Here is a 112,269-nt window from a genome sequence, read left to right as displayed (position 1 = left end):
CCTCGTACTTTTCGGCGTTGGTGGTGCGACATCGGCGACCGGCGTCGGCGTACCACTCGGCGCTGCGGAGATTGCCGCAGGTGCCACAGGTTTCGCGGCAAGCGGTGCATCTTTCAACCTGCTCGTGGCGGATGGGCGCCACCTCTGGTTCGAAGTTTTCTCCGACGACAAAGCCGTCAAACGCTGGGAGGGCACGGAATATTATAAAAACACCGAACGCATCGCTCCGCTGGTGGCGATCATTGATCCTCTGCGCGAAGGCACCAAGGCTCTAGGGGCGATGCGCGAACTACGCCCTTTGAGTACGGAGACCGCAGCCGCGACCAAACTGGCTGCCAACACGACAGCCGCCGCCACCGAAGCCACGGATGCTGCGGCCCGGATTGATAACCTCGCCGGCAATGCGCAAAAAATTCTCGACCCCAACTCGAACGCCCTGGCACAGATCAAGCAGCAACAGGTCCTCCGCCAGGCGAATGCGGCCGCCGCGGCGGCACGTGCCAAGGAAGCGGCGGCAGACTTGGCACGGCTACAGAAGAAGGCCGATGAGCTGCAGAAAGAAGTGAGCGACTATTTCACTCTGAAAGTCCATTTTAAAGAAGCCACGTTGACACGCGATGCCGCGCTCAATGGCTGGTCAATGGGCAATTATGCATTCAACAACCCGTTTTCTGAACATTTCGGCGAACATATCGGGAATCAGACTAAAGCAGGCCCTTTACAGGCGCTGGTCCCCGCTGGCTTGTCCGGGGCAGAAATGCTCGGTTTCATGCACCACATCTATGCCGCCGTGATTGCCGTGGGTGGAGGAAAGGCCAAGCCTCACTGACGGGTCCGCTACACAGATATGCAGCCGCGAAGAGAGCTGGTATCGATTCCACCATTATGCTGTCTCCTGACTCCAGGACATAAAGAACGGCGACAAAAGCAATGAGCGCGACAAGCCAAGACGATGGAATGCGGCCTTATCTCCCGCCCCCACGGGCGATAAATTTCTGCAGTGCCGGGCTGGGGGGCGGTTTGTTTATCGCCCCAACCATACTGATTACTGATATATTACATCATTGGTTTGGCGACGATTGGCTGAACGTTTTCATGCCAAATGGTTTGCCCATCGGTCCGGTTATTATCGCGGTCATCCTGGCGGCGTTCGGCGTAACATTTGTCCGAAAAATCTATGTCTATAAAACCATAAAATGGGTCCGCCGCTTCCGCCGGCTGGCTTTTATATCCTCGCTTTTCACGCTTTTACTGCTGCTATGGAATGTCTTCGAGCTTGTATGCGCCCCCAACCAGGATATTTTTTCATGGTATTTGACGGCCGTCATTCCATTATGCGTTGCGCTGGGATTGTGCGGGCTACTGTTATGGACCATCCACAAATATCGCTGGTACCATCCCGACTCAAAGCCTGAGGAATGGGAACTGCCTGAGGCGCTCTTGAACCAGGACATATAAGGCGGCGCGCCCTTTCGCAGGGCACACCGCAAGCGGCCAGAACCGTGGCATTTCAGGCCTGAGTGACCCCCTGTCTTTCGTCCGGCTTTCCAGAACGCGCCAGATCCTGCAGGAAGTCGAGCACATCCTTGGTGTTCCAGTCCGCGCCGCCATCCAGCCTTGCCACTGCCTTGCCCGCCGGATTGATCACCAAAGTCACGGGAATCCCGTCCGTATTCATCAAATCCAGATCATCCCCATCGGGATTGACCAGCATCGGCAAATTGCGGATGCCGTGCAGGGCAAAATAAGCCTGCACCGCCGGCAGGCCATCCACATCGATCGAGATCGGCAGAATCAAGCCGCCAAATTTCGCCAGCTTCGGCGCCAGCGCCGCGAAGGTCGGCAGTTCCGCCTTGCAGGGGCCGCACCAGGTCGCCCAGAGATTGACCAGCAGCACATGCCCCTTGAAATCCGCCAGGCTCAGGCTCTTGCCCTTGTCGTCCTGGAATTTCAGCGCCGGCGGGGCCACCGGCGCGAAGCGCGTCCAGCCCAGCGCCGCATCCGGCATATCCGCGCCGGCGGTTTGCGCCATTGCGCGATTGCCCCAGGCCGCGCCCAGGGCTAAGGCAGGGCCAGCGGCGATGAGTGATCGGCGCAACAGTAAAGGGCGTTTGGGTTTGACCGACAAAGACAGCACTCCGAACAAAGGTCAGCTTCAGTGGGGCGGGCGTTTCGCCGCCGGTCCCGCCGAGGTGATGCAGGCCATTAATGCCTCGATCAGCTTCGATGCCAAGCTCTGGCGCCAGGATATTGCCGGCAGCCAGGCCCATGCCGCGATGCTGGCCAAGCAGGGCATTATCACGGCGCAGGACCAGAGCGCCATCGCCGCCGGGCTGGAGGCGATCGGCGCCGAGATCGAAGCCGGGACGTTCGAATTCTCCGAAAAGCTGGAAGATATCCATACCAATATCGAAGTCCGGCTAACCGCGCGCATCGGCGAGGCCGCACGCCGCCTGCACACCGCCCGCAGCCGCAATGACCAGGTGGCGACCGATTTCCGCCTCTGGGTGCGCGATGCGATGGATGGCGTGCTGGGCCAGATCCATGGGCTGATGCAGGCTTTGGCCACCCGCGCCGCCGAGTATGCGGATACCGTGATGCCCGGCTTCACCCATCTGCAGACCGCCCAGCCGGTTACCTTTGGTCACCATTTGCTCGCTTATGTCGAGATGCTGGCGCGCGACGCGGCGCGGCTGCGCGATGCCCGCGCCCGGCTGAATGAATGTCCGCTGGGCGCCGCCGCCCTGGCCGGCACCTCCTTCTCGATCGACCGCCACGCCACCGCCGCTGCTCTGGGCTTCGACCGGCCGACGGCGAATTCGCTGGATTCCGTCTCGGACCGCGATTTCGCGCTGGAATTCCTCTCCGCTTTGTCGATCTGCGCGATGCATCTCTCCCGCTTCTCGGAAGAGATCATCATCTGGTGCTCCTCGCCCTATAGACTGATCGAACTCTCGGATGCCTTCACCACCGGCTCCTCGATCATGCCGCAGAAGCGCAACCCGGACGCCGCCGAGCTGGCCAAGGCCAAGACCGGCCGCATCTTCGGCGCCCTGACCGGGCTGCTGACGGTGATGAAGGGCCTGCCGATGGCCTATGCCAAGGATATGCAGGAGGACAAGGAGCCGGTGTTCGACGCGGTGGCGGCGATCTCGCTTTGCCTGGCGGCGATGGATGGCATGGTGCGCGATATGCAAGCCAACAAGCCCCGCATGGAAGCCCTCGCCGGCTCCGGCTTCTCCACCGCGACCGACCTGGCCGACTGGCTGGTGCGGGTGCTGAAAATGCCCTTCCGGGATGCGCATCACGTCACCGGGCAGCTGGTCCGGCTGGCGGAATCGAAGCGCTGCGATTTGCCTGAGTTGAGTCTGGCGGACATGCAATCCATCGAGCCCCGCATCACCGCGGAGATTTTCGAGGTGCTGACGGTGCAGGCCTCCGTCGCCTCGCGCACCTCCTATGGCGGCACCGCGCCCGCCAATGTCGCCAAACAGGCCGCGCTCTGGCTGGAGAAACTGGCATGAAATATGTGTTCATCCTGCTCGCCATGTCGGCCCTGGCCGGCTGCGGCCGTCGCGGCGCGCCCGTGCCTCCCGGCCCGGCGCAGGACATCACCTACCCCCACAGCTACCCGCCGCCGCAATAAAGAGGTCCGCCATGGCCGACATGAATTTCACCGGGCCGGAACCGCGGCTTGAGGATCTGCTCGCCGCCCGCAAGCAGCTGACCATGCACGCCCAGGACGGGCTGTGCCTGGAAGGCGTGCCGCTGAACGCCATCGCCGACGCTTTCGGCACCCCCAGCTGGGTCTATGGCGCCGCCACCATGCGGGCGCGTTTCGCAGCGCTACGAGACGCGTTCGCGGCCGAGGGCGTGCCGATGCACATCCATTACGCGGTGAAGGCGAATGACCATCTCGCCGTGCTCAGCCTGTTCCGGGAGCAAGGGGCGGGGGCGGATGTGGTCTCCATCGGCGAGTTCATGCGCGCCACCAAGGCCGGGATCGCGGCCCGGAATGTGGTCTATTCCGGGGTCGGCAAGTCGGCGGCGGAGCTGGAGACGGCGCTGGGCGCCGGCGTGGGTCAAATCAATGTCGAAAGCGGCGAGGAGATCGAGATGATCTCCGCCATCGCCAGCCGGCTCGGGGTTGTGGCCAGCATCGCGCTGCGGATGAACCCGGATGTGGATGCCGGCACCCATGCCAAGATCACCACCGGCCTCGCGGAAAACAAATTCGGCATCGCGGCGGCGGATATTCCGGCCCTCTATGCCCGCGCGGCGGCGTTGCCGGGGGTGCGGCCGGTTGGCATCGCCATGCATATCGGCAGCCAGATCCTCTCCACCGAGCCCTACCGGCTGGCTTACGAGAAAGGCGCGGCGATGATCCGCGCCTTGCGCGAGGCCGGGCAAAGTGTGGATGTGTTCGATATCGGCGGTGGCCTGGGCATTGGCTATCAGGACGAGCCGGGGCTCTCCCCCCACGCCTTCGCCGCCACGGTGAAGCAGGTGACACAGGGGCTAGGGGTGCGGCTGATGATGGAGCCGGGGCGCTATCTGGTCGGCCCGGCCGGGGTGCTGCTGGGTAGCGTGATCCTGGAAAAACAGGCCGGCAAGCGCTTCCTGGTGCTGGACGCGGCGATGAACGACCTTGCCCGCCCCGCCATGTATGATGCCTGGCACGGCATCCTGCCGCTGGACGCGGCCGCTTATCGTAGCGCTACGATGCCGGCCGACGTGGTCGGGCCGATCTGCGAGAGTGCGGATCAATTCGCCACTGACCGCCTGCTGCCGGAGATCAAGCCAGGCGGGCGCGTGGCGTTGCTGGATGCCGGGGCTTATGGCGCGGTGATGAGCAGCGCCTATAATTCCCGCCCCCGCGCCGCCGCCGTGCTGGTGGATGGCGGGCGTTTCCATCTGATCACCCCGCGCCAGGAGATCGAAGCGCTCTGGGCCGAGGAAATCATCCCCGGCTGAGGCGCATCCTCACGATTTCGACCGGCGCGCTACCGCCCGGATGGGTGTAAAGGGCGTGCTCCAGTGCCTCAAACCCGTGTTTTTCATAGAACGGAGCAGCGTTGAGGGTGGCGTTGAGGCGGATTTCGCCGTGGCCGGCCAAAGCCAGCCCCGCTTGCAGCAGGCGCGCGCCCAGCCCCTGCCCTGCGGCTTCGGGGCGCACGAACAGGCGCAAGATTTCGCCGGGTGCGGCTTCGACGAAGCCTTGGGCGTGGTCTTCGATGATCACGAAGCCGCGTGCGATCACCGCCTCGTATTGCGCGGCGTCCCGCCCGGCCATCCAGCCTGCAATCTGGGCTTCGCTATAATGCCCGGCCGCCAACCCGCTGATCGCGGCGGCGGTGATGTCATAGAGCGCCTGGCCTTCACCGAGGCGGGCGGGGCGGAGTTCAGCCAAGGCCGAGTTCGGCACGCTGGGCGCGGGTCAGGCTGGCGGCGACGAGGCGGTGGGACTGGGCAATGTGATTGAACAGCTCGGCATCGCTCATCACCCCGCCTTCGACCCGCAGCCAGGTGCCACGGCGCAGATAGGGCGCGCGGGTGGCCAGGCCCTGTTCGCGCAAAAGCTGGAAGGCCAAGGGCGTGGCCTTGAACACATAGCCATCCTCACCCGGAAAGCCGCCGCCGATGGCGAACACCTTCGGCCCCAGCTTGTGCACATGGCTCTCGCCCCACTGCACCACCATGCGGCTGCCGGGAAGCTTGGCGCAAAACCGGTCGAAGCCAGCGAGGCGGCTCACAATTCGACGATCTTGATCCGCTTGCCCTGGGTGGAGAGGGCGATCTGGCCGCGGATCAGGCGCAGCGCCGTCTCCCCGAACATCTCGCGGCGCCAGCCTTCCAGCACCGGGTTGGGGGCGGTTTCATCCAGGGCCAGCGCCTCGATATCGTCACTGCCGGCGACCAGCCGGGCGGCGACATTATTCTTCTCCGCCGCCGCCGCCAGCAGCACTTTCAGCAGCGCCACCAGCGCCGGGGAGGCTTTCGCGCTCTCGCGCTGGCGCTCGGCCTTCGGCAGCTCGGACTCCGGCCAGCCTTTGGCCTCCTTGATCGCGGCCAGCAGCGAGGCACCGGATTTGCCATTGGCGAAGCCCGCCGAAATGCCGCGCGCCTTGGAGAGCGCCTCGGCATCGTCCGGCGCCAGCGAGGCGATTTCGGGCACCTGCTCATCCTTCAACAGCCGGCCGCGCGGGATGTTGATGCGCTGCGCCTCGCGCTCGCGCCACGCCGCAATGGCCTTGGCCAGGCCGAGCTGGCGGCGGTTATTGGAGCGGATTTTCAGCCGCTCCCAAGCACGCTCTGGATCCACCCGATAGGTCTCGGGCTGCGTCAGCACCGCCATCTCCTCGGCCACCCACTCCAGCCGCCCCTCGGCCGCCAGCTTGGCGCTGAGCTTTTCATAGACATCGCGCAGATGGGTGACATCGGCGGCGGCATAATTGATCTGGGATTTCGAGAGCGGGCGGGCCGACCAGTCCGAGAAGCGGTGGGCCTTGTCGATATGCGCGCCGGTCAGGGCATTGACCAGGCTGTCATAGCCGACCTGATCGCCGAAGCCGGCGACCATCGCGGCCACCTGGGTATCGAAGAGCGGCACTGGCACGGCGCCGAAGAGCTGCAGGAAAATCTCCACATCCTGGCGGCAGGCATGGAAGACCTTGACCACACTCTCTTTCGCCAGCAGCCGGCCCAGGGGGCTGAGGTCCATCCCCGGGGCCTGCGCGTCCACCACCGCGGTATCCCCGGCGCCGCCCAGCTGCACCAGGCAAAGCTCCGGGTAGTAGGTCTTCTCGCGCATGAATTCGGTGTCGACCGTCACGAAGGCTTCGGTCTCAAGACGGGCGCACAAAGCCTCCAAAGCCTCTGACGTGGCGATGAATTCGATCTTGTTTTCGTTCATGCCCCTCCCATAGCGCCGCGCCCGCTTGACAGGAAGCAGGGCAAGGGCTCTTTCGCGCCCCATGGAACAGATTCACGCCTATCGCACCCACAATTGCGCCGCCCTGCGGGCCGCGAATATCGGCCAAACCGCCCGGCTTTCCGGCTGGGTCCACGCCAAGCGCGACCATGGCGGGCTGCTGTTCATCGATCTGCGCGACCATTACGGGCTGACGCAATGCGTGTTCCCCGCCGGCTCGGCCGGGTTCGCGGCGGCGGAGGCGGCGCGCGTCGAGTCGGTGATCACCGTCACCGGCGAGGTTGTGGCGCGTGCCGAGGGCACCACCAATGCGAAGCTGCCGACCGGCGATATCGAGCTGCGGGTGGCGCGCCTGGAGGTTCAGGGCCCGGCCGATGTGCTGCCGATGCAGGTGGCGGGCGGTGAGAATTACCCGGACGAGCTGCGGCTGAAATATCGCTTCCTGGATCTGCGCCGCGAGCAGGTGCACAAGAACATCGTGCTGCGCGCGGGGGTGATTTCGAGCTTCCGCCGGCGCATGATCGAGGCCGGCTTCACCGAGTTCCAGACCCCGATCCTCACCGCCTCCTCGCCGGAGGGTGCGCGCGACTTCCTGGTGCCGGCGCGCAACCATCCCGGCAAGTTCTACGCGCTGCCGCAGGCCCCGCAGCAATTCAAGCAGCTGCTGATGGTGGCCGGGTTCGACCGCTATTTCCAGATCGCGCCGTGCTTCCGTGACGAGGCGAGCCGGGCGGACCGTTCGCCGGGCGAGTTCTACCAGCTCGATTTCGAGATGAGCTTCGTCACCCAGGAAGACGTGTTCAACACCATCGAGCCCATTCTGCATGGGGTGTTCGACGAGTTCGCGGCCGGGCGCGATGTCGGCAAGCCGCCCTTCGAGCGCATCCCCTATGATGTGTCGATGCTGAAATATGGCTCGGACAAGCCGGATCTGCGCAACCCGATCATCATTTCCGATGTGACCGAGGCGTTCCGTGGCTCCTCCTTCGGGCTGTTCGCGAAGATCGTCGAAGGCGGGGGCATCGTGCGCGCGATTCCGGCGCCGGGTGCGGGCGGCAATCCGCGCTCCTTCTTCGATAAGCTGAATGAATGGGCGCGCGCCGAGGGCGCTGGGGGCTTGGGTTACATCACCTGGAACGAGGCCGGGGCGCAGGGGCCGATTGCCAAGAACCTGGCACCGGAGCGGGCCGAGGCGATCCGCGAGGCGTGCGGGCTGAAGGCGGGCGATGCGGTGTTCTTTGCCGCTGGCAAGGCAGAGGCCGCGGCGAAGTTTGCCGGTTCCGTGCGCACCAAGCTCGGCAATGATCTCGGGCTGATCAAGGCGGGTGAGTTCAAGTTCTGCTGGATCGTCGATTTCCCGATGTTCGAGTATGATGAAGAGCTGAAGCAGGTGGTATTCTCGCACAACCCGTTCTCGATGCCGCAGGGCGGCATGGAGGCGCTGGAGACCCAGGACCCGCTGACGATCAAGGCGTTCCAGTATGATATCGTGTGCAATGGCATCGAGCTGTCCTCGGGCGCGATCCGGAATCATCGTCCGGATATCATGCTGAAGGCGTTTGAGATTGCCGGGTACGGGCCGGAAGAGGTGGAGGCGCGGTTTGGCGGCATGCTGAATGCGTTCCGCTATGGCGCGCCGCCGCATGGCGGTTCGGCGCCGGGGATTGACCGGATTGTGATGCTGCTGGCGGATGAGCCGAATATCCGCGAGGTGATCGCCTTCCCGCTGAATCAGCAGGGCGAGGATCTGATGATGGGCGCCCCCGCGCCGATCCCAGCGAACCGGCTCAAGGAGCTGTCCATCGCGCTGGCGCTGCCGCCGAAGGTCGTGAAAAACTAAAAGTTTTTGGGGGTGTGGGGACTTTTTCCAAAAAGTCCCCACCTCTTAAAGCCGCCTTCCCTGCCGGGGAGGCGGCTTTTTTCATTGCATCTCCACGTCACTTTTCCGTCGCCAGCCTAACCATTGCGTGATATAAGACGCGCAAAGGTAAGACAAAACGGGAGACACGACCATGAGGAAAACAAGGCTTCTGGCCGGTGTGGCAGCGCTTAGCGTGATGGCGGCGCCGGCGGCGAAGGCGGGCAATCTCTATGTGTTTGGCGACAGCCTTTCGGATGACGGCAATCTTTACAAACTCACCGGGCTGCCGCCGGCCCCTTATTATCAGGGCCGGTTTTCCAACGGGCCGGTCTGGGTGGAGTATCTGCCGGGGCTGACTGGGCTGGGGTTTTCCGCGGCCAATGACTATGCCTATGGCGGGGCGTTTACCGGGGCGCTGACCATCGGCACCACCAATGCCGGGACCAATCTGGAAGCGGCGGCGCTGCCGGGGATCAGCACCGAGATCGCTTCGTTCACGGCGGCGGGGGGCAGTTTCGGGGCGAATGATGTGGTCACACTCTGGGGCGGGGCGAATAATTACTTCGCCTATGCGGCGGCGGTGCAGGCCAACCCGGCGGCCGCCACCGCGCTGGTGACGCAGGGTGTGACCACGACGATCACGCAGCTGACCCAGGACACCACAGCGCTGATCAATCTCGGCGCCAGGATGCTGATTGTGCCCAACCTGCCGGATCTGGGGCTGACGCCGAATTTCAACACCACCGCGCAAGGCGTGGCGCTGGGGGATGCGTTCTCGCAGGCGCATGATGCGGCGCTGCCGACCGAGATGCAGCTGCTGCATCAGGGCACGGGGGCGAATATCATCGTGCTGAATACCGAGGCGCTGCTGAATAGGGTGGTGGCGCAGCCATCGCTGTATGGCTTCAGCAATGTCACCAATGCCTGCCTTTACACGGTAAGCTGTGTCACCGGCAGCATTGCGACGCAGAATAGCTATCTGTTCTGGGATAATGTGCACCCGACCACCCATGCGCAGCAGATCATCGCCGAATATGCGGCCGCCTCGCTGCAAGGCTTTGAGAGCCTGACGGTGCCGGCACGGGTGAATGCGAATGCCGCGGAGAGTTTCGCGGGGCTGCTGAATGCGCGGCTGGATGCGTTGCAGAACGGCGCCAGCGGCGCCTCCTATGACATTAACGGGGTGAATGGCGGCACCGCCGATCCGGCGCATAAGGTGGCGATGTTCCTCTCCGTCACCGGCCAGTTCGGCACCCGCAAAACCGAAGGGTTTGATAGCGGCTATAATTATCGCAGCGCGGTGACGGCGCTGGGGGTGGATATGCGGGTGAATGAGCATCTCACCGCCGGCGTCTCGCTCGCCTATAACAACACCCATGCGAATGTGAGCGGCGGCGGCACGGTGCAGGATAACGGCGTGGATGTCGGGCTGTATGCGCTGGCGACCTCCGGCGACGCCTATGCCAAGCTCTATGCCGCCTGGGACCATGACAATGACAAAACCCAGCGCAACGGGGTGATTGGCGGCATCACCGGCAAACCTTCGGGCACCAGCTGGAGTGCGGGCGGCGCGGTGGGGCTGAAATTCCATCCGACGACGACGATCGCGGTGGGGCCGGAATTCGGTCTGGGCTACACCCAGAGCGGGTTGGGCAATTATACCGAGACCGGCGATGCGCTGCTGACCCAGAGCGTGAATTCGCAAAGCTATAAGCAGCTGGTCGCCAGTGCCGGCGGCACGATTGCGACCAGCGTCAGCCTGGGCGGCGTGGCGCTTGCCCCGCATGCCGGGGCGGCGGCTGAGTTTCTGCTGGCCGGGCCGAACCAGCGCTTCAGCTCCGCCTTCACCGATGTGCCCGGCGTGACGCTGACCAACAGCTACCCGCACCAGACGGGCAGCTGGGGCTTGTTCAACCTGGGTGTGAGTGCGACATTCACCCAGCGTTTCAGCGCCAGCCTGGAGGCGGCCACCACCGCCTTCAAGAGCGACGGCAATGACACGCAGGTCACCGGCAACGTCCTCTGGCGGTTCTGAACAGCGCGCCGGGCAAAGCCGCAAGGGCTTGGCCCGGCGAAAAATTTAAGACTCGTTTTGCGGAGGCGGCTGTCATAGAAGCTTCACGTGACTGTCATCGTACTGTCACGTATCGCGCCTATGGAATGGCCTTATGGAAATAGCGAGTCACAACATGTCCTCCGATGCCCAGCTCCCCCATACCCTGCAGCAGGTCCCGGGGGCTGAGCCGCGTGTCTCCATCCGCAATTTGAATTTCTATTACGGCGCGACGCACGCGTTGAAGAATGTCTCGATCGATTTCCCGGATCGCCAGGCGACGGCGATGATCGGCCCCTCGGGCTGCGGCAAATCGACGCTGCTGCGCGTTCTCAACCGCATGTACGACCTTTATCCCGGCCAGCGCGCCGAGGGTGAGGTGCTGATGGGCGGGGATAATCTGATCGCCCCGGGCGTGGATATGAACAAGCTGCGCCGGCGCGTCGGCATGGTGTTCCAGAAACCGACCCCGTTTCCGAAATCCATTTACGAGAACGTGCTGTTTGGCGTGCGGCTGCATGAGCGCCTGTCCAAGGCCGAGGCGGATGAGCGGGTGGAATGGGCGCTGACCCGCGCGGCCCTCTGGGGCGAGGTGAAGGATCGGCTGCAAAGCTCCGCCATCGGCCTCTCCGGCGGCCAGCAGCAGCGTTTGTGCATTGCCCGCTCCATCGCGGTGCGCCCGGAGGTGCTGCTGCTCGATGAGCCGACCTCCGCGCTCGATCCGATCAGCACGCTGAAGATCGAGGAGCTGGTGGATGAGCTGAAGCGCGATTTCTGCATCGTCATCGTCACCCATAATATGCAGCAGGCCGGGCGCTGCGCGGATCAGGTGGCGTTCTTCTATCTGGGTGAGCTGGTGGAAGTTGGCTCCTCCAGCCAGATCTTCACCGCGCCGCGCGAGCGCAAGACCCAGGAATATATCACCGGCCGGTTCGGCTAAGGAGACAGACGATGGCCGACCAACCGAAACACATGATTTCCAGCTTCGAGGCGGATTTGAAAAAGCTGCGCGATGCCATCGCCACCATGGGCGGGCTGGTGGAGCGCGCGGTGGCGGATGCTTCCAGCGCGCTGATCGGCCATGATGCCGAGCTGGCGGCGCGGGTGATCGAGGGCGATGCCAAGATCGACGCCGAGCAGCACCGGATCGAGCAGTTCGCCGTGCAGCTGCTGGCGCTGCGCCAGCCGGTGGCGGATGATCTGCGCCAGGTGATCCAGGCGCTGAAGGTCGTGAATGATCTTGAGCGGGTCGGCGATTATGCCGCCAACATCGCCAAGCGCTCGATCGTCATCAACCAGGTTGCCAGCGGTTTCTCGCTCGCGGGGCTGGGGCAGATGTCCAGCCTGGTGCAGCAGAATCTGAAAGCCAGCATCGACACGGTGGGCGAGAGCGACCCGCAGAAGGCGATTGCGGTGTGGCGGGCGGACCAGTCCGTGGATGATCTCTACAACACCATCTTCCGCGAGCTGATCACCTACATGATGGAGGATGCGCGCAATATTTCCGCCTGCACGCATCTGATGTTCATCGCGAAAAACCTGGAGCGCATCGGCGACCATACCACCAACATGGCCGAACTGACCTATTACGCCATCACCGGCACCAACCTGCCGGATTTCCGCCCGAAGGGCGATGTCACCTCCACCTACATGCCGGCCGCCAACTGACCACATGTCCGAGAGCAATAAGCCGTATGTGCTGATCGTCGAGGATGAGGCGCCGCTGGTCACGCTGCTGCGCTATAATCTGGAAAAACAGGGCTTCCGGGTTGAGGATGCCGGCGATGGCGGTGAGGCGCTGACGCGCATCACCGAGGCGCCGCCTGATCTTTTGCTGCTGGACTGGATGCTGCCGACGATGTCGGGCATCGAGCTGTGCCGCCAGCTGCGCCGCCGCCCGGCAACGCGCACGCTGCCGATCATCATGCTCACCGCCCGGGCGGAGGAGCAGGATGCGGTGCGCGGGCTGGATACCGGCGCGGATGATTACATCACCAAGCCGTTCTCGACCGAGGCGCTGATTGCCCGCATTCGCGCGCTGCTGCGCCGGGCGGGCGCGGTGCCGCAGAAGAACAAGCTGGCCTTCCACGATATTTCGCTGGACCCGGCCTCGCATCGCGTGCTGCGCAATGGCCGCACGTTGCATCTGGGGCCGACGGAGTTCCGGCTGCTGGAGTTTTTCCTGCGCCACCCGAAGCGTGTGTTTTCGCGCGAGGATGTGCTGAATGCGGTGTGGGGGCGTGACATTCATGTCGAGCCGCGCACGGTGGATGTGCATATTCGCCGGCTGCGCAAGGCGATCAACGGGCCGGGCGAGATCGATATCGTGCGCACGGTACGCGCGGCGGGGTATGCGCTGGATTTAGAGGACGTGGCGTAAAAGTTTTTTGGGCGCAGGCGGCGAAGGTTCCGCCGCTGCGCAGCAGCGGTGGAATGCCGCCGGACGAAGGGGACTTTTTGAAAAAAGTCCACTTCAACCCCCAAAAACTTTTGAAACATAAGGGACGCTAGGCGGTGCGGGTGATCCCGCCACGCCGCGCCAGCCCCTCGACCCGCGCCAGCAGCTCCGAAAACGCGAAGGGCTTCGCCAGATAATCATCCCCGCCGGCGCGCAAGCCCGCCACCTTGTTGGTCGGCTCGCCCAGTCCTGAGAGAATCAGCACCGGGGTTTCGATCTTCTGCGCCCGCAAATGCGACAGCAGCACCAGACCGTCCTCTTTCTCCGGCAACATACGGTCCAGAATGATCACGTCGAAGCTCTCCCGCGCCGCACGCTCGCGGCCGGCCTGGGCGGATTCGGCGTGAATGACATTATGCCCAGCCTCACGCATGCCTTTGAGCACGAAGGAGACGACGTTCTTGTCGTCCTCGATCAGTAAAATCCGCAACTCATGCCCCTTTACGCCAGTGCCCCAAAGAATTGATCTTTGCCACCGAATATCGGGAGCATGACGCACAATTCAAGTTTTTCCGGCTTCAGGCTAAGCCACCCGTCCCGGCACGGCAATGCCAAAGGCCGTTTGAAAAGCCCTCGCGGCTTTGAAACCCGGGTTCAGCGAAAGCGCATCGGGTCGATCTCCGGGATCACCACCCCGGCCGCGCCAGGATCCTCATGCCGGACCATGGCGGCGATCAGCGCCGAGGCGGCCGGCGCGGTCTGGATGCCATAGCCGCCCTGCCCCACCGCCCAGAAAAACCCCTCCACTGCCTTGTCATAGCCAAAGGCCAGCGAGCGGTCAGGGGTGAAGGTGCGCAACCCCGCCCAGCTATGCTCGATGCGCTTCACCGGAATATCCAGCGCCTGCTGCATGCGGTCGATGCCGATGGCGATGTCCAGCTCGTCCGGCTGCACGTCATGCGGCACATCCGGAGTTTCATCGCAAGGTGTGACCATCAGCTTGGATCGCGCCTCCGGCCTGGCATACCAATCATGGGCGGCGGACTGCACCAGCGGCCAGTGCGCGACCTGGTGCGGGCCTGGGTCGATGATGGCGGCGGTGCGCCGGCAGGGGACGAGGCCGAGCGGGGCGAGGCCGGCGATCTTGCCCACCTCATCGCCCCAGGCGCCGGCGGCATTCACCACGATGGGGGCGGTGATGGTCAGCCCGCCGGAGGTCTCCACCGCCCAGAGGCCGCTCTTGCGCGCGATCCGCCCGGCGCGGTTGCGAAGCAGCAGCTGCCCCCCACCCTGGCGCATCCGGCGCAGATAATATTGGTGCAGCCCGGCCACATCCATGTCGAACCCGTCCGACTCCAGCCCGGCGCGGCTGGCATAGCCCTCGATCAGGGCCGGGCAGAGTTCCTTGGCCTTTGACAGCGGGATTTCCTCGATGCCGAGATCCTGGGCGATCAGATCATCCAGCTGCTGGCCCTGTGCGGGCGGGGCGAGATAGAGGATGGCGCGGTCCACCGCCAGATGGTCGGTGCCGATATCCGCCGGCGGGGCTTTGTAGAAATCCCGCGACAGGCCGGTGAGCACGCGCACCGCGGGGGGGCCGTAATTGCGGATCCAGATGGCGGCAGAACGGCCGGTGGTATGGAAGCCCGCCTGTTCCTCCGCCTCCACCAGCGCCACCTTATGGGTGCCGATGAGATTGGCGGCGATGGAGGCGCCGACCATGCCGGCACCGATGACGATGACACCGAAATCCTGGCTCATGCCGCGAAGAATTCCTGCAGCGCGGCGATCACCTGCTCGGGCTTGTCCGCATGCAGCCAGTGCGCGGCGCCGGGGACGCGGGTAATCTCGGCGCGGGGGAAACGCTGGCGGATGGCCGGGTCGTATTCCGGGCGGACATAGTCCGACTCCGCCCCGCACAGGAACAGAGCCGGGCCGTCATAGGGGGCGGCACCCGGCGGATCGTCCCAGCGGAACAGGTTGCTCATATTGGCGCCGATCTCCTCCAGCCCAACGCGCCAGCGCGGGGCGCTGCCGAGGACGAGGTTATTGAGCAGGAAGGCGCGCATCGGCGGGGCTTTGACGCTGGCGGCCAGCGCCTGGTCGGCCTCGCCGCGAGAGAGGCCAGGGGTGAGCGGAATCGCCTGCATCGCCTCGACGAAGCCTGAATAATCATGCTCGTAGCTGACCGGGGCGATATCCATCACCGCCAGGCGCTCGACCAGATCGGGCGATTGCAGGGCGAGCATCATCGCCGTCTTGCCGCCCATGGAATGGCCGCAGAGGCGCACCCGGGAGAGGCCGAGGCTGGAGAGCGTCTCCGCCACGTCCCGCGCCATGACGGCGTAATTCATCTCAGGCCCGCGCGGGCTGTCGCCATGGTTGCGCAGATCCAGCGCAAAGACGCGGTAATGCGCGGAAAAGGCCCGGGTGAGCACGCCGAGATTGCGGGCGGCGCCGAACAGGCCATGCAGCAGCACCAGCGGCGGGCCGTCACCGGCCTCGGACACGTTTAATTTCATGGGCATCATCTTTGGCGCATCAGGAAGAAATCACAAGCGCGGCTGACGGAGGCCGTTTGAAAAGCCACTCTGGCGGCCGCCAAGCGGTGATTTGCTGCGCTCCGGTGCTCACGTACCTTAAGTACGCTCCGCTCCGGTGCTCACAAATCACCGCCTGGCGACTCGCCATAGAGACTTTTGAAACGACCTCAGAAATGGGTTATGACGAGCCATGCTGCAATTCCTGGTTGTGGTTTATACGTTGCCGCTCGTGCTGCTGGCCCTGATGCGGCCGCGGGTGGGGCTGGTGCTGTGGGTGCTGGCGCTGGCCACCGCGCCGGATGGCTGGCTGAGTGGCGCCACCGGCAGCCTGGAAGCGACGGCGGGGCTGCTCAAGCTCTACGGGCTGCTGGTGCTGGCCGGGGCACTCTGGCGCTACGGGCCGCGGCGGGATGTGGGCAATCCGTCCCTGGCGTTTCTGGTGATGTTCTGCGTCGGGCTGATCCACGGGCTGCATCCGGGACTGAGCCTGGAAGCCTCGGCGCGGTCGCTGGTCGGCTCCGCCGCGCCGTTTCTGTTCGGCTTTGTCCGCCAGGATGAGGGCTTCAGCCGCGCCGCCTGCCGGGCGGTGATGATCGCCCCGCTCTGCGCCGTGGGGGTGGCGGCGATGCTGGCGCTGGCGGGGCTGGACCGGTTCTACACGCTCGAGCTGGGGGCGCTGCGGCTGGGTGGGGATGGGCAACCGCCCTTTCTGGCCGGGGCGGCGCTGGTGGGGCTGTATGCCGGGGTGCTGGAGCTGGCGGCGCGGCCGCGCCGGGCCGTGGCGCTGCTGGCCGGGATCAATTTCACCATCATCCTGCTCACCGGGGCGCGCTCGCCGCTGGCTTTGGGGGGCCTCACGCTGGCGGCGCTGCTGGCCCAGCGCGGCTGCCTGCGGGCCCTTGCCTTGGCGGGGGCGCTGCTGGCGCTGCTGGCGCTCTGTTTCAGCCAGCTGGAGTTTCTGCGGGTGGTGGACATGACCCGGCTTGGGCTGGCGGACAACCTGTCCAACCGCACGTTGGTCTGGCCGTATTTCTGGAATGCGATCACGCAATCCCCCTGGGTGGGCTGGGGGGTGGGGGCGGGCAAGATCATCATTCCGCTCAGCGCGCCGCTGGCCCGGCTGATCGGCACCAATGCCGCGCATGATGAATATCTGCGCATCGGCACCGAGGGCGGGGTGCTGGGGTTGGGGCTGCTGCTGGGGCTGATGCTGCTCTGGGTCGCGCGCGGCACGGCGCTTCTGCCGGCCCGGCAGGCCTGGCTGATGCGGTTGATTTTCATTGCATTCGCCGTGCAATCCCTGACCGACAATACCCTGATCGCCGGCACCGCCTCGGCGTTCTTCTTGTGTGTAAGCGCCATCTTCGCAAACGCACAAAACGGGTCTACAGGGGCAGCATGCTCACTCGCCGCACCGCCATCGCCCTGCCCGCCGCCCTGCCCCTCGCCCTCGCCGGGGCTGCTCCGGCCCTGGCGGCAACGCCCCCCCTCGCCTTCGTCCTGAACTCCGCCGCCGGCTCGATCAGCCTGATCGACATGGCGAGCCGGCAGGTGGTGGGGACCGAGCCGGCTTATCGCGAGCCCAGCCATTGGTGCCTGACCCCCGACCGCCGCCAGCTTTTCATCTGCGATGCCTCGGGCAATGCGATTTTCATCTTCGACCCGATCACCGGCGCGCCGCTGGGCCGCAAGCGCATCGCCGACCCGTATCAGCTCGGCTACACGCCGGATAACAAATATCTGATGGTCAACGCGCTGCGGCTGGATTTCGTGGATGTTTATGACGGCGCCACGCTGCGGCTGGTGAAGCGCTTCAAGCCCGGGCGCTGGCCCAGCCATCTGGATTTCTCGCCGGACAGCCGCTGGTCCTTCAACTCGATGCAGAATTCCAACACGCTGGTCTCCTTCGACCTCGCCAGCATGACCCAGCGCTGGGCGGTGACGGTGGGCGAGACCCCGGCGGGCGTGCTCTGGCATCGCGGCAAAGTGCTGTGCTGCATCATGGGCGGGCGCGGCTTTGTCGAGGTCGATCCGGTGAGCGGACAGATCACCCGGCGCGTCGTCACCGGCGATGGCGCGCATAACATCTTCCTGGATACCAAAAAGCAGATCCTCTACGTCTCCAATCGCGGCCCGGGGAAGACCGGCCTGACCGCGCTGGACCCGGTCAGCTTCCAGATCCTGCGCCAGTATGAAATCCCCGGCGGGCCGGACGATATCGGTATCGACCCGGAGGGGAATATCTGGATCTGCCTGCGTTACGCGGAATCGGTGGCGATCCTCGACCCGGTGAGCGGCCATTATAGCTCCATCCCGGTCGGACGCTCGCCGCATGGCATCTTCCTCAACACCATGCTGCGCCAGCCAGGGCGGATCACCGCCGAGCGGATCTGAGGGCCGTCATTTAAGCCTTTGTAACAACGGCTTTTGCCCTCTCGCTTTTTGCGGCGGGCGGGCGCTATAAAGGCGGGTTGCCGCCAGTCCTGCATGGGGTTTGGGTATGGGTCTCGATCGTCTCTTCTCCAACATCGCCGGGTATATGGACCAGTATCTGGTGCTGCCGGTGCTGTTCCGGCTGCACTGGATGGCCTGGGACGATCTCGCCTTCGATTGGTGCCTGATCTGCGTCTATGGGATATTCGCGGTGCTGGTGACCTACGCGGTCTGCCTGCCGCTGGAGGCCTGGCGGCCGGTGGAACGCTGGCCGGACAACAAGGCGGTGCTGGTGGATGTGTTTTACACCTTCCTCAACCGCGTCGGCGTCACCCCCATCGTCACCTTCGTGCTGTTCTACCAGGTGCAGACCTGGTCCACCGGGCTGCTGGTCGAGCATGGCTTCATCCCGCCGACCCTGGACAGCCTGGTGCCGGGCCTGTTCGGGCATCCGCTGGTGACGTTCCTGGTTTATGCGCTGATCCTGGATTGCGCCGATTACTGGCGCCACCGGCTCTCGCATTCCTTCCGCTGGTGGTACGCGCTGCACGCGCTGCACCATGCGCAGACGCAGATGAGCTTCTGGTCCGATGACCGCAACCATCTGCTGGATGATGTGATCAGCTTTTTCTGGTTCTTCACCATCGGGCTGCTCATCGGCATCCCGCCGCTGCAATTCCCGCTGCTGCTGATGGCGATGAAATTCATCGAAAGCCTCAGCCACGCCAATATCCGCGCCTCCTTTGGGCCGCTGGAATGGCTGTTCGTCTCGCCGCGCTTTCACCGCTTCCATCACGGGCTGCGCGCCGCCGGGCGGCATAGCTGCAATTACGCCTCGGTATTCCCGGTCTGGGACATCATCTTCCGCACCGCCGATTTCCGCGATGAATATCTGCCCACCGGCGATGCCCGCGCGCCGGCGGCCTTGGTGAGCGGCTCCTACCTCGCCCAGCAGGCGACCGGGCTGAAATTATTCTGGCAGGCCCTGGGAAAGAGCTGGGCAAGCCTTGGCATTGGCCGCGCCGCGTCATAAGCAGCCAGCATGGAACAGAAAGTCAAAAAGGTCGTCCTGGCTTATTCCGGCGGGCTGGACACCTCGGTCATTCTTCGCTGGCTGCAGAACACCTATCAGTGCGAGGTGGTGACCTTCACCGCCGATCTCGGCCAGGGCGAGGAGCTGGAGCCGGCCCGCAAGAAGGCGGAGATGTTCGGCATCAAGGAGATCTTCATCGAGGATCTGCGCGAGACCTTTGTGAAGGATTTCGTGTTCCCGATGTTCCGCGCCAATGCGCTGTATGAGGGCCAGTATCTGCTGGGCACCTCCATCGCCCGGCCGCTGATCGCGCAGCGCCAGATCGAGATCGCCGAGATGGTTGGCGCCGATGCCGTCGCCCATGGCGCCACCGGCAAGGGCAATGACCAGGTCCGCTTCGAGCTGGGCTATTACGCGCTGAACCCGAATATCCGCGTCATCGCCCCCTGGCGCGAATGGGAACTGACCAGCCGCACCAAGCTGCTGGAATATGCCGAGACCAACCAGATCCCCATTGCCAAGGATAAGCGCGGCGAGGCGCCGTTCTCGGTGGATGCCAACCTGCTGCACTCCTCTTCCGAAGGCAAGGTGCTGGAAGACCCGGCGGTGGGGCCGGATGAGATCGTGTATCAGCGCACCATCTCCCCGGAGGCCGCACCGGATCAGGCCACCGAAATCACCATCGAATTCAAGCACGGCGACGCGGTGGGGATCAATGGCGAGGCGCTCTCGCCGGCCACCATCCTCACCCGCCTGAACGAATACGGCAAAGCCAACGGCATTGGCCGGCTGGATCTGGTGGAAAACCGCTTCGTCGGCATGAAGTCCCGCGGCGTGTACGAGACTCCGGGCGGCACCATCCTGCTCGCGGCGCATCGCGGCATCGAGAGCATCACGCTGGACCGCGAGGCCGGGCACCTGAAGGACAGCATCATGCCGCGCTATGCGGAGCTGATCTATAACGGCTTCTGGTTCTCGCCGGAGCGGCGGATGCTGCAGGCGCTGATCGACACCAGCCAGGCTTCCGTGACCGGCACGGTGCGGCTGAAGCTCTATAAGGGCAATGTGATCGTCACCGGGCGTGAGAGCCCGAACTCGCTCTACAATACCCGCATGGTGACGTTCGAGGACGATGCCGGGGCGTATAACCAGCAGGATGCGGCGGGCTTCATCAAGCTCAATGCGCTGCGGCTGCGGCTGGGGGCGTCGATCGGGCGCCGCGGCGGCGGATTGTAAGAAAGAGCTGGGGGGATTTTTGTAAAAATCCCCCCAGACCCCTTAAAAACTTTTGCTCTTTTATTCCGGTGCCATTTCGCCGCTGCCGCCCAGCTCGGCGGGGAAGTCTTTCAGCTTGGGCAGGCCGTCTTTCATCGGCAGCACCGTCTCGGCGTAGTTCACATGCACGCCGGGCTTGAAATCCAACGTCGGCAACGTCGCCGCGAACACATCCACCAGCCCGAAGCCCGGATGCGCCGTCATCAGATGGCCACCGCATTTGCGGCAATATTGCCGATGGCTGGCCTCGGTTTTGGCGTAGGTGGCCACCTCGCTCCCGCCCTTGGTCACTTTCACCGCCTCGGGCTTCCAGAGCGTGAACGCATTCACCGGCCCGCCCGACCAGGAGCGGCAGGAGCGGCAATGGCAATAGCCCATCGCCTCCGGATCACCGCTCACGGTCAGCTCCACCGCCCCGCAAAAACACGCACCTTGATAGATCTGGCTCATTTTTCCTCGCCTTGTTGCTTTTGGATGGCTCAGCATGGCGCGCCGCGCTGGGCCGTCAAACCCTGTCCCGGAATGGATCAAAGCGCGGCCTGAAGCGAAGTTCAGCAAATGTTCTATACACATTACCGAATCACAATATTTCCTCCATAAATCACGAACAAACGGCGAACAATTTATTAACGATCATGTTGCTAATTTGTTCTCGCCGTGTCAGGATGCGATTTAACGATTCCCTCTGGCAAGGTCAGGAAAACACGCTATGGTTGCATCCACCGCAAGCAAAAAAGCTCGTTTGACAGAAATCGAGTCGATGTTGGACGCTCCGGAGGCACCTTTCATGGCGACAGTGACGACGATGGCAAAACCCGATCTCGAAAAGAACAAGGCGCTCGACGCCGCGATGGCGCAGATTGAGCGCGCCTTCGGCAAAGGCTCGATCATGCGCATGGGCGCCAAGGGCGGCAATGAGGCGATCGAGGTGATCTCCTCGGGCTCGCTCGGGCTGGACCTGGCGCTGGGCATCGGCGGCTTGCCGCGCGGCCGCGTGATCGAGATCTATGGCCCGGAAAGCTCCGGCAAGACCACCCTGGCGCTGCATGCGGTGGCCGAGGCGCAGAAGCGCGGCGGTGTCTGCGCCTTCGTGGATGCCGAGCACGCGCTGGACCCGATCTATGCCCGCAAGCTCGGCGTGGATGTGGATAATCTGCTGATCTCGCAGCCCGATACCGGCGAGCAGGGGCTGGAAATCGCCGATACGCTGGTGCGCTCCGGCTCGATCGATGTGCTGGTGATCGACTCCGTCGCCGCGCTGGTGCCGCGCGCGGAGCTGGAAGGCGAGATGGGCGACAGCCATGTCGGCCTGCATGCCCGCCTGATGAGCCAGGCGCTGCGCAAGATCACCGGCTCGGTGGCGCGCTCCAACACCACCTTGATCTTCCTGAACCAGATCCGCCTGAAAATCGGCGTGATGTTCGGCAATCCGGAGACGACCACGGGTGGCAATGCGCTGAAATTCTACTCCTCCATCCGCATGGAAATTCGCCGCACCGGCTCGATCAAGGAGCGCGACGAGGTGACGGGCAACCATGTCCGGGTGAAGGTGGTGAAGAACAAGCTGGCCCCGCCCTTCCGGCAGGTGGAGTTCGACATCATGTTCGGCGAGGGGATTTCCAAATCCGGTGAGCTGGTGGATCTCGGCGTGAAGGCCGGGGTGGTGGAGAAATCCGGCGCCTGGTTCTCGTATGACAGCCAGCGCATCGGCCAGGGGCGGGAGAATGCCAAGCAGTTCCTGCGCGATAACCCGAAAGTGGCGGAGAGCATCGAGAAGAAGATCCGCGATCAGTCTTCGACGCTGGGCGAGGCTTTGATGGCCGCCGATGGCGGGGAAGAAGCCGGGGAAGACTGACAAAAGTTTTTGGGGGTTTAAGGGGACTTTTTTCAAAAAGTCCCCTTTCTGACGAAGGCCGGACGCCCCCTTAAGGGGCGATCCGGCCTTCGTCTTTTCGCCGCTTTTTTGAAAAAAAGCGGCACCAAAAAACTTTTGCTCCTTTTGGCCCGCGCGCCGAAGGCGGGCGGGCTTGGCGAAAACCCGTCCGCCTTGTAATCCAGCCCACATGGTCACCAGCAACGATATCCGCGCCACCTTCCTGAATTATTTCGGCCGCAATGGCCACCAGATCGTGCCCTCGGCCCCTCTGGTGCCGCGCAACGATCCCACCCTGCTCTTCACCAATGCGGGCATGGTGCCGTTCAAGAACGTCTTCACCGGCCAGGAAAAGCGCCCTTATAACCGCGCCACCTCCTCGCAGAAATGCGTGCGCGCCGGCGGCAAGCATAATGATCTGGACAATGTGGGCTACACTGCCCGCCACCACACCTTCTTTGAAATGCTGGGGAATTTCTCCTTCGGCGATTATTTCAAGGAACAGGCGATCTTCCATGCCTGGACGCTGCTGACCAAGGATTTCGGGCTTAACAAGGACAAGCTGCTGGTCACCGTCTATCACGACGATGACGAGGCCGCCGGCCTGTGGGCGAAGATCGCCGGGCTGCCGGATCAGCGCATCATCCGCATCCCCACCGATGATAATTTCTGGCGCATGGGCGATACCGGCCCCTGCGGCCCCTGCTCCGAGATCTTCTATGATCACGGCCCCTCGATCCAAGGCGGCCCGCCCGGCTCCCCGGATGAGGATGGCGACCGGTTCATCGAGATCTGGAACCTCGTCTTCATGCAATATGAGGAAGGCCCGCCGGGTACGCGCACGCCCCTGCCCCGCCCCTCCATCGATACCGGCATGGGCCTTGAGCGCTTCGCCGCCATCCTGCAGGGCAAGCACGATAATTACGACACGGACACGCTGCGCGCGCTGATCCTCGCCTCCGCCGAGGAAACCGGCCAGGACCCGGACGGCGCCTTCCGCATCAGCCATCGCGTGGTGGCGGATCATCTGCGCTCCTCCTCCTTCCTGATCGCCGATGGCGTGCTGCCCTCCAATGAAGGGCGCGGCTATGTGCTGCGCCGGATCATGCGTCGCGCCATGCGCCATGCGCACATGATGGGCGCCAAGGAGCCGTTGATGTACCGGCTGGTGCCGGCGCTGACCCGCCAGATGGGCCAGGCCTTCCCCGAGCTGAACCAGGCCGAGGCGCTGATCACCGAGACGCTGCAGCTGGAGGAAAACCGTTTCCGCGCGCTGCTGGACCGCGGCATCTCGCTGCTGAAGAGCGAGAGCGAGGGGCTGGCCCAAGGCGCCGCCCTGCCCGGCGCCGTCGCCTTCAAGCTCTATGACACTTACGGCTTCCCGCTGGATCTGACCCAGGACGCTTTGCGCGAAGAGGGCAAGAGCGTGGATGTGGACGGCTTCAACGAGGCCATGGCCGAGCAGAAGGCCCGCGCCCGCGCCGCCTGGGCCGGCTCCGGCGATGCCGCCACCGAGACAATCTGGTTCGAGCTGAACGAGACGCTCGGCGGCACAGAATTCCTCGGCTATTCCACCGAGACCGCCGAGGGCAGCATCACCGCTCTGGTGGTGGACGGCCAGCCGACCGACGAAGCCCTGCCCGAGCAGACCGCCTATATCCTGCTCAACCAGACCCCGTTCTACGCCGAGAGCGGCGGCCAGGTGGGCGATACCGGCTATATCACCGGCCCGGATAATCTGCGCATCCGCATCACCGACACCCAGAAGAAGCTGGGCGCGCTTTATGTGCATATCGGTGTGGTGGAGGCGGGCACCGCCCGTGTCGGCCAGGCGGTGGTGGCCAGCGTGGACCATGAGCGCCGCGGCGCCATCCGCGCGCATCATTCCGCCACCCATCTGCTGCATGAGGCGCTGCGCCGGGCGCTTGGGCCGCACGTGACCCAGAAAGGCTCGCTGAACGCGCCGGACCGGCTGCGCTTCGACATCTCCCAGCCCCGCCCGGTCACGGCCGAGGAGCTGGCGCAGGTGGAGCGCGAGGTGAATGCGCATATCCGCGAGAATGCCGAAGTCACCACCCGGCTGATGACGCCCGATGAGGCGGTAAAGCTGGGGGCGATGGCTTTGTTCGGCGAGAAATATGGCGACGAGGTTCGCGTCGTGTCCATGGGCGGGCCGGCTGAGGGCAAATCCGCCTGGTCGATCGAGCTGTGCGGCGGCACCCATGTCAGCCGCACCGGCGATATCGGGCTGTTTCGCATCGTCTCCGAGGGCGCGGTCTCGGCGGGCATTCGCCGCATCGAGGCGCTGGCCGGGGAAGCGGCGATTGCCGCGATCGAGGCGGAGTCCAAGCTGCTGGCCGAGGCTGCGGCCTCGATCAAGGCGCCGCCCGCCGAGCTGCCGGGGCGCATCGCCCAGCTCCAGGACGACAAGAAGCGGCTGGAGCGCCAGGTGGCGGAGCTGCAGAAGAAGCTGGTGCTGGCCACCGCCTCGGAAGCTGAAGAGATTAACGGGGTGAAGGCGATCCTGCGCAATGTCGGCGATGTCGCGGCCAAGGAGCTGCGGCCGATTGCCACCGAGCTGCTGAAGGGGCTGGGCTCGGGCGTGGTGGCGCTGGTCTCCACCGCCGAGCAGAAGACCGCCATCGTGGTCGCGGTGTCCGACGATCTGCCGCAGAGTGCGGTGGAGCTGGTGCGCGCGGCGGCGACGGCGGCGGGCGGCCAGGGCGGCGGCGGCAACAAGGCCGTGGCCCAGGCGGGCGCGCCCAGTGCCGGCCAGGCTGGCGCGGCGCTGGCGGCGATCAAGTCGGCGCTGGCGGGCTGATCCCCCCGATAAAGGCGGCCTTCGGGCCGCCTTTAATTTTCCCGGATATGCAGCCGCAGCGTGGACAGCAGGAAGCTGGAGAGCAGCACCTCCATGCCCAGCGACAGGGCCAGCGACGAGCCCATGATAATGCGCGCGATCCGCCCGACATCGAGATTGCCGAACCCGGCCTGCGACCAGATCGCGATCGCCCAGCCCAGCAGCCCCAGCCCGAGCAGCAGCAGCCCCAGCCCGAGCAGCAGCCCGTTTTCAAGCGTCACCAGCGGCTCCAGACGGCGCATGCGCAGCGAGGCCGGCAGCAACCCTTCCTGGATGGTGTAAGCGCGCGCCAGCCAGGCAAAGATCACCGCCTGCGCCCCCAGCTCCACCATCGTCACGCAATAAAGCAGCGCCCCGAGATCCAGCCTCACCCCGGCGATCCGCAGCGGCCCGGTCATCAGCGCCCCGCCCAGACCCAGCCCCAGCAATGCCAGCCCGAGCCCGGGATAAAGAAACAGCCAGGCCGGCGAGAATAGCAGCATGAAGCGCAGATGCCGCCAGCCATCCCGCCAGGGGCGCAGATGCGGCGGGCGGGCGCGGCCATCCTTGTCCAGCGTGGTCGGCACCTCCTCGATGCGCATGCCCAGCAGCGCCGCCTTGATCACCATTTCGGAGGCGAACTCCATGCCGGTGGTGCGCAGATCCATGCGCAAGAAGGCGTCGCGGCTGAACCCGCGCAGGCCGCAATGGAAATCCTTGATCGGGGTGCGAAACAGGAAGCGCCCCAGCCCGGAGAGGACGGGGTTGCCGAGATAGCGGTTTTTCCAGGGCATCGCCCCCGGGCTGATGCCGCCGGCGAAGCGGTTGCCCATGACCAGATCTACACCGCGCCGCAGCGCCTGCAGGAACGGCGCCAGCTTAGAAAAATCATAGCTGTCGTCGGAATCGCCCATGATGCAATAGCGCCCGCGCGCCGCACTCACCGCGCCATGCAGCGCCGCGCCATAGCCGCGCCGCGGCACATCCACCACCCTGGCGCCCAAAGCCCGCGCCAGCTCCTGCGAGCCGTCGCTGGAGCCGTTATCACCGATGACGATTTCGCCCTCGATGCCATGCGAGGCCAGGAACGCTCTGGCTTTGGCGATGCAGAGCGGCAGGGTCTGCGCCTCATTGAGGCAGGGCATGACAATGCTGAGCTCGGGCATCGGGATCACCGATGCCCGAGCGCGACGATCCAGCCGGTGGTGCCGGGCCAGATTTTGAACATGTTCCAGTGCCGGACCTGCCAGGCCTTGGCCTGCGGGCCCCAGGCCGGGCCGTTGGCGAAATTGGCGGTGCCGGTGCGGTCATTGCTCACGCCGACCACCAGCACCAGCAGCAAGGCGAAAAACGCCACGGCGCGGCGGGCCCAGCTGGTGGCGCAGACCGCGCCGGTCAGGATCAGCCCGGTGAGCACCAGCGGGATGAAGGCGTAGCGCCCGCCCCAGCCCGCTCCCATGCTGTCGGTAAAGTCCGGCGAGAGCGCTTTATCGAACGAGACGAACAGGATGACGATCTGCGCCGCCAGCAGCAGCGCCAGCGTGGCGCGGCCAAAGCGCGCCCCCGCCACCAGCCAGCCCAGCAGCGCGTAGAACAGGACGAGGATCAGCACCGGTGGCCATAGCAGCGCCTGGGCCTGGTGCAGGGCAAGGAAGCAGCGGCCGATGACAGCGGCGCCATGCATGCCGGTGAAGGCCATGACCGGCCCGTGCAGCGCGATCACCGCCAGCAGCGTCGCCAGCGAAGCCTGCCCGCTGCGCGCCGGCACCGGATGGGTGAGATAAATGCCGAGCTGCAGGCCGAACCCGGCCAGCAGGATCAGGCTGAACAGCAGCATCACCCGGCTGCGGGTGAGCACGCCGCGCAGCAGGAACAAAGGCAGCAGGAAGCTGGTGGCGGGGCCGGAGAGCACGCCGACGGCAAGCAGCAGCGCATCGAGCACGAACAGGCGTTTGGTTTTCGGCGGGGCGGCGAGGATCAGCGCCGCCGCCAGGCCGAGATGGAACTGGCTGGTGATGGTATTCAGCCAGACCTCGGCGGTGCCGGGCGGCACCGCGCACAGCAGCACCGCCGAAGCGCAAGCCAGCCGGCTGCGCCGCCAGGGAAAGTCGTGCGTGAGGATGATGAACGGGGCCAGCGCCTGCACCAGCAGCGCCAGCAGCACCGTCACCAGCGGCGCATGGTCGAGCCCGCCCAGCTGCAGCCCCAGCCAAGTGCCGAAACCCGCGATGAAATTGATATAGCCGGTATGGATGGCGAACCAGGCCTGATACCAGGGCCAGTTCCAGCTATTGGCGAAATAGACCACGCCTTCTTCCGCCCAGAAGCGCCCGCCCTGCGCCAGGATCTGCGGCATCCGCACCAGCACGACGAGGGCGAAGCCCAGCAGCATCAGGGTGATGAAGCCGGCGCGGGGGCGCCATGGGGGTTGCGTGCTGGTCTGCTCCATCCGGCCATCTTGCATGGCCTGTCTCTGCCGTGTCGGGAGTCGGCTTGTCAAACCGCGTCGCCCCAAAAAAAACGGCGCCCAAAGGCGCCGTTTTCTGGTCTGGGCGAGAGGCTTACGCGCTCTCGGTCAAAAACTCCGCGCTTACGCGCTCTCTGTAAAGACTTCCGCGCTTACGCGCTCTTGGCCATGATCTCGTCGGCGACGTTGCGCGGCACCGGATCATAGTGATGGAACTGCATGGTGAAGGAGGCGCGGCCCTTGGTCATCGAACGCAGGTTCGAGATGTAGCCGAACATTTCCTTCAGCGGCACATGCGCGCGCACGATCACGGTGGAACCGGAGGCTTCCTGGTTCTGGATCATGCCGCGACGACGGTTGAGATCGCCCACCACGTCGCCGACATGGTCGTTCGGGGTGGTGACTTCGACGTCCATGATCGGCTCCAGGATCACCGGGCCGGCCTTCTTCATGCCTTCGCGGAAACAGGCCTTGGCGGCGATTTCGAACGCCAGGGCGCTCGAGTCGACGTCATGGTACTTGCCGTCCACCAGCGAGAAGGAGAAATCCACGGTCGGGAAGCCGGCCAGAACGCCGGTATCGGCCTGGTTCTTGATGCCCTTTTCCACGGCCGGGATGTATTCCTTCGGAATCGCACCGCCGACGACCTTGTTCTCGAACTCGATGCCTTCGTTACGCTCACGCGGGGCGAACACGATCTTGACCTCGGCGTACTGGCCCGACCCACCGGACTGCTTCTTGTGGGTGTAGGTCTCGGTGTGCTCCTTCGTGATCGTCTCGCGGAAGGCCACCTGCGGCGCGCCGATATTCGCGTCCACGCCATATTCGCGCTTCAGACGGTCGACGATGATCTCCAGATGCAGCTCACCCATGCCGGAGAGGATGGTCTGGCCGGTTTCCTGGTCGGTCTTCAGGCGCAGCGAGGGATCCTCGGAGGCCAGCTTCTGCAGGCCGATGGTCATCTTCTCGATGCCTTCCTTGGTCTTCGGCTCGACGGAGATGTCGATCACCGGGACCGGGAACGCCATACGCTCCAGCACCACCGGGTCCTCGGACGCGGCCAGCGTGTCGCCGGTGCCGGTGTCCTTCAGCCCCACGAAGGCGGCGATGTCGCCGGCGGAAACCTCGGTGATTTCCTGGCGCTTATCGGCGTGCATCTTGTACATGCGCCCGATACGCTCTTTGTGGCCTTTGGTGGTGTTCTGCACCGAATCGCCGCTCTTCAGCGTGCCGGCATAGACGCGCACGAAGGTGAGCGAGCCGTATTTGTCGTTGATGATCTTGAAGGCGAGGCCGGCGAACGGGGCGTTCGGGTCGGCCTTGATGCGGCGGGCGTTCGGATCCTCTTCCTGGCCCTCTTCCGGGGCGACCTTGATGCCCGGAACGTCCACGGGAGACGGCAGGTAATCCAGCACGCCGTCCAGCAGCGGCTGCACGCCCTTGTTCTTGAAGGCGGTGCCGCACATGACCGGGCGGAAGGCGCCGGTGATGGTGCCGGTCTTGATCGCGCGCTTCAGGGTCTCGACGGAAACGTCGCCCTTCTCGAAATATTCTTCCATGCCGGCATCGTCCACCGCCAGCGCGGTGTCGAGCAGGACCTGGCGGGCCTCCTTGGCCTTCTCCAGCATGTCGGCCGGAATTTCCTCATCATGGAACTTCGCGCCGAGCTCGCCGCCTTCCCAGATGATCGCCTTCATCTCGACCAGATCGACCACGCCGAGGAAGTTTTCCTCGATGCCGATGGGCAGCTGCAGCGGCAGCGCCACGATGTCCAGCTTCTCCTTCAACGTGTCGAAGGCGCGATAGAAATCGGCGCCGGTCCGGTCCAGCTTATTGATGAAGATCAGGCGCGGCACGTTGTAACGGTCGGCCAGGCGCCAGTTGGTCTCGGATTGCGGCTGCACGCCGGCCACGCCCTCGATGATGAAGATGGCGCCGTCGAGCACGCGCAGGGAGCGGTTCACCTCGATGTTGAAATCGATGTGGCCGGGCGTGTCGATGATGTTGATGGCGTGCTCTTTCCACTCGCAGGTCACCGCGGCGGAGGTGATGGTGATGCCGCGCTCACGCTCCTGGGCCATATAGTCGGTGGTGGTGTTGCCGTCATGGACTTCACCGATCTTGTGCGACACGCCGGTGTAGTAAAGGATGCGCTCCGTGGTGGTGGTCTTGCCCGCGTCGATATGCGCGGTGATCCCGATATTCCGGATCTTACTCAGGTCTGTCTCAGCCATCGATGCCTCCACGGGCGAATAAAATGTCAAACAAGTACGGCGCCGCCTGGATCAGGCCGCGCTGTTCGCCCGGCTTTTGAGCCAGAGCGGGGCATTTGGCAACCCCGATTGCAGGGGGATTATGACGCTTTTCGCCGCATCCACGCCTTTTCAATCGCTTGGAGCGTGTTACAGCTTGCGGACCGATAATCCGAGAGGTTCCCATGGCCTTCGCCTGCACCCTTCCCGCCACCTCAACCGTGCAGCAGGACGATGCGCAGCTGCGCATCACACGCTGGGATTTCGAGCCGGGGGCGGTGACGGGCTGGCACAGCCATGGCTGGCCCTATTACGTGGTCATGCTGACCGACGCGCTGATGGAGGTGCATGACGGCGCCACGGTTCACAGCATCCCGCGCAAGGCGGGCGACGCGTATGTCCGGGATGCCGGGGTGCAGCACGATGTGCGCAATGGCGGGCCGGGCCCGATGGCCTTCGTGGAGATCGAGATAAAGAAACTCTCCCCGGCCTTGGCCGCCCTGGAAAACTAGGGCCGGCGCGCCCTTATGCTGTTCATGAAATCCTTCCGCCTCTACCAGATCCTGCGCGCCCGGCCCTATTTCACCGCCTGCTACGCCATCGGCCTGCTGAGCTGGGTGCTGATGTTCGCGGTGACCAACCCGGCGATCCGTGCGGTGGCGGCCTGGGATATCGGCAGCCTGCTCTATCTCGTCACCACCCTGCTGGTCTTCACCCTCACGCAAGAGCGCGACATCAGCGAGGACGCGAAAGCCCATCAGGAAGGCGAATGGACCGTGTTCAGCCTCACCGTGCTGGGCGCGGTGATGAGCTTCGTCTCCCTCTTCCTGTTCTCCCACGCCGCCAACCAGAAGGCACATTTCACCGGCGCGTATCTCGGCTTCGTCGTGGTCACGCTGACACTTTCATGGGCGGTCACGCAGCTCACCTTCGCCTATCGCTACGCGCATGAATATTATTCCTACGATCTGGGCGGCGAGACCGTGGATGGCGGCATCGAATTCCCCAAGGACGAGACGCCGGATTATCTGGATTTCGTGTATTTCTCCTTCGTGCTGGGGATGACGTTTCAGGTCTCGGACTGCAACATCACCTCGAAGAAGCTGCGCCGGCTGGCGACCTTGCAGGGGCTGATCGGGTTTCTGTTCAATACGGTGATTCTGGCGCTGTCGGTGAATATCGCGGCGTCGCTGCTTTGAAGGGTGGTTTTATTTAGGGGCTGCCCCAGATCGTCATTCATCTGGCCATTATGTCGATCCTTCAAGGCGTTGAAGGCATAAGCCTGAAAGATATCTGGGACAGCCCCTTTATTTATCGAAGCAGCGCGTTCGCCAGCTCATCCCAACTTGCCTCGTCCGGGGTCAGCAGCAGGCCGCCATCGGTTTGCGACGGGCGGTAGGGTGAACCGTCGAAATGCCGCGCATGGCCGCCGGCCTCACGGTGCAGCAGCACCCCGGCCGCATGGTCCCAGGGCATCAGCTTGCGGAACATCTGCACATGGCAATGCCCGCCCGAGAGCATGCGATATTGATGCGCGGCGCAGCGATAATCCGTCACCGCCGCCAGCCGGTCCAGCCGGTGCAGCACGTGGCTGCGCAAAGGCTCGGACATGAAGCGCCAGGACATCGAGCCGACCATCTGCTCCACCGGCACCGGGGCGGCCACCTGCAATTTGCGGCGCGTGCCGTCGGCCGCGATCAGGTACGAACCCTGGCCCTTCACCGCCACAGCGCAGTCATCGCCGAACGGGTCGAAAATGAAGCCGGCGAGGATCTCATCCGCCTCCACCAACGCCGCCATCACCCCGAATAAAGGCAGTTCGGCGGCGAAATTCGCGGTGCCGTCGATCGGGTCGAGAATCCAGACCCGCCCCGGCTGGGCCAGCCGCTCCAGCGAGGCGGCACCGGAGGAGACCGCCTCCTCGCCGATCACGTCATCGCCAGGGAATAGTTTATTCAGCCCGGCCTTCAGCGCCCGCTCCGCCGCTTCGTCGGCGACCGTCACCGGGTCCAGCGGACCAGTCTTGGTGCGCACATCCTCAGAGGAGAGCTTCTTGAAGCGGGGGAGGATTTCCGTTCGCGCCACATGCCGGAGCAGATCGATGACGGATTGAACCTCGGCTGGCTTCATAATGCTTCGAACCTCGCTTTATCGACGGCGGAGAGCCGCACCTGCAATGTCACATGGTGCTCGTCATCCTCGCGCGCCACCACCTCGCCATGGCGATAGAGCCAGGCCAGACGCGCGCCGTCGGCGACCGGCACCTGCAGCTCGACCAGCTGTTCGGCGGCGGCGAGCCTGGCATCGATGGTCTGCAGCAGCCGGTCCAGCCCCTCGCCGGTCAAGGCCGAGACGGCGATGCCCTCGCCCTGCACGACATTGGCAATGCCGCCCAGCGCGTCGGCCTTGTTCAGCACCTCCAGCGTATGGGAAGGCCAGCCCTCGTCCAGCGTGCCTTCCTTGGCCATGCGGGTGAGCACGGCGCGCACGTCGCGGGCCTGGGCCTCGGTGTCGGGGTGGGAAATGTCGCGCACATGCAGCAGCAGATCCGCCTCCGCCACCTCTTCCAGCGTGGCGCGGAAGGCGGCGACCAGCTCGGTCGGCAGCTCGGAGATGAAGCCCACAGTGTCGGAGAGGATGATGTTGCGCCCGGAAGGCAGCACCAGCCCGCGCATGGTCGGGTCCAGCGTCGCGAAGAGCTGGTCCTCGGCCATCACCGTGGCGCCGGTCAGCGCATTGAACAAGGTGGATTTGCCGGCATTGGTGTAGCCCACCAGCGCCACCACCGGATACGGCACCTTCTTGCGCGCGCCGCGATGCAGGCCGCGGGTGCGGCGCACCTCCTCCAGCTCCGCCTTCAGCTTGACGATGCGATCGCCGATCAGGCGTCGATCCGCCTCGATCTGGGTTTCACCAGGACCGCCGAGAAAGCCGAAGCCGCCGCGCTGGCGCTCCAGATGGGTCCAGGAGCGCACCAGGCGGGAGCGCTGATACTCCAGATGCGCCAGCTCCACCTGCAGCGACCCTTCACGGGTGCGCGCACGGGCACCGAAAATATCCAGGATCAGCCCGGTCCGGTCGATGACCTTGGTGCCGAAGGCCTTTTCCAGATTGCGCTGCTGCACGGGGGTAAGGGCGGCATCCACCACCGCCACATCCACCTGCGCCCCGCGCAGGGCGGTGGCGGCCTGCTCCACCTGGCCCTTGCCGAGCAAGGTGGCCGGGGTGAGGGAGCGGAGCTGGAAGATCTGCTCATGCACGATCACCAGCCCGATGGAGGCGGCAAGCCCCACCGCTTCCGCGAGGCGGGCCTCGGCGGAGCGGATCTGACCGGCGGCGAAGGCCGCCTGCCGGTCCCAGGGCAGCAAAATCGCCGCCCGGCTTGGCGGGGGCGCGGTCTCTTGCATCACGATATCCGGAGGATCAGCCTTCGGACTCGGGGTCGTATTGCGGCTCGGGGGTGCGGCTCAGGCGCAACGTGCTGGCGCTGGCGGAGCCAGCCTCGCCAGGGGCCGGGGCGCCACCTTCGGCGCGGCCGGCATCAAACAGCATGATCGGCGCGCCCGGCATCACCGTGCTGATCGCGTGCTTATAGACCAGCTGGGTATGGCCATCACGGCGCAGCAGCACCGAGAAATTATCGAACCAGGTGATCACGCCCTGCAGCTTCACGCCATTGACCAGGAACACCGTGACCGGCGTCTTGCTCTTGCGGACATGGTTCAGGAACACGTCCTGCACATTCTGAGATTTTTCGTTCGCCACGATGGCATCCCTTTATTTTTGTCGCCCACTTTATCGGACGAGTGATTGAATCCACAACAAAAAGTTTAAACCTGCGAAGGCGTGGCGCGTCCGCATGGTGTCTGAATATAGCGGATTTGTGCAACGCGGCAACCGCCCCGAGCCCCAACTTGCCAGCATGGGGGTTTTCCCGCAAAGCATGCGTCAGACTGGAGCACCGCCATAAAATGGAAGCTGACGGCAAAACCCCGAACCTTCCCGCCGAGCCGACCCAGGCCAGACGCTTCGGCAAAACCAGGGCCGCGCAGTTGAGCGCGACGCTGGAGGATTATGCCGAGCTGATCGATGATCTGCAGAGCGGCGGCGCCCCGGCGCGGCCGACGGACATCGCCAGGCGGCTGGGCATTTCGCATGCGAGCGTGATCAAGACCATCGGCCGGCTGAAGCGCGAGGGGCTGGCGACCTCCCTGCCCTATCGCGGCGTGTTGTTGACGCCGGAGGGCCAAAATCTGGCGGCGCGCAGCCGGGAGCGGCATCAGCTGGTGGTGGCGCTGCTGCTGGCGCTGGGGGTGCCGCGCGAGGCGGCGGAGGAGGATGCCGAGGGGATCGAGCACCATATCTCCCCGGCAACGCTGGCGGCGTTCCGAAAATTTCTAAGTAAATAAAAGTTTTTGGTGCCGCTTTTTTCAAAAAGCGGCGAAAACGCCCGGGTTTTGGCAACGGCGTCGTCAACGCCCCCAACGTTTTGCGGCCCTTTTTGAAAAAAGGGCCGCCCCCAAAAACGTTTAGAACCTGGTCGAAATCGCGATCGACCCGTACTGGAAGGCCGGCGCCGAGCCGTGGAATTCCGGCGTCTCGAAGGTCTCAACCGCCGAAAGCCGCACGCCGCGATAGATCACCGCCAGCCCCACTTCGAGATCACCCTGCAGATGGGTCAGCCCCACCCCGCGGCTGGAGCGGAAATCATTGCCCTGGACCAGCATGTCATGCGCCACGAAGCGCCCCAGCGCGCCGCCGAACACGTACCAGACGAAGGGGCGCGTGGGGGTATAGGCATCGGTGCCGGAAAGCTGCGGGCCGATCAGCGCCGGGCCGAAATCCGAATCCAGCCCCTGGCCGAAACGCACGATGCCGCCGGTCTGGGCATAGATCTCGGTATTGCCGACCTGCGCGGTAAGCTGGGGCAGCACCTGCACGCCGATGCCACCATAATTCGCCAGATCCATCCGCCAGATCCGCCCGGCGGAAAAATCCAGCGTTGGCTCGTCATGCAGCTGGTAATGCCAGCCTTTGTTGGTGGTATCGCCGATGATGCTGTGGAAGCCGTTCTGCACGGTCTGCGCCAGCGAGGCCGGGCCGACGATGCCGATCGCCGCCCCCAGCATCGAGCGGGTGGTCGTGGTGTCCTGGATCAGCGTCAGCTTCGCCGAAAGCTGCCCGGCATAAGGGCGGTCATGCGGGTTGGGGTTGTAGAGCTGGGTGTCGGTCGGGGTGAAGATGACCTGCTGCAGATTGATCTCCAGCCGCTGGCTGCCCTGGCCGAACACGCCCTGGCCAAGATTGGAGAGAAAGCGCGGCACCGCGCCGGTGGGGCCGACATAGCCCAGCCGCTCGCCGGAGGTGTAAAGCTCATCCGTGCCGGGGATGGAGGCGGCGTCGTTTTCGAGCTGGATGGTGACGATGCTGTGCGGATCAGCCGGCGGAACATCCGCGCGCGCCTGGGGCGCGTAACTCAACCACGCCGCCGCGCCCAACGCGATGGCAGAAGACGCAATCACAGATCTTTTCACGTTTCGTCGACCCTTTTTCTGAGGCGGCAGGTACAGCCTGTTACAAGCTGTAGCGCAGCCGTGAAAAAAGGAAACCCTTTCAACGCTCCCGGGCGGTGCAGAGGGCGAGGTCGATCAGCCGTTCCAGCACCTCGCTCTCCTGCGCCCCGGCGATGGCGTGTTCGCCATCCAGCATGAAGCAGGGTACGCCGTTGATGCCGAGCCGGTGCGCGTGCAGATTTTCCGCATGCACATATTCCGTGCCCTCGCCGGACTCCAGGAATAGCCGCACCTGGCGCGCGCCCATGCCGGACTGCACCGCCAGCGCGCTCAGCACCTCATGCTGGCCGATATCCAGCCCCTCGACGAAATGCGCCGCGAAAATACCGGCCACCAGCGCATCCGCGGCCCCAACCCGCGCCGCCTCGCGCACCAGCCGATGCGCATCCACGCTGTTGGGGGTGCGGCGAATAGCGGGGAAATTGAACGCAATCCCCTCCGCCCCGCCCAGCTCGGCGATCGAGGCATAGAGCCGGCGCGCCCGGTCCTCCGCGCCGAATTTGCGGATCATGTAATCGGCGCGGGACATGCCGCCGCGCGGCATGTCGGGGTTGAGCAGGAAGGGCCGCCAGTTGAGGGTGACATCGAGCTCCGGCCGGCGGGCCAGCAGATAGGTCAGACGCTTCACGCCAAGATAACACCAGGGACAGACGAAATCGAAGACGATTTCGATCACCAGCCGTGCGGGCAATGGCGTCAGACTATTCATTTCTCGTCTCATACGCCGATTTCGCGGCCAAGACGAGAGGGAATGGCCGCCCCGCCCGAGAGGATGCCCGCGGATCAGGACCGGCGCGGACGGTTGTAAAAATGACATTGCGGATTGGCGCTGAGCGCTTCACCCCCATATCGGCGGACATGGCTTTATCACATAAAGCGCCGCGGGACCGGCGCGCCGCACTCAGCGCCTTGACCGCGCCGGCGCATGCCAGGCTGGACGAGGCGATGCGCGGGGCCGGCTTTTTCGCCACGCCTGTTCTGTATGCGCGTTATCTGCAGATCACTCATCAGGCCCGCCGCGCGTTGGAAGCAGCGCTGGCGCCGCTGCGCCTGCTTCCGGCCGATGCGTATGAGTTGACAGCGTCGCTGGAGGCGGACCTCGCGGATCTCGGCACCGCGCCGCTTGGCGCCGCGCCGCCCGTGAGCTTTGCGCGCGGCGGCGGCTGGGGCTGTCTTTATGTACTGCAGGGCTCCAATCTCGGCGCTTTGCAGCTGCGCGGCTGGGCCCAGCCGCTGGGGTTCGATGGCGCGCACGGTGCCCGGCATCTGGCCTTGCAGGCGCAGCGCGCCCGGCATTGGCGCGGCTTTGTCGCGCGGCTGAACGCCCAGAGTTTCAGCCCGGCCGAGGAGCAGGAGTGCGCGGCCGGGGCCTTAGCGGCGTTTGCGCATTTCACCGCCGCGATGCCAGGGCTTGCGCGGCCCCAGCATCGAACCCTCGATCCGGCATGAGCGCCGCGTTGCGCCCTCCTTGTTTGGCGGCCGAGAATCCCCTAATTCCGGGCCATGAGCGAAGAAGACAAGATCATGCATGAGGATGCCGCCCCGCAGGACGAGGCGCTGCTGGAAGCCCCTGATCAGCGCATCGCGCAGCTGGAGCAGGAGCTTTCCGAGATGCGCGACAAATGGCTGCGCGCCGAGGCGGAAATGGCCAATCTGCGCGCCCGCACCAAGCGCGAGGTCGAGGATGCGCGGCTCTATGCCGTGCAGAAATTCGCCCGCGACGTGGTCGAGGCGGCGGAGAATCTGAAGCGCGGCATCGACAGCCTGCCGAAGAAGACCGAGGACGAGCCGGAGCTGATCACCAAGATGCGTGATGGCTTCGAGGGCATCGAGCGCGCTTTCGCCGGCATTCTGGAGCGCAACGGCATCACCCGCACCGACCCGACCGGCGCGGTGTTCGACGCCAATCTGCACCAGGCGATGGCCGAGCAGGAAAGTGCGGACCATCCGGCTGGCACCGTGCTGCAGGCCTGGAGCCAGACCTGGCTGCTGAATGGCCGCCTGCTGCGCCCGGCGATGGTCGTGGTCTCCAAGGCCCCGGCGCAGGGCTGAATCTACGGCGCCGCCGGCTTCGTGGCCGGCGGCGCACCACCCCCCAGCCCGAACACACCCCGCAGGAATCCAGGCGTGAGCGCGGAGAGCGGATTCACATGGATCTGCGGGTTGCTCATCTTCCCCTGCACATGGGCGCGAATGGCGAACAAGCCGCCGCCCTTCTCCGCCGAGAACAGATGCCCCAGAACCGGGATTTTCCCCGGCAGCGCGTTGAGCGCGTAGGCGGGCACGATCGTGGTCTGCAGATCGCAAATGCCGGTATTGCCGTCCAAGCTGCCGCTGGCGGTGAAGCCCAGCGATTCCGAATAGGCATCCGCCCCGTTCAGCCGCAGCACGCCGTCCTCCAGGGTGAAGGGGATGGTCGCGTGGTCGATCAGCAGCCCCGGGCCAGACATCGCCTCCGCCACCCCATATAAGGTCGCCGCCTGCATCAGCTTGATGAAGCCGGGCGCATTCACCAGCCGGGCCTTCGCCAGCTTCAGCGTGCCCTGCGCCGGGCCGCCGCCGAATTGCGCCTGCAGATCCAGCGCGCCGCCCTGCATGCCGTCATACACCCCCAGCACCCGCAGCAGCGCGCCGGCATCCTGGCCCTGTAAGGCCAGCGCGCGGCGCGGGCCGGCGAGCGGGGTGATCCGCGCGCTCACCCCGTCGGCACTGGCGCTGGCCTGCGAGAGATCCTGCCCCTGGCCGCTGGCGGTGAGGCTGACATTCCGCAGACCCGGTGCCGGCGGCTTGGTGATATAAAGATGCTGGAAGGCGAGCCTGGCCTGCCAGAGCGGGCCGGAGGGCGCGGGTTGCGGCGGTGGCGGGGCGGGCTGGTCGGGCTGCGTCTGCGCGTCGGCGCCGTGGCGCAGATCCAGCGTCTCGCCGCTGGCCTCGATTTGCCAGGGCTGGCCGGGGCGGGCGGGCGCAATCACGCTGCCTTGCGCCTGCGACCGGCCGATATCCGCCTGGGTCAGGGTGAACACCCGCCCCTGGCTGTGGCCGCGCACGAACAGCCCCGGCGCTTCCATCATAAAATCCTGAATCGCGCCGAGATCACCATTCTCCAGGCTGAAACGCGCCGCCAGCCGCCCCGCGCCGCCGGGCTGCTTGGCCCAGCCCAGCAAGGGCAAAGCCAGGCCGATGCGGGTAAGGTCGGCCTCCAGCGCCGCCTCCTGGGTGCCATCCGCCGGGCCGGTGAGGCTGAAGCGGAAGGGCGCGCGCCCCTGCGTGGCGGAGGTGAAGCCGCTCGGCGTATCCAGCCCGAAGGCGTGCCAGAGGGCGGGGCCGGCCTCGCCCTGCAGATCCAGCGTCTCCGCCCCGTCCGGCTTGGAGACATCCTGGGTCAATGTCAGGCTGGCTGGGGCGCCGGCGAGCTGCGCGGTGGCGTCCGCCCGCAGCGTCTCGCCATCGGTGGCGATCCTCACCGCGCCGTCGGTAAAGAAAATGCCGGGAATGGGGGTGGCCATTTTCACGTCGCTGAGCTGGGTGGCGACGTTGATCTGCACATCCCGCGCGGTGACATTCTTGGCCAGCGGGATCATCGCCGCCAGCGTGCCGGCGAGCGTGCCGGTGGCGCCCTTGATGTCAGGCGGGGTGTGGGCGAGCAGGTTGAGCGGCGGCGCCCCCAGAATGCCAAGCACATTCTGCACCGGCCCGGCCAGATTCAGATTGAGGAAGCCGAACTGATCCTTGGCCGTGAGATCGGTGATCACCATGCTGCCGCTCTGCAGCCCGACCCCGCCCGCCGCGCCGCCGCCGGCATCGATGACGATGGTATCCATCCCCGGCATGGTGAACACACCGTCCAGATGCTCCAGCGGCACCGCGCCGGGCAGGAAATGCAGGGTCAGATCGCTGGCCTGAAACCCGCCCTGCACGTTCTCGATTTTGAAATGCGAGAGATCGCCATGGGCGGCCATGTCGATGCTGAATTGCGCGTCATGGGCGCTGCCGGCGGTGATGTTGCGCATCACCCAGACCCGCGCATCCGGGGCGGCGATCGGCGGCCAGTAGGCCGCCAGATCCTGGGCCTGCACGCTGTCCAGCGCCAGGTTGAGCCGGCCGAGCCAGAGCCCGTCGCGATGCGCGCGGAAGCTGAAGCGCAGGCGCGGCGCGCTCTGGCCTTGCGGGGCGAGCTGGGCCACGCCGTCGCTCACCTGCACCGCGCCATCGGGCAAGACCGCGAGGGTAAAGCTGGCATCGCTGAGCGCCACCCTGTTCACCCCGGTGCCGATCCGCCCGGCGCCGATGCGCACATGCACCGCCCCGTGGGAGAGGGTGAAGCCGCGCCCCGGCCAGAGATCCGCATGCCAGGAGACCGGGACATTGCCGCCGGGGAAGGTGGCACCGGCGCCGTTCAGCGCGATCGGGTCGCGCCCGCCGAACAGATCCGCCACCGGCAGGGTCAGATCGGCCGCGGGAATATCCGCCAGCGCCCCGCCTGAATCGCTGCCCACCTTGATATCGGCCAGACGCAGCACCAGCGGCACCGCCCCGCCTTTGTGATAGCCCGCCCAGGCCAGCTCGGCGGTGCCGATGCGCACCTCAACCCCTTCGCCGGAGAGCCGCGTGGCGATGCGCGAGGCGATTTGCGGGATCTCCAGCGGCCCCTGCGCCAGCCGGAACCCCAGCAGCCCGAACAAGGCCAGCGCCAGCAGCACAAACAGCGCGACGATGCGGCCGAGCTGGTGGATCGCCTCTATGATAATCCAGGCCGCTTGACCTCTGCGGAACTTCATCCTGTTCTGCTTGCCAGATGCCCGGCGATCTTCACAAGCCATCCTTCCCCAAACCGGCCGATCAAGCGGCGGCGGCGCGGCTGCGCGCGGATTTCGCGGCCCTTGGCCCGCGCGAGGCCAAGCTGGCGCGGAGCGACTCGGGGACGGCGCTGCTGGCGGCGCTGGGCGGCAACGCGCCCTTCCTGGCCGAGCTCGCCTGCCGTGAATCCGCGACGCTCTGCGCCTGCCTGGAAGCAGGCCCCACCCCGCAGGCGAAAGCGGTGCTGGCCGGGCTGGCTTCATTGCCGCCGGATCTGCCCCGCCCCCAGCTCAGCGACGCGCTGCGCCGGGCCAAGCGGCAGATGGCGCTGAGCATCGCCATCGCGGATCTGGGCGGGCTCTGGACGCTGGAGCAGGTCACCGCGGCGCTCTCGGACCTCGCCGAGACCGCCTTGCGCGCCGCCATCCGGCATCTTTTGTACGAGCTGCACGCGGCGGAAGAGATCGCCCTGCCCGACCCGGCGGCGCCGGACCAGGGAAGCGGCTTCGTCGCGCTGGCGCTGGGCAAGCTCGGCGCGCGGGAGCTGAATTACTCCTCCGACATCGATCTGGTGCTGCTCTACGATCCGGAAAGCCCGGTCTATGGCGAGGACTCGCAGCCGATGATGGCGCGGCTGGCGCGCGACCTCACCGCTTTGCTCGCGGCGCGCGATGCCGAGGGCTATGTCTTCCGGGTCGATCTGCGGCTGCGGCCCGACCCAGGGGCGACGCCGCCGGTCGTCGCCCTGGCCACCGCCCTCTCTTATTACGAGAGCCATGGCCGCACCTGGGAGCGCGCCGCCTTCTCCAAAGCGCGGCCCGTCGCCGGGGATCTGGCGCTGGGGCAGCAATTCCTGGCCGCCATCCGCCCCTTCATCTGGCGCAAATATCTGGATTTCGCGGCGATCTCGGATATTCACGAGATGAAGCGCCAGATCGACGCGCAGCACCCGGCCGAGGGCTTGCGCGGCTTCGATGTGAAACTGGGCCAGGGCGGCATCCGCGAGATCGAGTTCATCGTGCAGACGCTGGGGCTGGTCTGGGGCGGGCAGGACCCGGCGCTGCGCATCCCGGCGACCTTGGAGGCGCTGCCCGCCATGGCCCGGGCCGGGCATCTGCCGGAGCGCGCGGCCAGGCAGCTGGCGGCGGATTACCGGGAGCTGCGGCGGGTCGAACACCGGCTGCAGATGGTGGCGGACCGCCAGACCCATGCGCTGCCCGCCAGCGAGGCCGGGCTGGAGGCGTTCTGCATCTTCCTCGCGTCCCCGCGCTTCCGGCAGAGTTTCCCCAAGCTGCTCGCCCGCGTGCATGCGCATTTCCTGGATTTCTTCGATGCCGGCACCCAGGCCCTGCAGGACGGGCTGAATCCCGGCCCCGAGGGGGCGCCGGCGCCCGCCTTCACCGCCCGGCTGGAGGCGCTGGGTTTCAAGGATATCAAGCATATCGCCGCCCGGCTGCGCGACTGGGGCTCGGGCGATATGCCGGCCCTGCGCTCGCCACGGGCGCGCGAGCTGCTGGACGGGCTGGTCGCCCCGCTGCTGGCAGCCCTGGGCGCGCAGCCGGAGCCGGACAAGGCCTTCGCCCAGTTCGACACGCTGCTCAGCCGCCAGCGCGCCGGGGTGCAGCTGCTCTCTTTGTTCACCCGCAATCCTGGCCTGCTCAAGCGCCTGGCCGCCGTGCTCGGCGCCGCCCCGGCGCTCTCGGACTATCTCACCGAGGACCCGCAGGCGCTGGACGGGCTGCTCGCCCCGGAAGCCCGCTTTGCCGCGCCGCGCCCGGTGCTGCGCCGGCTGCTGGCCGAGGCGGAGGATCTGGAACAGGCCGCCGCCGCCACGCGGCGCTTCGTCCGGCAGGAGGAATTCCACCTCTCGGTGGCGACATTGGAAGGCCGGCTGGACGCGAATGAGGCCGGGCGCACCCGCAGCGCTTTGGCGGAGGCCGCGCTCTCGCAGCTGCTGCCCTTGGTCATCGCCGCGCAGAAGCAGCGCCAGCCCGCCCCGCGCGGCGCCAAGGTGGCGGTGCTGGCGCTGGGCAAGGCCGGTGCCGGGGAGATGCTGGCGGGCTCCGATCTCGATCTGATGCTGATCTATGATCACGCCCCGATGGCGATCCCGCCGACGCAATGGTTCTCGCGCCTCTCCCAGGCTTTTGTGGCGGCGTTGACCGCGCAGGGGCCGGGCGGGCCGGTCTATCATGTGGATATGCGGCTGCGCCCCTCGGGCAATGCCGGGCCGGTCGCGGTCTCGCTGGCGTCCTTCCGCAGCTATCACGCCAAGGAGAGCTGGACCTGGGAGCGCCTGGCCCTCACCCGGGCGCGGGTGATGGCGGCCACGCCGGGCTTCGCCGCCACGGTGCGCGAGGCGGTGCTGGGGGCACTCTGCCGGCCGGAGCCGCGGGCGCGCATTCTGGCCGATACCGCCGCGATGCAGGCGCGGCTGGCCGCCGAGATGAAGCCGCGCGGGCCCTTTGATGTGCGCGCCATTCCCGGCGGGATGATGGAGGTCGGCTTCATCGCCCAGGCGCTGCAGCTGATTCATGGCGGCAGCGAGCCGGCTTTGTTCCAGCCCAATACCGAAGCGGCGCTGAAAGGGCTGGCCGCCGCCGGGCTGCTGCGGCAGAGCGACGCCGAGGCGCTGATCGCGGCGGACCGGCTGTGGCGAACGATCCAGGGTATCAACCGCATCACCGGCCTGCCGCTGAGCGCCGCCGCCCCGCCCGGCGCCATGCTGGAGCCGCTGCTGCGCGCCACATTCTTTGCGGATCTCGCGGCGTTGCAGGCGGGCATGCGCGAAGCCGCCACCCAGGCACACCAGATTTTCACCCAGACATTCACCGAAGGAGCCTGATGATGAGCCTGATGACAAGCTTGGCCGAAGGCCAAGACGCGCCGGATTTCACCCTGCCCGCCACCAATGGCCGAACTGTTTCGCGCGATGGGCTGAAGGGCCAGCCCTTCCTGCTCTATTTCTACCCCCGCGCCGACACGCCCGGCTGCACCAAGGAGGCCTGCGCCTTCCAGAGCGGGCTGCCGGATTTCTCCAGGCTCGGCGTGACCATCATCGGAATCTCCAAGGACAGCATGAAGGCGCTGGAGAAATTCGCCGCCAAATATAAGCTGGAATTCCCCCTCGCCTCGGACCCGGAGGGCAGCGTGATCGAGGCCTATGGCGCCTGGCAGGAGAAATCCATGTACGGAAAAAAATATATGGGCATCGAACGCTCCACCGTGCTGGTCGATTCGGCGGGCAAAATCGCCAGAATCTGGCCGAAAGTGAAGGTCGATGGGCATGCAGAGGATGTTTTGGCGGCGGTGCAGGCGCTGAAATAACCAAAAATGGTAAATTTCCGCGTATCGAACGCGGAAATTTACCATTCATTCACCACCGCCGTCCATCCTGAGACCGCAACAAACAAGGTTGTGGAATGATGGTAGCGACAACGCAGATCCGCCAGCCGCAAGAGCGGCGGGACGGCGCCCCGGTGCCGACAAATCATGACGGCACCCCAATGCCGATTGATCCCCGCGCCACGCTTCTGGCGCAATATGGCTTGAGCGACGACACGCCCGACCCGGCGTTTGACGAGCTGGCCTGCCTGGCCGGCCATATCGGTGAGTGCGCCGCGGCGTTGATCTGTTTCTTCACCGCCGAGGATCAATGGATCAAAGGGCGCTGGGCCCGGCGCAGCGCCGGCTGCCGGCTGCATCCCGCCCCCGCCCGGCTCTATGATATTTCCCTGCACCGGCCCGGCGAGCCGCTGACCGCCCTCGCGACGGAACAGGCCGAGCGGCTCTTCGCGCCGATGAAGCTGAAATTGCAGGCGGCGCTGCCGCTTTGCGCCCCGGATGGCGAGGTGCTGGGCGCCATCCTGCTGGCGGACCGGCAGCCGCTGAAACTGCATCCCCGGCAAAGCCGGGCGCTGAAGCTGCTGGCCGCGCAAATCGTCGAGCAGCTGGAGCTGCGCCGCACCTTGCTGGGGCTGTCGCAGGCCAATGGCTGGCTGGCGCAGCAGGCGGTCACGGATTTTCTCACCGCCACCCCCAACCGCCGCGCGCTGGATAAGCGCCTGGACATGGAAATCGCCCGCGCCGGGCGCACCGGGGATCCGCTTTGCCTGCTGCTGTTGGATATCGACCATTTCAAGGCGGTGAATGATGAGTTTGGCCACCAGGCCGGGGATACCACCTTGCAGGAGGTGGCGCGCATCTTGCAGGCCGGGCTGCGGCCTTATGATTTCCTGGCCCGCTATGGCGGGGAGGAATTCGCGGTGCTGCTGCCCGCCACCAATCTGGCGGATGCGCTGGTGGTGGCCGAGCGGCTGCGCGCCACCATCGCCGGTACCGGCTTCACCTATGGCCGGCTGACCATCTCCCTCGGCGTCTCCCGGCTGGACCCCGCCTCCGGCGCCCAGGCCTTGATGATGGCCGCGGATAACGGGCTCTACCGCGCCAAGGCGGCGGGGCGAAACCGGGTGCTGGTCGGCAAGCTCAACCCGGACGACCCGTCAGGCTCGGCCCGGTTGTAGAGCAACATCCGATCAAACGGACTCGTTTGATCGGATAAAGTTGATCGCTCGCACAAAAAGCTAGAGCGTATTCCCTGCACCAACGGGAATGGAATACGCTCTAGCCGCCTCAGCGCTGGGTTTTGGCGCAGTAGAAGGTAGAGCGGCCGGATTGGGTGATCTGGCTGATGCCGCCGCAGGCCGGCAGGCCGGGGCAGTGTTCGCAGGGCTCGCCGGCACGGCCATAGACCTTCCAGCCATGCTGGAAATAGCCAAGCTCGCCGCTCGGCTGCACATAATCGCGCAAAGATGAGCCGCCAGCGGCAATCGCCTCAATCAGCGTCGCCCGCACCTGCTCGGCCAGCTTGTCCATACGCGGCCGGGAAATCTTGCCCGCCGCGCGGGTGGGGGAGATACCGGCACGGAACAGAGCCTCGCTGGCGTAGATATTGCCGATGCCCGCCACCACTTTCTGGTCCAGCAGAAACGCCTTGATCGGCGCGCTGCGGCCCTTGGCCAGCCCGGCCATGTAGGCCCCGGAGAATTCATTGCCCAGCGGCTCCGGGCCCATTCCGGCCAGCAGCCTGTGGCTGTCCTCATCCATTGTGCGCACAAGATCCAGCGCCCCGAAGCGCCGCGGATCGACAAAGCCGACGCGCCCGCCCGCTTCCGTCTCGATGGTCAGATGCTCATGCAGCGCCTCCTGCCTGTCCAGCAGCATCCGGCCGGACATGCCGAGATGGATCAGCACCGACCAGCCATTATCGAGGCGCATCAGCATGAACTTGCCCCGCCGCCGGAAGCCCAGCACCAGTGCCCCGGTGAGCAGGCGCGGCAGCTCTGGCGGCACCGGCCAGCGTATATCGGCGCGGCGCAGAATGGCGTGGGAAATGCGCCGTCCGGTCAGATGACCGTCCAGACCGCGCATCACGGTTTCGACCTCGGGGAGTTCCGGCATGGCAAAACGAGGCTATATAGGCGCTCATGACCCAGAACAATGCCGACGACATCGCCGATTTCGGTTTCCGCTCCGTCCCGCGTGAGGAGAAGAGCACGCTGGTGCGTGAAGTGTTCGATTCCGTGGCGGGCAAATACGACATCATGAACGATCTGATGTCGCTTGGCATCCACCGGCTCTGGAAGCGCGAATTCCTCACCGCCCTGGACCCGCGCCCCTATCACAAGCTGCTGGACCTGGCGGCGGGCACCGGGGACATCACCTTTGGCTGGCTCAAGCGCGGCGGCGGCCCGGTGGTGATGTCGGACATCAACGAATCGATGCTCAATGTCGGGCGTGACCGCGCCACCGCCAACGGCCATCTGGCCGATATCGAATTCCTGGTGACCGATGCCGAGGCGATCAAGCTGCCGGATTCGAGCTTTGACCGCATCTCCATGGCCTTTGGCCTGCGCAACTGCACCAACAAGGACAAGGTGATCGCCGAGGCGCAGCGCCTGCTGCGGCCGGGCGGGCGCTTCATGGTGCTGGAATTCTCCCAGCTGCAGATCGCCGGGCTGGAGAAGCTCTATGATGCCTGGTCCTTCCAGGCGCTGCCGAAAATCGGCGGCATCATCGCCAAGGATAGTGCCAGCTACCAATATCTGGCCGAGAGCATCCGCATGTTCCCCAAGCAGGAGGAGCTGAAGCGCATGTTCGAGGCGGCCGGGTTTGAGCGCGTCACCTACCGCAATCTCTCCGGCGGCATCGCGGCGATCCATGCCGGCTGGAAGCTGTGAAACGCATCCTGCTCATCGTCTCGGGCGGGATCGCCGCCTATAAGGCGCTGGAGCTGGTGCGGCTGGCCAGCAAGGCCGGGCTGGGGGTGACGGCGGTGCTGACCAAGGCGGGGGCTGAGTTCGTCACCCCGCTTTCCTTGCAGGCGCTAACCGGCGAGAAGATTTATCAGGATCTGTTTTCGCTGACCGATGACAGCGAGATGGGTCATATCGAGCTCTCCCGCGCCGCCGATCTGGTGGTGGTGGCCCCGGCCAGCGCGGATATCCTCGCCAAAATGACCGCCGGGCTGGCGGATGATCTGGCCAGCACCTTGCTGCTCGCCACGGATAAGCGCGTGCTCGTCGCCCCGGCGATGAATGTGCGCATGTGGCAGCACCCGGCCACCGAAACCAACATCGCGACGCTGAAAGCGCGCGGCGTGCTGGTGGTGGAACCCGATGAAGGCCCGATGGCCTGCGGCGAATACGGTCCCGGCCGGCTGGCGGAACCGCCGGTGATCCTCGCCGCCATCCTGGCCGCGCTGCAGGACGGCCCTTTGAAGGGCAAGCACGCCATCGTCACCTCCGGCCCGACCCATGAACCGATCGACCCGGTGCGCTATATCGCCAACCGCTCCTCCGGCAAGCAGGGCCATGCCATCGCGCAGGCGCTGGCGGCGTTGGGGGCGCGGGTGACGCTGATCTCCGGCCCGGTGGCGCTGCCGGACCCGTTCGGGGTGGAGCTGGTGAAGGTGGAAACCGCCCGGCAGATGCAGGCGGCGGTGCAGGCTGCTTTGCCGGCGGATATCGCCGTGTGCGCGGCCGCCGTCGGCGATTGGCGGCCGCAGACCGAGGCGGAGCAAAAACTGAAAAAGGACGGCTCGGGTGCCACCGCGCTGAGCCTGACCGAAAACCCGGATATTCTCGCCGGGCTGTCCGCCCCCTCGCCCACCCGCCCGAAGCTCGTCATCGGCTTCGCGGCGGAGACCGAGAGGCTGGCCGAACATGCCGCCGCCAAGCGCGCCCGCAAAGGCTGTGACTGGCTGGTGGCGAATAATGTCGGCGGCACCGGCATCATGGGCGGGGATGAGAACGAGGTGCTGCTGCTGACCGCGGATGGCGCAGAGCCCTGGGTCAGGATGAACAAGCAAGCGGTCGCCGAAAAACTCGCCGCGAAGATTGGAGCCCATTTCGAATGAATGAAGTGACCGTGAGCATCAAGCGCCTCGCCCATGGCGAGGGGCTGGAACTGCCCGCCTATGCCACCAAGGGGGCGGCGGGCATGGATCTGCTGGCGGCGGTGAGCGCGCCGTTGAGCATTCCGCCGGGCGGGCGCGCTTTGATCCCCACCGGCTTCAGCATCGCTTTGCCGCCCGGCTATGAGCTGCAGATCCGCCCGCGCTCCGGCCTGGCTTTGAAGAACGGCATCACCTTGCCGAACAGCCCCGGCACCATCGATGAGGATTATCGCGGTGAGGTCGGTGTCATCGTGCTGAACATGGGCGATGCGGCCTTTGAGGTGACACGCGGCATGCGCATCGCCCAGACGGTGCTGGCGCCGGTGGTGCGCGTGGCGTGGGCCGAAGTGGCGGAGCTGGACGAAACCGCCCGCGGCGCTGGCGGCTTCGGCTCCACAGGAACCAAATAACCCCAAGATAAAGTTGCAAAAATTTTTTGGGGCTCGACCCTTTTTTGCAAAAAAGGGTCGAAAACACGTGGGAATGTTTTTGAAAAAACACCCCCACACCCCCCAAAAACTTTTGCTCTTGTGGGGCCTGCGGCTTGTCACCAAAGCGCAATGCTTTCCATAGGTGACAAAGTGCTGTCACATGGCTAAGGGGGCTTAACTCCTCAACCCGAAGCCAGGCGGCCTGATGAAGAATTACACCCCTCCTGCCCTGGCTGGGCATCGCATGCCGAACCGCTTCGACGGCGCGGCCATGCTGATGGTCATGGGGCTGCTGATCGCGCTGGTCGAGGTCGGGCGCAGCACCATCGCCACCCCGATCGCGCAGATCCAGAACACGCCGATCCATCTGGACCCGGCCTGGCTGCCCTATTACGCGCTGCGCTCCACCGCGCGCATGTTCGCGGCCTTGTTCTTCTCGCTGGTCTTCACCTTCACCTACGCCACGCTGGCGGCGAAATCCCGCCGCGCCGGCCAGGTGCTGATCCCGATCCTGGATATTCTGCAGTCCGTGCCGATCCTGGGCTTCCTCACCTTCACCACCGTGTTCTTCCTGCATCTCTTCCCCGGCCAGGTGATGGGGGCGGAGCTGGCCTCGGTGTTCGTGATCTTCACCAGCCAGGCCTGGAACATGGCCTTCAGCTTCTACCAGTCCCTGACCACCCTGCCGGCGGATCTGCAGGAAGCCTCGCGCTCCTTCCGCCTCTCCCCCTGGCAGCGTTTCTGGAAGCTGGACGTGCCGTTCGCCATGCCCGGGCTGGTCTGGAACACCATGCTCTCAATGTCCGGCGGCTGGTTCTTCGTCGTCGCCTCCGAGGCGGTGACGGTCGGCAATACCCAGTTCACCCTGCCCGGCATCGGCTCCTATGTGGCGGTGGCGCTGGCGAAGGAGGATCTGCACGCGATCATCTACGCCATCATCGCCATGCTGGTGGTGATTTTGCTGTATGACCAGCTGATCTTCCGCCCGCTGGTGGCCTGGTCCGGCAAGTTCCGCTTCGAGACCACGGCCGCCGTCTCCGGCCCTGAACCCTGGATGCTGAAGCTGCTGCGCCGCACCGCTTTGTTCCGGGCCATCGGCGAGGTCATCGGCGGGGCCTTCGGGCGGGTGTTCCGGCTGCGCCTCTCTCTGCGCCAGCCCGGCCAGGTGGATGAAACCAGCGAGCCCTCGCGCATCGTCGACGGCATCTGGTATCTGCTGATCGCCGCCATCGCGGTCTATGCCGCCTGGCAGATCGTCGCCTATGTCTCCGGCACGCTGCATTGGCGCGATCTCGGCACGGCGCTGCTGATGGGCATCTATACCGCCATCCGCGTCGCGGTGCTGATGGCGATCGCCTCGCTGGTCTGGGTGCCGATCGGCGTGTGGCTCGGGTTGCGGCCGAAGGCGACGCGCATCGCCCAGCCGGTGGCGCAGTTCCTCGCCGCCTTCCCGGCCAATCTGCTGTTCCCGCCTTTCGTGCTGTTCATCGTGATGTTCCATCTGAACGCTGATATCTGGCTCACACCTTTGATGCTGATCGGCACGCAATGGTATCTGCTGTTCAACGTCATCGCCGGTGCCGCCGCCTTTCCGGGAGACATGAAGGAGGCGGTGGCCAATTTCAACATTCACGGCCTGCTCTGGTGGCGCAAGGTGATGATCCCTGGCATCCTGCCTTATTACATCACCGGGGCGATCACCGCTTCCGGCGGCGCCTGGAATGCCTCCATCGTCGCCGAGGTGGCGAGCTGGGGCACCCACACCCTCACCGCCCACGGGCTGGGCGCCTATATCGCCCAGGCCACCAATAATGGCGACACGCCGCGCGTCGTGCTCGGCGTGGTGGTGATGTCCTGCTTCGTCATTCTCTTCAACCGCATCCTCTGGCGGCCGCTTTATGCCTACGCCGTCCGCCGCACCACGCTGGGGTAAACGCCATGGACCAGACCAACATCCCGCTCGTCTCCGTGCGCAATTGCCGGCAGGCCTACCATAAGGAGGCCAGCGCCGATCTGGTGGTGCTGGATGATGTCGATCTCACCCTGCATGAAGGCGAGATCGTGGCGCTGCTGGGCCGTTCCGGCTCGGGCAAATCGACGCTGCTGCGCATTGTCGCCGGGCTTTTGAAGCCGACCTCCGGCGAGGTGAACTGGCGCGGCAAGCCGCTCACCGGCCCCGCCCCCGGTGTCGCCATGGTGTTCCAGAGCTTCGCGCTGTTTCCCTGGCTGACCGTGCAGGAGAATGTCGAGCTTGGGCTGGAAGCGCTGCGGGTGAAGAAGGATGACCGCGAGGAGCGCTCCGAAGAGGCGATCGATCTGATCGGGCTGGGCGGCTATGACGGCGCCTACCCGAAAGAGCTCTCCGGCGGCATGCGCCAGCGCGTCGGCCTGGCCCGCGCCTTGGTCGTGCATCCCGATCTGCTGCTGATGGATGAGCCCTTCTCGGCGCTGGACGTGCTGACCGCCGAGACGCTGCGCACCGACCTCATCGATCTCTGGATGGACGGCAAGCTGCCGGTGAAATCCATTTTGATCGTGACGCATAATATCGAGGAGGCGGTGCTGATGGCGGATCGCATCCTGGTGTTCTCCTCCAATCCGGGCCGCGTCGCGCATGAGCTGAAAGTGCCCTTCGCGCATCCGCGCAACCGCTTCGACCCCGCCTTCCGCGAGATGGTGGACGACATCTACGGCATCATGACCCGCCGCAAGGCGCCGGAAGTGCACACCGCCGCCGCCGCCGCACCCAACCCGTTCGCGCATGTGCTGCATCCGGTCGGCACCAACCTTATCGCCGGTCTGCTGGAGACGTTGAAGAGCGAGCCTTATAATGGCCGCGCCGATCTTCCCGCTTTGGCCGCCGCCTTGCAATTCGAGGTTGATGAGCTGCTGCCGCTGGGCGAGACGCTGAGCATGCTGGGCTTCGCGGTGCTGGAGGAAGGCGACATCATCATCACCGAAACCGGCCGGCGCTTCGCCGATGCGGAGACGGAGGACCGCAAGGAGATCTTCGCCGAGGCGCTGCGCACGCATGTGCCGCTGATCGGCGCCATTCGCGGGGTGATCGACCAGCGCTCCAACCACCGCGCCGCCGCGGTGCGTTTCCGCGACCAGCTGGAGGATCACATGTCTCCGGAATATGCGGAAGAGACGCTGCGCACGGTGATTTCCTGGGGCCGCTACGCGGAAATCTTCGAATATGACGAAGAGGCGCAGCAATTCGGCCTTGAGGAAGAGGACGAAGAAGAAACCGAGGATTAAGAGCAAAAGTTTTTGGTGCCGCTTTTTTCAAAAAGCGGCGAAAAACGTTTGGGGTTTTGGCAGCCTCGTTACCAACACCCCAGACGTTTCGTGGCCCTTTTTGAAAAAACGGCCACACCCCAAAAACTTTTTATTTTTGAATAAATTTCAGCAAATCTTCGTTGAAAGCCTCCGCCTGGATCTGCGCCAAGCCGTGGCTGCCGCCGGCATAGATCTTCAGCTCCGCGCCTTTGACAAAATTCACGCTGCGCAGCGCGGAATTGCCGATCGGCACGATCTGGTCGTCATCGCCATGCGCGATCAGCGTCGGCACGTCGATCGCCTTCAGATCCTCGGTGAAATCCGTCTCGGAGAATTGCTTGATGCAATCGAGCAGCGCCTTGATCCCGCCCTGCATCCCCGCCAGCCAGAACGCCTCGCGCACGCCTTGCGAAACCTGCGCGCCCTCGCGGTTGGCGTTGTAGAACGGGATGGTCAGATCCTTGAAGAATTGTGAGCGGTCGCGGCGCACGCCGGCGCGGATGCCGTCAAACACCTCCATCGGCACACCCTCGGGATTGGCCGCGCCCTTCAGCATCACCGGCGGCACCGCGCCGAGCAGCACGGCCTTGGCCACGCGCTTGGTGCCATGCCGGCCGATATAGCGCGCCACCTCACCGCCGCCAGTGGAATGGCCGACATGGATGGCCTCCTTCAGATCCAGCGCCGCGGTCAGCGCCGCCAGGTCGTCGGCATAGGTGTCCATGTCATTGCCGGTCCAGGTCTGTTCGGAACGGCCATGGCCACGCCGGTCATGCGCGATCACGCGGTAGCCGCGCTCGCCGAGGAAATTCATCTGCGCATCCCAGGCATCGGCACTCAGCGGCCAGCCATGGCTGAACACCACCGGCTGCCCCTTGCCCCAATCCTTGTAGAAAATCTGCGTGCCATCTTTAGCGGTGATCATGCTCATTTAAGTATCTCCATCTTATACGTCACGATTAAGTCGTGCACGACTGTTTATCAGGCGCTATTTCACAAGTCAATCGTGCACGATATAATCAGCGAAGTTTTTTTGGAGATCCCGCCATGGACGGTGGACAACAAGGCCAACCGGGCTTCAGCGCCCGTCTCGATGATTTTCTCTGCTTCTCGATCTACGCGGCCGAGCATGCCTTCAGCCGCGCCTATAAGCCGCTTCTGGCCGAGATCGGCCTGACCTATCCGCAATATCTGGCGATGACGCTGTTATGGGGGGAGGACGACCAGACCGTCGGCCAGCTCAGCCAGCGCCTGTCGCTGGAATCCAGCACCCTCACCCCGCTCTTGAAGCGGCTGGAGGCGGATGGGCTGCTCTCACGCCATCGCGATACCAAGGATGAGCGCGTGGTGCGGGTGAAGCTGACCCCGGCCGGCGATAAGCTGCGGCAAAAAGCGCAAACCATCCCCGCCTGCATTTTGCAGGCGACGGGGATGAGTCTGGAGGAGCTGGGGGCCTTGCGCGAGCAGATCCTGGCGCTGACCAAGCGGCTGCAAACAGCCGCCGGCGGCGATTAGCGTTTGATCAAGGACCAGTAGACCGGCTTGCGCCCAGCGGCGATGGCCTTTTCCTTGTAGCGCGTATGCGGCCAGCCATCGGGGTGGATATCCACCCGGTTGACCGTGAACAGCTCCTGCCCGGCCAGCACCTCGTCCGTCCAGCCCTGATAGGTCGGATCGTCGGAGGCGATGCGCCATTCCCCGCCCTGGCGCAGCGCCCGGGCAATTGCGGGCACCATGTCCGGATGCACGAAGCGGCGCTTGGCGTGGCGGGCCTTCGGCCAGGGGTCAGGGAACATCAGGAACAGCTTGGAAAGCGCGCCATCCTCGAAGCCGCGCAGCAGCGGGCGGGCATCCTCGGTATAGAGCCGCAGATTGGGCAGCGGGGTGGGATCGCCCGCCCCATCCGGGGCGATGCGCGAGAGCAGCGAGCAGATGCCGTTATCAAACACTTCGGCGGCGATATAGCCGACCTCCGGATTGGCACAGGCCAGCTCATAAGCATGCTCACCGCCGCCAAACCCGACTTCCAGCCAGATCTCGCGCGGGGTGATGGAAAAGGGCGCGGCGGGCCAGGCGGTCTGCGGCAGGAAATGCTCCAGCAGCCATTCCTGGCGGGGGCGCAGCTTCTTGCCGTGGGCGCGGCCATAGAGCCGGTCGGGTTGGGGTTTCAGGGCGGTCATGGTCAGGCTCTTTGCCTGCGCACGAGCGCCACGCCAAGCCCCGCCACCGCCATGCCCACCCAGGCCAAGGCCGGCATCGCCTCGCCCAGCAGCCCCCAGGCCATCAGCCCGGAGACCGGCGGCACCAGATAGAACAGGGCCGAAACCTGCGAGGCGGCGCCAAAGCGCAGCATGGCGATATAAAGCGAGATCGCGATCAGCGAATTGCCGATGACCAGATAGGCCATGCTGGCGATGAAGGGCGTGGTGAGATGCAGGCTGAAATGCAGCAGCGCGAAAGGCAGCGTGGTGACCAGGCCGACCACATATTGCACGATATTCGCCGCCACCGGATGCATGCCGGTGGAAAAGCGCTTCTCATAGAGGGTGGCCGCCACCATGCCGAGCAGCGCGCCGATGGAGAAGATCACCCCCAGCGGCGAAATATGCCCGGTTTCGCCATAGCCGAGAATGGTGATGGCGGCCCCGCAGAAGCCCAGCCCCAGCCCGGCCCAGCCCTTGGCACCGATGCGCTCGCGCACCAGCAAGGGGGCGAGCACGCCGACCAGCAGCGGCTGCAGCGAGACCACCAGCGCCACCACCCCGGCCGAGGTGCCGCGCGCGAAGGCGGCGTAGCACATGCCGAAATAGATGGTCTGGATGCAGAACCCAACCACCGCCACATGCAGCAGGGCGATGCGCCGTTTGGGCAGCGCCGGGCGCAGCCAGAGCGCGACCGGCACCAGCACCGCCAGCGCCAGCGCGTAACGCACCGCCAGGAAGGTGAAGGGGGCGGCGTACTGGATGCCGGTCTTGGAGACCGGAAACCCGGCCGACCACAGCATCAGGAACAGGAACGGTGCGGCGCGCAGCCAGCCCGGCGGGGCGTCTTCGGGGGTCATGGGGCCTCAAAAAGCAAACGGCCCGGGGACAAGCCCCAGGCCAAAAGTCGCAAAAGTTTTTGGGGGTATGGGGGCTTTTTTCAAAAAGCCCCCATTCTTCCCTTAAACCCTTCCTTACCGCCCGAAGGCGCTCTTCAGCGCCGGCACCAGGTCGGTCTTCTCCCAGGTGAAGGTGCCCAGCTCGTCATCCGGGGTGCGGCCGAAATGGCCGAAGGCGGAGGTCGGCACATAGATCGGGCGGTTGAGCTGCAGATGCTCGCGGATGCCGCGCGGGGTGAGGTTGACCAGCTCGCGCAGGGTCTTCGCCACCTTGTCCTCGTCGACATCCTTGCCGGTGCCGTGCAGATCGACATAGAGCGAGAGCGGCTGGCTCACACCGATGGCGTAGGAAAGCTGCAAAGTGCAGCGCTCGGCGAGGCCGGCGGCAACGACGTTCTTCGCCAGATAGCGCGAGACGTAAGCGGCGGAGCGGTCAACCTTCGTCGGGTCCTTGCCGGAGAAGGCGCCGCCGCCATGCGGGGCCGCGCCGCCATAGGTGTCGACGATGATCTTGCGCCCGGTCAGGCCGCAATCGCCATCCGGGCCACCGATCTCGAAGATGCCGGTCGGGTTGACGTAGAATTCCTTCTCCTCCGGCATCCAGCCCTCAGGCAGCGCCGCCTTGACGATCGGGCGGAGCATCTCCTTGACCATCTCCGGGCTGTAGCCCGGCTCATGCTGGATGGAGACAACCACGGAGGTGGCGCCCACCGGCTTGCCGTCGACATATTTCAGCGTCACCTGGCTCTTGGCATCCGGCAGCAGGCCCTTCACCTGGCTGTCGGCGGCGCGGCGCAGCTCGGAGATGCGGCGCAGGATCAGGTGGGAGTAATAGATCGGGGCCGGCATCAGCGCCTTGGTCTCGGAGCTGGCATAGCCGAACATGATGCCCTGGTCGCCCGCCCCCTCATCCTTGTTGCCGGCGGCATCCACGCCAACCGCGATATGCGCGGACTGGGCGTGCAGATGCACGGAGATCTCGGCATTCTTCCAGGAGAACCCCTCCTGGTCATAGCCGATATCATGCACCGCCAGGCGGGCGAGATGCGCCAGATATTCCTTGGTGATATTGTCCGGCCCGCGCACTTCGCCGGCCAGGATGATGCGGTTGGTGGTCACCAGCGTTTCGCAGGCCACGCGCGCGTAAGGGTCGGCCGCCAGATAGGCGTCGACGACGGTATCGGAAATCCGGTCGGCAACCTTGTCCGGATGACCCTCAGAGACGGACTCAGAGGTGAACAGAAACTCTCCGCGATCGCGCATGTAAAACCCCCGTATGACTTGGTGTTGCAGACCGGTCAGTCGGCAACGGCGGGGTCCGGATGGCGCATCGGGCGGCTGGGGTCAATATGCCATGCCGGCGCTGCCCTCGGCGCTTTTGCCGCATCGCGCCATCCGCCCGCACCGCATGTGCGCGGCGCTTTCGCAAAACCCGGAAAAGCGGGCGGGATTTTTGGAAAATCCCAGCCGCCGGAGAAAATTCCGGCCTTTGGCTAAACTGTCTAAAGTTTCAAGAAATCCTTCATGCCATACAGCCCTGCCGGCTGCGCATGCACCCAGAGCGCCGCACGCACCGCGCCGGAGGCGAAGACCTTGCGGTCGAAGGCATGGTGGGTGAGGCTGATCTGCTCATCCCCGGCGGTGAAGCTCAGCGTGTGCGAGCCGATGATCTGGCCGCCGCGCAAGGTCGCGAAGCCGATCTCACCATCCTGGCGCGGGCCGGTATGGCCATCGCGGCCGGAGGCGATGACATCCGCCAGCGCCACGCCGCGCCCGGCCGCCACCGCATGGCCGATGGCCAGGGCCGTGCCGGAGGGCGCATCCACCTTCTGGCGGTGATGCATCTCGAGGATCTCGGCGTCATACTGGCTGGCGGGCAGCGCATGGCCGAGCTTTTCCGCCAGCAGCAGCAGCAGATTGACGCCGGTGCAGAAATTCGCGGAGGCGATCACCGGGATCGTCTTCGCCGCCGCCGCGATCGCCGCCTCGTCCGCCTGATTGTAGCCGGTGGTGCCCAGCACCCAGGGGGTCTCGGTCTGCGCCAGGGCCTTGGCGTGGTCCTGCACCGTGCTGGCATGGGTGAAATCGATCACCACGTCCGACTCCCGCGCCAGCGCGGTGATGTCGGCGAAATGCGAGGCGCCCGGCGGGGCCATGCCGGAGCGGCTGGTGCCACCGGAGAGGGTGGCGGCGGCAGCGGCCTCCTGCGCCAGATAGATCCCCATGCGGCCGGAAATACCGGCGATGCCAATGCGTATGCTCATGGCGTTTGCATAGCCGGTTCCCGCCCAAATAAAAATCGCGGGAAACACGCAGATTTGTTGCGCCCTAAGATTGTCGAATGCTGGCGGTTTCGGATAGAACAAACATTGTCGCTTAAATTCAGGCTTTTACGAATGACGCCGGGAGAGTTTCCAAGAATGGGTTCGAAGACGAGACCAATCCCGGCTAGCGCAGCATTCCTGGCCTTTTTTGGCCTCTCCGCCTGTGCCGTGCCGCCTGCCCAGCCGCCCGCCCCCCCCCCGGTGGCCGCCGCGCCGCAGCCTGTGCCCGACGCCACCGCCATCGTGCCGCCGGCCCCGAACCCGAACGCCTCGCCATCCAACGCCGCCGGCTCCGCCGACGCGCTGGCCGCGATGGGCGATGCCTATTACACCGGCCATGGCGTGCCGCAGGATTACGCCACCGCCGCCAGCTGGTATGGCCGCGCCGCACCTCTGGGCAATGAGGATGCGCAATATCGCCTGGCGGTGATGTACCAGACTGGCACCGGCGTGGCTGCCGATGCCCAGGCCGCCGATTACTGGTTCGCCAAGGCCGCCGATCAGGGCAATCCCGATGCCGCGCTGGCACTCGGCAACGCCTATACCAACGGCACCGGCGTGCCCAAGGACGATGCCAAGGCCAGCGAATGGTTCACCAAGGCCGCCGATGCCGGCAATGCCGAGGCGCAGAACAGCCTGGGCTATAATTACAATGCCGGGCTGGGCGTGAAGCAGGATTACACCAAGGCGGCGCAATATTTCACCGAAGCCGCGCAGCAGGGCAATGTAAAGGCGCAGTTCAATCTCGGCAATTACTACGCCCATGGCTATGGCGTGCCGCAGAGCGATGTTCTGGCCGCACAATGGTGGCAGAAAGCCGCCGAACGCAACAATGCCGACGCCCAGGACGCGCTCGGCAACGCCTATGCCTATGGCGCCGGCGTGCCGGCCAACCCGGGCAAGGCCGCCTATTGGTGGCAGCGCGCCGCCGCGCAAGGCAACAAGCAAGCCCAGTTCAGCCTGAGCCAGGCTCTCTCGACAGGGAGCGGAGTGAAACGCGATGCACAGAAATCTGCCTACTGGTTGCTGCTCGCCACGGCGCCCTAATTTGCTGCGCCTGGGCCTGGCCGCCGCTTCCTGCCTGATGCTTGGCGCCTGTGCGACGCCGCGGCAGACCAGCCAGTTCGCCCCAGGCAATGACACGCTCAACATCGCCGATGCCGCCATCGCCGGCGGCAACCCGCAGATGGCGCTGAAAATCGCGCAATCCACCCTGGCGCAGAACCCGCACGATGTGCAGGCACTCTATCACGAGGGCGCGGCCTATTACGCGATGGATCGCTGCGAGGATTCCATCGCCGCTTACAGGCTGGCGCTGGGGCAGAACCCGCATTCCTCCGAAGCCCAGACCGGGATCGGACGCTGCCTGATCCGCCGCAACGCGCCGGAGGCGGAGCGCGCCTTCGCCGCCGCGGTGGCGGATGACCCGCAAAATGCCAACGCGCAGAGCGATCTCGGTGTGGCCCGGGCGCTGAGCGGCAATGCCGCCGGGGCGGTGGCGCCGTTGCAGCAGGCGCTGCTGCTCGCCCCTGGGAACATCGCCACCGAGGTCAATCTCGGCATGGCGCTGGCGCTGTCCGGCAACAGCGCCGATGCGCTGCAATATCTGGGGCCGCTGGCGATCTCCGATAACGCCACCCCGAAAATCCGCGCCGATTATGCGCTGGCTTTGGTCGGCAGCGGCCGGGCGGAGGAGGCGCGGCAGGTGCTGGCCAATGATCTCTCGCCGGATCAAGCGCGAAGCGCGGTTGCCGCCTATCAGCAATTGCTGAACGCCCCGACCGGCCAGGCCAGCCTGGCACCGGCCGACCAGACCGCCGCCCTGGCCCCCGCCGCGCCGCCGCAGATATCCCCGCAGACGGCGCCGGTGCCGCAGACCGTGGCGCTGCCGGTTCCCGCGCCAGCGCCGCGCCCGCTCCGCCCCGCCGCCCCGAACCCGCCGGCGACGATCATCGCCCAGGCGCCCAGCGCCTCAATCACCCACGCGCCCAGCGCCACCATCAACCAGGCGCCCGTTGCCGTGCCGGAAACACCGGTCATCACCCCGGCCGTCGCCCGCTTCCCGGCCGGCAGCCTGCCCTGGGCCCGGCCGGCCGCGACCGAGGTGGCGGAGCCGGTGACGCCCCCCGCCGCCCCGGCCAAACCGAAAACCGTGCATAAGCCGGAGCATCATCATCAGCAGGTGGCGCATCGGGTGACGCACCGTGCCGCGCCGCGTGCCAGACCACATGCCAGGCCAGAAAAGCACGCCCCTGCCCCGGTGATGTCGTCCAGCGGCGCGATGCCGGAGCTGGCACCTGGCACCGAGATTTTGCGGTAAAGCAATCATCGCCTGATCTGCACTGGAAGGTTCAAATCAGGCATTCGAAATTGCCCGCAAAGAGAAAACTGCAGGTATAAGTGGGGGGCGATGGCGCCTTCGCCGTCGCCCCCATGTCTCGCCGCGATCCTGATCCAGGCGAGGCGGCGCCATACGCCTTGGCTTACATGCCCCCCGGATAGTTCGGCCCGCCCCCGCCTTCCGGCACCACCCAGTTGATATTCTGGGTCGGGTCCTTGATGTCGCAGGTTTTGCAATGCACGCAGTTCTGCGCGTTGATCTGCAGCTGCGGCGCATTCGCCTCCACGCCGACGATCTCATACACCCCCGCCGGGCAATAACGCGTCTCCGGGCTGGCATATTCATTGTAATTGACGCTGATCGCCTCCGCCGGATCCAGCAGGGTCAGATGCGCCGGCTGGTTTTCCTCATGATTGGTGTTGGAGAGAAACACCGAGGAAAGACGATCGAAGGTCAGCTTGCCATCGGGCTTGGGGTAGTCGATCGGCGTGCAATCCTTGGCCTTTTTCAGCTGGCTGTAATCGGCATGGTTCTTCAGCGTCCAGGGCGCCTTGCCCTTGAACACATAGGTTTCCAGCGCCGCATTGATCAGCCCGCCATACAGCCCGAACTTGGCGAAACCCGGGCGGATATTGCGCACCTGGTGCAGCTCCGGCCACACCCAGCTCGCTTCCAGCTTCTGCGGGTAGGCGCTCAGCGTATCCGGCTTGTCCGCCGCGAAGGCTTCCACGATCGCTTCCGCCGCGACCATGCCGGATTTCATCGCCGTATGCGTTCCCTTGATCTTCGGCACATTCAGCGTCCCCGCCGCACAGCCGATCATCACCCCGCCGGGGAACGCCAGCTTCGGCAGCGACTGGAAGCCGCCTTCATTGATCGCGCGCGCGCCATAGGAAATCCGCTTGGCGCCTTCAAAGGTCGGCGCGATCGCCGGATGGGTCTTGAAGCGCTGGAATTCCTGGAAGGGCGAGAGATAGGGATTCTTGTAGTCCAGCCCAATGACAAACCCGACCGCGACCAGATTCTCACCAAAATGATAGAGGAAGGAGCCGCCATAGGTGGCATTGTCCAGCGGCCAGCCGATGGAATGCCGGGTCAGGCCCTTGCGGAATTTTTCCGGCTTCACCTCCCACAATTCCTTGATCCCCAGCCCGTAGGTCTGCGGGTCCACGCCCTCGCGAAGATTGAAGCTCTTCTCAAGCTGTTTGCTCAGCGAGCCGCGGCAGCCCTCGGCGAAAACCGTGTAGGTGGCGCGCAGCTCCATGCCGCGGGCATAATTGTCAGTCGGCTCACCATCCTTGCCGATGCCCATATCCCCGGTGGCGACACCGACGACGCGGCCATTCTCGATCAGCGTCTCGGCGGCGGCGAAACCGGGATAGATCTCCACCCCCAGCTCCTCGGCCTGCTGGCCCAGCCAGCGCACCACATTGCCGAGCGAGACGATGTAATTGCCCTCATTATGCATCTGCGGCGGGGTCGGCAGCTTGCGCGCCCCGTCCGGGGTCAGCATCAGGAATTCATCCGCGCTCACCGGCGTTGCCAGCGGGATCAACCCGGGATCGACATCCGGGATCAGCTCCTTCAGCGCACGCGGCTCCAGCACCGCGCCGGAGAGGATATGCGCGCCGATCTCGGAGCCCTTCTCGACGACGCAGACGGACATCTCGGGGTTGAGCTGTTTCAGCCGGATCGCGCAGGACAGACCGCCAGGGCCAGCCCCCACGACCACCACATCGAATTCCATAGCCTCACGCGGCAGCGCCTCGTCCGACATGATCGCGTCCTTTTTTGTAAATCAGTTCCGCCCGTCTACTGAAAAATCTACCGGCGAGTAAAGGGGCAGACAAGGGTGGCGGGCCAGGCGTCCCCAAGATAATGAATTGGACATGGAGTTGCTTGAGGCGCTGAGGCTGCAATGGGAGTGGGGGGCGGATGAGGCGTTGCTGGACGCCCCGCAGATCCGCGCCCACGCCGCCGCGCCCGCCCCCCTGCCCCAGCGCCGCCCGCCGCGCCCCGCCACCGCCGCCCCGCTGCTGGCCGGTCCGGAGGATGCCGCGCGCCTCGCCGCCGGCTGCGACAGCCTGGAGGCGCTGGAAGAGGCGATGCGCGGCTTCGCCGGCTGCGCCCTGCGCGAGACCGCCACCCAGCTGGTCTTCGCCGATGGCGCGCCCGATGCCCGGCTGATCCTGATCGGCGAAGCTCCGGGGGCGGAGGAGGACCGTATCGGCCGCCCCTTCGTCGGCGCCGCCGGGCAGCTGTTGGACAAGATGCTGGGCTCGATCGGGCTGGACCGCACCCAGGTGCGGATCATCAACGCCGTGCCCTGGCGGCCGCCGGGCAACCGCACCCCGACCGAATCGGAAATCGCGCTCTGCCTGCCCTTCCTGCACCGGCAGATCGCGTTGATCGCCCCGTCCCTGCTGTTCACCCTGGGCGCGGTGGCGGCAAAAGCCATGCTCGGCCCGCAGGCGCAGGCCGGAATCACCCGGCTTCGCGGCAAATGGCAGCAAGTGAGCATCGAGGGCCTGCCCGCGCCGCTGCGACTCCTGCCCAGCTATCACCCGGCCTATCTGCTGCGCACCCCCATCGCCAAACGCGCCGCCTGGCACGACCTTCTGAGCCTGCGAGACCAGCTTCAGACGCATAACTGATCCCCGTTTATTAACAAGCTGCTCTGGCAACGATCTCTGGAAAACCAATGGCGAGTATGGCAAAAATGTGGTGAAACGGTGGGGCTGCCTTAATTGAGCGGTCCGTCCTCGCGTTTAAGGCTTGCGTCACCCTTTCTTCATGTGTACCTCCCTCGCTCATGCGAGGAGCCATCAAAACGCTCTCCCGCCTGAACGTGACGCGCGCGGCGCTTGCTGGCGTGTCCGTTTTTGCTTTCACCTGTGCGTTGCATGCGCAGGCGTTCGCGAAGTCCTCTGATTTGGGACAAGGCCAGGGATCGACGACGCCCCCCACACAGCCGGCAGCCGGCACCGACGGGGAATCTGTAGCTTATGCCGTGCCGCGAAACACGCCTCCGGGCGGGGTCGAGGTGGCATTGCCGCAACCGCTTTCCCCCAGCGATGTGGCTTTTTATCAACGCGCCCTCTCTTTGCAGAAGGCGGGGGATTTCGCCGCGTCCGACAAGATGCTGGCGCGTGTGGCCGATGACGGGCTGGTCGGCACGGTGCTGGCCATCCGCTATCTCAGCAGCAACTACATCACCAAGCCGGCCGAACTGACCGCCTGGTGGGCGAAATACAGCCACGGCCCGGACGCTCCGGCGATCTACGGGCTGATGCAGCATAAGCTGGCGCGCGCGGCGCTGCCGGCCGAACCGCATCTGGCCCTGCTGCCCGAGCAAACCCTCACCGCCGGCGCCGCCGCAAGGCCGGCTCTGGCCCCGGATGCGGCCAGCTGGCGCCGTGGCTTCGAGGCCGGGCTCTCCGCCTGGAAGGCCAACCATATCCAGGCCGCCGCCGATAATTTCCGCAAGACCGCCGGCTTGTCCGGTATTTCGGACGATGACCGCGCCGCCAGCGCCTTCTGGGCCGCCCGCGCGGCGCTGCGCCTGCAGCAGCCGGACCAGTATCTGGACTGGCTGCACCAGGCGAGCTGGAGCGCCGACACGTTCTACGGCATGCTGGCCGGACGGCTGCTCGGCCAGGGCTTCGGCCCCACCGGCATCTCCGCGACGCTGACCGAAGCCGACGCCACCGCCGTCGATTCGCTGCCGGACGGGCATCTCGCCTTCGAGCTGCTGCAGCTCGGCCTCAACGACCAGGCCGAGACCGCCCTACGCGCCCTCTGGCCGCAGATGCAGGCCACGCCCGGCCTCAGCCGCTCCGTGATGGCCGTGGCGGCGCGGGCGGGCATGGTGGATGTTACCATCGCCATCGCCAGCACCATGCCGAGCCCGGTGGACGAGATCGCCGGCGCCCGGCTGCCGCTGCCCGCCATGCACCCGCAAGGCGGCTTCAGCGTCGATCCGGCGCTGATCTACGCCCTCGCCCGCACCGAATCCGGCTTTGACGCGCACGCCACCTCGCCGGTGGGGGCGCGCGGGCTGATGCAGCTGATGCCGCAGACCGCCGCCACCATGCGCGCCGCCGAAGGCGTGACCGGCTCGATCAACGATCCCTCCGCCAATCTCGCGCTGGGCCAGGCCTATCTGAAATATCTCGGCAGCCAGCCGGGGATCCAGGATAATCTGCTGGCCATCCTCGCCAGCTATAATGCCGGGCCGGGCGCGGCATCGGCCTGGTACAGCGCGATCAAGGATGATTCGGACCCGCTTTTGTTCATCGAGACCATCCCGAACGACCAGACCCGCCGCTTCGTGCGCCAGGTGCTGGCCGATAGCTGGCTCTATTCGGAAGAGATCGGGCTGAAGCCGCGCAGCCTCAACGTGCTGGCGGAGGGTGATTTCCCGACGCTGCAGGATTTCAGCCCGGCCCCGCAAGCGGTGCAGACCGCCGACGCGCAATGAGCCGCATCGACGAAAGCCGGGCCTTCCTGCCGGTGCGCATCGCCATCGCCACGATTTCGGACACCCGCACCGCCGAAAACGACACTTCCGGCGACGCTCTGGCGGCACGGGTGACGGCGGCCGGCCACGAGCTGGCGGCCCGCGCCATCATCAAGGATGATGCCGGGCTGATCGAGACGGCGCTGCGCGGCTGGATCGCGGATCCGGCGGTGGATGTCGTCATCACCACCGGCGGCACCGGTGTCACCGGCCGGGATGTCACCCCGGAAGCCTTCGAGCGCGTGCTGGAGAAAAAGATCGAGGGCTTCGGCGAGCTGTTTCGCATGCTCTCCTACGCCAAGATCGGCACCTCCACGATGCAGTCCCGCGCCCTGGGCGGGGTGGCCAACGGCACCTACCTCTTCGCCCTGCCCGGCTCCACCGGGGCGGTGAAGGATGGCTGGGACGATATTCTGCGCTTCCAGCTGGATTCACGGCACCGGCCCTGCAATCTGGTCGAGCTGATGCCCCGGCTGAAAGAACATTTCAAAGCCTGACCCTGAAAGCCGCCTCGTGCGGCTTTGCTTTTCGCGATCGGTGCCCGGGCTTCAAGCCGCCTGCAATTGCAGCGCCAACATGTCCCGGTAGGGGCCAGGGCGGCTGGCCAGATCGTCCGGCGCGCCCTGATCCAGGATCACCCCCTCCTGCATCACCACAATCCGGTCGAAATCCCGCAAGGTGGAGAGCCTGTGCGCCACGGCGATGACGGTGCGCCCCTGCGCCAGCCGGGCCAGGGCCATCTGCACCGTCGCCTCGGATTCCGAATCCAGCGCCGAGGTTGCCTCATCCAGCAGCAGAATCGGGCTGTCGCGCAGAAAGGCGCGGGCGATGGCCAGGCGCTGGCGCTGGCCGCCGGAAAGCCGCAGGCCGCGCTCACCCACCATCGTCTCATAGCCATCGGGCAGCGCGTCGATGAAATCCTCCGCATAGGCGGCGCGGGCGGCGGCGCGCACTTCCGCCACACTCGCCTCCGGCTTGCCGTAGCGGATATTCTCCAGCACCGAGCGATGGAACATCTGCACATCCTGCGAGACCACCGAAATCGCCCCGGCCAGGCTCAGCTTTTTCAAGGCGGCGACATTGCGGCCATCCACCAAAATTTCGCCGCTGGACGGGTCATATTGGCGCTGCAGCAGCGCCAGCAGACTGGATTTGCCGGAGCCCGATTTGCCCACCAGCCCGACATGCTCGCCGGCCTTGATCTCCAGATCGATGCCGCGCAGCACCGGCGCCGCCTCGCCATAGCCGAAGCTGACATTGCGGAAACTCACCGCCCCGCGCGGTGCCTCCAGCTCGGCCGCACTGGCCGGCTCGGGCATGTCATGCGGGATCAGCAGCGCCCGCAGCGCCTCAGCCAGCCGCGCCCAATCCTGGACCATATCCACCAGCGCCACCGCGAGGTCGCGGGTGCCGTGCAGAACGGTAAAGCCCAGGCTGACCACCAGCACCACGTCACCGGCACTGGCCAACCCCGCCTGCCAGCGGGCGATGACCCAATAGAGCAGCCCGGCGGTGAGCACCGCCGTGCTCACCGCATGGGCAAGACGGATTTTTTCCAAATAGCGCAGGCTACGCTGGCGGGCCTGCATCTCGCCGCCCACCTCGCGCTCGAACTGCCGCGCCTCGCGCAGCGTGGCGCCAAAAGCCCGCACCACGCCAGCATTATTGATCACATCCACAATCTGGCCATCCACCGCGGCGGCGGCCTCGGCGTAATCGCTGTTGAGATGCCGGCCTTTCCAGGCCATGCGCCCCAGCACCGCGCCGAGGGACAGGGAAACTGCAATCAAGGCCAGCCCCATGGCGGGGACGACAAAGCCGATCATGATCACCGAGCCCAGCACCGCGATCAAAGGCGGCAGCACATTCCAGGTGATCACGCTCTCGATGCGAAACACCGCATTGCCGGTGGCGGAAATCCGCCCGGCCAACATGCCCGCGCGCCGGCTGACGAAGAATCCGGTGGAATGGCCGAGCACGTGGTTGAACAGGAATTTTCTTAAATCTCCCGTGACATCCACGAAAGTTTTCGCGGAGACCCAGCCGCCCAGGCGCCAGGAAAGATTATCCACCGCGATCAGCCCGGCCAGAGCCGCAAACGCACCCCATACCGCCTGGGTCTGATGCCGCGCCATCACATCGACCAGATTTTTCACCGCATATTGCGAGGCCACGGAACAGCCGACACCGGCAAGGACCGAGGCCAGCACAACAAGATGCGCAAACGAGTGGCGCGAGACCGCGCGCAGCAAAAAGCGCCCTGGCTGCCGCTCCTTGGGCGTTAAAAAATCTTTATGATTTTCCTTCATCTGATTCATGGCTTCCGACATATGCCAGCAGATTGTGCCTTATTGATGACACATCAAGCTGGATTATGCGCTGCAGCATTTCTCCATTGCCGAAGAAAGGGCCGAAAGAATGCGTATTGCGCAGATTGCGCCTCTGCATGAGGCGGTGCCGCCGAAACTCTATGGTGGCACCGAGCGCGTTGTCTCCTTCCTCACGGAAGAGCTGGTTGCCATGGGCCATGACGTGACCCTGTTCGCCAGCGGCGATTCCTTCACCGATGCGAAGCTGGAAGCGGTATGGCCGCAGGCGCTGCGCTTGGACAAATCCTTGCGTGACCGGATGGCCCCGCAATTCCTGCTCCTGGAAAAAGTCTATGAGCGCGCTGCTGATTTCGATGTGCTTCATTTTCATATCGACTATATGCCGGCCTCCTTGTTCGCGCGGCAGACCACGCCGTTTGTAACGACTTTGCATGGAAGGCTGGATTTGCCGGAACTGAACCCGGTCTATGCCGGCCTGCCGGCACAGAATCTGGTTTCAATCTCGGACTCCCAGGCAACACCGCTCAGGCAAGCGAATTTCATCGCCACCGTGCATCACGGCCTGCCGCTGAATTTGCTGAATCCGCTGGACCGGCCACGCGATTATGCCGCCTTCCTTGGCCGCATCTGCCCGGAGAAGCGCGCCGACCGCGCGATTCGCATCGCCCAGGCCGCCGGGATTCCGCTGAAGCTCGCCGCCAAGGTGGATGCCGTGGATGCCGATTACCACGCCGAGGTGATCGCCCCCATGCTGGGCAAAGATGCCGATCTGACCGGCGAGATTGGTGACCGCGATAAATCCGCCTTCCTCTCCGGCGCCAAGGCCTTGCTGATGCCGATCGACTGGCCGGAGCCGTTCGGGCTGGTGATGATCGAGGCGATGGCCTGCGGCACCCCGGTGATCGCCTACGGCCATGGCTCGGTGCCGGAGATCATCGAACATGGCGTCACCGGCTTCATCGTCAATAACGAGGACGAGGCGGCGCAGGCGCTGAAGGCGGCCGATCAACTCGACCGCGCGCGCATCCGCCGCCGCTTCGAAGCCCGCTTCTCCGCCCGCCGCATGGCCCAGGATTATGTGAATGTCTATGAAAATCTGATCCTGGCGCGCCGGCCGAAACTGCGTCTGGTGCAGTAACCGCAAAGAAGTGGGGGCTTTTTGAAAAAAGCCCCCACCCCTGCGGCGCCATTCCATCGCCGCTGCGCAGCGATGGAACCTTGGGCGCCTGCGCCCCCAAAAACTTTTGCGAACTTGGGGCTATGCCGTTTCGCCCTTATAGCCCAGCATCTCGATCGCCGGGCGCAAAATATCTAGCGCTGGCTTTAGATGTTTCAGATAGGGCCGGTAGCGATAGCGCGAGCGGTCATACAGCTTCTCCGTCACCTGCGCGTAGGAGGCGGTGCGGGCGTAACGCGTATTGCGCTCAAACGCCAAACAGCGCGGATCGAACTCAACGCCGATGAAGTCCAGGATTTTGCGCACCTCCGCCTCCTGGTCCACCACCATCTCCTCATAGCGCACCGGCAGATAGCGCATCTGCAAATTCGCTTTATAATGCTCGATCAGATTGAAGATCAGCATATAATGCCGGGCCGCGCTCTCCAGCTCGGCGGCGCAGCAATAGCCGTGGGTGAGATAGTTGGAATAGACCGACAAAACCACATCCAGCGGATGCCGGATCACATGCACCAGCGGCGATTGCGGGAAGAGCAGCGAGATCAGCCCCATATGGGTCTCGTTCAGCGGCATCTTATCCGTGAAAAACCCTGCCTTGTCCTTGAATATCCCCGCCTTGGCGGCGCGGCGCAGATAATAATCGCGCAACTCCTCCAGCCCGTCGCGCTGGTCGCCCATCCACAACTCCGCCAAAGCCTCCGGATAATTCATCGGACTTGCCAACAGGCGCGGCATGATCTGGGTGATGTCGTTGATGAAGGGCAGCTCATCGCCGGCGGCGATCTGCGGATGCACGGAAAGCGTCTGCTCGATCAAGGTCGTGCCCGAGCGGGGGAAGCCGAGAATGAACACCGGCTGAGGCATATCCAAACGCGCCTGCGCCACCGGCAGCGTCGTCAGCCGCCGGGCGGAGAAGAACCCCTGCAGCCGCGCCACCAGATCGCCCGCCTGCGCCGCCATATAAGGCCGCGCGCCAAAGGCCAAAGCGCGTTTCTTGCCTTCATCGAAACAGGCGAAGGCCTCGTCATGCAGCCCCATGCGCTCCAGCAGCCGGCCTTTTTCAGAAAGCTCGGACGGCCCCAGCAGGCCGCCGCCCTGCTCCAGCGCGTTCAGCAGCGCCAGCGCCGCCTCATGCTGGCCCAGCCGCGCCAGCACGGTGGCGCGGGTCAGCCGCATCGAGGGGGTGCCGGGAAACAGCCGCTCGGCCTCGTCCAATATTTCCAGCGCCCGCTCGAATTTGCGGTCCGCCTCCTCCATCTTGGCATAGCCGAGATAGGTCTGCTGCACCGGCGGCGGAGAGGCGATGGCGCGCTGATACAGCGCCCGCGCCTCATCGATACGGCCTTGCGCTTTCAGATTCCAGGCGAGATTGGCCCATGTCACCGGCTCATCGCGCGCGGTCAGCGCCAGCACCTGGCGGTAATGATATTCCCCCACTTGTGGCCGGTTGGCCTCGGTCAGCACCAGCCCCATCAGATTATGCGCCTGGGGGTTTTGCGGGGCGATGCGGATGGTGTTGCGGGCATGGCCCTCGGCCTCGGCCAGGGCGCCTTGCGCCAGCAGCAGCAAGGTGAGGTCGTTGGTGGCCCAGAAATGATTCGGGTTCAACGCCACCGCCCGGCGCAGCAGCGCCTCGGCCGCCTTGCTGCGCCCGAGCTGGCGGCAAAGCCGGGCGTGGAGCAGCAGCGCATCCTCGCGCCCCGGAGCGAGTTCCAGAACCTGCAACGCCGCCTGCTCCGCCGCGGCGACGTCGCCGGCGGCAAAATGCGCCTCCGCCTGCGCCATCAAAGGCGAGAGCACGGCATGAGCCGAAGCGGGGGCCAGATCGGCAAAATCCAGGGCGCAGCAGCGCACCCGCCGCAGCCCGGAGCCGCAGTCACAAGGCGTTAGATCCGTCATGCCAACGAGAGTATCGGAGCCTCTCGCCGGCGGCTAGATCATGCCCCCGTCCAAGGGGGCGGGTCGCTGGCCGGGAACGTCTCCGCCCCGGCCTCGTCGATCACCTCGTCCAAATCCTTGCCCGCGCGCGGCCAGCGGAAATGCAGCAGGCAGCGCTCACCCTGGGCGTCGGTGATTTCCAGATTTTCCACCCGCCCGTCCTGCGCCTGGGCGTAGGCGCTGGCGGGCGCGTGGATGATATGCTCCAGCCCCTGCATCGAAATCACGATGATATCGTTGTGATGGTCGAAGGTGATGCCGTTCACCTTCATCCCCTCCGCCTCCAGCTGGCTGCCCAGCTGCAGCGAGGAAATCCGCAGCTCCACATCGGCCCGCGGCAAGCTCTTGGAAAGCTGATCGAAATAAGCGCCCCATCCGGCGCGGCTTAGCTGTTCTGTCACCATGGTCGTCCCCTTTGCAGTTTGCGTGAGTGACGTTGGGTCAGAGTCTTCACATGGTATCGCCGATGAACGCTGTCCAGGTCAAAAAAACGCCCGGCCGAAGCCGGGCGTTTGCATTCGCCGAAGCCTCTTGGGCTCAGTTGCTCTTGCCGGCGCGGGCCTTGCTCACCTCGTCCGCGCTCACGGCGGGCGCGGCATTGCCCCAGCTGTTGCGGACATAGGTGGCCACATCCGCGATCTGCTGATCGCTCAGCAGCCAGCCGAAAGACGGCATCGCCGGGGCAGTCGGCGCGGTGGGGATGCCGACACCATGCCCGCCATGCAGCACAATGCCGATCAGTGTCGCCGGCTTGTCGGCCTGCACCACCGGGCTCTTCACCAGAGCCGGGAAGATGCCCGCCTTGCCCATGCCGCTCCCGGTATGGCAGGCGGCGCATTCATCATTATAGATCTTCGCACCGGCCAGCATCGCCGGATCATTGGCCGCCACCGGGGCCGGGGCGGTGCCGCCCGCCCCCGCCTGGGATTTGATATAGACGGCCATCGCCTTCACATCCGCATCCGTCAGCTGCGAGGTGGAGTTCTTCACCGCCTCCGCCATCGGGCCGGAGGCGACGGCGTATTGATTATGGCCGGTCTTCAGATAATCGGCGATATCCTGCACGCTCCAGCTGCCGATGCCGTTCCAGGAGGCGGTGATGTTCGGCGCATTCATGCCGTCCACGATCGAACCCTGGAATTCATGGCCGGTCTCATCGCCGCCCAGCGCGTTTTTCGGCGTATGGCAGGCGGCGCAATGTTCCAGCCCCTGCACCAAATAGGCGCCCCGGTTCCATGCGGCGGACTGGCTGGCATCCGGCTTGAAATCCCCCTTATCGGGGAAGAACAGCAGATTCCAGCCGATCATCGCGGCGCGGATATTATAGGGGAAAGGCAGCTGATCGGAGACGACCTTATGGTCCACCGGCTTCAGCGTGTTCAGATAGGCGCGGATCGCCAAAATCTGATCATCCGGCACCTTGTTGTAATAGACATAGGGCATCGCCGGGTAGAGATGGCCGCTATGCCCAATCCCCTGCTTCAGCGCCTTGATGAACTCCGCATCGGACATGTTGCCAATGCCGGTGGCCTTATCCGGGGTGATGTTCGGCGCGATGATCTTGCCGAACGGTGTTTGAATAGCGAGGCCGCCGGCCATCGGCTGGCCGCCAGGGGCGGTGTGGCAGGCCGCGCAATCGCCAGCGGTGGCGAGATATTTGCCCTGGGCGATGGTCTGCGCATCGCCCGGCGCGGTTTGGGCCATGGCCAGGCCCGCCAGGGCGGTGAAACCCAGACCCGCCGCCGCCTGGGTGAGGAAACGCATCTTGCTCATTCTCTCTCTCCTCAGATGTGCAGCAGAGCGCCGGGGCTCTTGATGTACTGGTTCACGATCCCGTCGGCGCCGAGATAGGCCTGCGCGCCGACCGTGCCGGTCGGGTTGTAACCATGATTCTGCGGGAACAAGGCGGCACCGAAGACGAACACGTTCGGCACGTCCCAGCTCTGGCCGTATTTATTGACCACGCTGGTGGAGGGGTCATCACCCATCACCGCGCCGCCGGTATTATGCGTGGACTGGTACACGGTCACCGTATAATTGCCCTTGCGCGGCGCGGCATGGGTGGAAACCGCCCCCATCGCCTTGGCGATCTGCTCCAGCTTCGCGGTGATATAGGCGGACATCTTCAACTCGTTCTGCTTCCAGTCGAAGGTCATGCGCAGCAGCGGGCTGCCATACGGGTCCTTGTAGGTCGGGTCGAGATCCAGATAGCAATCCTTGTAGGAATAAGAGCTGCCCTGGGCGCCCAGCCCGTACACGGTCTGGTAGCTCTCCTTCGCCGCCTTCTTCCAGCCCGCACCCCAGCTCGGCTGGCCGGGCATCATCGAAAGCTGCTGGATCGGCCGGCCGCCGGTGACGGTCGCGCCCATATTGCCGCCGCCGATGAAGCCGAGGCCGGTATGGTCGAAATTATCGCCGTTAAAGTCGTCGATCACCATGCCGATGGCACCACCGGCGATGAATTTGTTCAGATGCGTGCCCTCGGGCAGCTGCAGCGCCACGCCGGAATCGCACTGATAGGCGTAGTTGCGCCCGACGGTGCCCTTGCCGGTGGTCGGGTCGTACATGGTGCCGATGCCCGAGACCATCAGCAGATGCACGGCGTTGAAGGAGAAGTTGCAGACCAGCACCATATCCGCCGGCTGGTACACCTCCTCGCCCTTGGCATCGACATACGTAACGCCGGTGGCCTTCTTGCCGGTATTGTCGAGATTGATGCGGGTGACGTTGCACTTGGTCCGCGCCTCGAAAGTCTTGCGCAGCATCAAGGCCGGCAGCACGCAGGTCTGCGGGCTGGATTTGGAGTAGTTGCCGCAGCCGAAGCGCTCGCAGAAGCCGCAATAGGAGCACTGGCCCATCGTCACGCCCAGCGGGTTGGTATAGCTCTCGGAGAGATTGCCCGAGGGCACATGGAACGGGTGATAGCCCAGGCTCTCGGCCGCCTTGGCGAACAGGCTGGGGCCATAGGTGGGGGTGGTCGGCCTGGTCGGGTATTCGCTGGAGCGCGCGCCCTCGAACGGGTTGCCGCCGGGCTGGATCTGGCCGTTCAGATTCCCGGCCTTGCCGGAAATGCCCGCCAGCTTCTCGAACTTGTCGTAATAGGGCTCCATCTCCTCATAAGTGACGCCCCAATCCTGGATGGTCATGTCATCCGGGATCGCCTTGGCGCCGTAGCGCTGGGTCACGTGCGAGCGCAGCTTAAAATCGGTCGGCAGGAAGCGGTAGGTCATCCCGTTCCAGTGCACACCGGCGCCGCCGACGCCATTACCGGGCAGGAAGGAGACGAACTGGCGCACCGGCAGCGCGGTCTGGCTCATGTTGTTGCGCAGCGTCACCGTGCCCTGGGCTGGGCGCTGGAACAGATCCAGCCGCACGCCATAGCGCAGCTCATCCGGCGCCCAGGCGGGGGGGAAATCGGTCGCGGTGTCGCGCCATTCGCCGCGCTCGATGGCGACGACGTCGAGACCGGCACCGGTCAGTTCATAAGCGAGGATCGAGCCGGTCCAACCGAGCCCGACGATCGCCACATCCTTGCGGGGGAGCGTTTTTACCATGTTTCAGTTCCTCGCGGGGTCAGGACCAGTCGGGGTGGGTTTTGATGCCGATCGGCGGCAGCGGATAAGGCTGGTTATATTTGGTCACCCAGTCGCGATAATCATAACGCGCGCCAGGGAAGCCGATCATGCGCCAGCCGGCCATGTCCTTGTTGCCGCCATAAACCGGGTCGGCGAAGAAGCCTTCCTTGGTGTTCTGCCAGAGCATCTGGAAGAACGCCTTGGAGCTGAGCTTGCCCAGCTGCAGCGTGCCCGTCTCCATCTGGCCGATCAGCCTGTCCTGCTCGTCCGGTGGGATCTGCGCGAAGCCCTTGCCGGCATAGGCGCCGTGGCAATAGGTTTCGAGGGCGGCGATGCTCTTGCGATAACGCTGCGCCGGGGTCACCGGGCTCTGGACGCCCTGGCCCGGATAGCCCTCCTGGAAGGGCGGGCTCATATAGAACCAGCTATCATTGCCGAACGGGCCGGAGAGCTGCCGGTCAATATACACGGTAATGCCTACATCCTTGCCACCCGGGGAGAGGTCGTCGGCGGGGATCAGACGATCCACCAGCGCGTCGATGACGGCGACTTCTTCCGGGGTGAAATAGGTCCAACCGGCGGGATCGACCGGCTTGGGCGACCCGTTTGCGTTGGCACTCCAGGGCAGAGCGCCGGAATAGGCCTGCGCGCAGCCGATGGTCGGCACGGCGGCCATCAGCGAAACCGACGCCAGCAGGAAACGCCGCCTGGCAATGACGGACTGGTTCAAAGCGAGCACTCCATGTTTTTATAGCAGCAAGATCGCGCGCCCCTTACATTAGGTAAGGATAACAAACCTACATAAGCCGGGATTCCGACGGCATGAAAGCCCGGCAGCGAAATGTAACGCAGTGTATTTTTGCAAACAGGCTCAGTCTTTTTTGTGGCTTGACATTAACGTCCGCCGCGTCGCTTCGGTTTGTCCAAAGTCATAACTTTATTTTAAAGGCTGTCCCAGAACTTCATTCGTCTGGCCATTAAGTCGATCCCGAGCCTCTTCGCCTTTTGCCCGTAGCGTTGAAGGTACAAGCCTGAAATTTTTCCGGGACAGCCCCTTATTTTATAGCAGCGCCCTGCGGCGCGCGGGCCAGAGGGCGGGGCCGAACTGCGCCAGGGCCAGCGCGCCGAACAATAAAGCACAGCCGGCCCAGCCGGTTTCGCTCAGCCGCTCATGCAGCAGCAGGGCCGCGAACAAAGCCGCGAACAGCGATTCCGACATCAGCATCACCGCCGCATCGGTGGCGCCGGTATGGCGCTGGCAGAGCGCCTGCAACAGAAAGGCGACGCCGCCGGAGATGATGCCGCCATAGAGCAGCTGCGGCAGGCAAGCATATATGGCCGCCAGATGCAGCGGCGACATCACCGCCCCTGCCCCGCTCCCCAGCAGCACGCAGGCGGCGGATTGCGCCAGGGCAGCGGCGACCGGCCGGCCGGTATGGCGGGCCACATGCTGCAGCAGCACGATCTGGGCGGCGAAGCCGAAGGCCGAGACGATGATCAGCGCATCGCCGAACCCCAGCCCGCTGATCCGGCCGCCCAGGCACCAGGTTCCGGCCAGCGCCAGCAGCGCCGCGCCCCAGACGGTGGGATGCGCGGCGCGGCGCAGCACAACCATCTCCAGCACCGGCACGAAAATCACATAAAGCCCGGTGAGGAAGCCGGCATGGGTGACGCTGGTGAAGGAGAGCGCCCATTGCTGCAGGAAGGAGGAGATGGCGAAGATCGCCGCCAGCGCCACCAGCCCCATCACCCCGCGCAGTTTCTGGCGGGCGCGCCGCGCCTCCCACAGGCCCAGCGGCAACACGGTCAGGAAGGCCAGCGCGAAGCGCAGCCCGGTGAACCAGCCCGGATTGAGCCAGGCCCCCGCCTCGGATTGCGCGACGAAGGCCCCGCCCCAGAGGCAGGCGGCGGTGAGCAGGAGCAGATTGGCAAGCAGGCGTGACATGCCGCCCTTCTTCCAGCCAAATCGTTTCAGGACAAGACAGGCTTTACGCGCCCCCGCCCCGCGCCTAAAGCCAGCGCATGACCAAAATAACCTGCCCGCAATGCAGCCTGGAGGAGACGCATCTCTCCGGCGAGACCCATATTTGTGACGTGTGCGGGTTCGAATGGCCCGCCGAGATCACCGAGGCGGCGGAGGTGATCCGCGATGCCAACGGCACCGTGCTGGCGGCTGGCGATAGCGTGGTGCTGATCAAGGATCTGAAGGTGAAGGGTTCCTCCACCGGGCTGAAGGTGGGCACGAAGCTGAAAAATATCCGGCTGCATAGCGGCGATCATGCGATCGAAGCCGGGGATTATTTCATCAAGCAGGAATTCGTGCGGAAGGCCTGAAGGCCTCCTCAAAAAATTGCAAAAGTTTTTTGGTGCCGCTTTTTTTCAAAAAAGCGGCAAAAACGTTTGGGGTGGTGGCACCTTCGTTGCCACCACCCCAAACGTTCATGGGGGCTTTTTGAAAAAAGCCCCCATCCCTCCGGCGCCTTTCCAACGCTGCTGCGCAGCGTCGGAACCTTTGGCGCCTACGACCCCAAAAACTTTTGCTCACAAAAACGGCGCCTCGCGGCGCCGTTTTTCGTCTCAATGTACCTCTTCCGGGGCCTTCTCGTCGTCTCCATCGCCCTCGGCTTCGGGCTTCGGCAGCGCCAGGGCCGGGGCCTCGGAGATGTCGAAGGCGAGCTTGCCGTCCTTCACGCTCACCTTCACCGCCCCGCCCTTCACCAGCTTGCCGAACAGCAGCTCCTCGGCCAGCGGCTTCTTGATCTGCTCCTGGATCACCCGGCCCAGCGGCCGCGCGCCATAAAGCGGCTCGTAGCCCTGCTCGGCCAGCAGCTCCTTGGCGGCCGAAGACAGCTCGATGGTCACGTTGCGATCCGCCAGCTGGGCTTCCAGCTGCATCACGAACTTCTCCACCACGCGGCCGACAATCTCCGGCGTCAGCGCCGCGAAGGGGATGATCGCATCCAGCCGGTTGCGGAATTCCGGGGTGAAGAGCTTCTTCACCGCTTCCTCATCCTCGCCGATCCGGGTCTGCTTGCCAAAGCCGATGCCCGGCTTCTGCATGTCCGCCGCGCCCGCATTGGTGGTCATGATCAGGATGACATTGCGGAAATCCACCTGCTTGCCGTTATGGTCGGTCAGCTTCCCGTGATCCATGATCTGCAACAGGATGTTGAACAGATCCGGATGCGCCTTCTCGATCTCATCGAGCAGCAGCACGCAATGCGGGTGCTGGTCGATCGCATCGGTCAGCATGCCGCCCTGATCGAACCCGACATAGCCCGGCGGCGCGCCGATCAGGCGCGACACGGAATGCCGCTCCATGTACTCGGACATATCGAAACGGGTCAGCTCGATGCCCAGCGTGCTCGCCAGCTGCCGCGCCACCTCGGTCTTGCCCACCCCGGTCGGGCCGGAGAAGAGGTAATTGCCAATCGGCTTCTCCGGGTCGCGCAGCCCGGCCCGGGAGAGCTTCATCGCGGCCGAAAGCGCCTCGATGGCGGCATCCTGGCCGAACACCATGCCCTTCAAATCGCGCTCCAGATGCCGCAGCACCTCCTTGTCGTCATTGGAGACCGACTTGGCCGGAATCCGGGCGATCTTGGAGACCATCTCCTCGACATCCTTCAGCGTCACCGTCTTGCGGCGCTTATTCTCCGGCAGCAGCATCCGCGCCGCCCCCGCCTCGTCGATCACGTCGATCGCCTTATCCGGCAGCTTGCGGTCGTTGATGTACTTCGCGGAAAGCTCCACCGCGGCGCGGATCGCGTCATCGGTGTAGCGGACCTTGTGGTGCTTCTCATACGCGACCTTCAGCCCGCGCAGGATCTTCACCGCATCCTCAACCGAGGGCTCGTTCACGTCGATCTTCTGGAAGCGCCGCACCAGCGCGCGGTCCTTCTCGAAATAGTTGCGGAACTCCTTATAGGTGGTGGAGCCGATGCAGCGCAGCGTGCCCTGGGCCAGAGCCGGTTTGAGCAGGTTGGAGGCATCCATCGCCCCGCCGGAGGTCGCCCCGGCGCCGATCACGGTATGGATCTCGTCAATGAACAGGATGGCGCCGGGATTGGCCTCCATCTCAGTCACCACCGCCTTCAGCCTCTCCTCAAAATCACCCCGGTAGCGGGTGCCAGCCAGCAACGCGCCCATATCCAGCGCGAAGATGGTGGCGTTCAGCAGCACTTCCGGCACATCTTCATCGATGATGCGCTTGGCCAGCCCTTCCGCGATCGCGGTCTTGCCGACGCCCGGATCGCCCACATAAAGCGGGTTGTTCTTGGTGCGCCGGCAGAGGATCTGGATCGTCCGCTCGATCTCGTGCTCACGCCCGATCAGCGGATCGATCTTGCCTTCCTTGGCCTTCTTGTTGAGGTTGACGCAGTAGGTGGAAAGCGCGTCCTGGCCGCGCTTGGCGCTGCCCTTCTCCTCGCGCTCACCCGACTCGTTGGGCTCGGAGGAGCCGGTGGGCGGGCGCGGGGCGGATTTGCCCGGGCTCTTGGCGATGCCGTGGGAGATGAAATTCACCGCGTCCAGCCGGGTCATGTCCTGCAGCTGCAGGAAATACACCGCATGGCTCTCGCGCTCGGAGAAGAGCGCGACCAGCACGTTTGCCCCGGTCACCTCATCGCGGCCGGAGGATTGCACATGGATGGCGGCGCGCTGCACCACGCGCTGGAAACCGGCGGTCGGCTTCGGATCGCCGCCGCGATCGGTCGCCAGGCCGGCGAGATCCTTATCCAGGAACTCGGTGAGGTCCTTCTTGATCTTGTCCAGATCCACCCCGCAGGCGCGCAATACCGTCACCGCATCCGCGTCGTCCACGAGGCCGAGGAGCAGATGCTCCAGCGTGGCATATTCGTGTTTCCGGTCGGCGGCCAAGGACAGGGCCCGGTGGAGAGTCTGTTCTAGGTTGCGAGACAGCATGGCTAAACCGTTCTTTCACCCCGATCCACGGGGGTCTTAGGTCCGGACATTCACTCTGCCTGTCCGGCTGGCATTGGGTGACTGCAATTCCCGTTTACGCTGTTTTGCAGGGTACAGATTAACATGGGAATGTCATCGTAAATTAAAACGTCACTCTTTCTCAATCGTGCACTGCAGCGGATGCTGGTTCTGGCGCGCCAGATCCATCACCTGGGTCACCTTGGTCTCGGCGACCTCATAGGTATAGACCCCGCACACCCCCACCCCGCGGCGATGCACGTGCAGCATAATCTGCGTCGCCTGGTCGCGCGACTTCTGAAAGAATCGCTCCAGCACATGCACGACGAACTCCATCGGCGTGTAATCGTCGTTCAGCATCAGAACCTTGTACATGGTCGGCTTGCGGGTTTTCGGCCGTGGCTTCGCCACGACGCTGGCCCCCGGCCCCTCGGTTCCTTTGCGTTTGTCGTTCTCACTCATCAATCACTTACCTTCAGCAAATGCCCGCCGGTGCCACCCAGCCAGACCGCGGGACGCCCTACGCGCGGCATTCGGACCCATCCTGGTTCCAAGCATATCGAAACCACACGCCGCTATGAAAGAGCGTTTTTCCTCAATGTGAAAAACATGGGGTGCTTAACGGCCGCTTTCAGCCCAGGGCGAGATCATGTGACGATACGTTTTTAAACAAAAAAACCGGCCCTAAGGCCGGTTTTTCCCCAAACAGCGCCGCCCAGAGACGGCGGCGACGGGCTTAGTGGAACTTGCCGAAGGTCTCAACCGCGATGGTCAGACGGGCGGTGAGCGGGGCCATCGCCTGCTCGGCCAGCTTCACGGTGACATCGGCCAGCTTGTTGCTCTCGGACACCGCCTTCTCGACGCTCGCCTTGGCGAAGCCGGTCTGCAGGTCGACAGCTTCCTTGACGGACTTCACGCCCATCAGGGACTTGGAGAACGCGACATTCTCTTCCAGCGTGGCCTTGGAGGCGGCGGCCAGGTGCTTGGAGATGTCCTGGAACCCGGCGGCGTAGATCTGCGAGGCCTTGACGAAGGCTTCCAGGTTGCCCTGGCCGAAAGCCAGCATTTCTTCGGAGGTCTTCACGGCTTTCTCCACGTTTTCCTTGATCTTGGCCTGAGAGGTCTCAAAGCCCTTGGTGGCCTTCTCCATGTTCTCGCGCAGCGCGGACATGGATTTCTCGAACGACTTCACGGAGGCGTCAGCAGCGCCCTCCATGGAGGCGACGGTTGCATCGGCGGCGGCGGCAGTCTTGGTCTTGGTGGCGCTCATCTGGGTTCGGCTCCCGTTAGAATGACGATGTCTGCACAGCTCCAACCGGCGAGCATATTGGCGTTCTTTGCCGCAGTGCAGCAACGGCGTTTTAGCGAAACGAAAACACAACCGTCAAGTGTTTTTTGTGCGGCGCACAATTGTTTGAGGGTGAAATTATTGTCAGAATTTTAATGTTCTGGCCCGCAGGCCCTGCGCCCGCGCCCGGCGCTCCCGGCCGGCGCTGAGACTCACATGGTAAGCCATTCAATTTTTTGTTCTTTCATCGAGAAGATCAGCGTTTATCGCTGGACAGCTCCCTGGCGCCGCGATTAAAACCTTTTCAGAGTCAATCACGGGATGGCGAGGCATGCAGGGTATGAGCAGGAAGCGCGTGGCCATGTGGGCGGTGGCGGGCCTTGGATTGGCCGGCACCTTCTTGCCGGCAGCGGCTTCGGCGCATGAACTGCACAAGCTCAAGCACCATGTGCTGAACCATCATTACGTGCATCATTATGCGCGCCCCGCCGTGCCGGCGCGCAATGTCGCCGACAGCAGCGGCTTCGGCCCGACCTCGCCGGGCATCAGCTCCATTCTCATCGATGCGCGCACCGGCCAGGTGATCTCCGCCAGCGACGCCGATACGCCGCGCTACCCCGCCTCGCTCACCAAGCTGATGACGCTGGATCTCGCCTTCCAGGCGCTGAATGCCGGGCGGATGTCGCTCGACACGCAGATCCCGGTCTCCGAACACGCCGCCTCGGTTGAGCCGGTGAAGCTCGGCCTGCGCCCCGGCAGCACGATTTCCGTGCGCGATGCGATTCTGGCGATGACCACCATGTCCGCCAACGATGCCGCCACCGCTCTGGGTGAATATCTCGGCGGCGGCTCCGAGGCGCGCTGCGCCCAGATGATGACGCTGCGCGCCCACGCGCTGGGCATGGCGCAGACGCAGTTCGCCAACGCCTCCGGCCTGCCCAACCCGAACCAGGTGACCACGGCCCGCGACCTCGCCATGCTGGCGCGCGACATCGTCGAGAATTATCCGCAGTTCCAGACCTTCTTCGAGGTCACCTCGTTCGATTTCCACGGCCGCAAGGTGTTCAGCAATAACGGCATGCTGAAAAGCTATGCCGGCGCCACCGGCATGAAGACCGGCTATACCGATCTCGCCCGGCATAACCTGGTCACCAGCGCCGCGCGCGGCGGCAAGCAGCTGATCGGCGTGGTGCTGCACGAGCCAAGCTGGCCGACCTCTTATCATCAGATGACCGCGATGCTGGATTCGGGCTTTGGCGGTCATGTCGACATGACCCGCGCGATGGTCGCCGCCGCCAGCAACCCGGCGCCTGCGCATATGCAGGCGGCGAAGGTCGAGCGCGTCGCCAGCCGCACCCCCACCCGCGCGGCCCCGCTGCCGGACTCCACCCGGCAGCCCACCGCCACCAAACACTGGGTGGCGCAGCTGGGCCTCTATAAATATGAGAGCAATGCCCGCGTGGCGGCGATGAAGGCGCGCCAGCTGCACGGCCACGGCATCGCGCAGATCCAGCATGTCCGGCGGGACGGCAAGGCGCTCTGGCTGGCCCAGCTCACCGGCCTGACCTATGACGGCGCCCACGATACCTGCCGCGCGATGAAGGCCCATGGCGGGCTGTGTAATGTACTGCCGCCGCAGGCCGACCATCTGGCGATGCTGAGCGGGCCGGACGGCACCTGACCTACCATCCAGGCCGGTTGCGTCCGGCGAAGAAACAGGGCTAAGGGGCGGGACGATGCCCCTGCCAAGCTTCACCGTCCTGCTGGCCGCCGCCGCGGGCCTCAAATCCCTCCAGGCCGCGACGATCATTTCCGGCACCTTCATCCTGGAAGATGCGGCGACCTTGCTGGCCGCCATGCAGGTGGCCTCCGGCGGCCTCTCTCTGCCGCTGGCGCTGGGCTCGCTCTATGCTGGCATCGTGCTGGGGGATCTCGGGCTCTACGGGCTGGGGCGGCTCTCCGCCACGCATCGCTGGGCGCAGCGCCTGGTGCCGCAGCAAAGGCGGGATCTCGGGCATGATTGGGTGAAAACCAAAGTGGTGCCGCTGGTGCTGGTCAGCCGCTTCGTGCCGGGCCTGCGCCTGCCCACCTACACCACTTTGGGCTTCCTGCGCGCCCCGTTCCTGCCCTTCGCGCTCGCCGCCATCGTCGCCACGCTGGTCTGGACCAGCCTGCTGTTTTACATCTCGCTGCGCCTGGGCACGCTGATGGCGCATTATCTCGGGATTTGGCGCTGGGCCGGGCTTGGGGTATTCCTGGTCATCATCATCCTCGTCGGCCGCCTGGCGACGAGGCTCTACAACAAAAGGACACCGCAATGAGCGGAGCATCGCTGGCCGGGTCTCTCGGCAAGCTGAAGCAAGGCGGGCGGAAAAGCCCGGTTTCCTTCTTCGAGTTCTGGCCGGACTGGCTGTTCTATGCGCCGGTGGTGGCGTTCTGGGCACTCAATGCCATCCGCTATCGCAGCATCACCCTGCCCTCGCTCGCCAACCCGCTGATCAATGCCGGCGGCATCTGCGGCGAGTCGAAAAACCAGATCCTCGGCCTCGCCGGTCCCAAGGCCCGGGCCTGGGTGGCGGATTACGCCCCCTTCACCGTCAGCGGCCATGAGGATGCGGATGACCTGCCCCGCGCCAGGCTGGCGATGGCGGAGGCCGGGCTCAGCTACCCGGTGGTGGCGAAGCCGGACATGAGCTGCAACGGCGTGGGCGTGCGGGTGGTGCGCGATGACGCGCAGCTGGCCGATTATCTGCGCCCCTTCCCGCGTGGCGCCGCGCTGCAGCTGCAAAGCCTCGTCAACTATGAAGGCGAGGCCGGGATTTTCTATATCCGCCGCCCCGGCGAGACGAATGGCCGCATCACCTCGGTGACGCTGAAATATCCGCCGGTGGTGATCGGCGACGGGCGGCGCAGCGTGAAAGAGCTGATCGCGGCGGATGAGCGGCTGAACGCGATCTCCGCCCTGCTGCTGCGCAAGCTCGGCGCGCGCGCCGCCAGCGTGCCGGCGCCGAATGAGCGGGTCGGGCTGGTCTTCGTCGGCAATCATTGCCGCGGTTCCACCTTCAAGGACGGCCTCTCCATCGTCACCCCGGCGCTGAGCGCGCGGATCGACGAGATCATGCGCGACATGCCGGAGGTTTATTTCTCCCGCATCGATCTGCGCTTCGACAGCCTTGAGGCGCTGTGCGAGGGGCGGGAGTTCCGCATCATCGAATTCAACGGCGCCGGCTCCGAGGCGACCCATATCTGGGACCCGGAGATGACGCTGAAACAGGCCTATCGGGACCAGTTCTTCCATTATGGCGAGTCTTTTCGCATCGGCGCGCAGGTGCGCGCGCAGGGCCGCCGGCCGATCGGCCCGTGGAAGCTGCTGGCGCTGTGGCAGCAACAGAAACGGCTGATGCGCGCCTATCCGAGCAACGATTAAGAGCAAAAGTTTTTGGGAGGCGGCCCTTTTTTCAAAAAGGGCCGCGAAACGTTTGGGGTGTTGACGGCGTCGGTGCCACCACCCCAGACGTTTTCGCCGCTTTTTTGAAAAAAAGCGGCACCAAAAAACTTTTGCTACCTGTGCGGCTCCGCCGCCATTTCGCCCGCCGCGACAAAAGCACCGCCCGGCCCGGCACGTTCCGGCATCCCCGCCATTTCCAACCTTCGGCGCGGCAGGCTGCCCGGATATTCCCTCACCAGCCAGGTCACCATCGCCTCGCGCACATCGCAGCGCAGATCCCACAGCACCCCGGCATTGCGCGCGCTCACCAGCAGCCGCAGCTCTACCATCGCATTGGGCAGATCCGTCATCTGCACCATCGCCACCTTGCGGTCCCAGCGCGGATTGGCCTCCACCACCTCGCGCAATTTCTGCCGCACCTGCTCCAGCGGCACGCTGTAATCCACATACAGCATCACCGTGCCCATCAGATCTGCCGAGGAATGCGTCCAGTTCTGAAATGGCTGCTCGATGAAATAAGATAGCGGCACGATCAGCCGCCGCAAATCCCAGATGCGAATGACGACATAGGTGGCGCCAATCCGCTCGATCCAGCCCCACTCCCCCTGCACCACCACCGAATCCTCCAGCCGGATCGGCTGCGTCAGCCCGATCTGAATGCCGGCCAGCAGATTGGAGAGCAACGGCCGCGCCGCCAGCCCCACCACCAACCCCGCCGCCCCGGCCGAGGCAAACAATGACACGCCATATTGCCGCACCGCGCTGCTGGTCATCAGCGCCAGCGACACGGTCAGCAGCACCAGCAGCGTGCGCACCGCCGTGCGCAGAATACCGACCTGGGTGATCTGCTTGCGCGCCACTAGGTTGTTGCTGTCATCCTCGAAATGGATGCGTTTGATATAGAGATCGGCGAACAGCTCCACCGTATTCATCAGCGTCCAGCCGAGCACCAGCACGAAGGCGGCAACCAGCAGATGGCCCAGAATGGAGGAGGGATTATCCGGCAAGGGTGCCAAAGGCAGCACCGCGCTCACCGCCAGCAGCACCAGCAGCGCGCAGGTCGGCCCCTTGGAGCGCGCCATCAGCATCTGCGGGACATTGCCGAACCGCCCGGCAATGCGCGAGAGCCGGGCAAACACCCAGCGGCAGAGCGACATCGCCACCAAAGCGGCCAGCACCAGCATCGCCGTCCCCACAACCGGGTCCGGGATGGCGTTATAGAGCCAGAGCACGAGTGTCCGCGCGTGATCGATCATGGAGGGCTTCAATCCTGGTTGATCATGGTCGGATGAACCCGATCTAGCCCGAAAAACCTTAGGTTAAACCCCCAAGGCACATAACCATTTCTTTATTTACATGAACGAAACAGGGTCCACATCCACATCCAGCTTCACCTGGCGGGGCAAGGGCACCTGCGCCAGCCAGGCCCGCAGCAAAGGCTGCACCGCGATATCGCGCCTGGTGCGCAGCAAAAGCCGCCGCCGGTGCCGCCCGCGCAGCAGCGCGATCGGCGCCGGGGCCGGGCCCAGCATCTGCACCCCCTCGCCTTGCGGCGCCACCCGTGCCAGCGCCCGCGCCGCCTGGTCGGCGATGCGCTCATCCTCGGCGCTCACAATCAACGCCGCCAGCCGCCCGAAAGGCGGCCAATGGCCAGGCCGGCGCAGCGCCGCCTCCTGCTCCAGAAAAGCCGGCAGATCCCCGGATAATAAAGCTTCGATCACCGGATGCGAGGGATCATAGCTCTGCAACAGCACGCGCCCCGGCGCCTCGGCCCGCCCGGCGCGCCCGGCGACCTGATGCAGCATCTGCACCGTATGCTCCCCGGCCCTTAAATCCCCACCCGCCAGCCCCAGATCCGCATCCACCACGCCCACCAAGGTCAGATGCGGAAAATGCCAGCCCTTGGCGACCATCTGGGTGCCGATGATGATGCCGACCTCGCGCTTGGAAATCTTTTCCGCCGCCTCTGCCGCCTGGGCCGGGCCGGCGATCACGTCCGAGGCCATGGTCAGCGCCGCGACATCCGGAAACAGCTCCGCCACCTCCTCGGCGATCCGCTCCACGCCGGGGCCGATCGGCACGAAGCTGTGCTCAGCCTCGCAAGTGGGGCATTTGGCCGGGCGCTGCAGGCTGTAGCCGCAATGATGGCAGGAAAGCCGGGGCGAGGCCTTATGCTCGACCAGCCAGGCCGAACAATGCGGGCAGGAGAGCCGGTGGCCGCAGGTGCGGCAGAGGGTGAGCGGCGCATAGCCGCGCCGGTTGAGGAACAGCATCGCCTGCTCCTCGCGCGCCAGCGTCTCGCGCATCGCCGCCACCAGCAAGGGCGAGAGGAATTTGCCACGCTCGGGCGGCGCCTCGCGCATGTCCAGGGCTTCCATGCGCGGCATCGTCGCCCCGCCATGGCGGGCGGGCAGATCCAGCTTGCGATAGCGCCCCTGGGCGGCGTTCTCGGCCGTCTCCAGGCTCGGCGTGGCGCTCACCAGCAGCACCGGGGCGGCGCAGAATTTGCCCCTTACCACCGCCATGTCCCGGGCGTGATACATCACCCCGTCCTCCTGCTTGAAGGAGGTCTCGTGCTCCTCATCCACCACGATCAGCCCGAGATCGGCAAAGGGCAGAAACAAGGCCGAGCGCGCGCCGACCACCACATCCGCCCGCCCCTGCGCCACCGCGCGGTAGGTCTCGCGCCGCTGCGCCGGGGTCAGCTCCGAATGCCAGACCGCCGGGCGGGCGCCAAACCGCGCCTCGAAACGCGCCAGCATCTGCACCGAGAGCGCGATTTCCGGCAGCAGCACCAACACCTGCTTGCCCAGCCGCAACGCCGCCGCGACGGCTTCGAGATAAACCTCGGTCTTGCCGGACCCGGTGACGCCATCCAGCAGTGTCACCGAAAACGCTGCCTCCGCGACCGTGGATCGCAGTGCCACGGCGGCCGCCTCCTGGATCACCGAAAGCGCCGGGCCGGGCCGGGCGGCATCCGCGCCGCCAAAGGCGAAGCTCTTGGCGCGTTTCGGCGGCGCCTCCAGCAGCTTCTCCTTCAGCGTCAGCGCCAGCACATCGCCTCGGGGCGCCAGCGTATAGCCCCCCACCCAATCGATGAATGTGCGCAGATCCTCCGGCAGTTTTGGGAAGTCCAGCACCTCCGCCACCGGCCGGGTTTTCACCGCCTCGTCCGGCGGCTCATCCCACACCGCCCCCACCACCATGCGCCGCCCCAAAGGCACGCGCACCAGCGTGCCCGGCGCCAATGGACCTTGCGCCTCATAGGTAAAGGCCATGTCGAATTTATAGGGGAGCAGGACGCTGACGCGGCTTGTGGGTGAAGGTTGCTCCATGCTGTATGCTCTTAACCAGAGTCTAAGTTCACCGGAAAGCCACACATGAAATTCTTTGTCGACACCGCCGAAATCGCTGAAATCCGCGAGCTGGCCACCACCGGCCTGCTCGATGGCGTCACCACCAACCCGTCGCTGATCGCCAAATCCGGCCGCAAGATCCTCGATGTCATCGCCGAAATCTGCGAGGTCGTCCCCGGCCCGGTGAGCGCCGAGGTGGCCGCCACCGAATACAAGCAGATGCTGGCCGAGGCCGAGGTGCTGAAGAAGATCGCCCCGAATGTCTGCATCAAAGTGCCGCTGACCCAGGATGGGCTGAAGGCGTGCTACGCCCTCTCCCAGGAAGGTGTGATGGTCAATGTCACGCTCTGCTTCTCCGCCGCCCAGGCGCTGCTCGCCGCCAAGGCCGGCGCCAGCTTCATCTCCCCCTTCATCGGGCGGCTGGATGATATCGGCCAGAACGGCATGGAGCTGATCGCCGACATCGTGACCATCTATGACAACTACCCGAACCTGAAGACCGAGGTGCTGGCCGCCTCCATCCGCAACCCGATCCATCTGATCGAGGCGGCCAAGATGGGGGCCGATGTCGCCACCATCCCGCCCTCCGTCATCAAGCAGCTCTACGCCCACCCGCTGACCGACAAGGGCCTGGCCGGCTTCCTGAAGGATTGGGCGGCCACCGGGCAGAGCATTGTCTGACGATTTACTGACCGCATTCTGTTCCTGGCTCGGCGCTGAGCGCCGGGCCGGGGCGAAGACGGTCGAAACCTATGCCCGCGATGTGCGGGCATTTTTGTCTTTCATCGCCGAGCATCGTGGCGAACCGCCCACCCCCGCCCGCCTTGGCGCCCTGCGCGCGGCGGATTTCCGCGCCTTCCTCGCCCGCGCCGCGCAGGAAGGGGACATCAACGCCACCCGTGCCCGCAAACTCTCCGCTTTGCGCACCTTCTATCGCTATCTGCACAGGCAGCACGGGGTGGAGACGGTGCAGCTCTCGCTGCTCGCCCGCCCGAAGCCGAAACCGCCTCTGCCCAAGGCGCTTTCCACCGCCCAGGCGCTCAGCGTCACCCATGATATCGGCGAAGCCACCGACACCGCCTTCGAGCAGGCGCGCGACGCCGCGCTGATGGCGCTGCTCTACGGGGCGGGCCTGCGCATCGCCGAGGCGCTGGCGCTGAATATCGGCGATCTGCCGGCCGCCGATGATGCGTTGCGCGTCACCGGCAAGGGCCAGAAACAGCGCATCGTGCCGCTGCTGCCGGCGGTGCGCGCCGCCATCGCCGGCTGGCTGAAGCTGCACCCCAATCCAGGGCGGGCTGAGCCGCTCTTCATCGGCGTGCGCGGCGGCCGGCTGAACGCCTCCATCGCGCAGAAAAATCTGCGCAATTTCCGCCGCCTGAACGGGCTGCCCGAGCACGCCACCCCGCACGCGCTGCGCCACAGCTTCGCCACCCATCTGCTCGCCGGCGGGGCGGATCTGCGGGCGATCCAGGAGCTGCTCGGCCATGCCAGCCTGTCCACTACGCAACGCTATACGGATGTCGAGACCAGCCAGCTGATGGATATCTGGCGTAAAGCGCACCCGAGGGCCTGAACATGAAACCCTGTTGGCTTGCTCTGTCGCTGCTGCTCTTCGCCGCCCCCGCCGCGGCGCAGCCATGTTGCGGCGCCATCACCCCGCAAGGCGCACAGCTGAGCGGGTTTCTCGATGCCTCGCATGTCGATCAGCTCTGGCTGCCGCATCAGCATGTGCTGTGGCGCAGCGGCAAGCCAAACCCGCTCTTTCCCGGCTATTCCAGGGGCACGCATTGCAGCGCCTACGCCGCCGCGATGGCGATGCGGCTGCACGTGCCGCTGCTGCACCCGCCCAAACATGGCCAGCGCGACCTCGCCAACGCCCAGTATGAATGGCTGCAAACCCAGGGCCCGGCGCAAGGCTGGCAGAGCGTGGATTTCATCAAGGCGCAGAGCCTCGCCAACCAGGGCTGGCTGGTGCTGGCGGTGTTCGAAAACCCAGACACCGCCAGGCCCGGCCATATCGCGGTGATCCGCCCCAGCGGCAAAAGCCAGGCGGCACTGGCGCAGGAGGGGCCGCAGGAAGCCCAGGCCGGCGAGCAGAACGATACCGACACGGATATCGCCCATGGCTTTGCCCATCATCGCGGCGCCTGGGTGCCGGGCGGTGGCGGCGGCGTGCGTTTCTTCGCTCACCCGATAGGCTGGGCGCGGATCACTTCCGCCGCGCCGCCCTGAGGCGAAACAGCGCCATCTTGCGGGCCGAAAAGCTTTATGACATTTTAATCCTACATCACCGATAGGAATTTAAATGTTTCAGACCGCCTATGTCGTCTCTGGCGCCTTTGTCGGGTTCCTGGTGGGGCTCACCGGGGTCGGCGGCGGCTCGTTGATGACGCCGCTGCTGGTGCTGTTCTTCGGCCTGCATCCGAGCACGGCGGTGGGCACGGATCTGCTGTTCGCCGCCGCCACCAAATGCGCCGGCACCGCCGTGCATAGCGGCGGCAAGAGCGTGGATTGGCGCATTGTCGGGCGGCTGGCCACCGGCTCGATTCCGGCCACCGTGCTCAGCCTGGGGGTGATCGCCTGGCTCGGTGCCGCCAGCAAGGATGTCTCCGCCGCGATTTCCTATATTCTGGGCATCGCCTTGCTGCTCAGCGCCGTCTCGCTGCTGTTCAAGGAGAAGATCGTCAAGGCCATCGCCAGGCGGCACCCGGAATTCGGCGACGGCGAATCGCGCCGGCTGACCATCATTGTCGGCTTCGTGCTGGGGATTCTGGTGGCCTTCTCCTCGGTCGGCGCCGGGGCGCTGGGGACGATCGCGCTGATCATCCTCTATCCGCGCTTGCCGATGGTGCGCATCGTCGGTTCGGACATCGCCCATGCGGTGCCGCTGACGCTGCTGGCCGGGCTTGGCCATCTGGCGCTGGGGACAATCAATGTCCATCTGCTGGGCGCGCTGCTGATGGGCTCCATCCCGGGCATCATCCTCGGCAGCCTGCTGGCGAAATTCGCGCCGGACAAGCTGCTGAAACTCTGCCTGGGCCTTATCCTCGCCCTGGTCGGGGCGAAGATGCTGTTCAAATAAACGCGAAATTTTCGGGCGGCGCCTGCCCGCAAACCCCTCAGCCTTGTTTCGCCGCCTCGATGAAGGCCCGGATCAACCCCGGGTCCTTCTCGCCCGGCGCCCGCTCCACGCCCGAGGACACATCCGCCCCCGGCGCCCCGGTGATCGCCAGCGCCCGCGCCACGTTCGCGGGGTTCAGCCCCCCGGCCAGCAGCCAGGGCTTCGCCGGCCGGAATTTCGCCAGGAGATCCCAATCCGCCTGCACGGCATTGCCGCCCGGGCGCATCGCCCCCGGTGGCGGCTTCGCCTCGACGATATAGCCATCGGCGGTGTCGTCCTGCGCCGGAAACTCTTGCTCGCTCTCCACCCCCAGCGCGTGCCAGACCGGCCGGCCAAAGCGCAGACGCAGCGCCTGCACCTGCTCTTTCGTGCCGTGCACCTGCAGAATATCCAGCGAGATATCCTTCAGCACGTCATCCACCTCATCCAGGCTCGGATTGACGAACAGCCCGACGCGTTGCGGCCCGCCTGCATGGCGCAGCGACAATTCCTGCGCCTCGACGCTGGTCACGTAACGCGGCGAAGGCGCGAAAAACACGAACCCGACGAAATCCGCCCCGGCGGCAATGGCGGCGTCAAACCCCGCCGCATCCTTCAGCCCGCAGATTTTGACCAGCCGGCTCATGCGATACTGGCGGCAATCTCCGCCGCCGCCGCGCCAGGATCCGCCGCCCCGGTGATCGGCCGGCCGACGACGATATAATCCGCCCCCGCCGCCACCGCCTCCTGCGGCGTCATCACCCGCGCCTGGTCGCCCAGCGCCGCACCTTCCGGGCGAATGCCGGGCACCACCAGAATCGGCGCTGACCCGAGCGCATCGCGCAAAATCGAAATCTCATGCGGTGAGCAGACCAGCCCGTCCGCCCCGGAGCTCAACGCCAGCCGCGCCAGCCGCAGCACCTGCTTCGCTGTCCCGCCGGAAATACCGGTCTCGGCCAAGCCTTCGGAATCGAAGCTCGTTAGCACCGTCACCGCGATCACCTTCGGCCTGGTCGGCCCGATCTCCCCCGCCGCCTTCGCCGCCGCCTCGATCATCCTGGTGCCGCCACCGGCATGAATGGTGATCAGCTTCGGTCCCAACGGCAACAACGCGCGCACACCGCCCGCCACCGTATTGGGAATATCGTGCAGCTTCAGATCCAGGAACACATCCGCGCCCTGCGCCGCCGCCTGATAGCCGTCCACGCCATGGCGCAGGAAAAATTCCAGCCCCAGCTTCACCATGCCGCAATGCGGCGCCACATCGCGCACCAGCGCCTGGGCGCGCACCAAATCCGGCGTATCGATCGCCGCGATCAAACGACCCGTCATGTTCATCTCACCTGATTATCGTCGGCTGCGTCACCGGCACCGCCGGCGCCGGCGGGGTCAGCTCCACCACACGCTTCTCGGCCTGGCGCGCCCGGCGCCGCCAATGCAACTGGCGCGGCAGCGCCACCAGCAGCCCGATAAAAAACCCGATGGCCAGCGCCACCACCGCCACCGGCCCCAGCCAGGCGGAGGCGGAGCCAAACGGCCAGAACCCGATCTGCACCGGCACCCGGTTGGAGAGCACGAAAATCACCAGCGCCAGGATGACCAGGAAGCCGATGATGAATTTGATGGATTTCAGCTCTTTACTCCACTCGTCTTCTTCGCCGCGGCGGGTGCGGCGGGTTTGTTGATCCGCTCGCGCAACTCCTTGCCGGCCTTGAAGAACGGCACGGATTTCTGCGCCACATCCACCGTCTCCCCGGTGCGCGGATTGCGCCCGGCGCGGGCCTGGCGGCGCTTCACGGTAAAGGCGCCAAAGCCGCGCAGCTCTACCCGCTCCCCGCGCGAAAGTGCGGCCGTCATCTCGTTGAACAAGGCCGAGACGATCTTCTCCACATCCGCGACGGTCAAATGCGGGTTGTCTTCCGCCAATCCAGCGATCAATTCCGAACGTGTCATGAGGTCCCCCAACGCTCAACGATGCCAGGATGTAACAGGCAGGTCAACAATTTCATAGGGTTCGGACGACAAACCGGCTTGTTATCGCCAATTTCATCTTCGCTATAGAGTCTTCGCGACAAAGCAGGGGAAGGTGGAGCCACCCTGGCCGTTGGCGTTTGCATCCTCCCAAGGCCTGCAAGTGCAGGTGGGTGCCAGATATCCGGACCAGGGCCCGGACAGAGCCAGCTCCCGAGGGAAGTGCTTAACGGCCCAGGGGATGTCTTGCCTGACGCACCGGGCAGCTCCGCGAACAGATTTAGGCAAGACCCGCGCGCCCCGCAATCACCTTGAGGGCGCTATTTTCGAAAAATCAGAGATCCAGCAGGTCGGAGGCGATTTCCTCGGCCCGCGCCGCCACCCGGCGCAGCCGCGCCCGGCGCTCGCCATAGGCCCGCGGCGTCGCCGCCACCGGCGCGCTGGCCGGCGGGTTGGTTTTCACATCATGCAGCTCGTCGGCCAGCAGCAGCGCGGCCAGCATCAGCAGCCGCGCCTCCCCGGCCTGGCCGCCGATCGCCTTGATATGGGTGATACGCTGCTCGATCTCGGCGGCCATCTTGCCGAGATGCTCCTCCTGCCCGTCCTCACAGCCGACCTGATAGGCATAGCCATTGATGCGGATGGTGACCTGCGCCATGGGCTTATTCCTCCGTGGGGGTCTGAGGCGGGGTGAGGCCGCCGCGCAGCCGCAGGATCACCTGGTCCAGCGCGCTGGCCAGGGCCTCGCGGTCAAGCTCCTCCTCCTGCGGGGCAGGATCCTGGGGCGCAGGATCCTGGGGCACAGGCAGGGCGGCTTTACCGTTGCGGGTCACGGATGCGATCTTGCGCAGCGCGTCCTCGATACGGTTCAGGATTTCGTCTTCAGATTCCGACTCAGACATGCCAGCCATTCAACCCGAGCGCGCCGTGCGCGGTCAAGGAGAACCCCGCAGATGAATGATGAACTCTCACCCTTGCCCCCGGCGGTGATGGTGCACGGGCTCTCAGCCGCGCGGAAGGCCCTGGCCCCCGGCCTGGCGGTGACCCTGCTTTCCGCCCCCAGCGCCGCCCTCATTATGGGGGCGGCCTGGTGGTGCGCCCTGCTCCGCGACTCGGGCCATGCCGGCCCTTCCCTGCTGGATTGCGCGGATGCGCCCGGCCGCGCCGCCGAGGCGCTGGCGCTGGGCTGCCAGGGGCTCATTCTCGCCCCCTGCCCCGCCTGGCCCGAGATCGCCACCCAGGCCCGGCGCAACGGCGCGATTCTCCTCGCCACCGCCCCCGCCTATCTGGAGCTGAGGTTAAAGCCCTGCGAAAAACGGCTGATCTCCTGGCTTGGCGGATGACAGCGCGTTGTTCTTGGGTTACATCGCCGCCAGTTTCCCCAAGGAGGACTGGTTCAGATGGCGATGACCGAAACCGTTAAAAAAATTCTCTCTCACTATGAGAGCGACAATCCCGGCACCAAGACAAACCTCGCCCGCATCCTGATGCAGGGCAAGCTGGGCGGCACCGGCAAGCTGGTCATCCTGCCGGTCGATCAGGGCTTCGAGCACGGCCCGGCCCGTTCCTTCGCGCCGAATCCGGCCGCCTATGACCCGTATTACCACTACCAGCTGGCCATCGATGCCGGGCTCTCCGCCTATGCCGCCCCGCTCGGCATGCTGGAAGTCGGCGCGTCCGAGTTCGCCGGGCAGATCCCGACCATCCTGAAGGTCAATTCCTCCAACTCGCTCGCCACCGACAAGAACCAGGGCCTCACCGGCTCGGTCTCCGACGCGCTGCGCCTGGGCTGCTCGGCCATCGGCTTCACCATCTATCCGGGCTCCGAATTCGCCTTCGACCTGATCGAGGAAATCCGCGAGATGGCGGAAGAGGCGAAATCCGCCGGCCTCGCCGTCGTCGTCTGGTCCTATCCGCGCGGCCCGATGCTCGATAAGGCCGGCGAAACCGCGCTGGATATCTGCGCCTATGCCGCCCACATGGCCGCCCTCATCGGCGCCCACATCATCAAGGTGAAGCCGCCGACGGATGTGATCTCGCTAGAAGCCGCGAAGAAATCCTATGCCGGATTCGATGCCTCCACCATGGCCAAGCGCGTCAAGCACGTGGTCGATAGCTGCTTCGCCGGCAAGCGCATCGTCGTGTTCTCGGGCGGCGAGGCCAAGAGCCTGGACGCGCTGTACGAGGAAATCCGTGGCCTGCGCGATGGCGGCGCCAACGGCTCCATCATCGGCCGCAACACCTTCCAGCGCCCGCGCGAGGAAGCCCTGGCGCTGCTGCAGAAGATTATCGATATTTATTTGAACAAGGCGTAAGGCAAAGGGGCTTTACCCCTTTGAACCCCAGCAGGGGCCTCGCGCCGGAGGCGCGCCTCATACAAAGCGGCGCCCCTTTGGGGCGACGCCCCTGCACCCCGCTGGGGCCGAGAGGCCCCAGACCCCACGACTTTGGGCAACCCATGCGGCCACGCCCGGGACCCAGGTCGCAAAAGTTTTTGGGTGCAGCCTTTTTCCAAAAAGGCTGCTCTTTCTTTTTCAAGAGTTCTTCATGCCCGATTGCCGCCTCTACCTCATCACCCCGCCCATCCTGCCCGAGAATTTCGAGCGCCTCCTCGCCGAAGCCCTGGATGCCGGCGACGTCGCGGCCCTGCAATTGCGCCTGAAGGACGTGCCGGAAGCCGAGCTGCTGCGCGTCATCGACCGCCTGCGCCCCATCGCGCAAAGCCGGAACGTCGCCTTCCTGCTCAATGACAATCCGGCCCTGGCGGTAAAATCCGGCTGCGACGGCGCCCATGTCGGCCAGACCGACATGCCCGCCAAACAGGCCCGCAAAATCCTCGGCGATCTGACCCTGGGCGTCACCTGCCACAATTCCCGCCATCTGGCCATGGAAGCCGGCGAGGCCGGGGCCGACTATGTCGCCTTCGGCGCCTTCTTCCCCACCACCACCAAGGCACCGCCGGAAATGGCGGAGATCGAAACGCTGAAGCTCTGGGCGGAGACCATGGAAATCCCCTGCGTGGCCATCGGCGGCATCACCGCCGAAAACTGCGCCCCCCTGGTGGAAGTCCGCGCCGAATTCCTCGCCGTCTCCGGAGCTGTGTGGAACCACAAGGAGGGTGCGGCCGCCGGCGTCAAAGCCATGCTGCACGCCATCGAGGCCGCGACGCCGCCGGAGGCCTAAAAAAGAGGCTTAAAAAAGGTGTGGGGTGTTTTTGAAAAAACACCCCACACCCCCAAAAACGTTTATCAGTTTTTAGAGCAATATGTGTTTAGGTTGACGCGCCAGCGTCAAGATAACCACATGAAATTGCTCGCCAAAACAAAAGCTAGAGCATCAAGCTAAAAGCTTGAAGCTCTAGCGGCAATCATTCCCACGCAGCGTATAATTCTCCACCTTGCCGCCCTGCAGCGCGAAGGTCGCCTCACAGCTGTAAATCTGCACATCCGCAGGCAGGCCGCCATACGCCCCCCAGCCCGGTCCCCAGCCCCATCCGCCCCAGACAGGCCCCATCGGGATGCTCTGCGCGTCATACCGCAGCGTGTAGGCCAGATAGGTGATATCCCCCACCTTGATCTGCCGCTGCGGCACGCCGAACTGCGCCACCAGCGTCGCTTCCGGCGCGCCGATATAGCTCGCCAACCGCGTATCCAGGCTCGGCCCCGTCGCACAACCGGCCAGCCCCAAACCCAAAGCCAGAGCATAAATCGGACGCATCGAAAAACTCTCCTTCAGAGCCTCTTATAGAAAAACTCTCCTTCAGAGCCTCTTATATAGGTGCCGCGGGCAGCCATAAAACATCGGCAATGCGCCTGGCATTGGTCGCCAGCATCGCCAGCCGGTCGAACCCCAGCGCGATCCCGGCACAGGCCGGCAACTGCCCCACCGCCTGCAGAAATTCCTCATCCAGCGCCCAGTCCGGCCCATACAGGGCATGCCGCCGCGCCCGGTCCTCGATAAACCTTGCCCGCTGCTCCGCCGCATCCGTCAGCTCGACAAACGCATTCGCCAGCTCGATGCCGCAGACATACAGCTCAAACCGCTCCGCCACCCGTTCATCCTGCGGGCATCTACGCGCCAAAGCCGCCTGCGCGGCCGGCCAATGGGTGAGAAACGTCGCCCGCCCCCGCCCCAGATGCGGCTCGATCTTCTCCAGCAACAGCCGGAAAAACAGATCCTCCCACTCCTCACCATCCCGCAGCGCCACCCCCGCCTGCGCCGCCAGCGCCCTTGCATCCCCCGCCGTGCCCAGCACATCCGCGCCGGCATAGCGCGCAAACGCCTCCGCCACGCTCAGATACTCGGGCTCATCCAGCACGGTGGTGATCCCCCGGCAGCTCACCGCCGGCGGCAGCGTCGCCTGCAACAGTGCAAACGTCTCCGCCATCAGCGCGCCCATATCCGCATGCAGCGCGTACCATTCCAGCATGGTGAATTCCGGCGCATGGGTGTCGGACCATGGCTCATCGCGCCACACCCGCGCCATCTGAAAAATCGGCCCCGAGCCTCCGGCCAACAGCTTCTTCATCGCGAATTCCGGCGAGGTGTTCAGCCATTCCTCCCCGGCCTGGCGGGCGCGAAGATGCACCTCCTCCCCTGGTGCCGCCACGGCATAAGGTGTTTCCACCTCACTATAGCCGCGCGCGGTGAAGAAGGCGCGCACGCCCGAAGCCAGAAGATTGCGCCGGCGCAGAAGCGCCATGCGGTCGGGCAGGGTCTGCCAGGGTTGAGAGCTCATGCCCGCCGGTTTACACGCTCCCGATGCCGGACGGAATTTCCTCTCCCAAACAACGCACGCTGCGCACCCCGCAAGAGCTGGTGCAGGCCGGGCTGCTGCCGCCCGAAAAGCTGGCGGACGCGCAGGCCGTCGCCACCCGCTACGCCATCGCCGTGCCCCCCGCTTTGGCCGCGCGCATCGAAACGCCGTCCGACCCGCTGGGCCTGCAATTCATCCCCGATGCGGCGGAGCTGATCACCGCTCCGCATGAGGATGCCGACCCGATCGCCGACGAAGCCCTCTCCCCTATCCCCGGCATCGTCCACCGCTACCCGGACCGGGCTTTGCTGAAGCCGCTGCTGGCCTGCCCGGTCTATTGCCGCTTCTGCTTCCGCCGCGAACAGGTCGGCCCGGATGGCGGCCTGCTCTCCGCCGATGAACTGGACGCCGCCTATGCCTACATCGCCGAGCGCCCCGCCATCCGCGAAATCATCCTCACCGGCGGCGACCCGCTGATCCTCTCCCCGCGCCGCCTCGGCGACATTCTGCGCCGCCTGCAGGCGATCCCCCATGTCGAGCTGCTGCGCATCCATAGCCGGGTGCCGGTGGCCGACCCGTCTCTGCTCAGTGACGCGCTGCTGGCCGCCCTGGACATCGAAACCCCGCTCTACATCGCCGTGCATGCCAATCACGCCCGGGAATTCTCGCCCGAGGCCAATGCCGGCCTGCGGCGCCTCTCCCGGCTGGGCCTGCCGCTGCTGGGCCAGACCGTGCTGCTGAAGGGCGTGAATGACAGTGAGGACGCGCTGGCGGCGCTGTTCCGCGCCATGCTCCGCGCCCGGGTGAAGCCTTACTACCTGCACCAGCTCGACCCCGCCCCCGGCACCGCGCGCTTTCATGTGGAACCGGCGCGTGGGCGGGAGATTTTGGCGGCGCTGCGGGGCCGGATCAGCGGGACGGCGTTTCCGACCTATATTCTCGATCGGCCTGGGGGGCTGGGGAAAATCCCTTTATAAGCAAAAGTTTTTTGCGTCGCTTTTTTTCAAAAAAGCGACAGAAATGTTGGGGGTTTTGGCACTGCCAGTGCCATTCCCCGGGCGTTTGTGGGAACTTTTTGAAAAAAGTTCCCACACCCTCAAAAACTTTTGCCCTTTAAATCGGAAATTACCGATCTAAATATCGACAGATGACGATGCAGAGCCCGCCCGCACTGGATGAAATCCTGAAAGCCCTCGCCAACCCGGCGCGGCTCTCCATCCTGCGCGGGCTGCGCGACCCGGCAAAGCATTTTCCCGGCCAGGACCACCCGTATGAATGGGGCGTCTGCGCCCAGAAAATCGAATCCGCCTGCACCCTGTCGCAATCCACCGTCTCCGGCCATCTCGCCATCCTGCACCAGGCCGGCCTCATCACCGCGAAAAAATGCGGCCAATTCGTGTTCTACCAACGCGATGAAGCCGCCATCGCGGAATTCCTCACCCTGCTGAAGGCGCAGCTATGAGCGCGCTTTTCCTCTCAACCTGAAACAAGGACGAACCATGCCCAATTTGTTTGACCCGCTGAAGCTCGGCGAACTCACCCTGCGCAACCGCATCATCATGGCCCCCCTCACACGCTGCCGCGCCTCCGAAGGCCGCGTGCCCAACGCGCTGATGGCCGAATATTACGCCCAGCGCGCTGATGCCGGGCTGATCATCACCGAAGCCACCTCCGTCACCCCGATGGGTGTCGGCTACCCGGACACGCCCGGCCTGTGGAGCCAGGAGCAGGTGGAAGGCTGGAAGCTGGTCACCAAGGCGGTGCATAACAAAGGCGGGCTGATCTTCGCCCAGCTCTGGCATGTCGGCCGCATCTCCGCCCCGCTCTATCTGAATGGCGAGCTGCCGGTGGCCCCCTCGGCCATCGCCGCCCAGGGCCATGTCAGCCTGGTGCGCCCGCTGCAGGATTACGTCACCCCGCGCGCGCTGGAGCTCAGCGAAATCCCCGGCATCATCGAATGCTACCGCAAGGCGGCGATGAACGCGCAGATGGCCGGGTTTGACGGTGTCGAGATCCACGGCGCCAACGGCTATCTGCTCGACCAGTTCCTGCAGGATTCCACCAATCAGCGCACCGACGAATATGGCGGCTCCATCCAGAACCGCGCCCGGCTGCTGCTGGAAGTGGTGGACGCCGCCGCCTCCGTGTTCGGCCCGGAGCTGGTGGGCGTGCATCTCGCCCCGCGCATGGACAGCCATTCGATGGGCGATTCCGACCGTCTCGGCACCTTCACCTATGTCGCCCGCGAGCTGCGCGAAAAGAACATCGCCTTCATCTGCGCGCGCGAGCACCAGGCGGAAGACTGGATCGGCCCGCAGCTGAAGAAAGCCTTCGGCGGCGTCTATATCGCCAATGAGGGCTTCACCAAGGAGAGCGCCGAGGCCGCGCTGGCCGATGGCGTGTGCGATGCCGTCGCCTGGGGCAAGGCCTTCATCGCCAACCCGGACCTGGTCACCCGGCTCAAGCAGAACGCGCCGCTGAACGAGCTGGATACCAGCACGATGTATGGCCAGGGCCCGAAAGGCTACACCGACTACCCGGCCCTCGAGACCGTCGCCTGACCTCCCCCAGCCCCGCTTCGGCGGGGCTGGTTTTTTGGCCATCAATAAGCCTCAGCGGCGGCCGTCAGCCTGAGGCAGAGCCCGATCAGGCCGATGCTGACCAGCATCGCCAGCGCGCCGATGCCAAAGAGCAGCTCATAGCTGCCGGTGAGATGGAACAGGTTGGAGAACAGCGCCGCCACACCGGCCTGCATCACCGCATAGGCCATCGTCGCCAACCCCCAATCGGCGGAGAGCCGGGCCGGCGGCACCATGCCGGCAATCGCCCCCGCCACCAGCATCACCGAACCCAGTGCGATGGCGCCCACCACCAGGGCGGAGACCGCCAGCGCCAGCTGCGCGTGCATCAGCAGCGGCAGCGCCACGCCGCACCCCATCAGCACATACCCAGCCCCCAATGTCGGCAGAAAGCCGAACCGGTCGGCCACCCGCCCCAGGATCAGCGGCCCCAACATCGCCGCCACCCCCAGGCAGGCGGCCAGCTCCGCCCCCGCCGCCACGCCGCGCCCAAGCCCCAAAGCCGCGAAGCTGGAGAGGAACAGCATATGCGGCACGAAGCCCAAGGCCGAGAGCGCATAGGCGGTGATCATCAGCAGCACCACCCGCGGCGGCAGCCCGTTCGCGGCATGGCGCGGCGGCGGGGTGATCCGCGCTGGCGGCATCATCAGCGCCACCGCCAAGGTCGCCGCGACACTGACAACGCCCAGCACGATCCAGGTGCAGACCAGCCCGCGCGCCAGCAGCAGCGGCAGCAGAATGGCGCTGAAGGCCGTGCCCGCCCCCATCCCGGCGAAGGTGATGCCCGAGACCTTGCCGCGAGCCCGGGCCGGCGCCCGGCCGACCACGGCGGCGGCCATCAGCACCATCAAAATCCCGCCGGTGATGCCAGAGAGCAGCCGCCAGGCCCCGAACCAGAGCCAGCCCCAGTTCAGCGCCGAAGCCAGGATGGACAAGGCGGTCAGCCCCATGAAGCCCAGCACCGCCGGCTTCGCCGCGAAGGGGCGCCGCCAGACCCGCATCACCGCCGCGCCGATGAAATAGCCGGCCAGATTCGCCGCCCCCAGCCAGAAGGCGGCGGCCGCGCTGTACCAATGTGCCTTCGCCAGCGCCGGGACGATCGGCGCGAAGCCGAACCGGGCCACGCCGATGCTGACGAACATGGCCAGAAGACCGCAGAAGGCGGCCCGGTTGATCGGGAAGGTTTCGGGCGTTTCCATGGTTAAAGTCAGATAGCCTGACCCGCCCTTTCGCGCAGCCCGGCCAGGGTCTTGGCGCCCATGCTTGGCCCCCCATGGTATTCCGGGGGCACCCTTGGTATAGACCGGCTCCGTTAATTTCGAAGGTTGTTCCGCCATGGCCCGCCGCCGCCAGCTCTATGAGGGCAAAGCAAAGATCCTGTTCGAGGGCCCCGAGCCCGGCACCCTCGTGCAATATTTCAAGGACGACGCCACCGCGTTCAATGCCCAGAAGAAGGGCACGATCACCGGCAAGGGCGTGCTGAACAACCGGATCAGCGAATTCCTGATGACGAAGCTGGCGGAGATCAACGTCCCCACCCACTTCATCCGCCGCCTGAACATGCGCGAGCAGCTGATCAAGGAAGTCGAGATCATCCCGATCGAGGTGGTGGTGCGCAACATCGCCGCCGGCTCCATCGCCCAGCGCCTGGGCATCCCGGAAGGTACGCGCCTGCCGCGCTCGATCGTTGAGTATTATTATAAGAACGATTCGCTGAACGACCCGATGGTGGCCGAGGAGCATATCACCGCCTTCGGCTGGGCGACCCCGCCGGACATGGACGACATCGTCCATCTCACCCTGCGCATCAATGATTTCCTCACCGGGCTGTTCCTCGGCGTCGGCATCACGCTGGTGGATTTCAAACTGGAATTCGGCCGTCTCTACGAGAATGACGAGATGCGCGTGGTCCTGGCGGACGAGATCAGCCCGGATAATTGCCGCCTCTGGGATGCCAAGACCAACGAGAAGATGGACAAGGACCGCTTCCGCCGCGACCTCGGCAAGATCGAGGAAGCCTATCAGGAAGTCGCCCGCCGCCTGGGCATCCTCCCCGAAGCCGGCTCCCGGGACATGAAGGGCCCGGAGACGATGCAATAATAATTGCATCCGAACGATCCGCAGCAATTGATAAAAAGGTTTTGTGATAGATGAAGGCCATTGTCACCATCATGCTGAAAAACGGCGTGCTTGACCCGCAGGGCAAGGCCATTGGCCATGCGCTGAATAATCTGGGCTTTGACCAGGTGGGCGAGGTGCGCATGGGCAAGATCATCGAGCTGGAGCTGACCGAGACGGATGCCGCCAAGGCTAAGACCCAGGCCGAAGATATGGCCCGCAAGCTGCTGGCCAATACCGTGATCGAGAGCTTCAAGGTCGAAATCGCGGCCTGATTCGGGCAGGGCGCTTTACTTCCGCGCCCTGGCTCTGCACTTAAAGGGGCATGTCTGCCCCTTTTTTCATATCCGCGCGGTGCGGCTGATGCCGCGGCTGCGGGCTGGCCTGGCAGCGTTGCGGCGGTTGCTGCTGCGGCTCTACCGCAAGATGCGGCTGGATCTCTGGTTCCCGCAGATCCCGCTGGGGCTGGCGGTGGGGGCGGCGGGGATGATCGCGCTGCAGCCGGCGATCCGGCGCTACCTGTCCGAATATCTGCATCTGCAGCTCTCCGGCCTGTTCGATGCGTTGCATCCGCTGGATGCCAAGGTGCCGGCGCTGATCCTGCAGGGCGTGCCCAGCACCATCATCGGGGTGTTGCAGATTTTCGTGGCGGTCGGGTTGCTGCTGCGCTCGCGCCTGGCCTGGATCGCGGCGCTGCTGATGGCGCTGGCGCAGGGGGCGCTGGCCATCGGCTACAGCCATGATGCCTGGTATTCGCCGCCGGTGCTGTATATCGGCACGGTTTTCATCATCCTCTCCGCCGCCGGGCGCAGTTTTCAGCGCTCCTCGCTGGCCGCCGGCACGCTGTTCGCCGTCGCCGCGACGCTGCTGCTGATCACCTATGGCGTGCTGGGTTCGCTGATCTTGGGCCAGGGCTTCGCGCCGCCGATCCTGGATATTCAGCAGGCCGCCTATTTCACCATCGTCACCATGTCCACCGTCGGCTATGGCGATATTCTGCCCAAGAGCGACGAGGCCAGGCTGTTTGTGATGTCGCTGATCGTGGTGGGCATCACCGTCTTCGTCACCTCGCTCAGCGCCGTGGTCGGGCCGCTGGTGCAGGGGCGGCTGAGCCGCATCATCGACCCACATCAGAGGAAGCGCATGAAACGGGTGAATCATTACATCATCGCCGGCTCGGGCGCGCTGGCGCATAACACCGCGCGGGAATTGCTGGCGCGGGATAAAGCCGTGGTTGTCATCACCGATGAGGATGAGGATTTCGGCGCGGCCGAGATGGTGCATGGCGACGCCACGGAGCTGGACGTGCTGCGCCGCGCCGGGGCGGAGACGGCGCATGCGGTGCTCGCCCTGTCGCCGGACGATGCGGAGAATGCGTTCGTGATTCTGGCGCTGCGCGAGATGGGGTGCGAGGCGAAGAAGGTTGCGGCGGTGAGCAGCCGGAAGAATCTGGAGCGGGTGCGCCGGGTGCAGCCGGATATGATTTTGGCGCCGAACGTGTTTGGCGGCGAGGTGCTGGCGATGGCGCTGACGGAGGAGAAGATTGACGGCAACACGCTGGTGGAGCGTCTGCTGGATGTGGGCGCGCGGCCTGCCTAAAACAAACCTTTGAAAAATTTATAAAAGTTTTTTGGGGCCGCCCCTTTTTTTCAAAAAAGGGGCGGAAACGTTCGGGGTGGTGGCAACGTCGTTGCCGCCACCCCAGACGTTCGTGGGGACTTTTTTCAAAAAGTCCCCACACCCCCAAAAACTTTTGGCATTTTATTTAAGGGGTCTTTGCACGGGCGCCCTGAGCCAAACCGCCTTGCTTGGCCGCGCCAGTTCCGGCATTAGCCCCCCATGCAAGCCGCCATCCTTCTGTTCCCCGGCATCAACCGGGAACGCGACATGATCCTGGCCGTGCGCCAGAGCTTTGGCCGTGAACCGGCGATCGTCTGGCACAAGGACACGGAGCTGCCCGCCGGCACCGACCTCGTGATCCTGCCCGGCGGCTTCTCCTTCGGGGATTATCTGCGCTGCGGCGCGATGGCGGCGCAAAGCCCGATCATGCGCGCGGTGAAGGCCCATGCCGAGCGCGGCGGCTATGTTCTGGGCGTCTGCAACGGCTTCCAGATCATCACCGAGGCCGGGCTGCTGCCCGGCGCGCTGCTGCGCAATGCCGGGCTTCGCTTCCTCTCCATGGACACCATGCTGAAGGTCGAGCGCGCCGATACCGTGTTCACCTCGAAATGGGACAAAGGGGCGGTGTTCCGCGCGCCGATGGCGCATGGCGATGGCAATTACACCGCGGATGAGGCGACGCTCGACCGGCTGGAAGGCGAAAACCTCGTCGCCTTCCGCTATGCGGACCAAAACCGCAACGGCTCGGCACGCCGCATCGCGGGGATTTTCTCCCCGAACCTGCGGGTGCTGGGGCTGATGCCCCACCCGGAAAACCTCGTCGACCCGCTGATGGGCGGCATCGACGGCAAACCCCTCTTTGACTCCCTGGCGGCCGCATGACTGAAATTAATGAAACGCTCGCCAAATCCTTCGGGCTCAATGCCGAGGAATGGGGCAAGGTGCTGGAGATCATGGGCCGCACCCCCACCCTCACCGAGCTTGGCATCTTCTCGGTGATGTGGTCCGAGCATTGCTCCTATAAATCTTCCCGGGTCTGGCTGAAGGAGCTGCCGACCAAGGCGCCCTGGGTCATTCACGGCCCCGGCGAGAATGCCGGCGTGATCGATATCGGCGAAGGGCTGGCGGCGATCTTCAAGATGGAGTCGCATAACCATCCCAGCTTCATCGAGCCCTATCAGGGTGCGGCGACCGGTGTGGGCGGCATTCTGCGCGACGTGTTCACCATGGGGGCGCGGCCGATTGCCAACCTCAACGCGCTGCGCTTTGGCGACCCGGCGCTGCCGGTGACCAAGCGCGTGGTGGATGGCGTGGTGCGCGGCATTGGCGGCTACGGCAATTGCGTCGGCGTGCCGACCGTGGGCGGCGAGGTGAATTTCCACCCGGCCTATAACGGCAACCCGCTGGTGAATGCGATGACCGTCGGCATCGCGCATCAGGACAAGATCTTCCTCTCCGCCGCCGCAGGTGTCGGCAATCCGGTGGTCTATGTCGGCTCCAAGACCGGGCGTGACGGCATCCATGGCGCCACCATGGCGAGCACCGAGTTTGACGCGGCCTCCGAGGATAAGCGCCCGACCGTGCAGGTCGGCGATCCGTTCACCGAGAAGCTGCTCATCGAGGCCTGCCTGGAGCTGATGCAGACGGACGCGATCGTCGCGATCCAGGATATGGGTGCGGCCGGCCTCACCTCCTCCTCCGTCGAGATGGCGGGCAAGGGCGGGGTCGGCATCGAGCTGAATCTGGACGATGTGCCGCAGCGCGAGACCGGCATGAGCGCCTATGAGATGATGCTCTCCGAGAGCCAGGAGCGCATGCTGCTGGTGCTCAAGCCCGAGCGCTCGGACATGGCCCGCGCCATCATCGAGAAATGGGATCTGGATTACGCCGTCATCGGCCATATCACCGATACCGGACGCATCGTGGTCAAGCATCAGGGCGTGGTCGAGGCGGATATTCTGCTCGCCCCGCTGGCCGATGAGGCCCCGCTTTATCGCCGGCCGATCGCGGAAACCCCCAAGCCCGCGAAGCTGCCGCCGATCGAGGCGCATGCGCCTTTGGATCAGGCGCTGCTGAAGCTGATCGGCTCGCCGGATCTGTGCTCGCGCCGCTGGATTTTCGACCAGTATGACAGCTCGGTCGGCGGGCAGACAGTGAAGCGCCCGGCCCAGGCCGATGCCGCCATCGTCCGGCTGGAGGGCTCCAAGCGCGCTTTGGCCATCACCACGGACGTGACCCCGCGCTATTGCGTGGCGGATGCGGAAATGGGCGGCGCCCAGGCGGTGGCCGAGGCCTGGCGCAACATCACCGCGACCGGCGCGAAGCCGCTGGCGGTGACCGACAACATGAATTTCGGCAATCCGGAAAAGCCCGAGATCATGGGCCAGTTCGCCAGCGCCATCAAAGGCATGGCGGCGGCCTGCACGGCGCTGGATTTCCCGGTCGTCTCCGGCAATGTCTCGCTTTACAACGAGACCGAGGGCCGCCCGATCCTGCCCACGCCGGCCATCGGCGCGGTCGGCGTGATCGAGGATGCGGCTTTGGCGGTGGGCTATGGGCTCAGCCCCGACCTCACCTTGCTGGTCATCGGCGAGACCAAGGGCGAGCTGGGGCGCTCGCTCTATCTGCGCGAAATTCTCGGCCGCGAGGAGGGCGCGCCGCCGCCGGTGGATCTGGCGGTGGAGCGGCGCAATGGCGATTTCGTGCGCGGGCAAATCCTCGCCGGCGCCGTGGCCGCCTGCCATGACGTCTCCGATGGCGGCTTGCTCGTCACCGTGGCGGAAATGGCGCTGGCCGGGGATTGCGGCGCGGCGCTGACCGGCGCCGGGGCGGCTGAATATTGGTATGGCGAGGACCAGGGCCGCTATGTGCTGGCCGTGCGCGATGCGAGCGCGGTGCTGGCCGCCGCCGCCGCCGCCGGTATTCCGGCACAGCATATCGGCGCGTCGTCGGAAGAGAAAAAATTGACTCTGCCGGATGGCCTTGCCATATCTCTGCCTCAATTGCGCGATGCCCATGAGGGGTTCTTCCCTCGCTGGTTCGCCTGAAAAAGGGTTTTAATAGATGGCCATGCCCGCGGGTGAGATCGAAGCTTTGATCAAGGCCGCCTTCCCTGACGCCACGATCCGGATCGAGGATCTGGCGGGAGATAACGACCATTATGCCGCCTATGTGGTGTCCGAGGCGTTCCGGGGCGTGCCCCGGGTGCGCCAGCACCAGATGGTTTACGCCGCCCTGCAAGGGCGCATGGGCGGTGAACTTCATGCCCTGGCGCTGCAGACAGCGGCCCCGGAATAAGGACCAAATACCCCATGGATAACCCCGTTTTTTCCACCATCCAGGCGCAGATCGACAGCGCCCCGGTCATGCTATTCATGAAGGGCACCCCGCTCTTCCCGCAATGCGGCTTCTCCGCCCGCGTCGTGCAGATCCTGAAGCATGCCGGCGTCGCCTTCTCTTCGGTGAATGTGCTGGAAGACCCCGAGATCCGCGACGGGATCAAGCAATTCTCCAACTGGCCGACCATCCCGCAGCTTTACGTGAAGGGTGAGTTCATCGGCGGCTGCGACATCGTCACCGAGATGTATCAGAGCGGCGAGCTGCAGACACTGCTCACCGAAAAGGGTGTCACCCAGAACGCGGCCTGACCGCGTGACGCAAAGGCAGGTGATCGCCATCCGTGACCGCGCCCGCCCTTGATCGTTTTCGTCACTGACGAACTGCCCAGACCAGGCGCCGCCGGGCATCTGGCGCTCAATTATGAAATTCTGGACTGGCTGCGGGCCGAGGGGCGGGATGTGACCATCCTGCTCACCGGCGCGCGGCTGGCTTCGCCGTTGGCCTGGCTGGACGGGATGCGGGTGGACGGCCCAGGGCTGCGCCGCTATGGCCGGCTGGCATGGCCCGCCACCCTGCCCGGGCTGGCCCAGGCCACCGCCCGGCTGGGGCTGCGCGCCCTGCCGAGGCGACTGGCCCAGACTTTGCGGGCCCGGCGCAACCGGGCGGATGCGGTTCTGGGCAGCTTCGCCAGTGCGGCGGATCTGCGCTGGTGTGCGGCCGCCATCGCCCGGCTGCAGCCCGAGGCGGTGCTGATCGACACCATCTTCCGGGCCGCTTTGCTGGCAGCCCCCGAGCTGCGGCAGGTGAACAACCTGCTGATCACCCATGACCTGTTCCATCGCCGTGCCGAGGCGCTGAGGCTGGCCGGCTACAAGGTGCGCCCGGAGGGGCTGACCCGGCAGCGCGAAACCGAGCTGTTGGCCCGCGCCCGGCATATCACCGCGATCCAGCCCGAGGAGGCGGCGATTTTGCGCCAGATGTGCCCCGGCGCCGATATCCTCACCGCGCCGATGCCGGCCCTGCCCTGCCCGCCCCCGGCCGGACAAATGCGGCTGCCGGGCCGGCTGGTGTTCATCGGCAGCGACACTTTGCCCAATCTGGACGGGCTGCGCTGGTTTCTGAGCGAGATCTGGCCGGGGCTACGGGGCCAGGGGATCACGCTGGATCTGATCGGCGATTGCGGGCCGGCGCTGCGGGCGCTGCCCGAGGGGGTGAAGGCGCTGGGACGGGTGGCGAAGCTCGCCCCGCTGCTGCACCGGGCGGCGCTCGCCATCGCGCCGTTGCGGGCCGGGTCGGGGCTGAAGATCAAGATGCTGGATTATGCCCGGCACGGGCTGGTCACCATCGCCACCCCGGCGGCGCTGGAGGGGTTCGCGCGGGACGATGCCGCGCCCTTCATCCCGGCCACCGGCGCGGCAGATTTCGCCGTGGCGATCCTGCGCCATATCGCCCCGCCGCCCCCGCCCGAGCCGGCCCTGGCCTATGTGGCGGCGCATTACGGCCGGGCGCACACCTTCGCGTGTTTGCGAGAGGCGTTAATTTCGGCCTGAATCCTGGGTTTTGTTAGGGGGATGTTAAGAGAGGCCGGGCAAATTGGCGCCATGCGCCTCCTGCACCGCCCAGCCCGCCCCTCTCGCCCCCGCGTGGCGCCATGACCGCGACACGCCAAGAATCGGATCATGCCGCCGAGGCTGAGCTGCGGGCGGAACGGGAGCTGAAGCAGCATAATGCCCGCCACCGCATCACCGAGCGGCGGCGCGTCATCCAGAAGCTGCGCCAGGCCTTGGCCACCAACCGGCTGGCGCTGCATTTCCAGCCGATCATCGCGCTGGCATCCGGGCGGGCCTGCGCGGCGGAGGTACAACTGCGGCTGGACCATTCACGGCGCGGGCTGATCCCGGCGGGGCATTTGCTGCCGCTGGCCGAGCAATCGGACATGATCATCGATCTCGGCGCCTGGATGCTGCGCCAGGTCTGCGTGCAGGCGGCCCAGATGCCGCGGGATTTCACCCTCTCTTTGGCCTTGTGTCTGCGGCATCTGCGCTCCGGCCAGCTGGTGAAGCATGTGCTGGAAGCGTTGCAGCACGCCCAGGCCGAACCCTGCCAGCTGGAATTGCTGATCACCGAGGAAATGCTGCTGGATGCCAATGAAGATACGGTCTTCGCGCTGCGGGCCCTGCAGGGTCTGGGGCTGCGGCTGGCGCTGGACCATTTCGGCACCGGCTATGCCTCGCTCGCCCCGCTGCGCAAGCTGAATTTCTCCACCTTGCGGCTGGACCGCTCGCTGGTGCGCGATATCGAGGCGGATGGCGCGGCCGGCATCGTGCAGGCGGCGGTGGAGGCGGGGCACGCGCTGGGCTGCCAGGTGCTGGCGGACGGGGTGGAAAGCCAGACCCAATATGATCTGTTGCGCCGGCTGCGGGCGGATCTGGCGCAGGGCAGTTTTTTCAGCGCCGCCCTGGATGGCGCGGCGCTCGGCAGCCTGCTGGCACGGCGCTGAAGCCTGGCCGCTCGGCTGGCGGCACTCACCCGGCGCAACGCAACTTTGCAAATCGCAATATGCTGCACCTTGATGCCTCCGCCGCTTGCGGCATAACTCTGTTCCCATGACCGCCGATCCCGCCGAACAGGCCATTCTCGACACGCTCGCCCAGCGCGGGTTGGACAAATCCATCTGCCCCACCGAGGCGGCGCGCGCGCTGGCGGGCCATCCGCAGGATGAAAGCTGGCGCCGCTCGCTGGCGCCGGTGAAGCTGGCGGCGCAGCGCCTGGCGCGGGCCGGGCGGATCGAGATTCTCCGCAAGGGCAAGCCAGTCGATCCCGAGACGCTGCATGGCGTGATCCGCCTGCGCCTGACCCGTCCGGAGGGCTGACTTTGCGCCATGCGATGACGAATTTCCTCACCGGCTTCGCCGAGGGCGTCAGCCTGGCCAAGCCCTATTTCAAATCCGAGCAGAAATGGGTGGCCTGGGGGCTGCTGGGCGCTGTGGTGGGGCTGAATCTGCTGCTGGTCGGGCTCAATGTGATCCTGACCTACTGGAATAATGATTTCTTCAACGCCATCCAGGCCTATGATTCGAAGATCGTCGTCGCCCTTCTCTACATGCCGGTGATACGGGTGCCGGGCAAAGGCGCCATGCCGGGCTTTCTCGAGCTGGTGGTGATCTATGTGCTGATCGCGGTCTACGCCACCTATCTCAGCCAGATGCTGCAGATCAAATGGCGGCAATGGCTGACCACCCATTATGTCGAAAACTGGCTGCAGGACCGGGCCTATTACAATATCTCGCTCTCCCACGCGCCCAGCTCGATCATCGACAACCCGGATCAGCGCATTTCCGAGGATTTGAATAATTTCACCACCAGCACGCTCTCGCTCGGCATCGATTTCATCACCAATGTGGTGACTCTGTTCAGCTTCGTGTTCGTGCTCTACAGCATCTCCGGCTCGATCACGCTGCTGGGCGTCACCATTCCCGGCTATATGCTGTGGGTGGCCATTCTGTACGCGCTGGTCGGCACCGGGCTGACCCATCTGATCGGCCGCAAGCTGGTGCCTTTGGCCTTCAACCAGCAGAGGCTGGAAGCGGATTTCCGTTACCGGCTGGTGCGCATCCGCGAGCATCCCGAGGCGATCGCGCTCTCCCATGGCGAGGCGCAGGAAGAGGGCGAACTGGTCGGCAGCTTTCAGTTCGTGCGGGATAATTTCTGGGCGATCATGCGCCGGACCAAGGCGCTGAATTTCTTCACCATCTCCTTCAATCAGGTGGCAAGTATCTTCCCGCTGGTGGTGATCCTGCCGCGCTATTTCGCCAAGAAGATCGGGCTGGGCGGGTTGAGCCAGATCCCGATGGTGTTCGGCCAGGTGCAGGGGGCACTCTCCTGGTTCGTCACCTCCTATTCCGGGCTTGTCGCCTGGCGCGCCACCGTCTCGCGTCTCTATGGCTTCCGCGAGGCGATGGAGACGGCGCGCGCCATGGCCGCCGGCGGGCCGCGCTTGCAGGCGGGTGGCGAGGGTCTGGCGCTGCGCGATTTGACGCTGACCCTGCCCGATGGCCGCAAGCTGCTGGACCGTGCCAGCCTGACCTTGCCGCCGGGCGAGCTGGTGACGATTTCAGGCGCCTCCGGGACCGGTAAATCCACCTTGTTCCGGGCGCTGGCCGGGATCTGGCCCTATGGCCAGGGCGAGGTGACGCTGCCGCAGGGCAAGCTGCTGTTCCTGCCGCAAAAACCCTATTTCCCGCTGGGCACGTTGCGGCGCAATCTCGCTTATCCGGGGCCGGAAGCGGGGCTGGATGATGACGCGGCGCGTGAGGCGCTGGCGGCGATGGGGCTGGGGCATCTGGCCGAGCGGCTGGATGAGGCGGCGAATTGGGGGCTCGCCCTTTCGGGGGGCGAACAGCAACGTTTGGCGCTGGCGCGGGCGATTCTGGCGAAGCCGGACTGGCTGTTTCTGGACGAGGCGACCTCGGCCCTGGATGTGGGGCTGGCGGGGGAGATCCGCGGCGCGCTGCGGGCGCATCTGCCGGGGACGACGATTGTGGCGATTACCCACCACGAACAAGGGCCGCGCCAGGTACGCTTCGCGCAAGCCCAGCTATCGCCTAATTTTTAAAAGTTTTGGGGTGCAGCCCTTTTTTCAAAAAGGGCTGCAAAATGTCTGGGGCAGTGGCAACGCCGGTGCCACCGCCCCAAACGTTTGTGGGGACTTTTTGAAAAAAGTCCCCACACCCCCAAAAACTTTTGCTCTTTAAGCCAGTTTCAGGCCCGGCTGGCGGGCAGCGATGCGGGCACGGATCTGCGCCAGCCCCTCTCCCTCCAGGCAAAGCGGCGCGAAACTTTCCGTCTCGCGGCGCTGCTGCATCACCGCCGGCAGCACCGCCATGGTCTTGTCCGCATTGTCGAACATGCTCCGATGGCCGGTGTCCAGGAAGGATTCCACCGCGCAGCCCTCGGCAAACAAGGCGCCATGCGCTGTCAGCTCGATATGATAATAAACCACCCGCGAAACACTCTGATCCTGGCGGATGGAATTCCAGTTGATCAGCATTTTCGCCGGCACCAGCACCCCTTCCAGATACAAGGCATGATCCGGCGAGAGGCAGAGGCGCCGGGATGGCACCCCCTCCTCCAGCGCGCCGGGCTCGATGATGACCGGGCGCAGCGCCTCTGGCCTTGCCGCCCCCTCCAGCGTCACCGCCCGCCGGCCGATCCAGATAATCTCCGCCTCGCCGCCCTCGGGCGTGATGACGCAATCCCCCACCCGCAGCGCCTCCACCCGTACCTCGCCGCGCGTGGTCAGGATCAGCGTGCCTTCGGCAAAGCAGGGATTCACCACCTGCTCGGCCGTGATCACCGCATCGATGAACGGGTTGTTGAGATTGCTGGCCGGATTCGCGCGCGGGGCGAAGGCGATATCCAGGCTCGCCTGGTTGGCGACGCTGCCGAACAGGCCCAGCGCGATCTCGTCGAGGACCAGCTTCTCATTGGCATCCAGCGTGAACGCGTTTTCGGCGACCATCCCCACCGTGCCATTGTCGATCGTGGCATGGTAGCCGCTGAGTGCGGCCAAGGTGGCCTGATAGGCGAAGCTGGCATTGTCGGTGCCGGCGACATCCAGAGTGCTGAACAAGCTGTCGATCGACTGGATGACGATCTGGTCCCCGGCGATGCCGGCATAAGCGCCGGGACGCATATTGGCGACGGTGCCGCCGCCGAAACTCGCCACGGTCATGATGGTGCCGTTGATATCCGCCGTGCCGGCCACCAGCCCGGCGCGGGTGAAGAGCAGCACGCCATCGACCGTGCCGGTATTCTCAAAGGTCAGGTTGGTCGCGACGACATAAGGCGAGGTGACCGTGAGGGTCTCACCCGTGGTGATCAGCGAATTATAGCTCGAGTTCGACATGCTGCATCCCGTGTTGGCGCGCCAGAAGGCCGGTTTTTGACGGCCTATACCCAAGATTGTAGCGGAACCGGTTAATTACGCAATAAAATCGAAACCGCGCGCGACGATGAGGCATTCATGAAAACCCCGCAAGCCAGCGGTGATGCGGGCGTCACCTCCTTATATCCGGATCACGATTTATTTCCGTCGAGGAGTTATTCATGCGCGCCTTGCTCATCATTCTGCTCATCCTGCTGCTGCTGGGCGGCGGCTTTGGCCTGCATGGCGGGCTGTTCGTCGGCACCGGCGGGATTTATTATGGCGGCGGCTTCGGGCTGCTGCTGATCGTGATCCTGGTGCTGCTGATTTTGTAACGCGACGCCGATTTCGCAGCGCTACGATGATTTTCGAAGCGCTGCGATTCAGGCCGCGATGAAGCCGCCGCCCAGGATGCGCGAACCTTCATAGAACACCGCCGCCTGGCCGGGGGCGGCAATCGCCGGCTCGTCCAGCTCCAGCACGGCCCCGCTGCCGTCCGGGCAGATGCTGGCCGGGTGCAAACTGTCGCGGGCGCGCAGCTTCACCGAGGCGCGCAATGCGCCCGGCGCGGTCAGCCAGTTCACGTCCCGCAATTTGACGATCCGGCTCTGGCTGCCGCGCGGGCCGACGATGATGCGCCTGGTGCCGGGCTCAATGGCTTTCACCACCATATGGGCGGCCTTGTCCGGCAGGCGCTTGGCCTGGCCGATCGTGTAGCGGGCGATGCCCTGATGGGTACCCAGCACGCGGCCATCCTCGGCCACCACCTCGCCCTCGGACAGCGCGTCCGGGCGGAATTTTTCCACGATCTTGTCGTAGCTGCCGGTGGGGACGAAGCAGATATCCTGGCTGTCGGCCTTCTCGGCGACGGCGAGGCCCATTTCGGCGGCGATTTCGCGCACCTGCGCCTTGGAGGCGTAGCCGCCGAGCGGGAAGCGGCAGAATTCCAGCTGCGCCTGGGTGGTGGCGAAGAGGAACCAGCTCTGGTCGCGGGTTTCGTCCACCGCCTTGTGCATTTCCGCCCCG

110 protein-coding genes and 1 other RNA gene (2 of these 111 running past the window's edge) are annotated in these 112,269 nt (G+C 65.1%); 62 read left to right on the top strand and 49 right to left on the bottom strand.

Annotated elements, in window-relative coordinates; all coding sequences use genetic code 11:
* Positions 1-829, top strand: the 3' portion of a protein-coding gene (locus T331_RS0107250) for a hypothetical protein (RefSeq protein ID WP_026439542.1). 461 nt of this gene lie to the left of the window's left edge; the window shows 829 of its 1,290 coding nt (coding positions 462-1,290); the start codon falls outside the window, past its left edge; it ends in the stop codon at positions 827-829.
* A gap of 101 nt (positions 830-930) precedes the next feature.
* Positions 931-1,458 (top strand): hypothetical protein, encoded by a 528-nt coding sequence (locus T331_RS0107245; RefSeq protein WP_026439541.1) that lies wholly within the window; start codon positions 931-933, stop codon positions 1,456-1,458.
* A 52-nt stretch (positions 1,459-1,510) separates the two neighbouring features.
* Here the strand turns inward: T331_RS0107245 and T331_RS17680 are convergent, their stop codons facing one another.
* Entirely contained in the window at positions 1,511-2,032 is a 522-nt protein-coding gene (locus T331_RS17680; protein WP_051622241.1) for a TlpA family protein disulfide reductase, read from the bottom strand.
* A gap of 49 nt (positions 2,033-2,081) precedes the next feature.
* Here T331_RS17680 and argH point away from each other — a divergent pair, with 49 nt between their 5' ends.
* From argH to lysA, 3 genes are read left to right on the top strand one after another with little or no spacing between them, the layout of a single operon-like run.
* A complete protein-coding gene (gene argH, locus T331_RS0107235; RefSeq protein ID WP_051622240.1) occupies positions 2,082-3,524 on the top strand; it encodes an argininosuccinate lyase in 1,443 nt (480 codons plus the stop codon).
* Complete coding sequence (gene lptM / locus T331_RS20405) at positions 3,521-3,646, top strand: LPS translocon maturation chaperone LptM (protein WP_008493366.1); 126 nt, start codon at positions 3,521-3,523, stop codon at positions 3,644-3,646. Before argH ends, lptM begins: the two co-directional genes overlap by 4 nt.
* Before the next feature lie 11 nt (positions 3,647-3,657).
* Positions 3,658-4,974 carry a diaminopimelate decarboxylase gene (gene lysA, locus T331_RS0107225; protein ID WP_026439539.1) on the top strand — a complete coding sequence of 439 codons (1,317 nt, stop codon included), beginning with the start codon at positions 3,658-3,660 and terminating at the stop codon, positions 4,972-4,974.
* Here lysA and T331_RS0107220 read toward each other — a convergent pair.
* Genes T331_RS0107220 through rnd form a run of 3 tightly spaced genes read right to left on the bottom strand, consistent with a single transcriptional unit; the run spans position 4,961 to position 6,913 of the window.
* Positions 4,961-5,410, bottom strand: a complete 450-nt coding sequence (locus T331_RS0107220) for a GNAT family N-acetyltransferase (protein ID WP_051622239.1) — start codon at positions 5,408-5,410, stop codon at positions 4,961-4,963. The two genes, lysA and T331_RS0107220, sit on opposite strands and share 14 nt — an antisense overlap.
* Positions 5,403-5,753 carry an MmcQ/YjbR family DNA-binding protein gene (locus tag T331_RS0107215; protein WP_035179491.1) on the bottom strand — a complete coding sequence of 117 codons (351 nt, stop codon included), beginning with the start codon at positions 5,751-5,753 and terminating at the stop codon, positions 5,403-5,405. The genes T331_RS0107220 and T331_RS0107215 overlap by 8 nt, the downstream gene beginning before the upstream one ends.
* Positions 5,750-6,913: a ribonuclease D gene (rnd, locus tag T331_RS0107210; protein WP_026439536.1), complete on the bottom strand. Its 1,164-nt coding sequence runs from the start codon at positions 6,911-6,913 to the stop codon at positions 5,750-5,752. The genes T331_RS0107215 and rnd overlap by 4 nt, the downstream gene beginning before the upstream one ends.
* A 70-nt stretch (positions 6,914-6,983) precedes the next feature.
* Here rnd and aspS point away from each other — a divergent pair, with 70 nt between their 5' ends.
* The 5 genes from aspS (at position 6,984) to phoB (ending at position 13,225) form a co-directional block, all read left to right on the top strand.
* Positions 6,984-8,771, top strand: a complete 1,788-nt coding sequence (gene aspS, locus T331_RS0107205; protein WP_026439535.1) for an aspartate--tRNA ligase — start codon at positions 6,984-6,986, stop codon at positions 8,769-8,771.
* Positions 8,772-8,943: 172 nt separating this feature from the next.
* Entirely contained in the window at positions 8,944-10,827 is a 1,884-nt protein-coding gene (locus T331_RS19120) for an autotransporter domain-containing protein (RefSeq protein ID WP_081822156.1), read from the top strand.
* 154 nt (positions 10,828-10,981) lie between these two features.
* Complete coding sequence (pstB, locus tag T331_RS0107195; protein WP_008493379.1) at positions 10,982-11,785, top strand: phosphate ABC transporter ATP-binding protein PstB; 804 nt, start codon at positions 10,982-10,984, stop codon at positions 11,783-11,785.
* Between the two features lie 11 nt (positions 11,786-11,796).
* Positions 11,797-12,513: a phosphate signaling complex protein PhoU gene (gene phoU / locus T331_RS0107190; RefSeq protein WP_026439533.1), complete on the top strand. Its 717-nt coding sequence runs from the start codon at positions 11,797-11,799 to the stop codon at positions 12,511-12,513.
* Between the two features lie 4 nt (positions 12,514-12,517).
* Positions 12,518-13,225: a phosphate regulon transcriptional regulator PhoB gene (gene phoB / locus T331_RS0107185; RefSeq protein ID WP_026439532.1), complete on the top strand. Its 708-nt coding sequence runs from the start codon at positions 12,518-12,520 to the stop codon at positions 13,223-13,225.
* Positions 13,226-13,352: 127 nt separating this feature from the next.
* On the opposite strand, the gene T331_RS17670 is transcribed toward phoB, so the two are convergent.
* The 3 genes from T331_RS17670 to T331_RS0107170 all read right to left on the bottom strand — a co-directional run bounded on the left by T331_RS17670 (position 13,353) and on the right by T331_RS0107170 (position 15,765).
* Positions 13,353-13,733, bottom strand: a complete 381-nt coding sequence (locus T331_RS17670; protein WP_051622237.1) for a response regulator transcription factor — start codon at positions 13,731-13,733, stop codon at positions 13,353-13,355.
* 164 nt (positions 13,734-13,897) lie between these two features.
* Complete coding sequence (locus T331_RS0107175; RefSeq protein WP_026439531.1) at positions 13,898-15,004, bottom strand: NAD(P)/FAD-dependent oxidoreductase; 1,107 nt, start codon at positions 15,002-15,004, stop codon at positions 13,898-13,900.
* On the bottom strand, positions 15,001-15,765 hold the full coding sequence (locus tag T331_RS0107170) for an alpha/beta fold hydrolase (protein ID WP_026439530.1): 765 nt from the start codon (positions 15,763-15,765) through the stop codon (positions 15,001-15,003). Before T331_RS0107170 ends, T331_RS0107175 begins: the two co-directional genes overlap by 4 nt.
* 211 nt (positions 15,766-15,976) lie before the next feature.
* On the opposite strand from T331_RS0107170, the gene T331_RS20535 reads away from it, so the two are divergent.
* The 4 genes from T331_RS20535 (at position 15,977) to T331_RS0107150 (ending at position 20,488) form a co-directional block, all read left to right on the top strand.
* Positions 15,977-17,290 carry an O-antigen ligase family protein gene (locus T331_RS20535; RefSeq protein WP_051622236.1) on the top strand — a complete coding sequence of 438 codons (1,314 nt, stop codon included), beginning with the start codon at positions 15,977-15,979 and terminating at the stop codon, positions 17,288-17,290.
* Positions 17,185-18,180, top strand: coding sequence for a YncE family protein (locus T331_RS0107160; protein WP_026439529.1), 996 nt, complete (start codon positions 17,185-17,187; stop codon positions 18,178-18,180). The genes T331_RS20535 and T331_RS0107160 overlap by 106 nt, the downstream gene beginning before the upstream one ends.
* A gap of 106 nt (positions 18,181-18,286) precedes the next feature.
* Complete coding sequence (locus T331_RS0107155) at positions 18,287-19,252, top strand: sterol desaturase family protein (RefSeq protein ID WP_026439528.1); 966 nt, start codon at positions 18,287-18,289, stop codon at positions 19,250-19,252.
* Positions 19,253-19,261: 9 nt separating this feature from the next.
* Positions 19,262-20,488 carry an argininosuccinate synthase gene (locus T331_RS0107150; protein ID WP_026439527.1) on the top strand — a complete coding sequence of 409 codons (1,227 nt, stop codon included), beginning with the start codon at positions 19,262-19,264 and terminating at the stop codon, positions 20,486-20,488.
* A 60-nt stretch (positions 20,489-20,548) separates the two neighbouring features.
* Here T331_RS0107150 and T331_RS0107145 read toward each other — a convergent pair whose 3' ends face one another.
* Positions 20,549-20,977 (bottom strand): GFA family protein, encoded by a 429-nt coding sequence (locus T331_RS0107145; RefSeq protein WP_026439526.1) that lies wholly within the window; start codon positions 20,975-20,977, stop codon positions 20,549-20,551.
* Between the two features lie 355 nt (positions 20,978-21,332).
* Here T331_RS0107145 and recA point away from each other — a divergent pair, with 355 nt between their 5' ends.
* Together recA and alaS are read left to right on the top strand one after the other, a co-directional pair.
* On the top strand, positions 21,333-22,382 hold the full coding sequence (recA, locus tag T331_RS0107140; RefSeq protein WP_026439525.1) for a recombinase RecA: 1,050 nt from the start codon (positions 21,333-21,335) through the stop codon (positions 22,380-22,382).
* A 208-nt stretch (positions 22,383-22,590) separates the two neighbouring features.
* A complete protein-coding gene (alaS, locus tag T331_RS0107130; protein WP_026439524.1) occupies positions 22,591-25,221 on the top strand; it encodes an alanine--tRNA ligase in 2,631 nt (876 codons plus the stop codon).
* Between the two features lie 32 nt (positions 25,222-25,253).
* Here the strand turns inward: alaS and T331_RS0107125 are convergent, their stop codons facing one another.
* The 3 genes from T331_RS0107125 to fusA all read right to left on the bottom strand — a co-directional run bounded on the left by T331_RS0107125 (position 25,254) and on the right by fusA (position 29,940).
* Positions 25,254-26,405 carry a glycosyltransferase family 2 protein gene (locus T331_RS0107125; RefSeq protein ID WP_051622235.1) on the bottom strand — a complete coding sequence of 384 codons (1,152 nt, stop codon included), beginning with the start codon at positions 26,403-26,405 and terminating at the stop codon, positions 25,254-25,256.
* A 5-nt stretch (positions 26,406-26,410) separates the two neighbouring features.
* On the bottom strand, positions 26,411-27,703 hold the full coding sequence (locus T331_RS0107120; protein WP_026439522.1) for a hypothetical protein: 1,293 nt from the start codon (positions 27,701-27,703) through the stop codon (positions 26,411-26,413).
* A 155-nt stretch (positions 27,704-27,858) separates the two neighbouring features.
* Entirely contained in the window at positions 27,859-29,940 is a 2,082-nt protein-coding gene (fusA, locus tag T331_RS0107115; protein ID WP_008493401.1) for an elongation factor G, read from the bottom strand.
* A 203-nt stretch (positions 29,941-30,143) separates the two neighbouring features.
* Here fusA and T331_RS0107110 point away from each other — a divergent pair, with 203 nt between their 5' ends.
* Together T331_RS0107110 and T331_RS17660 are read left to right on the top strand one after the other, a co-directional pair.
* Positions 30,144-30,470 (top strand): cupin domain-containing protein, encoded by a 327-nt coding sequence (locus tag T331_RS0107110; protein ID WP_026439521.1) that lies wholly within the window; start codon positions 30,144-30,146, stop codon positions 30,468-30,470.
* Positions 30,471-30,494: 24 nt separating this feature from the next.
* Positions 30,495-31,157, top strand: a complete 663-nt coding sequence (locus T331_RS17660) for a DUF1345 domain-containing protein (RefSeq protein ID WP_162173887.1) — start codon at positions 30,495-30,497, stop codon at positions 31,155-31,157.
* A gap of 112 nt (positions 31,158-31,269) precedes the next feature.
* Here the strand turns inward: T331_RS17660 and T331_RS0107100 are convergent, their stop codons facing one another.
* From T331_RS0107100 to hfq, 3 genes are read right to left on the bottom strand one after another with little or no spacing between them, the layout of a single operon-like run.
* Complete coding sequence (locus T331_RS0107100) at positions 31,270-32,088, bottom strand: inositol monophosphatase family protein (RefSeq protein WP_026439520.1); 819 nt, start codon at positions 32,086-32,088, stop codon at positions 31,270-31,272.
* Positions 32,085-33,365 (bottom strand): GTPase HflX, encoded by a 1,281-nt coding sequence (gene hflX / locus T331_RS0107095; protein ID WP_026439519.1) that lies wholly within the window; start codon positions 33,363-33,365, stop codon positions 32,085-32,087. The genes T331_RS0107100 and hflX overlap by 4 nt, the downstream gene beginning before the upstream one ends.
* Positions 33,366-33,381: 16 nt before the next feature.
* On the bottom strand, positions 33,382-33,723 hold the full coding sequence (gene hfq / locus T331_RS0107090) for an RNA chaperone Hfq (RefSeq protein WP_026439518.1): 342 nt from the start codon (positions 33,721-33,723) through the stop codon (positions 33,382-33,384).
* 206 nt (positions 33,724-33,929) lie between these two features.
* Between hfq and mntR the strand changes: the two genes are divergently transcribed.
* Complete coding sequence (gene mntR, locus T331_RS0107085) at positions 33,930-34,367, top strand: manganese-binding transcriptional regulator MntR (protein ID WP_008493408.1); 438 nt, start codon at positions 33,930-33,932, stop codon at positions 34,365-34,367.
* Positions 34,368-34,487: 120 nt separating this feature from the next.
* Here the strand turns inward: mntR and T331_RS0107080 are convergent, their stop codons facing one another.
* The gene (locus T331_RS0107080) at positions 34,488-35,438 is read right to left on the bottom strand and encodes a lipid A deacylase LpxR family protein (RefSeq protein ID WP_162173886.1); all 951 of its coding nucleotides are present in this window, start codon (positions 35,436-35,438) and stop codon (positions 34,488-34,490) included.
* Between the two features lie 133 nt (positions 35,439-35,571).
* Positions 35,572-36,240, bottom strand: coding sequence for a DsbA family oxidoreductase (locus T331_RS0107075; RefSeq protein ID WP_051622232.1), 669 nt, complete (start codon positions 36,238-36,240; stop codon positions 35,572-35,574).
* A 149-nt stretch (positions 36,241-36,389) separates the two neighbouring features.
* Between T331_RS0107075 and T331_RS17655 the strand changes: the two genes are divergently transcribed.
* On the top strand, positions 36,390-36,980 hold the full coding sequence (locus T331_RS17655; RefSeq protein WP_051622231.1) for a biliverdin-producing heme oxygenase: 591 nt from the start codon (positions 36,390-36,392) through the stop codon (positions 36,978-36,980).
* 54 nt (positions 36,981-37,034) lie between these two features.
* Positions 37,035-37,583: a nucleotide exchange factor GrpE gene (locus T331_RS0107065; RefSeq protein WP_008493412.1), complete on the top strand. Its 549-nt coding sequence runs from the start codon at positions 37,035-37,037 to the stop codon at positions 37,581-37,583.
* 2 nt (positions 37,584-37,585) lie between these two features.
* Here T331_RS0107065 and T331_RS0107060 read toward each other — a convergent pair whose 3' ends face one another.
* Positions 37,586-40,309, bottom strand: coding sequence for a YhdP family protein (locus T331_RS0107060; protein WP_026439515.1), 2,724 nt, complete (start codon positions 40,307-40,309; stop codon positions 37,586-37,588).
* Positions 40,310-40,326: 17 nt separating this feature from the next.
* On the opposite strand from T331_RS0107060, the gene T331_RS0107055 reads away from it, so the two are divergent.
* The 3 genes from T331_RS0107055 to T331_RS19115 all read left to right on the top strand — a co-directional run bounded on the left by T331_RS0107055 (position 40,327) and on the right by T331_RS19115 (position 44,851).
* Positions 40,327-43,173, top strand: a complete 2,847-nt coding sequence (locus T331_RS0107055; RefSeq protein WP_026439514.1) for a bifunctional [glutamine synthetase] adenylyltransferase/[glutamine synthetase]-adenylyl-L-tyrosine phosphorylase — start codon at positions 40,327-40,329, stop codon at positions 43,171-43,173.
* A 2-nt stretch (positions 43,174-43,175) separates the two neighbouring features.
* On the top strand, positions 43,176-43,655 hold the full coding sequence (gene bcp, locus T331_RS0107050; protein WP_026439513.1) for a thioredoxin-dependent thiol peroxidase: 480 nt from the start codon (positions 43,176-43,178) through the stop codon (positions 43,653-43,655).
* A 95-nt stretch (positions 43,656-43,750) separates the two neighbouring features.
* Positions 43,751-44,851, top strand: a complete 1,101-nt coding sequence (locus T331_RS19115) for a GGDEF domain-containing protein (protein ID WP_051622230.1) — start codon at positions 43,751-43,753, stop codon at positions 44,849-44,851.
* Positions 44,852-44,960: 109 nt separating this feature from the next.
* On the opposite strand, the gene mutM is transcribed toward T331_RS19115, so the two are convergent.
* Positions 44,961-45,788 (bottom strand): bifunctional DNA-formamidopyrimidine glycosylase/DNA-(apurinic or apyrimidinic site) lyase, encoded by an 828-nt coding sequence (gene mutM / locus T331_RS0107040; protein WP_026439512.1) that lies wholly within the window; start codon positions 45,786-45,788, stop codon positions 44,961-44,963.
* Positions 45,789-45,814: 26 nt separating this feature from the next.
* Between mutM and ubiE the strand changes: the two genes are divergently transcribed.
* The 5 genes from ubiE to T331_RS0107015 all read left to right on the top strand — a co-directional run bounded on the left by ubiE (position 45,815) and on the right by T331_RS0107015 (position 51,476).
* A complete protein-coding gene (gene ubiE / locus T331_RS0107035) occupies positions 45,815-46,567 on the top strand; it encodes a bifunctional demethylmenaquinone methyltransferase/2-methoxy-6-polyprenyl-1,4-benzoquinol methylase UbiE (protein ID WP_008493419.1) in 753 nt (250 codons plus the stop codon).
* Positions 46,564-47,745, top strand: coding sequence for a bifunctional phosphopantothenoylcysteine decarboxylase/phosphopantothenate--cysteine ligase CoaBC (gene coaBC, locus T331_RS0107030; RefSeq protein ID WP_081822152.1), 1,182 nt, complete (start codon positions 46,564-46,566; stop codon positions 47,743-47,745). The genes ubiE and coaBC overlap by 4 nt, the downstream gene beginning before the upstream one ends.
* The gene (gene dut / locus T331_RS0107025; RefSeq protein WP_026439510.1) at positions 47,742-48,194 is read left to right on the top strand and encodes a dUTP diphosphatase; all 453 of its coding nucleotides are present in this window, start codon (positions 47,742-47,744) and stop codon (positions 48,192-48,194) included. Before coaBC ends, dut begins: the two co-directional genes overlap by 4 nt.
* Positions 48,195-48,420: 226 nt before the next feature.
* Positions 48,421-50,148 (top strand): ABC transporter permease, encoded by a 1,728-nt coding sequence (locus T331_RS0107020; RefSeq protein ID WP_008493423.1) that lies wholly within the window; start codon positions 48,421-48,423, stop codon positions 50,146-50,148.
* A 5-nt stretch (positions 50,149-50,153) separates the two neighbouring features.
* On the top strand, positions 50,154-51,476 hold the full coding sequence (locus T331_RS0107015) for an ABC transporter ATP-binding protein (RefSeq protein ID WP_026439509.1): 1,323 nt from the start codon (positions 50,154-50,156) through the stop codon (positions 51,474-51,476).
* A 130-nt stretch (positions 51,477-51,606) separates the two neighbouring features.
* Here T331_RS0107015 and T331_RS0107010 read toward each other — a convergent pair whose 3' ends face one another.
* On the bottom strand, positions 51,607-52,428 hold the full coding sequence (locus tag T331_RS0107010; RefSeq protein ID WP_026439508.1) for an alpha/beta fold hydrolase: 822 nt from the start codon (positions 52,426-52,428) through the stop codon (positions 51,607-51,609).
* A gap of 116 nt (positions 52,429-52,544) precedes the next feature.
* Here T331_RS0107010 and T331_RS0107005 point away from each other — a divergent pair, with 116 nt between their 5' ends.
* A complete protein-coding gene (locus T331_RS0107005; RefSeq protein ID WP_008493426.1) occupies positions 52,545-53,012 on the top strand; it encodes a MarR family winged helix-turn-helix transcriptional regulator in 468 nt (155 codons plus the stop codon).
* Here the strand turns inward: T331_RS0107005 and trmB are convergent.
* The 4 genes from trmB to dapB all read right to left on the bottom strand — a co-directional run bounded on the left by trmB (position 53,009) and on the right by dapB (position 56,861).
* Positions 53,009-53,677 carry a tRNA (guanine(46)-N(7))-methyltransferase TrmB gene (gene trmB / locus T331_RS0107000; RefSeq protein ID WP_026439507.1) on the bottom strand — a complete coding sequence of 223 codons (669 nt, stop codon included), beginning with the start codon at positions 53,675-53,677 and terminating at the stop codon, positions 53,009-53,011. The two genes, T331_RS0107005 and trmB, sit on opposite strands and share 4 nt — an antisense overlap.
* Before the next feature lie 2 nt (positions 53,678-53,679).
* Entirely contained in the window at positions 53,680-54,558 is an 879-nt protein-coding gene (locus T331_RS0106995) for a DMT family transporter (RefSeq protein WP_026439506.1), read from the bottom strand.
* A gap of 114 nt (positions 54,559-54,672) precedes the next feature.
* The gene (gene metK, locus T331_RS0106990) at positions 54,673-55,860 is read right to left on the bottom strand and encodes a methionine adenosyltransferase (RefSeq protein WP_008493429.1); all 1,188 of its coding nucleotides are present in this window, start codon (positions 55,858-55,860) and stop codon (positions 54,673-54,675) included.
* A gap of 239 nt (positions 55,861-56,099) precedes the next feature.
* Positions 56,100-56,861, bottom strand: a complete 762-nt coding sequence (gene dapB, locus T331_RS0106985) for a 4-hydroxy-tetrahydrodipicolinate reductase (RefSeq protein WP_035179479.1) — start codon at positions 56,859-56,861, stop codon at positions 56,100-56,102.
* 156 nt (positions 56,862-57,017) lie between these two features.
* Between dapB and T331_RS17645 the strand changes: the two genes are divergently transcribed.
* The gene (locus T331_RS17645) at positions 57,018-57,968 is read left to right on the top strand and encodes a tetratricopeptide repeat protein (protein ID WP_155992636.1); all 951 of its coding nucleotides are present in this window, start codon (positions 57,018-57,020) and stop codon (positions 57,966-57,968) included.
* Position 57,969: 1 nt separating this feature from the next.
* Positions 57,970-59,241 carry a tetratricopeptide repeat protein gene (locus T331_RS19110; protein WP_051622228.1) on the top strand — a complete coding sequence of 424 codons (1,272 nt, stop codon included), beginning with the start codon at positions 57,970-57,972 and terminating at the stop codon, positions 59,239-59,241.
* Between the two features lie 163 nt (positions 59,242-59,404).
* On the opposite strand, the gene T331_RS0106970 is transcribed toward T331_RS19110, so the two are convergent.
* Positions 59,405-61,039: an electron transfer flavoprotein-ubiquinone oxidoreductase gene (locus T331_RS0106970; protein WP_026439504.1), complete on the bottom strand. Its 1,635-nt coding sequence runs from the start codon at positions 61,037-61,039 to the stop codon at positions 59,405-59,407.
* Positions 61,040-61,151: 112 nt separating this feature from the next.
* Here T331_RS0106970 and T331_RS0106965 point away from each other — a divergent pair, with 112 nt between their 5' ends.
* The 3 genes from T331_RS0106965 (at position 61,152) to moaB (ending at position 64,278) form a co-directional block, all read left to right on the top strand.
* On the top strand, positions 61,152-61,916 hold the full coding sequence (locus T331_RS0106965) for a uracil-DNA glycosylase (RefSeq protein WP_051622227.1): 765 nt from the start codon (positions 61,152-61,154) through the stop codon (positions 61,914-61,916).
* Between the two features lie 422 nt (positions 61,917-62,338).
* A complete protein-coding gene (locus T331_RS17635; protein ID WP_244876911.1) occupies positions 62,339-63,742 on the top strand; it encodes a lytic transglycosylase domain-containing protein in 1,404 nt (467 codons plus the stop codon).
* A complete protein-coding gene (gene moaB / locus T331_RS0106955) occupies positions 63,739-64,278 on the top strand; it encodes a molybdenum cofactor biosynthesis protein B (protein WP_008493437.1) in 540 nt (179 codons plus the stop codon). The genes T331_RS17635 and moaB overlap by 4 nt, the downstream gene beginning before the upstream one ends.
* Before the next feature lie 51 nt (positions 64,279-64,329).
* On the opposite strand, the gene T331_RS17630 is transcribed toward moaB, so the two are convergent.
* Positions 64,330-66,099, bottom strand: a complete 1,770-nt coding sequence (locus T331_RS17630; protein ID WP_244876910.1) for an ABC transporter ATP-binding protein — start codon at positions 66,097-66,099, stop codon at positions 64,330-64,332.
* A 100-nt stretch (positions 66,100-66,199) separates the two neighbouring features.
* Between T331_RS17630 and T331_RS0106945 the strand changes: the two genes are divergently transcribed.
* A complete protein-coding gene (locus T331_RS0106945) occupies positions 66,200-67,249 on the top strand; it encodes a glycosyltransferase family 4 protein (protein ID WP_026439502.1) in 1,050 nt (349 codons plus the stop codon).
* Positions 67,250-67,369: 120 nt separating this feature from the next.
* Here T331_RS0106945 and T331_RS0106940 read toward each other — a convergent pair whose 3' ends face one another.
* The 6 genes from T331_RS0106940 to T331_RS0106910 all read right to left on the bottom strand — a co-directional run bounded on the left by T331_RS0106940 (position 67,370) and on the right by T331_RS0106910 (position 74,746).
* Positions 67,370-69,187 (bottom strand): tetratricopeptide repeat-containing sulfotransferase family protein, encoded by a 1,818-nt coding sequence (locus tag T331_RS0106940; protein ID WP_026439501.1) that lies wholly within the window; start codon positions 69,185-69,187, stop codon positions 67,370-67,372.
* A gap of 38 nt (positions 69,188-69,225) precedes the next feature.
* Positions 69,226-69,630, bottom strand: coding sequence for a DUF5335 domain-containing protein (locus T331_RS0106935; protein ID WP_026439500.1), 405 nt, complete (start codon positions 69,628-69,630; stop codon positions 69,226-69,228).
* 133 nt (positions 69,631-69,763) lie between these two features.
* Complete coding sequence (locus T331_RS0106930; protein WP_081822148.1) at positions 69,764-70,999, bottom strand: c-type cytochrome; 1,236 nt, start codon at positions 70,997-70,999, stop codon at positions 69,764-69,766.
* Positions 71,000-71,010: 11 nt separating this feature from the next.
* On the bottom strand, positions 71,011-72,780 hold the full coding sequence (locus T331_RS0106925; protein WP_026439498.1) for a GMC family oxidoreductase: 1,770 nt from the start codon (positions 72,778-72,780) through the stop codon (positions 71,011-71,013).
* A 19-nt stretch (positions 72,781-72,799) separates the two neighbouring features.
* Positions 72,800-73,540: a gluconate 2-dehydrogenase subunit 3 family protein gene (locus T331_RS0106920; RefSeq protein WP_244876909.1), complete on the bottom strand. Its 741-nt coding sequence runs from the start codon at positions 73,538-73,540 to the stop codon at positions 72,800-72,802.
* Between the two features lie 321 nt (positions 73,541-73,861).
* Complete coding sequence (locus tag T331_RS0106910) at positions 73,862-74,746, bottom strand: DMT family transporter (protein ID WP_008493446.1); 885 nt, start codon at positions 74,744-74,746, stop codon at positions 73,862-73,864.
* Positions 74,747-74,823: 77 nt separating this feature from the next.
* Here T331_RS0106910 and T331_RS0106905 point away from each other — a divergent pair, with 77 nt between their 5' ends.
* Entirely contained in the window at positions 74,824-75,135 is a 312-nt protein-coding gene (locus T331_RS0106905) for a zinc ribbon domain-containing protein YjdM (RefSeq protein WP_008493447.1), read from the top strand.
* Here the strand turns inward: T331_RS0106905 and T331_RS20265 are convergent.
* The 4 genes from T331_RS20265 to T331_RS0106890 all read right to left on the bottom strand — a co-directional run bounded on the left by T331_RS20265 (position 75,107) and on the right by T331_RS0106890 (position 79,009).
* Positions 75,107-75,244, bottom strand: a complete 138-nt coding sequence (locus T331_RS20265; RefSeq protein ID WP_211248688.1) for a hypothetical protein — start codon at positions 75,242-75,244, stop codon at positions 75,107-75,109. The two genes, T331_RS0106905 and T331_RS20265, sit on opposite strands and share 29 nt — an antisense overlap.
* A 134-nt stretch (positions 75,245-75,378) precedes the next feature.
* Positions 75,379-77,721 (bottom strand): ATP-dependent Clp protease ATP-binding subunit ClpA, encoded by a 2,343-nt coding sequence (gene clpA / locus T331_RS0106900; protein WP_026439496.1) that lies wholly within the window; start codon positions 77,719-77,721, stop codon positions 75,379-75,381.
* Positions 77,722-77,871: 150 nt separating this feature from the next.
* Positions 77,872-78,201, bottom strand: coding sequence for an ATP-dependent Clp protease adapter ClpS (gene clpS, locus T331_RS0106895; protein ID WP_008493450.1), 330 nt, complete (start codon positions 78,199-78,201; stop codon positions 77,872-77,874).
* A 274-nt stretch (positions 78,202-78,475) separates the two neighbouring features.
* Entirely contained in the window at positions 78,476-79,009 is a 534-nt protein-coding gene (locus T331_RS0106890; protein ID WP_008493451.1) for a phasin family protein, read from the bottom strand.
* Between the two features lie 358 nt (positions 79,010-79,367).
* On the opposite strand from T331_RS0106890, the gene T331_RS17625 reads away from it, so the two are divergent.
* Genes T331_RS17625 through T331_RS0106875 form a run of 3 tightly spaced genes read left to right on the top strand, consistent with a single transcriptional unit; the run spans position 79,368 to position 82,454 of the window.
* On the top strand, positions 79,368-80,708 hold the full coding sequence (locus tag T331_RS17625; protein ID WP_244876908.1) for a D-alanyl-D-alanine carboxypeptidase family protein: 1,341 nt from the start codon (positions 79,368-79,370) through the stop codon (positions 80,706-80,708).
* A 55-nt stretch (positions 80,709-80,763) separates the two neighbouring features.
* Positions 80,764-81,348, top strand: a complete 585-nt coding sequence (locus T331_RS0106880) for a DedA family protein (RefSeq protein ID WP_026439495.1) — start codon at positions 80,764-80,766, stop codon at positions 81,346-81,348.
* A complete protein-coding gene (locus T331_RS0106875; RefSeq protein ID WP_035179475.1) occupies positions 81,345-82,454 on the top strand; it encodes a D-alanine--D-alanine ligase in 1,110 nt (369 codons plus the stop codon). The genes T331_RS0106880 and T331_RS0106875 overlap by 4 nt, the downstream gene beginning before the upstream one ends.
* Positions 82,455-82,588: 134 nt before the next feature.
* Here the strand turns inward: T331_RS0106875 and T331_RS17620 are convergent, their stop codons facing one another.
* A complete protein-coding gene (locus tag T331_RS17620; RefSeq protein WP_035179472.1) occupies positions 82,589-83,731 on the bottom strand; it encodes a mechanosensitive ion channel family protein in 1,143 nt (380 codons plus the stop codon).
* A gap of 96 nt (positions 83,732-83,827) precedes the next feature.
* Positions 83,828-85,810 (bottom strand): replication restart helicase PriA, encoded by a 1,983-nt coding sequence (priA, locus tag T331_RS0106865; protein WP_026439493.1) that lies wholly within the window; start codon positions 85,808-85,810, stop codon positions 83,828-83,830.
* Between the two features lie 45 nt (positions 85,811-85,855).
* On the opposite strand from priA, the gene fsa reads away from it, so the two are divergent.
* The 4 genes from fsa (at position 85,856) to T331_RS0106845 (ending at position 88,916) form a co-directional block, all read left to right on the top strand.
* Complete coding sequence (gene fsa / locus T331_RS0106860; RefSeq protein WP_008493457.1) at positions 85,856-86,512, top strand: fructose-6-phosphate aldolase; 657 nt, start codon at positions 85,856-85,858, stop codon at positions 86,510-86,512.
* On the top strand, positions 86,505-87,407 hold the full coding sequence (locus T331_RS0106855) for a tyrosine recombinase XerC (RefSeq protein ID WP_026439492.1): 903 nt from the start codon (positions 86,505-86,507) through the stop codon (positions 87,405-87,407). Before fsa ends, T331_RS0106855 begins: the two co-directional genes overlap by 8 nt.
* 2 nt (positions 87,408-87,409) lie before the next feature.
* Positions 87,410-88,066 carry a hypothetical protein gene (locus T331_RS17615; RefSeq protein WP_051622223.1) on the top strand — a complete coding sequence of 219 codons (657 nt, stop codon included), beginning with the start codon at positions 87,410-87,412 and terminating at the stop codon, positions 88,064-88,066.
* 73 nt (positions 88,067-88,139) lie between these two features.
* Positions 88,140-88,916, top strand: a complete 777-nt coding sequence (locus tag T331_RS0106845; RefSeq protein WP_008493461.1) for a sulfite exporter TauE/SafE family protein — start codon at positions 88,140-88,142, stop codon at positions 88,914-88,916.
* Between the two features lie 37 nt (positions 88,917-88,953).
* Here T331_RS0106845 and T331_RS0106840 read toward each other — a convergent pair whose 3' ends face one another.
* The 7 genes from T331_RS0106840 to T331_RS0106815 form a co-directional block, all read right to left on the bottom strand.
* The gene (locus T331_RS0106840) at positions 88,954-89,580 is read right to left on the bottom strand and encodes a phosphoribosylanthranilate isomerase (protein WP_026439491.1); all 627 of its coding nucleotides are present in this window, start codon (positions 89,578-89,580) and stop codon (positions 88,954-88,956) included.
* Positions 89,577-90,272 carry an orotidine-5'-phosphate decarboxylase gene (gene pyrF, locus T331_RS0106835; protein WP_026439490.1) on the bottom strand — a complete coding sequence of 232 codons (696 nt, stop codon included), beginning with the start codon at positions 90,270-90,272 and terminating at the stop codon, positions 89,577-89,579. Before pyrF ends, T331_RS0106840 begins: the two co-directional genes overlap by 4 nt.
* 1 nt (position 90,273) lies before the next feature.
* Positions 90,274-90,519 carry a LapA family protein gene (locus T331_RS20135; protein WP_051622222.1) on the bottom strand — a complete coding sequence of 82 codons (246 nt, stop codon included), beginning with the start codon at positions 90,517-90,519 and terminating at the stop codon, positions 90,274-90,276.
* A 44-nt stretch (positions 90,520-90,563) separates the two neighbouring features.
* Entirely contained in the window at positions 90,564-90,887 is a 324-nt protein-coding gene (locus T331_RS0106825; RefSeq protein WP_008493465.1) for an integration host factor subunit beta, read from the bottom strand.
* 132 nt (positions 90,888-91,019) lie between these two features.
* Positions 91,020-91,177: non-coding RNA, 6S RNA (ssrS, locus tag T331_RS19425), on the bottom strand.
* Between the two features lie 62 nt (positions 91,178-91,239).
* The gene (locus T331_RS0106820) at positions 91,240-91,563 is read right to left on the bottom strand and encodes a cell division protein ZapA (RefSeq protein ID WP_026439489.1); all 324 of its coding nucleotides are present in this window, start codon (positions 91,561-91,563) and stop codon (positions 91,240-91,242) included.
* A gap of 4 nt (positions 91,564-91,567) precedes the next feature.
* On the bottom strand, positions 91,568-91,807 hold the full coding sequence (locus T331_RS0106815; RefSeq protein ID WP_026439488.1) for a hypothetical protein: 240 nt from the start codon (positions 91,805-91,807) through the stop codon (positions 91,568-91,570).
* 51 nt (positions 91,808-91,858) lie between these two features.
* On the opposite strand from T331_RS0106815, the gene T331_RS19825 reads away from it, so the two are divergent.
* From T331_RS19825 to thiE, 3 genes are all read left to right on the top strand, one after another.
* A complete protein-coding gene (locus T331_RS19825) occupies positions 91,859-92,248 on the top strand; it encodes a hypothetical protein (RefSeq protein WP_155992635.1) in 390 nt (129 codons plus the stop codon).
* Between the two features lie 57 nt (positions 92,249-92,305).
* Positions 92,306-93,220 carry a class I fructose-bisphosphate aldolase gene (locus T331_RS0106805; RefSeq protein ID WP_008493470.1) on the top strand — a complete coding sequence of 305 codons (915 nt, stop codon included), beginning with the start codon at positions 92,306-92,308 and terminating at the stop codon, positions 93,218-93,220.
* Positions 93,221-93,452: 232 nt separating this feature from the next.
* Positions 93,453-94,088: a thiamine phosphate synthase gene (gene thiE, locus T331_RS0106800; RefSeq protein ID WP_026439487.1), complete on the top strand. Its 636-nt coding sequence runs from the start codon at positions 93,453-93,455 to the stop codon at positions 94,086-94,088.
* A gap of 174 nt (positions 94,089-94,262) precedes the next feature.
* On the opposite strand, the gene T331_RS0106795 is transcribed toward thiE, so the two are convergent.
* Together T331_RS0106795 and epmA are read right to left on the bottom strand one after the other, a co-directional pair.
* The gene (locus T331_RS0106795; RefSeq protein ID WP_008493473.1) at positions 94,263-94,622 is read right to left on the bottom strand and encodes a hypothetical protein; all 360 of its coding nucleotides are present in this window, start codon (positions 94,620-94,622) and stop codon (positions 94,263-94,265) included.
* A 52-nt stretch (positions 94,623-94,674) separates the two neighbouring features.
* The gene (epmA, locus tag T331_RS0106790) at positions 94,675-95,643 is read right to left on the bottom strand and encodes an EF-P lysine aminoacylase EpmA (RefSeq protein WP_026439486.1); all 969 of its coding nucleotides are present in this window, start codon (positions 95,641-95,643) and stop codon (positions 94,675-94,677) included.
* Positions 95,644-95,666: 23 nt separating this feature from the next.
* On the opposite strand from epmA, the gene T331_RS0106785 reads away from it, so the two are divergent.
* The 3 genes from T331_RS0106785 to T331_RS0106775 all read left to right on the top strand — a co-directional run bounded on the left by T331_RS0106785 (position 95,667) and on the right by T331_RS0106775 (position 98,222).
* Positions 95,667-96,638, top strand: a complete 972-nt coding sequence (locus tag T331_RS0106785) for a lysine-2,3-aminomutase-like protein (protein WP_026439485.1) — start codon at positions 95,667-95,669, stop codon at positions 96,636-96,638.
* A 170-nt stretch (positions 96,639-96,808) separates the two neighbouring features.
* Entirely contained in the window at positions 96,809-97,123 is a 315-nt protein-coding gene (locus tag T331_RS0106780) for an ArsR/SmtB family transcription factor (RefSeq protein ID WP_008493476.1), read from the top strand.
* A 37-nt stretch (positions 97,124-97,160) separates the two neighbouring features.
* Positions 97,161-98,222, top strand: coding sequence for an alkene reductase (locus T331_RS0106775; protein WP_026439484.1), 1,062 nt, complete (start codon positions 97,161-97,163; stop codon positions 98,220-98,222).
* Between the two features lie 41 nt (positions 98,223-98,263).
* Here the strand turns inward: T331_RS0106775 and T331_RS17600 are convergent, their stop codons facing one another.
* The gene (locus T331_RS17600) at positions 98,264-99,439 is read right to left on the bottom strand and encodes a YbfB/YjiJ family MFS transporter (RefSeq protein ID WP_051622220.1); all 1,176 of its coding nucleotides are present in this window, start codon (positions 99,437-99,439) and stop codon (positions 98,264-98,266) included.
* A gap of 136 nt (positions 99,440-99,575) precedes the next feature.
* On the opposite strand from T331_RS17600, the gene purC reads away from it, so the two are divergent.
* From purC to T331_RS0106715, 11 genes are all read left to right on the top strand, one after another.
* Entirely contained in the window at positions 99,576-100,340 is a 765-nt protein-coding gene (purC, locus tag T331_RS0106765) for a phosphoribosylaminoimidazolesuccinocarboxamide synthase (protein ID WP_008493479.1), read from the top strand.
* Positions 100,341-100,390: 50 nt separating this feature from the next.
* Positions 100,391-100,633, top strand: coding sequence for a phosphoribosylformylglycinamidine synthase subunit PurS (gene purS, locus T331_RS0106760; RefSeq protein WP_008493480.1), 243 nt, complete (start codon positions 100,391-100,393; stop codon positions 100,631-100,633).
* Positions 100,634-100,721: 88 nt separating this feature from the next.
* Positions 100,722-101,957, top strand: a complete 1,236-nt coding sequence (kch, locus tag T331_RS0106755; RefSeq protein WP_035179465.1) for a voltage-gated potassium channel protein — start codon at positions 100,722-100,724, stop codon at positions 101,955-101,957.
* A gap of 240 nt (positions 101,958-102,197) precedes the next feature.
* Entirely contained in the window at positions 102,198-102,860 is a 663-nt protein-coding gene (gene purQ / locus T331_RS0106750; protein WP_026439482.1) for a phosphoribosylformylglycinamidine synthase subunit PurQ, read from the top strand.
* Positions 102,857-105,025, top strand: coding sequence for a phosphoribosylformylglycinamidine synthase subunit PurL (purL, locus tag T331_RS0106745; RefSeq protein WP_026439481.1), 2,169 nt, complete (start codon positions 102,857-102,859; stop codon positions 105,023-105,025). Before purQ ends, purL begins: the two co-directional genes overlap by 4 nt.
* Positions 105,026-105,041: 16 nt before the next feature.
* A complete protein-coding gene (locus T331_RS0106740) occupies positions 105,042-105,275 on the top strand; it encodes a BolA/IbaG family iron-sulfur metabolism protein (protein ID WP_008493484.1) in 234 nt (77 codons plus the stop codon).
* Positions 105,276-105,289: 14 nt separating this feature from the next.
* The gene (gene grxD, locus T331_RS0106735) at positions 105,290-105,625 is read left to right on the top strand and encodes a Grx4 family monothiol glutaredoxin (RefSeq protein ID WP_008493486.1); all 336 of its coding nucleotides are present in this window, start codon (positions 105,290-105,292) and stop codon (positions 105,623-105,625) included.
* A 48-nt stretch (positions 105,626-105,673) separates the two neighbouring features.
* On the top strand, positions 105,674-106,867 hold the full coding sequence (locus T331_RS0106730) for a glycosyltransferase family 4 protein (protein WP_026439480.1): 1,194 nt from the start codon (positions 105,674-105,676) through the stop codon (positions 106,865-106,867).
* A 101-nt stretch (positions 106,868-106,968) separates the two neighbouring features.
* Positions 106,969-107,817, top strand: coding sequence for an EAL domain-containing protein (locus T331_RS0106725; protein ID WP_026439479.1), 849 nt, complete (start codon positions 106,969-106,971; stop codon positions 107,815-107,817).
* 106 nt (positions 107,818-107,923) lie between these two features.
* On the top strand, positions 107,924-108,190 hold the full coding sequence (locus T331_RS0106720) for a DUF3253 domain-containing protein (RefSeq protein WP_008493490.1): 267 nt from the start codon (positions 107,924-107,926) through the stop codon (positions 108,188-108,190).
* A 2-nt stretch (positions 108,191-108,192) separates the two neighbouring features.
* Positions 108,193-109,932 (top strand): ABC transporter ATP-binding protein/permease, encoded by a 1,740-nt coding sequence (locus tag T331_RS0106715; RefSeq protein WP_244876907.1) that lies wholly within the window; start codon positions 108,193-108,195, stop codon positions 109,930-109,932.
* Positions 109,933-110,067: 135 nt separating this feature from the next.
* Here T331_RS0106715 and T331_RS19105 read toward each other — a convergent pair whose 3' ends face one another.
* A complete protein-coding gene (locus T331_RS19105; RefSeq protein ID WP_051622219.1) occupies positions 110,068-111,225 on the bottom strand; it encodes a Hint domain-containing protein in 1,158 nt (385 codons plus the stop codon).
* 200 nt (positions 111,226-111,425) lie between these two features.
* Here T331_RS19105 and T331_RS19820 point away from each other — a divergent pair, with 200 nt between their 5' ends.
* Positions 111,426-111,578 (top strand): DUF3309 domain-containing protein, encoded by a 153-nt coding sequence (locus T331_RS19820; RefSeq protein WP_155992634.1) that lies wholly within the window; start codon positions 111,426-111,428, stop codon positions 111,576-111,578.
* A 48-nt stretch (positions 111,579-111,626) separates the two neighbouring features.
* On the opposite strand, the gene mnmA is transcribed toward T331_RS19820, so the two are convergent.
* On the bottom strand, positions 111,627-112,269 hold the 3' portion of the coding sequence (mnmA, locus tag T331_RS0106700) for a tRNA 2-thiouridine(34) synthase MnmA (protein ID WP_026439477.1). It continues 401 nt past the right edge of the window; the window shows 643 of its 1,044 coding nt (coding positions 402-1,044); its start codon lies beyond the right edge, outside the window; the stop codon is at positions 111,627-111,629.

Source organism: Acidocella facilis ATCC 35904 (genome assembly GCF_000687875.1).
GTDB classification, from domain to species: Bacteria; Pseudomonadota; Alphaproteobacteria; order Acetobacterales; family Acetobacteraceae; genus Acidocella; species Acidocella facilis.
Note: the sequence above shows the minus strand (reverse complement) of the source record. Positions and strands in the feature narration are given on the sequence as shown.

Coding starts and splice junctions, on each gene's coding strand:
- T331_RS0107245 (WP_026439541.1), top strand. CDS start 931: ATGAGCGCGACAAGCCAAGACGATGGAATGCGGCCTTATCTCCCGCCC.
- T331_RS17680 (WP_051622241.1), bottom strand. CDS start 2,032: ATGGCGCAAACCGCCGGCGCGGATATGCCGGATGCGGCGCTGGGCTGG.
- argH (WP_051622240.1), top strand. CDS start 2,082: ATGAGTGATCGGCGCAACAGTAAAGGGCGTTTGGGTTTGACCGACAAA.
- lptM (WP_008493366.1), top strand. CDS start 3,521: ATGAAATATGTGTTCATCCTGCTCGCCATGTCGGCCCTGGCCGGCTGC.
- lysA (WP_026439539.1), top strand. CDS start 3,658: ATGGCCGACATGAATTTCACCGGGCCGGAACCGCGGCTTGAGGATCTG.
- rnd (WP_026439536.1), bottom strand. CDS start 6,913: ATGAACGAAAACAAGATCGAATTCATCGCCACGTCAGAGGCTTTGGAG.
- T331_RS19120 (WP_081822156.1), top strand. CDS start 8,944: ATGAGGAAAACAAGGCTTCTGGCCGGTGTGGCAGCGCTTAGCGTGATG.
- pstB (WP_008493379.1), top strand. CDS start 10,982: ATGTCCTCCGATGCCCAGCTCCCCCATACCCTGCAGCAGGTCCCGGGG.
- phoU (WP_026439533.1), top strand. CDS start 11,797: ATGGCCGACCAACCGAAACACATGATTTCCAGCTTCGAGGCGGATTTG.
- phoB (WP_026439532.1), top strand. CDS start 12,518: ATGTCCGAGAGCAATAAGCCGTATGTGCTGATCGTCGAGGATGAGGCG.
- T331_RS0107175 (WP_026439531.1), bottom strand. CDS start 15,004: ATGAGCCAGGATTTCGGTGTCATCGTCATCGGTGCCGGCATGGTCGGC.
- T331_RS0107170 (WP_026439530.1), bottom strand. CDS start 15,765: ATGAAATTAAACGTGTCCGAGGCCGGTGACGGCCCGCCGCTGGTGCTG.
- T331_RS20535 (WP_051622236.1), top strand. CDS start 15,977: ATGCTGCAATTCCTGGTTGTGGTTTATACGTTGCCGCTCGTGCTGCTG.
- T331_RS0107160 (WP_026439529.1), top strand. CDS start 17,185: ATGCTCACTCGCCGCACCGCCATCGCCCTGCCCGCCGCCCTGCCCCTC.
- T331_RS0107155 (WP_026439528.1), top strand. CDS start 18,287: ATGGGTCTCGATCGTCTCTTCTCCAACATCGCCGGGTATATGGACCAG.
- T331_RS0107150 (WP_026439527.1), top strand. CDS start 19,262: ATGGAACAGAAAGTCAAAAAGGTCGTCCTGGCTTATTCCGGCGGGCTG.
- T331_RS0107145 (WP_026439526.1), bottom strand. CDS start 20,977: ATGAGCCAGATCTATCAAGGTGCGTGTTTTTGCGGGGCGGTGGAGCTG.
- recA (WP_026439525.1), top strand. CDS start 21,333: ATGGCAAAACCCGATCTCGAAAAGAACAAGGCGCTCGACGCCGCGATG.
- alaS (WP_026439524.1), top strand. CDS start 22,591: ATGGTCACCAGCAACGATATCCGCGCCACCTTCCTGAATTATTTCGGC.
- T331_RS0107125 (WP_051622235.1), bottom strand. CDS start 26,405: ATGCCCGAGCTCAGCATTGTCATGCCCTGCCTCAATGAGGCGCAGACC.
- T331_RS0107120 (WP_026439522.1), bottom strand. CDS start 27,703: ATGCAAGATGGCCGGATGGAGCAGACCAGCACGCAACCCCCATGGCGC.
- fusA (WP_008493401.1), bottom strand. CDS start 29,940: ATGGCTGAGACAGACCTGAGTAAGATCCGGAATATCGGGATCACCGCG.
- T331_RS0107110 (WP_026439521.1), top strand. CDS start 30,144: ATGGCCTTCGCCTGCACCCTTCCCGCCACCTCAACCGTGCAGCAGGAC.
- T331_RS17660 (WP_162173887.1), top strand. CDS start 30,495: ATGAAATCCTTCCGCCTCTACCAGATCCTGCGCGCCCGGCCCTATTTC.
- T331_RS0107100 (WP_026439520.1), bottom strand. CDS start 32,088: ATGAAGCCAGCCGAGGTTCAATCCGTCATCGATCTGCTCCGGCATGTG.
- hflX (WP_026439519.1), bottom strand. CDS start 33,365: ATGCAAGAGACCGCGCCCCCGCCAAGCCGGGCGGCGATTTTGCTGCCC.
- mntR (WP_008493408.1), top strand. CDS start 33,930: ATGGAAGCTGACGGCAAAACCCCGAACCTTCCCGCCGAGCCGACCCAG.
- T331_RS0107075 (WP_051622232.1), bottom strand. CDS start 36,240: ATGAATAGTCTGACGCCATTGCCCGCACGGCTGGTGATCGAAATCGTC.
- T331_RS17655 (WP_051622231.1), top strand. CDS start 36,390: ATGGCTTTATCACATAAAGCGCCGCGGGACCGGCGCGCCGCACTCAGC.
- T331_RS0107065 (WP_008493412.1), top strand. CDS start 37,035: ATGAGCGAAGAAGACAAGATCATGCATGAGGATGCCGCCCCGCAGGAC.
- T331_RS0107060 (WP_026439515.1), bottom strand. CDS start 40,309: ATGAAGTTCCGCAGAGGTCAAGCGGCCTGGATTATCATAGAGGCGATC.
- T331_RS0107055 (WP_026439514.1), top strand. CDS start 40,327: ATGCCCGGCGATCTTCACAAGCCATCCTTCCCCAAACCGGCCGATCAA.
- bcp (WP_026439513.1), top strand. CDS start 43,176: ATGAGCCTGATGACAAGCTTGGCCGAAGGCCAAGACGCGCCGGATTTC.
- T331_RS19115 (WP_051622230.1), top strand. CDS start 43,751: ATGATGGTAGCGACAACGCAGATCCGCCAGCCGCAAGAGCGGCGGGAC.
- mutM (WP_026439512.1), bottom strand. CDS start 45,788: ATGCCGGAACTCCCCGAGGTCGAAACCGTGATGCGCGGTCTGGACGGT.
- ubiE (WP_008493419.1), top strand. CDS start 45,815: ATGACCCAGAACAATGCCGACGACATCGCCGATTTCGGTTTCCGCTCC.
- dut (WP_026439510.1), top strand. CDS start 47,742: ATGAATGAAGTGACCGTGAGCATCAAGCGCCTCGCCCATGGCGAGGGG.
- T331_RS0107020 (WP_008493423.1), top strand. CDS start 48,421: ATGAAGAATTACACCCCTCCTGCCCTGGCTGGGCATCGCATGCCGAAC.
- T331_RS0107015 (WP_026439509.1), top strand. CDS start 50,154: ATGGACCAGACCAACATCCCGCTCGTCTCCGTGCGCAATTGCCGGCAG.
- T331_RS0107010 (WP_026439508.1), bottom strand. CDS start 52,428: ATGAGCATGATCACCGCTAAAGATGGCACGCAGATTTTCTACAAGGAT.
- T331_RS0107005 (WP_008493426.1), top strand. CDS start 52,545: ATGGACGGTGGACAACAAGGCCAACCGGGCTTCAGCGCCCGTCTCGAT.
- trmB (WP_026439507.1), bottom strand. CDS start 53,677: ATGACCGCCCTGAAACCCCAACCCGACCGGCTCTATGGCCGCGCCCAC.
- T331_RS0106995 (WP_026439506.1), bottom strand. CDS start 54,558: ATGACCCCCGAAGACGCCCCGCCGGGCTGGCTGCGCGCCGCACCGTTC.
- metK (WP_008493429.1), bottom strand. CDS start 55,860: ATGCGCGATCGCGGAGAGTTTCTGTTCACCTCTGAGTCCGTCTCTGAG.
- dapB (WP_035179479.1), bottom strand. CDS start 56,861: ATGAGCATACGCATTGGCATCGCCGGTATTTCCGGCCGCATGGGGATC.
- T331_RS17645 (WP_155992636.1), top strand. CDS start 57,018: ATGGGTTCGAAGACGAGACCAATCCCGGCTAGCGCAGCATTCCTGGCC.
- T331_RS0106970 (WP_026439504.1), bottom strand. CDS start 61,039: ATGTCGGACGAGGCGCTGCCGCGTGAGGCTATGGAATTCGATGTGGTG.
- T331_RS0106965 (WP_051622227.1), top strand. CDS start 61,152: ATGGAGTTGCTTGAGGCGCTGAGGCTGCAATGGGAGTGGGGGGCGGAT.
- moaB (WP_008493437.1), top strand. CDS start 63,739: ATGAGCCGCATCGACGAAAGCCGGGCCTTCCTGCCGGTGCGCATCGCC.
- T331_RS17630 (WP_244876910.1), bottom strand. CDS start 66,099: ATGAATCAGATGAAGGAAAATCATAAAGATTTTTTAACGCCCAAGGAG.
- T331_RS0106945 (WP_026439502.1), top strand. CDS start 66,200: ATGCGTATTGCGCAGATTGCGCCTCTGCATGAGGCGGTGCCGCCGAAA.
- T331_RS0106940 (WP_026439501.1), bottom strand. CDS start 69,187: ATGACGGATCTAACGCCTTGTGACTGCGGCTCCGGGCTGCGGCGGGTG.
- T331_RS0106935 (WP_026439500.1), bottom strand. CDS start 69,630: ATGGTGACAGAACAGCTAAGCCGCGCCGGATGGGGCGCTTATTTCGAT.
- T331_RS0106930 (WP_081822148.1), bottom strand. CDS start 70,999: ATGAGCAAGATGCGTTTCCTCACCCAGGCGGCGGCGGGTCTGGGTTTC.
- T331_RS0106925 (WP_026439498.1), bottom strand. CDS start 72,780: ATGGTAAAAACGCTCCCCCGCAAGGATGTGGCGATCGTCGGGCTCGGT.
- T331_RS0106910 (WP_008493446.1), bottom strand. CDS start 74,746: ATGTCACGCCTGCTTGCCAATCTGCTCCTGCTCACCGCCGCCTGCCTC.
- T331_RS0106905 (WP_008493447.1), top strand. CDS start 74,824: ATGACCAAAATAACCTGCCCGCAATGCAGCCTGGAGGAGACGCATCTC.
- T331_RS20265 (WP_211248688.1), bottom strand. CDS start 75,244: ATGAACGTTTGGGGTGGTGGCAACGAAGGTGCCACCACCCCAAACGTT.
- clpA (WP_026439496.1), bottom strand. CDS start 77,721: ATGCTGTCTCGCAACCTAGAACAGACTCTCCACCGGGCCCTGTCCTTG.
- clpS (WP_008493450.1), bottom strand. CDS start 78,201: ATGAGTGAGAACGACAAACGCAAAGGAACCGAGGGGCCGGGGGCCAGC.
- T331_RS0106890 (WP_008493451.1), bottom strand. CDS start 79,009: ATGAGCGCCACCAAGACCAAGACTGCCGCCGCCGCCGATGCAACCGTC.
- T331_RS17625 (WP_244876908.1), top strand. CDS start 79,368: ATGAGCAGGAAGCGCGTGGCCATGTGGGCGGTGGCGGGCCTTGGATTG.
- T331_RS0106880 (WP_026439495.1), top strand. CDS start 80,764: ATGCCCCTGCCAAGCTTCACCGTCCTGCTGGCCGCCGCCGCGGGCCTC.
- T331_RS0106875 (WP_035179475.1), top strand. CDS start 81,345: ATGAGCGGAGCATCGCTGGCCGGGTCTCTCGGCAAGCTGAAGCAAGGC.
- T331_RS17620 (WP_035179472.1), bottom strand. CDS start 83,731: ATGATCGATCACGCGCGGACACTCGTGCTCTGGCTCTATAACGCCATC.
- priA (WP_026439493.1), bottom strand. CDS start 85,810: ATGGAGCAACCTTCACCCACAAGCCGCGTCAGCGTCCTGCTCCCCTAT.
- fsa (WP_008493457.1), top strand. CDS start 85,856: ATGAAATTCTTTGTCGACACCGCCGAAATCGCTGAAATCCGCGAGCTG.
- T331_RS17615 (WP_051622223.1), top strand. CDS start 87,410: ATGAAACCCTGTTGGCTTGCTCTGTCGCTGCTGCTCTTCGCCGCCCCC.
- T331_RS0106845 (WP_008493461.1), top strand. CDS start 88,140: ATGTTTCAGACCGCCTATGTCGTCTCTGGCGCCTTTGTCGGGTTCCTG.
- T331_RS0106840 (WP_026439491.1), bottom strand. CDS start 89,580: ATGAGCCGGCTGGTCAAAATCTGCGGGCTGAAGGATGCGGCGGGGTTT.
- pyrF (WP_026439490.1), bottom strand. CDS start 90,272: ATGAACATGACGGGTCGTTTGATCGCGGCGATCGATACGCCGGATTTG.
- T331_RS0106825 (WP_008493465.1), bottom strand. CDS start 90,887: ATGACACGTTCGGAATTGATCGCTGGATTGGCGGAAGACAACCCGCAT.
- T331_RS0106820 (WP_026439489.1), bottom strand. CDS start 91,563: ATGGCGCAGGTCACCATCCGCATCAATGGCTATGCCTATCAGGTCGGC.
- T331_RS0106815 (WP_026439488.1), bottom strand. CDS start 91,807: ATGTCTGAGTCGGAATCTGAAGACGAAATCCTGAACCGTATCGAGGAC.
- T331_RS19825 (WP_155992635.1), top strand. CDS start 91,859: ATGAATGATGAACTCTCACCCTTGCCCCCGGCGGTGATGGTGCACGGG.
- T331_RS0106805 (WP_008493470.1), top strand. CDS start 92,306: ATGGCGATGACCGAAACCGTTAAAAAAATTCTCTCTCACTATGAGAGC.
- thiE (WP_026439487.1), top strand. CDS start 93,453: ATGCCCGATTGCCGCCTCTACCTCATCACCCCGCCCATCCTGCCCGAG.
- T331_RS0106795 (WP_008493473.1), bottom strand. CDS start 94,622: ATGCGTCCGATTTATGCTCTGGCTTTGGGTTTGGGGCTGGCCGGTTGT.
- epmA (WP_026439486.1), bottom strand. CDS start 95,643: ATGAGCTCTCAACCCTGGCAGACCCTGCCCGACCGCATGGCGCTTCTG.
- T331_RS0106785 (WP_026439485.1), top strand. CDS start 95,667: ATGCCGGACGGAATTTCCTCTCCCAAACAACGCACGCTGCGCACCCCG.
- T331_RS0106780 (WP_008493476.1), top strand. CDS start 96,809: ATGACGATGCAGAGCCCGCCCGCACTGGATGAAATCCTGAAAGCCCTC.
- T331_RS0106775 (WP_026439484.1), top strand. CDS start 97,161: ATGCCCAATTTGTTTGACCCGCTGAAGCTCGGCGAACTCACCCTGCGC.
- T331_RS17600 (WP_051622220.1), bottom strand. CDS start 99,439: ATGGAAACGCCCGAAACCTTCCCGATCAACCGGGCCGCCTTCTGCGGT.
- purC (WP_008493479.1), top strand. CDS start 99,576: ATGGCCCGCCGCCGCCAGCTCTATGAGGGCAAAGCAAAGATCCTGTTC.
- purS (WP_008493480.1), top strand. CDS start 100,391: ATGAAGGCCATTGTCACCATCATGCTGAAAAACGGCGTGCTTGACCCG.
- kch (WP_035179465.1), top strand. CDS start 100,722: ATGCCGCGGCTGCGGGCTGGCCTGGCAGCGTTGCGGCGGTTGCTGCTG.
- purQ (WP_026439482.1), top strand. CDS start 102,198: ATGCAAGCCGCCATCCTTCTGTTCCCCGGCATCAACCGGGAACGCGAC.
- purL (WP_026439481.1), top strand. CDS start 102,857: ATGACTGAAATTAATGAAACGCTCGCCAAATCCTTCGGGCTCAATGCC.
- T331_RS0106740 (WP_008493484.1), top strand. CDS start 105,042: ATGGCCATGCCCGCGGGTGAGATCGAAGCTTTGATCAAGGCCGCCTTC.
- grxD (WP_008493486.1), top strand. CDS start 105,290: ATGGATAACCCCGTTTTTTCCACCATCCAGGCGCAGATCGACAGCGCC.
- T331_RS0106725 (WP_026439479.1), top strand. CDS start 106,969: ATGACCGCGACACGCCAAGAATCGGATCATGCCGCCGAGGCTGAGCTG.
- T331_RS0106720 (WP_008493490.1), top strand. CDS start 107,924: ATGACCGCCGATCCCGCCGAACAGGCCATTCTCGACACGCTCGCCCAG.
- T331_RS19105 (WP_051622219.1), bottom strand. CDS start 111,225: ATGTCGAACTCGAGCTATAATTCGCTGATCACCACGGGTGAGACCCTC.
- T331_RS19820 (WP_155992634.1), top strand. CDS start 111,426: ATGCGCGCCTTGCTCATCATTCTGCTCATCCTGCTGCTGCTGGGCGGC.